General features: G+C 45.5%; 104 protein-coding genes and 1 riboswitch (1 of these 105 running past the window's edge). Of the genes, 64 read left to right on the plus strand and 40 right to left on the minus strand.

Annotation, left to right across the window (positions count from 1 at the left end):
• Positions 1–983 precede the first annotated feature (983 nt).
• The 6 genes from CWO13_RS15405 (at position 984) to CWO13_RS15435 (ending at position 9,053) form a co-directional block, all read left to right on the plus strand.
• Positions 984–2,711: a dipeptide ABC transporter ATP-binding protein gene (locus CWO13_RS15405; protein WP_019826573.1), complete on the plus strand. Its 1,728-nt coding sequence runs from the start codon at positions 984–986 to the stop codon at positions 2,709–2,711.
• Between the two features lie 94 nt (positions 2,712–2,805).
• Entirely contained in the window at positions 2,806–4,359 is a 1,554-nt protein-coding gene (locus CWO13_RS15410) for an ABC transporter substrate-binding protein (protein WP_102479792.1), read from the plus strand.
• A 178-nt stretch (positions 4,360–4,537) separates the two neighbouring features.
• Complete coding sequence (locus CWO13_RS15415; RefSeq protein ID WP_008218600.1) at positions 4,538–5,515, plus strand: ABC transporter permease; 978 nt, start codon at positions 4,538–4,540, stop codon at positions 5,513–5,515.
• A gap of 2 nt (positions 5,516–5,517) precedes the next feature.
• On the plus strand, positions 5,518–6,456 hold the full coding sequence (locus CWO13_RS15420; protein ID WP_017060135.1) for an ABC transporter permease: 939 nt from the start codon (positions 5,518–5,520) through the stop codon (positions 6,454–6,456).
• Between the two features lie 187 nt (positions 6,457–6,643).
• On the plus strand, positions 6,644–7,612 hold the full coding sequence (locus CWO13_RS15425) for an SPOR domain-containing protein (RefSeq protein ID WP_102432227.1): 969 nt from the start codon (positions 6,644–6,646) through the stop codon (positions 7,610–7,612).
• A 199-nt stretch (positions 7,613–7,811) separates the two neighbouring features.
• Positions 7,812–9,053, plus strand: a complete 1,242-nt coding sequence (locus tag CWO13_RS15435; protein ID WP_108083158.1) for an NADH:ubiquinone reductase (Na(+)-transporting) subunit B — start codon at positions 7,812–7,814, stop codon at positions 9,051–9,053.
• Between the two features lie 76 nt (positions 9,054–9,129).
• Here CWO13_RS15435 and CWO13_RS15440 read toward each other — a convergent pair whose 3' ends face one another.
• The 4 genes from CWO13_RS15440 to CWO13_RS15455 all read right to left on the minus strand — a co-directional run bounded on the left by CWO13_RS15440 (position 9,130) and on the right by CWO13_RS15455 (position 13,352).
• Positions 9,130–9,393, minus strand: a complete 264-nt coding sequence (locus CWO13_RS15440; RefSeq protein WP_333918956.1) for a DUF6482 family protein — start codon at positions 9,391–9,393, stop codon at positions 9,130–9,132.
• A gap of 92 nt (positions 9,394–9,485) precedes the next feature.
• On the minus strand, positions 9,486–10,817 hold the full coding sequence (locus CWO13_RS15445) for an IS4 family transposase (RefSeq protein ID WP_108083159.1): 1,332 nt from the start codon (positions 10,815–10,817) through the stop codon (positions 9,486–9,488).
• 137 nt (positions 10,818–10,954) lie between these two features.
• The gene (gorA, locus tag CWO13_RS15450) at positions 10,955–12,310 is read right to left on the minus strand and encodes a glutathione-disulfide reductase (protein WP_108083160.1); all 1,356 of its coding nucleotides are present in this window, start codon (positions 12,308–12,310) and stop codon (positions 10,955–10,957) included.
• 187 nt (positions 12,311–12,497) lie between these two features.
• On the minus strand, positions 12,498–13,352 hold the full coding sequence (locus tag CWO13_RS15455; RefSeq protein ID WP_108083161.1) for a 23S rRNA (adenine(2030)-N(6))-methyltransferase RlmJ: 855 nt from the start codon (positions 13,350–13,352) through the stop codon (positions 12,498–12,500).
• Positions 13,353–13,632: 280 nt separating this feature from the next.
• Here CWO13_RS15455 and prlC point away from each other — a divergent pair, with 280 nt between their 5' ends.
• The gene (gene prlC, locus CWO13_RS15460; RefSeq protein ID WP_108083162.1) at positions 13,633–15,675 is read left to right on the plus strand and encodes an oligopeptidase A; all 2,043 of its coding nucleotides are present in this window, start codon (positions 13,633–13,635) and stop codon (positions 15,673–15,675) included.
• A 68-nt stretch (positions 15,676–15,743) separates the two neighbouring features.
• On the opposite strand, the gene asnC is transcribed toward prlC, so the two are convergent.
• Positions 15,744–16,208 (minus strand): transcriptional regulator AsnC, encoded by a 465-nt coding sequence (gene asnC, locus CWO13_RS15465; protein ID WP_008218581.1) that lies wholly within the window; start codon positions 16,206–16,208, stop codon positions 15,744–15,746.
• 126 nt (positions 16,209–16,334) lie between these two features.
• Here asnC and CWO13_RS15470 point away from each other — a divergent pair, with 126 nt between their 5' ends.
• From CWO13_RS15470 to CWO13_RS15480, 3 genes are all read left to right on the plus strand, one after another.
• Positions 16,335–19,457 (plus strand): EAL domain-containing protein, encoded by a 3,123-nt coding sequence (locus CWO13_RS15470; protein ID WP_108083163.1) that lies wholly within the window; start codon positions 16,335–16,337, stop codon positions 19,455–19,457.
• Between the two features lie 112 nt (positions 19,458–19,569).
• Positions 19,570–20,349 (plus strand): class I SAM-dependent methyltransferase, encoded by a 780-nt coding sequence (locus tag CWO13_RS15475; RefSeq protein WP_017060146.1) that lies wholly within the window; start codon positions 19,570–19,572, stop codon positions 20,347–20,349.
• Between the two features lie 141 nt (positions 20,350–20,490).
• Complete coding sequence (locus tag CWO13_RS15480) at positions 20,491–21,081, plus strand: hypothetical protein (protein ID WP_108083164.1); 591 nt, start codon at positions 20,491–20,493, stop codon at positions 21,079–21,081.
• 112 nt (positions 21,082–21,193) lie between these two features.
• On the opposite strand, the gene CWO13_RS15485 is transcribed toward CWO13_RS15480, so the two are convergent.
• Together CWO13_RS15485 and uspA are read right to left on the minus strand one after the other, a co-directional pair.
• Positions 21,194–22,072 (minus strand): carboxylate/amino acid/amine transporter, encoded by an 879-nt coding sequence (locus tag CWO13_RS15485; protein ID WP_102479131.1) that lies wholly within the window; start codon positions 22,070–22,072, stop codon positions 21,194–21,196.
• Positions 22,073–22,124: 52 nt separating this feature from the next.
• Positions 22,125–22,559: a universal stress protein UspA gene (gene uspA, locus CWO13_RS15490; protein ID WP_017060149.1), complete on the minus strand. Its 435-nt coding sequence runs from the start codon at positions 22,557–22,559 to the stop codon at positions 22,125–22,127.
• A 189-nt stretch (positions 22,560–22,748) separates the two neighbouring features.
• Between uspA and ftnA the strand changes: the two genes are divergently transcribed.
• The 3 genes from ftnA to CWO13_RS15505 all read left to right on the plus strand — a co-directional run bounded on the left by ftnA (position 22,749) and on the right by CWO13_RS15505 (position 25,112).
• Positions 22,749–23,276: a non-heme ferritin gene (gene ftnA, locus CWO13_RS15495; protein WP_017066029.1), complete on the plus strand. Its 528-nt coding sequence runs from the start codon at positions 22,749–22,751 to the stop codon at positions 23,274–23,276.
• A 68-nt stretch (positions 23,277–23,344) separates the two neighbouring features.
• Positions 23,345–23,668 carry a universal stress protein UspB gene (gene uspB / locus CWO13_RS15500; protein ID WP_108083165.1) on the plus strand — a complete coding sequence of 108 codons (324 nt, stop codon included), beginning with the start codon at positions 23,345–23,347 and terminating at the stop codon, positions 23,666–23,668.
• 250 nt (positions 23,669–23,918) lie between these two features.
• A complete protein-coding gene (locus CWO13_RS15505) occupies positions 23,919–25,112 on the plus strand; it encodes an NAD(P)/FAD-dependent oxidoreductase (RefSeq protein WP_102432217.1) in 1,194 nt (397 codons plus the stop codon).
• A 128-nt stretch (positions 25,113–25,240) separates the two neighbouring features.
• Here the strand turns inward: CWO13_RS15505 and CWO13_RS15510 are convergent, their stop codons facing one another.
• Positions 25,241–26,134: a DMT family transporter gene (locus CWO13_RS15510; RefSeq protein WP_102432216.1), complete on the minus strand. Its 894-nt coding sequence runs from the start codon at positions 26,132–26,134 to the stop codon at positions 25,241–25,243.
• 138 nt (positions 26,135–26,272) lie between these two features.
• Here CWO13_RS15510 and rmuC point away from each other — a divergent pair, with 138 nt between their 5' ends.
• The 7 genes from rmuC to tatC all read left to right on the plus strand — a co-directional run bounded on the left by rmuC (position 26,273) and on the right by tatC (position 32,609).
• Entirely contained in the window at positions 26,273–27,805 is a 1,533-nt protein-coding gene (gene rmuC / locus CWO13_RS15515) for a DNA recombination protein RmuC (protein ID WP_102432215.1), read from the plus strand.
• Positions 27,806–27,870: 65 nt separating this feature from the next.
• The gene (ubiE, locus tag CWO13_RS15520; protein ID WP_026012235.1) at positions 27,871–28,650 is read left to right on the plus strand and encodes a bifunctional demethylmenaquinone methyltransferase/2-methoxy-6-polyprenyl-1,4-benzoquinol methylase UbiE; all 780 of its coding nucleotides are present in this window, start codon (positions 27,871–27,873) and stop codon (positions 28,648–28,650) included.
• 98 nt (positions 28,651–28,748) lie between these two features.
• Positions 28,749–29,354, plus strand: coding sequence for a ubiquinone biosynthesis accessory factor UbiJ (locus tag CWO13_RS15525; protein WP_102432214.1), 606 nt, complete (start codon positions 28,749–28,751; stop codon positions 29,352–29,354).
• The gene (gene ubiB, locus CWO13_RS15530; protein WP_102432213.1) at positions 29,351–30,985 is read left to right on the plus strand and encodes a ubiquinone biosynthesis regulatory protein kinase UbiB; all 1,635 of its coding nucleotides are present in this window, start codon (positions 29,351–29,353) and stop codon (positions 30,983–30,985) included. The genes CWO13_RS15525 and ubiB overlap by 4 nt, the downstream gene beginning before the upstream one ends.
• A 54-nt stretch (positions 30,986–31,039) precedes the next feature.
• On the plus strand, positions 31,040–31,294 hold the full coding sequence (gene tatA, locus CWO13_RS15535; protein ID WP_017060154.1) for a Sec-independent protein translocase subunit TatA: 255 nt from the start codon (positions 31,040–31,042) through the stop codon (positions 31,292–31,294).
• 3 nt (positions 31,295–31,297) lie between these two features.
• Entirely contained in the window at positions 31,298–31,705 is a 408-nt protein-coding gene (tatB, locus tag CWO13_RS15540; RefSeq protein WP_102432212.1) for a Sec-independent protein translocase protein TatB, read from the plus strand.
• A 148-nt stretch (positions 31,706–31,853) separates the two neighbouring features.
• On the plus strand, positions 31,854–32,609 hold the full coding sequence (tatC, locus tag CWO13_RS15545) for a twin-arginine translocase subunit TatC (protein ID WP_017060156.1): 756 nt from the start codon (positions 31,854–31,856) through the stop codon (positions 32,607–32,609).
• 288 nt (positions 32,610–32,897) lie between these two features.
• Here the strand turns inward: tatC and CWO13_RS15550 are convergent, their stop codons facing one another.
• On the minus strand, positions 32,898–33,659 hold the full coding sequence (locus CWO13_RS15550) for a TatD family hydrolase (protein WP_102432211.1): 762 nt from the start codon (positions 33,657–33,659) through the stop codon (positions 32,898–32,900).
• A gap of 208 nt (positions 33,660–33,867) precedes the next feature.
• Between CWO13_RS15550 and hemB the strand changes: the two genes are divergently transcribed.
• The 4 genes from hemB (at position 33,868) to CWO13_RS23820 (ending at position 39,141) form a co-directional block, all read left to right on the plus strand.
• Entirely contained in the window at positions 33,868–34,911 is a 1,044-nt protein-coding gene (gene hemB / locus CWO13_RS15555; RefSeq protein WP_017060158.1) for a porphobilinogen synthase, read from the plus strand.
• Positions 34,912–34,987: 76 nt separating this feature from the next.
• Positions 34,988–35,422, plus strand: coding sequence for a GNAT family N-acetyltransferase (locus CWO13_RS15560; protein ID WP_048661279.1), 435 nt, complete (start codon positions 34,988–34,990; stop codon positions 35,420–35,422).
• 679 nt (positions 35,423–36,101) lie between these two features.
• The gene (gene polA, locus CWO13_RS15565; protein WP_057621837.1) at positions 36,102–38,900 is read left to right on the plus strand and encodes a DNA polymerase I; all 2,799 of its coding nucleotides are present in this window, start codon (positions 36,102–36,104) and stop codon (positions 38,898–38,900) included.
• Between the two features lie 193 nt (positions 38,901–39,093).
• Positions 39,094–39,141, plus strand: coding sequence for a hypothetical protein (locus CWO13_RS23820; protein ID WP_438356636.1), 48 nt, complete (start codon positions 39,094–39,096; stop codon positions 39,139–39,141).
• 266 nt (positions 39,142–39,407) lie between these two features.
• Here the strand turns inward: CWO13_RS23820 and CWO13_RS15575 are convergent, their stop codons facing one another.
• The gene (locus CWO13_RS15575; protein WP_102432209.1) at positions 39,408–40,007 is read right to left on the minus strand and encodes a GTP-binding protein; all 600 of its coding nucleotides are present in this window, start codon (positions 40,005–40,007) and stop codon (positions 39,408–39,410) included.
• Positions 40,008–40,224: 217 nt separating this feature from the next.
• Positions 40,225–40,884: a ribosome biogenesis GTP-binding protein YihA/YsxC gene (gene yihA / locus CWO13_RS15580; RefSeq protein ID WP_017060162.1), complete on the minus strand. Its 660-nt coding sequence runs from the start codon at positions 40,882–40,884 to the stop codon at positions 40,225–40,227.
• Between the two features lie 148 nt (positions 40,885–41,032).
• Between yihA and CWO13_RS15585 the strand changes: the two genes are divergently transcribed.
• The 5 genes from CWO13_RS15585 to hemN all read left to right on the plus strand — a co-directional run bounded on the left by CWO13_RS15585 (position 41,033) and on the right by hemN (position 45,638).
• Positions 41,033–41,650: a c-type cytochrome gene (locus CWO13_RS15585; RefSeq protein ID WP_012602993.1), complete on the plus strand. Its 618-nt coding sequence runs from the start codon at positions 41,033–41,035 to the stop codon at positions 41,648–41,650.
• A gap of 557 nt (positions 41,651–42,207) precedes the next feature.
• A complete protein-coding gene (locus tag CWO13_RS15590; RefSeq protein ID WP_048612436.1) occupies positions 42,208–42,846 on the plus strand; it encodes a class I SAM-dependent methyltransferase in 639 nt (212 codons plus the stop codon).
• Positions 42,846–43,403: a Der GTPase-activating protein YihI gene (gene yihI, locus CWO13_RS15595; protein WP_017060163.1), complete on the plus strand. Its 558-nt coding sequence runs from the start codon at positions 42,846–42,848 to the stop codon at positions 43,401–43,403. The genes CWO13_RS15590 and yihI overlap by 1 nt, the downstream gene beginning before the upstream one ends.
• Before the next feature lie 6 nt (positions 43,404–43,409).
• A complete protein-coding gene (locus CWO13_RS15600; RefSeq protein WP_048661282.1) occupies positions 43,410–43,898 on the plus strand; it encodes a DUF2489 domain-containing protein in 489 nt (162 codons plus the stop codon).
• 348 nt (positions 43,899–44,246) lie between these two features.
• Entirely contained in the window at positions 44,247–45,638 is a 1,392-nt protein-coding gene (gene hemN, locus CWO13_RS15605; protein ID WP_048663047.1) for an oxygen-independent coproporphyrinogen III oxidase, read from the plus strand.
• An 82-nt stretch (positions 45,639–45,720) separates the two neighbouring features.
• On the opposite strand, the gene CWO13_RS15610 is transcribed toward hemN, so the two are convergent.
• From CWO13_RS15610 to glnA, 5 genes are all read right to left on the minus strand, one after another.
• Positions 45,721–48,303 (minus strand): GGDEF and EAL domain-containing protein, encoded by a 2,583-nt coding sequence (locus tag CWO13_RS15610; RefSeq protein ID WP_102478224.1) that lies wholly within the window; start codon positions 48,301–48,303, stop codon positions 45,721–45,723.
• A gap of 108 nt (positions 48,304–48,411) precedes the next feature.
• Positions 48,412–49,815, minus strand: coding sequence for a nitrogen regulation protein NR(I) (glnG, locus tag CWO13_RS15615; RefSeq protein ID WP_102478225.1), 1,404 nt, complete (start codon positions 49,813–49,815; stop codon positions 48,412–48,414).
• Positions 49,816–49,935: 120 nt separating this feature from the next.
• Complete coding sequence (gene glnL / locus CWO13_RS15620) at positions 49,936–51,012, minus strand: nitrogen regulation protein NR(II) (RefSeq protein WP_048663049.1); 1,077 nt, start codon at positions 51,010–51,012, stop codon at positions 49,936–49,938.
• A 168-nt stretch (positions 51,013–51,180) separates the two neighbouring features.
• A complete protein-coding gene (locus tag CWO13_RS15625) occupies positions 51,181–51,750 on the minus strand; it encodes a DUF4124 domain-containing protein (RefSeq protein ID WP_108083166.1) in 570 nt (189 codons plus the stop codon).
• Between the two features lie 215 nt (positions 51,751–51,965).
• Positions 51,966–53,375 (minus strand): glutamate--ammonia ligase, encoded by a 1,410-nt coding sequence (gene glnA / locus CWO13_RS15630; protein ID WP_048661288.1) that lies wholly within the window; start codon positions 53,373–53,375, stop codon positions 51,966–51,968.
• Between the two features lie 562 nt (positions 53,376–53,937).
• On the opposite strand from glnA, the gene typA reads away from it, so the two are divergent.
• On the plus strand, positions 53,938–55,773 hold the full coding sequence (typA, locus tag CWO13_RS15640; protein ID WP_017059220.1) for a translational GTPase TypA: 1,836 nt from the start codon (positions 53,938–53,940) through the stop codon (positions 55,771–55,773).
• A gap of 344 nt (positions 55,774–56,117) precedes the next feature.
• Here the strand turns inward: typA and CWO13_RS15645 are convergent, their stop codons facing one another.
• Both CWO13_RS15645 and CWO13_RS15650 read right to left on the minus strand, forming a co-directional pair.
• Positions 56,118–56,648 (minus strand): AAA family ATPase, encoded by a 531-nt coding sequence (locus tag CWO13_RS15645; protein WP_102432204.1) that lies wholly within the window; start codon positions 56,646–56,648, stop codon positions 56,118–56,120.
• A gap of 31 nt (positions 56,649–56,679) precedes the next feature.
• On the minus strand, positions 56,680–57,321 hold the full coding sequence (locus CWO13_RS15650) for a DUF2959 domain-containing protein (protein ID WP_048663052.1): 642 nt from the start codon (positions 57,319–57,321) through the stop codon (positions 56,680–56,682).
• A 221-nt stretch (positions 57,322–57,542) separates the two neighbouring features.
• Between CWO13_RS15650 and CWO13_RS15655 the strand changes: the two genes are divergently transcribed.
• From CWO13_RS15655 to CWO13_RS15665, 3 genes are read left to right on the plus strand one after another with little or no spacing between them, the layout of a single operon-like run.
• The gene (locus CWO13_RS15655; protein WP_080967389.1) at positions 57,543–58,484 is read left to right on the plus strand and encodes a virulence factor BrkB family protein; all 942 of its coding nucleotides are present in this window, start codon (positions 57,543–57,545) and stop codon (positions 58,482–58,484) included.
• Positions 58,456–58,890 carry a D-aminoacyl-tRNA deacylase gene (gene dtd, locus CWO13_RS15660; RefSeq protein ID WP_004735590.1) on the plus strand — a complete coding sequence of 145 codons (435 nt, stop codon included), beginning with the start codon at positions 58,456–58,458 and terminating at the stop codon, positions 58,888–58,890. The genes CWO13_RS15655 and dtd overlap by 29 nt, the downstream gene beginning before the upstream one ends.
• Before the next feature lie 16 nt (positions 58,891–58,906).
• Positions 58,907–59,842 (plus strand): bifunctional GNAT family N-acetyltransferase/hotdog fold thioesterase, encoded by a 936-nt coding sequence (locus CWO13_RS15665; protein WP_048661291.1) that lies wholly within the window; start codon positions 58,907–58,909, stop codon positions 59,840–59,842.
• Between the two features lie 44 nt (positions 59,843–59,886).
• Here CWO13_RS15665 and CWO13_RS15670 read toward each other — a convergent pair whose 3' ends face one another.
• The 4 genes from CWO13_RS15670 to hslR all read right to left on the minus strand — a co-directional run bounded on the left by CWO13_RS15670 (position 59,887) and on the right by hslR (position 65,273).
• Positions 59,887–61,857 (minus strand): AsmA family protein, encoded by a 1,971-nt coding sequence (locus CWO13_RS15670; protein WP_102432203.1) that lies wholly within the window; start codon positions 61,855–61,857, stop codon positions 59,887–59,889.
• 154 nt (positions 61,858–62,011) lie between these two features.
• Positions 62,012–63,637 (minus strand): phosphoenolpyruvate carboxykinase (ATP), encoded by a 1,626-nt coding sequence (pckA, locus tag CWO13_RS15675; protein ID WP_048661293.1) that lies wholly within the window; start codon positions 63,635–63,637, stop codon positions 62,012–62,014.
• Positions 63,638–63,974: 337 nt separating this feature from the next.
• Positions 63,975–64,868 (minus strand): Hsp33 family molecular chaperone HslO, encoded by an 894-nt coding sequence (gene hslO / locus CWO13_RS15680; RefSeq protein ID WP_048669600.1) that lies wholly within the window; start codon positions 64,866–64,868, stop codon positions 63,975–63,977.
• Between the two features lie 18 nt (positions 64,869–64,886).
• Positions 64,887–65,273 carry a ribosome-associated heat shock protein Hsp15 gene (gene hslR, locus CWO13_RS15685; RefSeq protein WP_048663055.1) on the minus strand — a complete coding sequence of 129 codons (387 nt, stop codon included), beginning with the start codon at positions 65,271–65,273 and terminating at the stop codon, positions 64,887–64,889.
• Positions 65,274–65,604: 331 nt separating this feature from the next.
• Between hslR and gspC the strand changes: the two genes are divergently transcribed.
• From gspC to CWO13_RS15745, 12 genes are all read left to right on the plus strand, one after another.
• On the plus strand, positions 65,605–66,486 hold the full coding sequence (gene gspC / locus CWO13_RS15690) for a type II secretion system protein GspC (RefSeq protein ID WP_102432202.1): 882 nt from the start codon (positions 65,605–65,607) through the stop codon (positions 66,484–66,486).
• Between the two features lie 41 nt (positions 66,487–66,527).
• Positions 66,528–68,552 (plus strand): type II secretion system secretin GspD, encoded by a 2,025-nt coding sequence (gene gspD / locus CWO13_RS15695; protein ID WP_052880256.1) that lies wholly within the window; start codon positions 66,528–66,530, stop codon positions 68,550–68,552.
• Complete coding sequence (gene gspE, locus CWO13_RS15700; protein WP_048661298.1) at positions 68,552–70,054, plus strand: type II secretion system ATPase GspE; 1,503 nt, start codon at positions 68,552–68,554, stop codon at positions 70,052–70,054. The genes gspD and gspE overlap by 1 nt, the downstream gene beginning before the upstream one ends.
• A gap of 1 nt (position 70,055) precedes the next feature.
• Positions 70,056–71,276: a type II secretion system inner membrane protein GspF gene (gene gspF / locus CWO13_RS15705; RefSeq protein WP_048661299.1), complete on the plus strand. Its 1,221-nt coding sequence runs from the start codon at positions 70,056–70,058 to the stop codon at positions 71,274–71,276.
• Positions 71,277–71,364: 88 nt separating this feature from the next.
• Positions 71,365–71,808, plus strand: a complete 444-nt coding sequence (gspG, locus tag CWO13_RS15710) for a type II secretion system major pseudopilin GspG (protein ID WP_017062485.1) — start codon at positions 71,365–71,367, stop codon at positions 71,806–71,808.
• A 65-nt stretch (positions 71,809–71,873) separates the two neighbouring features.
• Positions 71,874–72,467: a type II secretion system minor pseudopilin GspH gene (gene gspH / locus CWO13_RS15715; protein WP_061019412.1), complete on the plus strand. Its 594-nt coding sequence runs from the start codon at positions 71,874–71,876 to the stop codon at positions 72,465–72,467.
• Complete coding sequence (gene gspI, locus CWO13_RS15720; RefSeq protein ID WP_102432201.1) at positions 72,454–72,843, plus strand: type II secretion system minor pseudopilin GspI; 390 nt, start codon at positions 72,454–72,456, stop codon at positions 72,841–72,843. The genes gspH and gspI overlap by 14 nt, the downstream gene beginning before the upstream one ends.
• Positions 72,830–73,597, plus strand: a complete 768-nt coding sequence (gspJ, locus tag CWO13_RS15725) for a type II secretion system minor pseudopilin GspJ (RefSeq protein WP_107899023.1) — start codon at positions 72,830–72,832, stop codon at positions 73,595–73,597. The genes gspI and gspJ overlap by 14 nt, the downstream gene beginning before the upstream one ends.
• Positions 73,581–74,630 (plus strand): type II secretion system minor pseudopilin GspK, encoded by a 1,050-nt coding sequence (gene gspK / locus CWO13_RS15730; protein WP_102432199.1) that lies wholly within the window; start codon positions 73,581–73,583, stop codon positions 74,628–74,630. Before gspJ ends, gspK begins: the two co-directional genes overlap by 17 nt.
• The gene (gene gspL, locus CWO13_RS15735; RefSeq protein WP_102432198.1) at positions 74,599–75,846 is read left to right on the plus strand and encodes a type II secretion system protein GspL; all 1,248 of its coding nucleotides are present in this window, start codon (positions 74,599–74,601) and stop codon (positions 75,844–75,846) included. Before gspK ends, gspL begins: the two co-directional genes overlap by 32 nt.
• Before the next feature lie 20 nt (positions 75,847–75,866).
• Positions 75,867–76,355: a type II secretion system protein M gene (locus tag CWO13_RS15740; RefSeq protein ID WP_048661305.1), complete on the plus strand. Its 489-nt coding sequence runs from the start codon at positions 75,867–75,869 to the stop codon at positions 76,353–76,355.
• Between the two features lies 1 nt (position 76,356).
• Positions 76,357–77,136, plus strand: a complete 780-nt coding sequence (locus CWO13_RS15745) for a type II secretion system protein N (protein WP_102432197.1) — start codon at positions 76,357–76,359, stop codon at positions 77,134–77,136.
• Between the two features lie 102 nt (positions 77,137–77,238).
• Here the strand turns inward: CWO13_RS15745 and cysQ are convergent, their stop codons facing one another.
• The 4 genes from cysQ to CWO13_RS23490 all read right to left on the minus strand — a co-directional run bounded on the left by cysQ (position 77,239) and on the right by CWO13_RS23490 (position 80,359).
• Positions 77,239–78,066, minus strand: a complete 828-nt coding sequence (gene cysQ, locus CWO13_RS15750; RefSeq protein WP_048663063.1) for a 3'(2'),5'-bisphosphate nucleotidase CysQ — start codon at positions 78,064–78,066, stop codon at positions 77,239–77,241.
• Positions 78,067–78,101: 35 nt separating this feature from the next.
• A complete protein-coding gene (gene nudE / locus CWO13_RS15755; protein ID WP_102432196.1) occupies positions 78,102–78,653 on the minus strand; it encodes an ADP compounds hydrolase NudE in 552 nt (183 codons plus the stop codon).
• Positions 78,654–78,951: 298 nt separating this feature from the next.
• Positions 78,952–79,536, minus strand: coding sequence for a Fe-S biogenesis protein NfuA (gene nfuA / locus CWO13_RS15760; RefSeq protein ID WP_048661415.1), 585 nt, complete (start codon positions 79,534–79,536; stop codon positions 78,952–78,954).
• A 109-nt stretch (positions 79,537–79,645) separates the two neighbouring features.
• A complete protein-coding gene (locus CWO13_RS23490; protein WP_170960807.1) occupies positions 79,646–80,359 on the minus strand; it encodes a ComF family protein in 714 nt (237 codons plus the stop codon).
• Positions 80,360–80,452: 93 nt separating this feature from the next.
• On the opposite strand from CWO13_RS23490, the gene bioH reads away from it, so the two are divergent.
• Together bioH and CWO13_RS15775 are read left to right on the plus strand one after the other, a co-directional pair.
• Entirely contained in the window at positions 80,453–81,229 is a 777-nt protein-coding gene (gene bioH, locus CWO13_RS15770) for a pimeloyl-ACP methyl ester esterase BioH (protein ID WP_108083167.1), read from the plus strand.
• A gap of 341 nt (positions 81,230–81,570) precedes the next feature.
• The gene (locus CWO13_RS15775; protein WP_048661309.1) at positions 81,571–82,044 is read left to right on the plus strand and encodes a hypothetical protein; all 474 of its coding nucleotides are present in this window, start codon (positions 81,571–81,573) and stop codon (positions 82,042–82,044) included.
• A gap of 250 nt (positions 82,045–82,294) precedes the next feature.
• Here the strand turns inward: CWO13_RS15775 and CWO13_RS15780 are convergent, their stop codons facing one another.
• Both CWO13_RS15780 and greB read right to left on the minus strand, forming a co-directional pair.
• A complete protein-coding gene (locus tag CWO13_RS15780) occupies positions 82,295–84,625 on the minus strand; it encodes a Tex family protein (RefSeq protein WP_108083168.1) in 2,331 nt (776 codons plus the stop codon).
• 664 nt (positions 84,626–85,289) lie between these two features.
• Positions 85,290–85,772: a transcription elongation factor GreB gene (greB, locus tag CWO13_RS15785; protein WP_017062470.1), complete on the minus strand. Its 483-nt coding sequence runs from the start codon at positions 85,770–85,772 to the stop codon at positions 85,290–85,292.
• A gap of 177 nt (positions 85,773–85,949) precedes the next feature.
• Here greB and ompR point away from each other — a divergent pair, with 177 nt between their 5' ends.
• Together ompR and envZ are read left to right on the plus strand one after the other, a co-directional pair.
• Positions 85,950–86,669 (plus strand): osmolarity response regulator transcription factor OmpR, encoded by a 720-nt coding sequence (ompR, locus tag CWO13_RS15790; RefSeq protein WP_008218409.1) that lies wholly within the window; start codon positions 85,950–85,952, stop codon positions 86,667–86,669.
• Positions 86,670–86,834: 165 nt separating this feature from the next.
• On the plus strand, positions 86,835–88,133 hold the full coding sequence (gene envZ / locus CWO13_RS15795; protein ID WP_102432194.1) for a two-component system sensor histidine kinase EnvZ: 1,299 nt from the start codon (positions 86,835–86,837) through the stop codon (positions 88,131–88,133).
• 237 nt (positions 88,134–88,370) lie between these two features.
• Here envZ and recG read toward each other — a convergent pair whose 3' ends face one another.
• The 4 genes from recG to gmk form a co-directional block, all read right to left on the minus strand.
• Positions 88,371–90,449: an ATP-dependent DNA helicase RecG gene (gene recG, locus CWO13_RS15800; protein ID WP_107899020.1), complete on the minus strand. Its 2,079-nt coding sequence runs from the start codon at positions 90,447–90,449 to the stop codon at positions 88,371–88,373.
• A 671-nt stretch (positions 90,450–91,120) separates the two neighbouring features.
• Positions 91,121–93,247, minus strand: a complete 2,127-nt coding sequence (spoT, locus tag CWO13_RS15805; protein ID WP_048661313.1) for a bifunctional GTP diphosphokinase/guanosine-3',5'-bis pyrophosphate 3'-pyrophosphohydrolase — start codon at positions 93,245–93,247, stop codon at positions 91,121–91,123.
• Between the two features lie 39 nt (positions 93,248–93,286).
• Positions 93,287–93,559: a DNA-directed RNA polymerase subunit omega gene (gene rpoZ / locus CWO13_RS15810; protein ID WP_009848003.1), complete on the minus strand. Its 273-nt coding sequence runs from the start codon at positions 93,557–93,559 to the stop codon at positions 93,287–93,289.
• 116 nt (positions 93,560–93,675) lie between these two features.
• A complete protein-coding gene (gene gmk / locus CWO13_RS15815; protein WP_048661314.1) occupies positions 93,676–94,299 on the minus strand; it encodes a guanylate kinase in 624 nt (207 codons plus the stop codon).
• 324 nt (positions 94,300–94,623) lie between these two features.
• Positions 94,624–94,723: riboswitch (purine riboswitch) on the plus strand.
• Positions 94,724–94,781: 58 nt separating this feature from the next.
• On the opposite strand from gmk, the gene CWO13_RS15820 reads away from it, so the two are divergent.
• The 3 genes from CWO13_RS15820 (at position 94,782) to cspE (ending at position 97,290) form a co-directional block, all read left to right on the plus strand.
• Positions 94,782–96,152, plus strand: coding sequence for an NCS2 family permease (locus CWO13_RS15820; RefSeq protein WP_057621827.1), 1,371 nt, complete (start codon positions 94,782–94,784; stop codon positions 96,150–96,152).
• Between the two features lie 189 nt (positions 96,153–96,341).
• Positions 96,342–96,767, plus strand: a complete 426-nt coding sequence (locus CWO13_RS15825) for a phosphate-starvation-inducible protein PsiE (RefSeq protein WP_050652097.1) — start codon at positions 96,342–96,344, stop codon at positions 96,765–96,767.
• Positions 96,768–97,077: 310 nt separating this feature from the next.
• Positions 97,078–97,290: a transcription antiterminator/RNA stability regulator CspE gene (gene cspE / locus CWO13_RS15830; protein WP_004735656.1), complete on the plus strand. Its 213-nt coding sequence runs from the start codon at positions 97,078–97,080 to the stop codon at positions 97,288–97,290.
• A 347-nt stretch (positions 97,291–97,637) separates the two neighbouring features.
• On the opposite strand, the gene CWO13_RS15835 is transcribed toward cspE, so the two are convergent.
• The gene (locus CWO13_RS15835) at positions 97,638–98,504 is read right to left on the minus strand and encodes a YicC/YloC family endoribonuclease (protein ID WP_108083169.1); all 867 of its coding nucleotides are present in this window, start codon (positions 98,502–98,504) and stop codon (positions 97,638–97,640) included.
• A 248-nt stretch (positions 98,505–98,752) separates the two neighbouring features.
• Between CWO13_RS15835 and rph the strand changes: the two genes are divergently transcribed.
• A complete protein-coding gene (gene rph / locus CWO13_RS15840; RefSeq protein ID WP_019826449.1) occupies positions 98,753–99,469 on the plus strand; it encodes a ribonuclease PH in 717 nt (238 codons plus the stop codon).
• 106 nt (positions 99,470–99,575) lie between these two features.
• The gene (pyrE, locus tag CWO13_RS15845) at positions 99,576–100,217 is read left to right on the plus strand and encodes an orotate phosphoribosyltransferase (RefSeq protein ID WP_107899019.1); all 642 of its coding nucleotides are present in this window, start codon (positions 99,576–99,578) and stop codon (positions 100,215–100,217) included.
• 157 nt (positions 100,218–100,374) lie between these two features.
• On the opposite strand, the gene lpxL is transcribed toward pyrE, so the two are convergent.
• The 3 genes from lpxL to coaBC all read right to left on the minus strand — a co-directional run bounded on the left by lpxL (position 100,375) and on the right by coaBC (position 103,366).
• Positions 100,375–101,355 carry an LpxL/LpxP family Kdo(2)-lipid IV(A) lauroyl/palmitoleoyl acyltransferase gene (gene lpxL / locus CWO13_RS15850; RefSeq protein ID WP_048663083.1) on the minus strand — a complete coding sequence of 327 codons (981 nt, stop codon included), beginning with the start codon at positions 101,353–101,355 and terminating at the stop codon, positions 100,375–100,377.
• A gap of 39 nt (positions 101,356–101,394) precedes the next feature.
• Positions 101,395–101,985 (minus strand): nucleoid occlusion factor SlmA, encoded by a 591-nt coding sequence (slmA, locus tag CWO13_RS15855; RefSeq protein WP_017063086.1) that lies wholly within the window; start codon positions 101,983–101,985, stop codon positions 101,395–101,397.
• A gap of 139 nt (positions 101,986–102,124) precedes the next feature.
• A complete protein-coding gene (gene coaBC, locus CWO13_RS15860; RefSeq protein WP_108083170.1) occupies positions 102,125–103,366 on the minus strand; it encodes a bifunctional phosphopantothenoylcysteine decarboxylase/phosphopantothenate--cysteine ligase CoaBC in 1,242 nt (413 codons plus the stop codon).
• Positions 103,367–103,590: 224 nt separating this feature from the next.
• Between coaBC and radC the strand changes: the two genes are divergently transcribed.
• From radC to CWO13_RS15890, 6 genes are all read left to right on the plus strand, one after another.
• The gene (gene radC, locus CWO13_RS15865; RefSeq protein ID WP_017071069.1) at positions 103,591–104,265 is read left to right on the plus strand and encodes a RadC family protein; all 675 of its coding nucleotides are present in this window, start codon (positions 103,591–103,593) and stop codon (positions 104,263–104,265) included.
• A gap of 291 nt (positions 104,266–104,556) precedes the next feature.
• A complete protein-coding gene (gene rpmB, locus CWO13_RS15870; RefSeq protein WP_004728407.1) occupies positions 104,557–104,793 on the plus strand; it encodes a 50S ribosomal protein L28 in 237 nt (78 codons plus the stop codon).
• A 13-nt stretch (positions 104,794–104,806) separates the two neighbouring features.
• Positions 104,807–104,974 carry a 50S ribosomal protein L33 gene (rpmG, locus tag CWO13_RS15875; protein ID WP_002535344.1) on the plus strand — a complete coding sequence of 56 codons (168 nt, stop codon included), beginning with the start codon at positions 104,807–104,809 and terminating at the stop codon, positions 104,972–104,974.
• A gap of 216 nt (positions 104,975–105,190) precedes the next feature.
• Positions 105,191–105,751 carry a hypothetical protein gene (locus CWO13_RS15880; protein WP_108083171.1) on the plus strand — a complete coding sequence of 187 codons (561 nt, stop codon included), beginning with the start codon at positions 105,191–105,193 and terminating at the stop codon, positions 105,749–105,751.
• A 3-nt stretch (positions 105,752–105,754) separates the two neighbouring features.
• Complete coding sequence (mutM, locus tag CWO13_RS15885) at positions 105,755–106,564, plus strand: bifunctional DNA-formamidopyrimidine glycosylase/DNA-(apurinic or apyrimidinic site) lyase (RefSeq protein WP_108020213.1); 810 nt, start codon at positions 105,755–105,757, stop codon at positions 106,562–106,564.
• A 91-nt stretch (positions 106,565–106,655) separates the two neighbouring features.
• A complete protein-coding gene (locus tag CWO13_RS15890; RefSeq protein ID WP_108083172.1) occupies positions 106,656–107,660 on the plus strand; it encodes an NAD-dependent epimerase in 1,005 nt (334 codons plus the stop codon).
• 77 nt (positions 107,661–107,737) lie between these two features.
• On the opposite strand, the gene CWO13_RS15895 is transcribed toward CWO13_RS15890, so the two are convergent.
• The 3 genes from CWO13_RS15895 to CWO13_RS15905 form a co-directional block, all read right to left on the minus strand.
• Entirely contained in the window at positions 107,738–108,490 is a 753-nt protein-coding gene (locus tag CWO13_RS15895) for a glycosyltransferase family 25 protein (RefSeq protein WP_108083173.1), read from the minus strand.
• A 242-nt stretch (positions 108,491–108,732) separates the two neighbouring features.
• Entirely contained in the window at positions 108,733–109,215 is a 483-nt protein-coding gene (gene coaD / locus CWO13_RS15900; RefSeq protein ID WP_108083174.1) for a pantetheine-phosphate adenylyltransferase, read from the minus strand.
• Position 109,216: 1 nt separating this feature from the next.
• Positions 109,217–110,299, minus strand: coding sequence for a glycosyltransferase family 9 protein (locus CWO13_RS15905; RefSeq protein ID WP_108083175.1), 1,083 nt, complete (start codon positions 110,297–110,299; stop codon positions 109,217–109,219).
• Positions 110,300–110,395: 96 nt separating this feature from the next.
• Here CWO13_RS15905 and CWO13_RS15910 point away from each other — a divergent pair, with 96 nt between their 5' ends.
• Entirely contained in the window at positions 110,396–111,109 is a 714-nt protein-coding gene (locus CWO13_RS15910; RefSeq protein ID WP_108083176.1) for a 3-deoxy-D-manno-octulosonic acid kinase, read from the plus strand.
• Between the two features lie 16 nt (positions 111,110–111,125).
• Here the strand turns inward: CWO13_RS15910 and waaA are convergent, their stop codons facing one another.
• The gene (gene waaA / locus CWO13_RS15915; protein WP_108083177.1) at positions 111,126–112,388 is read right to left on the minus strand and encodes a lipid IV(A) 3-deoxy-D-manno-octulosonic acid transferase; all 1,263 of its coding nucleotides are present in this window, start codon (positions 112,386–112,388) and stop codon (positions 111,126–111,128) included.
• Positions 112,389–112,520: 132 nt separating this feature from the next.
• Between waaA and CWO13_RS15920 the strand changes: the two genes are divergently transcribed.
• The 3 genes in view from CWO13_RS15920 to CWO13_RS15930 are tightly spaced (at most 10 nt apart) and all read left to right on the plus strand, a layout consistent with a single transcriptional unit that may run on beyond the window.
• On the plus strand, positions 112,521–113,552 hold the full coding sequence (locus CWO13_RS15920; protein WP_108083252.1) for a UDP-N-acetylglucosamine 2-epimerase: 1,032 nt from the start codon (positions 112,521–112,523) through the stop codon (positions 113,550–113,552).
• A gap of 9 nt (positions 113,553–113,561) precedes the next feature.
• The gene (locus CWO13_RS15925; RefSeq protein WP_108083178.1) at positions 113,562–114,353 is read left to right on the plus strand and encodes a glycosyltransferase family 2 protein; all 792 of its coding nucleotides are present in this window, start codon (positions 113,562–113,564) and stop codon (positions 114,351–114,353) included.
• A gap of 10 nt (positions 114,354–114,363) precedes the next feature.
• Positions 114,364–115,343 carry the 5' portion of a glycosyltransferase family 4 protein gene (locus tag CWO13_RS15930; RefSeq protein ID WP_108083179.1) on the plus strand. The gene runs 100 nt beyond the window's last position, so only the first 980 of its 1,080 coding nucleotides appear in the window; the start codon lies at positions 114,364–114,366; the stop codon falls past the right edge of the window.

Here is a 115,343-nt window from a genome sequence, read left to right on the forward strand (position 1 = left end):
CGCCTGATGTTCAAAGGATGTCTCTTCACTGACCGCCTTTATGAAAGCTCATCAGAAATGATGAGCTTTTTTTTCATCTGTAGATCACTAGATAGGAACCCAAATGGGTTCGCCTGATGTTCAAAGAATGTCTCTTCACCGCTCACTTAAGAAGCATCATCAGAAATGATGGGCTTTGTTGCATATGTCGTGTCAGTATTCTTCAATTATTGCTTCTCACAGTGTTGAATTGGTCCAGTTCGACTCGCTCCTCTTTAATTAACTCCTTTTAGAAGCAAGAATCCCACCTTCGATCTCCTCGATTATTACGTCTGTATGGAGGTAGTTCATTTATCAAACGGAAAGATCTATATCTAATTTTATATAAAATAACCACTCAATAATTCGACAAGTTAATAGGTCTGGTCTAGAGATTTTTGTGAAAAGTTGAATTTGGCCCTTAATCTGCTCACTAACCCATGTATTTGACAGCTTTCTACGCATTTGGTCGTTCAAAACTCCTCAGATTTATTAAGCCTTTCGTTTCTCTGGTTTGTATTTATCAAAAAAATACAAACGGTTAAATGTATGGTTACTTGGCGTGTATCTAGTTGTTTTATTTGTTTAAATTAACAAAGTTAGCGTTTGTTTCTATAGTGTTAATTGTTTTTTGGAATAATTATTTGTTTTTATTGAATGGTAGTGAGATCTGCTTTGAAGCACAGGTTTAACTCTACAAGTAAGCAGTGGTAAGGAGTTTGTGAGTATTTCTTGCCGATAATATAATGTTGATTTTTCTTACTATATGCTCTCTGGGTGAATAGTTATGTGGCACTTTTGCTTGCTAAGCGTTTAATGTCGACTTTTTATCCTATTTTTGTTGCTTTTCTGTGAATTATTTGCCAAATTGTCAACCGTATAAAATATCAGAACAATATTCTGGTAAGAATGGATTCAATTTTGCAGACAGGGCAGAAAGCTGCCAAAGCAGTAGAGGTCTGGTAATGTCACTTTTAGAAGTAAAAAATCTTCGTATTGAATACCCATCTCGTCATGGAGTTCACGCCGCAGTTAAATCGCTTTCGTTCAACATCGAACGTGGTGAGATCGTTGGTGTTGTAGGCGAGTCTGGTGCAGGTAAATCAACAGTAGGTAATGCTGTGATCGATTTGCTGAGCCCTCCCGGCCGCATTGCTAGCGGCGAGGTATTTCTGGATGGCGAAAAAGTCTCTGGCTTATCTCCTGAACAGATGCGTTCTGTTCGCGGCTCAAAGATTGGTTTTATCTTCCAAGATCCAATGACGTCTCTTAACCCTCTATTCACAGTAGAACAGCAGTTAAAAGAGACGATTCATGCCAACATGAAGGTTTCGGATCAAGAAGCCTACCAGCGTTCATTAGACTTGATGAACCAAGTGGGTATCCCACAACCTGAAAACCGTTTAAAGCAGTACCCACACCAGTTCTCTGGCGGTATGCGTCAGCGTGTGGTTATCGCGATCGCATTGGCTGGTGAACCTGACCTTATCATCGCAGATGAACCAACGACGGCACTGGATGTGTCTATTCAAGATCAAATCTTAGGTTTGATTCGCGATCTATGTATTAAGAAAAACGTAGGTTGTATGTTGGTCACGCACGACATGGGCGTGGTATCAAACGTTACCGACCGCGTAGCCGTTATGTATCGTGGTGACTTAGTTGAGTTTGGCCCGACGGCGAAAGTCCTTGGTACTCCTGAACACCCATACACACACAGTCTTATCTCAGCGGTTCCACGTTCAGACCGTAAACTTGATCGTTTCCCTCTTGTGAGCTACATCGAAGAAGCGCACGAGATGGAGCCTCTAGATGTGAAAAACCACTGGTTAGGCCAAAGCCAAGATCACCGTGATTACACTGGCCCATTGTTGAATGTTGAAAACGTGCACTTACGCTTTACCACCAAAGATTCTTTCTTTGAGAGTCGTCGTGAGTACGTTCAAGCATCAAACAACGTGAGCTTTGAAGTGCATGAAGGTGAGACGTTTGGCTTGGTAGGTGAATCAGGTTCAGGTAAATCAACGATTGCTCGTGTGATTGCTGGCTTGTACGCACCGAATTCAGGCAAGGTAACGTTTGAAGGCGTTGATCTTACTGGTCTTAAATCTGAAAAAGAACGTCGCCCTATGCGTCGTCAAATGCAGATGGTTTTCCAAAACCCTTACACATCAATGAACCCTCGAATGAAGATATTCGACATCATTGCTGAACCTATCCGATTCCATAAACTTACGCGCAACGAGAATGAAACTCGTCAGATCGTGAACGACCTTCTAGAGCACGTTGGTTTAGGCGTAATGGCCGGGGTTAAGTACCCACACGAATTCTCAGGTGGCCAACGTCAGCGTATTTCTATCGCTCGCGCTTTGGCAACTCGCCCTCGTCTTTTGATTTGTGATGAACCTACCTCGGCACTGGATGTGTCGGTACAGGCTCAGATCCTTAACCTACTAAAAGACTTACAAGATGAGCTAAACCTAACCATGCTGTTCATCAGTCACGATTTACCGGTTATTCGCCAAATGTGTGACCGTGTTGGTGTGATGCAAATGGGAGAACTATTGGAAGTCGCGCCAACCGAGCAGCTATTCCAATCGCCTCAGCATGAGTACAGCAAACACCTAATTTCTTTAATGCCTGAATTTACAGGTTTAAGAGAAGAAAAAGCAGTGGCACAAGCCGCGGTATAAAAATCAGCAGGCTGGAGTTTAGCTTGCTAAAAACAATAAACAGACGCAAATACAACAACTAGGGATCTGGATTCCCGCATGAAGGAGTTATGCAATGAAAACCATGAAAAGCAAATTAGCAGTAGCTTTAATGGCAGCTGGCCTAAGCTTTAGTGCAGCAGCAGCAGATATTACCGTTGGCTACGCAGCTGACCCTGTATCACTTGACCCGCACGAGCAGCTGTCTGGTGGCACACTGCAAATGTCTCACATGGTGTTTGACCCTCTAGTACGTTTCACAAAAGAGATGGATTTTGAAGGCCGCCTAGCATCTAGCTGGGAGCGTGTTGATGAAACGACTTTCCGTTTCAACCTACGTAAAGGTGTGAAATTCCACTCTGGTAACGAACTGACTGCTGATGATGTTGTGTGGACTTTTGAACGTCTACAAGCTTCTCCAGACTTTAAGTCTATCTTCACGCCATACGAAAAAATGGTAAAAGTGGATGACTACACAGTTGAGCTAGTATCAAAATCGGCTTACCCACTAGTACTACAAACAGCAACTTACATCTTCCCAATGGACAGCAAGTTCTACTCTGGCCAAACAGCGGAAGGTAAAGACAAGTCTGAGCTAGTTAAGCACGGTAACTCGTTTGCTTCGACTAACGTTTCAGGTACTGGCCCTTTCATCGTAACGCAGCGTGAGCAAGGCGTTAAAGTAACGTTCGAACGTTTCAACGATTACTGGGATACAGAAACTGAAGGTAACGTAGACAAGCTAACACTTGTGCCAATCAAAGAAGACGCGACACGTGTTGCAGCACTTCTTTCTGGCGACGTTGATATGATTCACCCAGTAGCACCAAACGATCACAAGCGTGTTAAAAACGCTAAGAACATCGATCTAGTAACGCTACCTGGTACTCGTATCATCACGTTCCAAATGAACCAAAACAGCAACGAAGCTCTTAAAGATGTTCGCGTTCGTCAGGCGATTGTTCACGCAATCAACAACGAAGGTATCGTTAAGAAGATCATGAAAGGCTTCGCAACAGCTGCTGGTCAGCAAAGCCCAACAGGCTACGCGGGTCACAACGAAGACCTAGTTCCTCGTTACGATCTGAAAAAAGCGAAAGAGTTGATGAAAGAAGCGGGCTACGAAGATGGCTTTACGCTAACTATGATGGCTCCAAACAACCGTTACGTGAACGATGCGAAAGTAGCGCAAGCGTCTGCGGCAATGCTGTCTAAGATTGGTATCAAAGTTGATCTTAAGACTATGCCTAAAGCACAGTACTGGCCTGAGTTTGACCTATGTTCAGCAGACATGATGATGATCGGCTGGCACTCAGATACTGAAGATTCAGCTAACTTCAACGAGTTCCTAACTATGACTCGTAACGAAGAGACTGGTCGTGGTCAATACAACTGTTCTGGTTACTCAAACCCAGAAATGGATGCGATTGTAGAAGCTTCTAACACTGAAACTGACCCAGTTAAGCGTGCTGAAATGCTGAAAGGCGTTGAAGCAACACTGTACAACGACGCAGCATTTGTACCTCTACACTGGCAGAGTGAAGCGTGGGGCGCGAAGTCTAACGTAGGTGCAGCAGACGTAGTAAACCCAATGGTTATGCCTTACTTCGGCGACCTAGTTGTAAAATAATCTAGCTTGCTAGAATCGAGAGCCTGAAGTTTTTCAGGCTCTCAAATTATTAAGAAATAGATTTAAGTTTCGGTATTTGGTCTTCCTTCAGTCTGGCTAAATACCTTTTTTAAGACTGAATTTTGTTATCTAGTCGCGGATTTCGATTAGATAGTCATGGATAGATAAGGGGCAAGGAATGGTTACGTTTCTGGTCAAGCGCCTGTTTCAGGCACTGATAGTGATGTTTGTGATCAGTTTGGTGGCGTTTGCCATTCAGGATAACCTGGGCGACCCGTTGCGTGAGTTAGTCGGTCAATCTGTTTCAGAATCGGAGCGTCAAGCGCTGCGTGATGAACTCGGCTTAAATGATCCCTTCATTACAAAATACACTCGCTTTGTGGGCGCAGCTCTACAAGGTGATCTTGGTACTTCATATTTCTTTAAACGCCCAGCTGTGGACGTAATCTTAGATAAACTAGTAGCAACGCTTGAACTTGTGTTTGGCGCTTCTCTGATCATTGTTTGTCTGTCGATTCCACTTGGCGTTTATTCTGCAATACACCCAAAAAGCTTCTTCACTAAACTGGTGATGGCGGGCAGTAGTATCGGCATTTCTGTGCCTGTTTTCTTAACCGCAATCATGTTGATGTATGTATTCTCTATTGAATTAGGTTGGCTGCCGTCGTTTGGACGTGGTGAGACCGCAAACTGGTTTGGTTGGGAGTCTGGCTTCTTAACGATAGATGGCCTTGCGCACTTAGTGCTGCCGAGTATTGCTCTAGCATCTATCATGCTGCCGCTATTCATTCGTCTAGTACGTTCTGAAATGCTAGAGGTTCTTAGCTCTGAATACATCAAGTTTGGTAAAGCAAAAGGCCTAGCGCTGAACAAGATTTACTACCAACACGCTTTGAAAAACACAATGCTGCCAGTATTAACGGTAGGTGGTGTTCAAATCGGTACTATGGTGGCTTACACCATTCTTACTGAAACTGTATTCCAGTGGCCAGGCACCGGCTTCCTATTCCTTGAAGCGATTAACCGAGTGGATACACCACTGATTACCGCATACGTTATCTTCGTAGGTCTTATCTTCGTAGTAACGAACACCATTGTTGACTTGCTATACGGCATCATTAACCCAACAGTGAACATTACAGGGAAAGGAGCATAATCATGGAACAAACAACAACAGCTCCATCTCGTTGGGAGCGATTCAAGCAGTCAGATATTCTGTACTACTTCTTACGCGACAAAGTGGCAATGGTCAGCTTTGCCATCTTTGCAGCCTTCTTAGTGATGGCACTCGCGGCACCGATTTTAGCGCCAACAGACCCGTATGACGTGACGTCTATCGACATCATGGATTCAGAGTTGCCACCATCTTGGATGGAAGACGGCGAAGAACGTTTCTTACTGGGCACTGATGAGCAAGGTCGTGACATCCTATCGACCATGCTTTACGGCTCTCGTCTTTCATTGACGATTGGTTTCTTGGCGGTTGGCCTTCAGCTGACTCTAGGTATCATCATTGGTCTGTCTGCGGGTTACTTCGGTGGTCGTATCGATAGCTTCCTGATGCGTTTTGCCGATGTTCAGCTTTCGTTTTCAACCATGATGGTAGCGATCATTGTCTCGGCTATCTTTAAGGCGAGTTTCGGTAGTGACTTCTACGCGCAATATGCCGTTGTTATGCTGGTGGTGATCATCGGTATTGCTGAATGGCCGCAGTATGCTCGTACGATTCGTGCATCGGTATTGGCAGAGAAGAAGAAAGAGTACGTAGAAGCGGCTCGTGTGATGGGCTTCCGAGCACCTCGCATCATGTTCCGTCATATTCTACCTAACTGTTTATCACCGATTTTGGTTATCTCTACGGTACAGGTGGCAAATGCCATCATGTCAGAGGCGGCACTTTCTTTCCTAGGTTTAGGTCTTCCGGTAGACCAACCGTCACTCGGTGCCCTGATCAGTACTGGTTTTAACTACATTTTCTCAGGAGCATGGTGGATCACGGCATTCCCAGGTGTGCTTTTGGTAACATTAGTTCTAGTTATTAACCTATTAGGCGACTGGTTACGTGACGTGTTTAACCCTAAAATTTATAAAGGGTGATAGCGCGGTTTGATTTTTAGAAAAAAAAGTCACTAAACTAAGAGCCGTAAGCAATTACGGCTCTTTTTTTGCTTAATGGATCTGGAACTTAGTATCATTGATACTGTCAATAATACTTAAAATGGAATTCATGTTTTATCGACATCGATTCGGTAATAATTAATCCGTAAGGGTTTAAGTGGTGGTTATGAAATTGACAATGAATGCTGTATGTCGTGCTGTGATGAGAAATTATCGTATGGGGCTTATCGCTGCATCCCTTTTGGTATCGAGCCAAGTTAGTGCAGAATCGGTTCTATGTGATGCTACTCAGGCAAGCACCAATCAATTACCACAGCTAGAGCAGTCATGTCCGATTGGTAAAGGAGTTTGGGGTAGCAAGGCACCTAAACGTCATTCAGATAACGAACTGTTCTGGGTTCAATGTGGCCTGCTGAACAAGCCTTTGTCACTGAGCCGTGCAAAACCTCTATATGAAAAGATCTCGACTAATGTTTGGATGAAGCCTGAAGGTGGTGACTACCGTTGCTTAATCGGCCCTTACTCGACCTTTTCTGATGCAAGGAAAGACCTAGCTCAAGTACGTAAGGTTCCTGGTTACGGTGAAGCCTTTATTCGTATGGTCGATAAGTCGAAAACTTCATCACGACCTATCGTTGCAAAAACGGCAGAACCAAAAACGGTGAAGTCTAAGGCTCCTGTAAAACCAAAAGTAGAAGCTAAACCTGTATCGAAACCTGTGGCTGCCAAGCAAGCGGCTGTGGTGACGAGCGCTGCTGCTATTCAGACGCTACCAAGTGGTAACGCGAGATCAGATAATGATCTAGAGATCGAGATTCGCGTGAAAGCAGACGTAGCGGGTAGCCAATATGCGATACCTTACCTTCTAGATCATCAACAACAGTTCTACATGGAGCAAGGTAAGCCTTGGAGTCGCCTAGATTACGCCAGTGCTGAGTTAGTGTGTCAGCAGGTCAACATGAAGCTGATGACTGAAAAACAATGGCAGAGCATCTTAGGTTCGAAGGTAATGGAGAAACAGAACTGGCCAATGCACCTACCTTACTGGGGCGCAGATAAGAAAGGTCTGTTTACCAACGGTAACGTAAACCAATTGAAAGGCTCTTCATTGCTTAACGTGATGTGTGTGAAGTAACTCCGACATGCAGTAATACCAAACAAGCCTCAGCCATCGCTGGGGCTTTGTTGTTTTTACATCTTTCTTTTTCAATGTTGGTCTAAGTTCTTGATGTCTACTTCTTCAAAACGAATTTGATTAAATATCGTTAAAAGTTGTTCAAATAGAGTCGTTGATGCGTAGTAAACCATAACTCAGCAATAAGGTGATTGAGATTATGAGTTTGAAAAAACGATTAGAAGACGTGGCTCCGCGCTTCGAAGCGGGTGGTAAGTACGAAAAGCTTTACCCAGTGTATGAGGCTTTTGCGACCATCTTTTACACGCCCGGCAATGTAAACCGCGGCATAACCCATGTTCGAGACAGCATAGACCTCAAACGCATCATGATTCTGGTGTGGCTAGCAACTTTTCCCGCAATGTTTTGGGGTATGTACAACGTAGGTCAGCAAGCCGTTATGGGGTTAGCGGCTACCTATTCCGGTGCCGAGCTTGCTTCTATCATCGATAGTAGTTGGCGCTTATCGTGGGCGTTTGGTGATGCACAGACCTTAGTAGCAAGCGGCTGGGGAAGCCAGATGTTCTTGGGGGCGCTCTACTTCTTACCTGTTTATGCCACGGTATTTGTGGTCGGGGGCTTCTGGGAAGTTTTATTTGCCGTTGTGCGAAAACACGAGGTGAATGAAGGATTTTTCGTAAGCTCGGTACTGTTTGCACTTATTCTTCCACCAACCATCCCGCTGTGGCAAGCCGCTTTGGGTATCACCTTTGGTATTGTTGTTGCCAAGGAGTTGTTCGGTGGTACAGGACGAAACTTCCTCAACCCTGCACTGGCGGGGCGAGCGTTTCTTTACTTTGCTTATCCTGCCAATATGTCCGGAGGCTTGGTATGGGTTGCCGCTGACGGCTATTCAGGAGCGACACCGCTCAGCCAATGGTATGAAGGCGGTAGTTCGTCACTCATCAACAACATGACAGGTAAGGCGATCACTTGGATGGATGCCTTCATCGGTAATATTCCGGGCTCAATGGGCGAAGTGTCTTCACTGCTGATTATGCTGACCGGTGTGATTTTGATTGTGATGAAGATAGCTTCTTGGCGCATTGTAGCTGGGGTGATTGTCGGTCTTGTGGTGACGTCGAGCTTGATGAACTGGATTGGCTCAGAGACTAACTCGATGTTCTCGATGCCGTTCTACTGGCACTTCGTGTTGGGTGGTGTTGCATTTGGTGCCTTCTTTATGGCAACGGATCCGGTTTCCGCGGCGTTCACTAATCAGAGTAAGTGGGCTTACGGGATCTTGATTGGTGTAATGACGGTCGGTATTCGCGTGCTCAATCCTGCTTATCCAGAGGGCATTATGCTCGCTATCTTGTTTGCTAACCTGTTTGCTCCGCTGTTCGACTTTGTCGTGAAAGAGCAAAACATTAAACGCAGACAAAAACGCACTGCACGATAATAAATATGACCCAAAAGAAAAAGGCTTGCATTAGTGCAAGCCTTTCTATTTTTATCACGACTGATTTGAAGTTGATTTAACTCCACTTCAAATCAATCTCGAACGGTTGTGTGCTACCACAGTGTTCACCACACATTTCGTCATAAGCACTGTTATGAATTAGAGTTGCCGACGCCACACCTTGATCACTAAAGTGGTCACGTGCTTGATTGACACTCAAAAATTTCATTGGGTGCTGGTGGTCGTCTTTAATTAACTGCTTTTGCTCACCAACGATTTGGTAAGCCAAGTAAATCCCGCCTTCAAATGATTCAATTAGTAGATTCATCACAAACTCCATTTTTCTAGTTAGGTGGATATTGGTGTTACGTCGAATCGAGAACCAAGGTTCAAAGCGGGCATAAAAAAAGCAGTCCCAAGGACTAATGCCAGTCAGTTAAGCTGACTGGCATTTTTTCTATTTGTCGCATATTTCTTGGGTTTCAGTTTCACCCAGCGAGGATAACTTCTATCTTCTCTTCGGGGTGGCAGGATAAACATGGATATTTTCTGTAGTAGTACTTCATAGTGTTTAGGGAGTTTCCCAGGACTCGTTAAAGGTAAAGCTGCAAAGTATTGAGTCACAGCCATGGCACTACTCGTAAAGCTTAATTGATTCGGCCAGACGCTATCTAACTTACTCGCGGCCTTTGTCATAACCTGCCTTATAAGGTTATAGGCTAACAAAATCCCCCAGAGCTCCTGTCTAACCATATCTGGGCGCTTACTTCGCAATGTATATTCACTATCAAGCAAAGTTTGCTTCATTTCCCTATAGCCTAATTCGATTTCCCAACGATAGCGATAGAGCTCTACGATGTCTTCTCCAGGAAAGCGCAACCCATCACGCATTGATGTAAGTACCTGATACTCTTTACCTTTGATGACTTTCGATACCAACCTTGCTTCTATTATCTCAGGCAGGTCACTGAACTTCTTCCTTGCCTGAAGTGATGTTTTTATAGCAACGATAGCATCACTCTGGCTGTATTTATGGACAACTTCATACTGAAAGTCTTTTCTCACAGGGAGCATCCAATGCCTTTCTTGACCTACTTTGTTCCAGCGATTAAGCAGCCCTAAAGAGTAATATCCTTTGTCAAAAATAGTCAGTGATTGATCTGGCGTTTGTTCTATAAGCTCTTCTGCGAGCCGCATTTCGCTGGTGCGATAGTCAGAGAATGCACTATCGATTAGCTGATGACTTGTAAGCTCCATCAAACAAACCATACGAACCTTAGGGTAAATATTCTCAGATGATTGATTGCGCTGCGCTTTAAACTCTTGATGATTTTCGGGTGTATCTGTCGTTCTCCAAACGACACCATCGACGGATAGAAGGTTTAGCCCACACCAAGTTTCGAAGTTAGACGATTGATAGCTATGCGCTGCCATCTTCTTAAAGACTTGCTTTACACCTTCTTCGCCTAATCTCTGTCTCGCTTGAACAACAGCACTTGGTGCAACAAAGCGTAGTTTGTCTGGCAGGACAATATCGAGTTGGTTAGCAATATCCCAAACAGATTGTTGACGAAAGAGACTCATTCCAACAACAGACCAAAGTACTGCTTCTAAAGGTAACCGCCTTCTTCTAACGGTTGCTACGCCAGCTTGCTCAAAGCCTTGTTGGATAAGCTCTGGACTAAGGATGTCAGAGTATTTATCAAAGTGGTGGAAGGTATTACATGACCGAAAAGTATTGGCAAGTTGGCTTTCTAAAGACATAAAAAAATCCGATATTAGTTTCCTAATATCGGATTTTGAAGCCTTTTGAGGATCGGTCAAATGATCTCACAAATTTCTTAACTGATCGGCATTAGTCCCAAGGACTGCTTTTTAAAAGTATCAACTAAAGGTGTTGATTAACGCATCGTCACAAATTCTTCGCTGCCCGTTGGGTGAATAGCCACAACAGAGTCGAAATCTGCTTTGGTTGCGCCCATCTTCATTGCAACGCCGAAGCCTTGAATCATTTCATCAACCGTGAAACCGATGCCGTGTAGGCCAACTACGGTCTCTTCTTCGCCAGCACATACTAGCTTCATCTTACAAGGTTGACGGTGCTTGGTTACTGCTGTGTACATCGCAGTGAAGCCCGATGTGTAAACCTTGATGTTGTCTTTGCCGTATTGCTCTTCAGCTTCTTGAGTCGTTAGACCGATCGTGCCGATAGGTGGGTGGCTGAATACAACTGTAGGGACTAGCTTGTAGTCCATTTTCGCGTTAGTTTGACCGTTGAATAGACGCTCAGAAAGCTGACGACCTGCTTTAACCGCAACAGGTGTTAGCTCGATACCACCTTCCATGATGTCACCAACACAGTAGATGCCAGGAACGTTAGTCGCTTGGAACTCATCTACCTTGATGTAGCCACGGTCGTTAGTTTCAACGCCAGTCGATGCTAGGTTGATCGCGTCAGTTGCTGGGTGACGGCCGATAGCCCAAATTAGGTGGTCAACGTTTTGAGTGTTGCCGTTCTCTAGGTGTAGAGTCAGTGTACCGTCCGCTTCTTTCACCACTTCTTTAGGCACTGAGTGCGTATGAAGTGTTGGACCTTCTGCTTCCATTACTTCTACTAGCGTTTCGATGATCATTGGATCGAAGCTACGTAGTGGAGATTCTTTACGGCAGAACAGGTGTGTTTCTGTGCCAAGCGCGCTTAGAACGCCAGCAATTTCAACCGCGATGTAGCCTGCGCCGATAACAGCAACACGTTTAGGTTGCTCCATTAGGTCGAAGAAGCCATTTGAATCGATGCCGTATTCTGCGCCTGGGATGTTTGGAATGGTTGGACGACCACCTACCGCGATCAGGATGTGATCTGCTGTGTAGTGTTCGCCGTTAACTTCAACGGTCTTCTCATCAACGAACTTAGCAAAGCCTTTGATTACGTTTACTTTGTTGTTACCCAGTACGCGATCGTAAGATTGGTGGATACGACCAATGTACGCTTGGCGGTTTTCTACCAATTTGCTCCAGTTGAAGCCTTTTACTTCAACGTCGAAGCCGTAATCTTCAGAGTATAGGTTGATTGCTTCAGCAACTTGAGCGCCGTGCCACATTACTTTTTTAGGAACACAACCAACGTTTACACAAGTACCACCAAGGTCTTGAGCTTCGATAAGTGCAACTTTTGCACCGTGCATTGCTGCGCGGTTGGCTGATGCGATGCCGCCTGAACCGCCGCCGATACAGATGTAATCAAAATGAGTCGCCATTACTTTCTCCATTTGTTGAAGGTTGTAGTCACAGTGAGAGCACTGGATACCTACGTCCTATAGATTCTTAAATTGTCTAATTATTATATTGAGGGCAGATCGGTTGAACTCAATCTCCCTGTTTAAAATTTATTCGTCCACATCACAGTCTGTTGAAGATTCTTCAGTCTATGATATGGACTCGAGATTACTCGGGTACGATCCACTCTACTTTGAAATGACCGGTCGCCGGCGCAATTGCTTCCTTCAAGAATGGAAGAATCTCTTTCATTTGGCTTTCTAACTTCCAAGGCGGGTTAATCACGATCATGCCTGATGCTGTCATGCCACGCTCGTTGGTGTCTGGTGATACGCCAAGTTCGATTTGTAGAATCTTGTTGATGCCTAAGCCTTCAAGGCCTTCGATCATATCTTCGATATCACAGCGGTTTACTACCGGGTACCAAATTGCGTAGATACCGGTTGCCCAGCGCTTGTGGCTTTGAGCGATTGCAGTCACGACATCACGATATTCTTTTGCCAGCTCGTAAGGCGGGTCGATCAGTACTAAACCACGACGTTCTTTTGGTGGCAGGCTACCCTTTAAGCGCTTAAAACCATCTTCTTTATAGATAGATACCTGACGATCACGGTGGAACTCTTGCTCAAGCAGTGGGTGATCGGCTGGGTGAAGCTCAGTCAGTACCATGCGGTCTTGGTCACGCAGGTGGGCACGTGCAACACGTGGTGAACCCGGGTAATAACGCAGCTTGTCGCCGTTGTTTAGCGTTGAGATAGACTCAAGGTAGCTTTGAATGTCTTCAGGAAGATCTTGTTGACCTGCTTCACTTGCAGACCATAGGCGTGCAATACCTTGCTTGTATTCACCGGTTTTTTCAGACCATTCATGCGTTAAGTCGTAACGACCTACACCAGAGTGAGTGTCATGATAAACAAAAGGCTTATCCTTCTGTTTCAAAGAATTAAGAATAAGGCTCTGTACGATATGCTTTACTACGTCGGCATGGTTACCTGCGTGGAAGCTGTGGCGATAACTTAACAAATTAAACTCTCGTAACACTCTCGATTTAGAGTGTGGTTAGTGTAGGTGGGGTTAATCAGACCATTATAACCCTCAATGGACCATAAATTCTCGAACAATTCAGGAGCAGTCGTTCGCAATATGTGGTTAGTTATTGGTTCTACTATTGAAATTTGCCTTATTGGGCACTATTTAATAACTATTCGCAGGTGATTTTTTTAGGGCGAACCTGAGCCTGATGACTGTAAGACGACCTCATTATAAAAAAGACGAAAGTCTCTAAAGCCAAAGGAATGTTTATATGTCTAATCCGCTATTAACCTTCACGGACTTACCTCCGTTTTCACAAATCAAACCTGAGCACGTTAAGCCAGCGGTTGAGCAAGTGATTGAAGCGTGTCGCAACAAGATAGAACAAGTACTTGAAGGTAATACTTCGCCAAGCTGGGACAACCTCGTTGCTCCGATTGAAGAAGTGGATGATCGTTTAGGCCGTATTTGGTCACCAGTAAGCCACATGAACTCTGTTGTGAACAGCGACGAACTGCGTGAAGCGTATGAGAGCTGCCTACCAGTACTGTCTGAATACGGCACTTGGGTTGGCCAACACAAAGGCTTGTTTGAAGCGTACAAAGCGATCAAGGCGAGCGAAGCATTCTCTGCACTGAACCGAGCTCAACAAAAAACCATTACCGATGCTTTGCGTGACTTTGAATTGTCAGGCATTGGCTTGCCTGCAGACGAACAGCATCGTTACGGCGAGATTAGCAAGCGTCAGTCTGAGCTAGGCTCTCAATTCTCAAATAACGTGCTTGATGCAACCATGGGTTGGAGCAAGCAGATTACAGACGTAGCTAAGCTGGCAGGTATGCCTGAATCAGCACTGGCGGCAGCACAAGCAGCAGCTGAATCTAAAGAGCAAGAAGGTTACCTACTGACTCTAGATATCCCATCATATCTACCTGTGATGACCTACTGTGATAACCAAGAACTGCGTAAAGAGCTTTATGAAGCGTACGTAACGCGTGCTTCTGATCGCGGTCCAAATGCAGGTAAATGGGACAACACTGAGATCATCACTGAACAACTTAAGCTGCGTCACGAGATCGCACGCATGCTTGGCTTCAGTTCTTACAGCGAAAAATCACTGTCGACCAAAATGGCTGAAACGCCAGACCAAGTACTTGGTTTCCTAAACGACCTAGCAGTAAAAGCAAAACCGCAAGGTGAACGCGAAGTTGAAGAACTGCGTCAGTTTGCTGAAAAAGAGTTTGGAGTTTCTGAACTAAATCTTTGGGACATCGCTTACTACAGCGAAAAGCAGAAGCAGAACCTGTTCGAGATCTCTGATGAAGAACTTCGTCCTTACTTCCCAGAATCTAATGTGGTTTCAGGCCTGTTTGAAGTACTGAATCGTGTGTTTGGTATGTCGGTAACAGAGCGTGAAGGCGTCGACACATGGCATGAGTCAGTGCGCTTCTTTGATATCTTTGATGCGACAGGAGCACTGCGCGGTAGCTTCTACCTAGACCTATACGCACGTGAGCACAAACGTGGCGGTGCTTGGATGGATGACTGTCGTGGTCGTCGTATTACTGAATCTGGCGAGCTACAAACACCTGTCGCTTACCTAACGTGTAACTTCAACAAGCCTGTTGGTGATAAGCCTGCGCTGTTTACTCACGATGAAGTGGTGACTTTGTTCCACGAGTTTGGCCACGGTATTCACCACATGCTGACTCAGGTAGAAGCAGGTGCGGTTGCTGGCATTAATGGTGTGCCTTGGGATGCGGTTGAGTTACCGAGTCAGTTCCTAGAAAACTGGTGTTGGGAAGAAGAAGCGCTGTCGTTTATCTCTGGTCACTTCGAAACCGGTGAAGCATTACCAAAAGAGATGCTAGAGAAGATGCTAGCGGCGAAGAACTTCCAATCTGCGATGTTTATTCTGCGTCAGTTAGAGCTTGGCCTGTTTGACTTTACACTGCACACAGAATACGACCCAGAAGTGGGTGCTCGCGTACTAGAAACGCTAGCGGATGTGAAATCTAAGGTGTCGGTACTGCCAAGCCTTGATTGGAACCGTTTCTCACACAGCTTTGGTCATATCTTCGCTGGTGGTTACAGCGCAGGTTACTACAGCTACCTATGGGCAGAAGTGCTTTCAGCTGATGCGTTTTCGGCATTTGAAGAAGAGGGTATCTTCAACACTGAAACGGGCAATCGCTTCCTGAATAACATCCTTGAAATGGGTGGCAGTGAAGAGCCTATGGAGCTGTTTAAACGCTTCCGTGGTCGTGAGCCACAAATTGATGCGATGCTGCGCCATGCGGGTATTAGCGCTTAATATTGTGCTGATAAGAATGTAAAAAGAGCCTCCTTGTGAGGCTCTTTTTGTATCTATTTATCAAATGATTATGGGTTAACGTTGCGGTTGATAGGGTTCTGTAATGAAATCAGAGTCTCTGTCGACTGAACTTCATCGATTGCTTGCAGCTTATCGATCAATACAAACTGCAGCTCTTCAATCGACTTACACATCAGCTTTACAAAGATATTGTAAGCTCCAGTGGTGTAGTACGCCTCAACCACTTCATCTAAAGCATTCAGCTTGGCGATCGCTGAGTGGTAATCTTTAGCTGCATTGAGGTTGATACCAATAAAGCAACACACGTCGTACCCCAGTTTTTTGGTGTTTACCACAACCTCGGTACGCTCAATAATGTCGGCCGATCTCATCTTTTCGATACGAACGTGAATCGTCGCAGGGCTGACATCGAACTGCTTTGCCATTTCAGCATAAGGAGTACGTGCATCTTCCATCAAGGTTTTGAGGATGGCACGGTCTAGATCATCGAGACGAGCTGTGGTTGTGGACATGCATAATCCTTAGATTGAATGAAAAACATACCGGCCTGAGTACACATCATAGCCAAGGGTGATAATATTAGCAGTAACTATAGGGTTAGGGTGAATTCAGTGCGATTTTCGTTATTTTTTATTGTGATGTGTTGGAGTGTGTTGGCTTCAGCTCAGACAAAGGATGTATTGGTGATCCACTCCTACCACCAAGGCTTTTTCTGGACAGATGATTTCCATAAAGGATTATCAGATGAGCTCGATCGTGATGGTCTGTCTTATCGTGTCGTTTACCTTGATAGCAAACGATCTCAAAACCCAGAATACCTAGAGCGCGTGTATCAGCTTTATCACACCAAGTTACTGCATGAAGAATTCGCTGCAGTTGTGGTGAGTGATAATAATGCACTGAATCTAATGAAGCGTCTCGCCCCCGATCTCAAAGATACGCCAGTCATCTTTGGCGGCATCAACAATTTCTCCCCTGAAATGATCGAAGGTTTGAACGCGACGGGCATCACCGAAGATATCGACTTAGTTGGCAATATTGAGCTGGTTAAGCGTCTTCAAGCGACCGTAAAGAAAATCTACATTGTTACTGATCACTCGGTCACGGGTGAGGCGATTCGTTCTCAAATCGATTTATTCATCAAAACTCATCCCGATTTTTCTGATCTCGTTGAGCACTATGTGCCGGATTCCTACCAAGAGTTAATGAAATTTTCTCAACGTGCTGACTTAGGCAAGAGCTTGCTGTTTTGGGCGTATTACCGCGATGCACAAGGCAGAGTGAGTACTGATGAAGATTGGCGAAAACTGAATATCAAGACCCAAATTCCATTGTACATGGTGCACGATCTAGGGCTAGGTTTTGGTGCGATTGGTGGTGTGATTCAAAGCGGAGAAACGCAAGGCCGAGACACCGGGCGCGTATTGTTGAGTGTACTGAAAAACCCCAAGGCACCATTGCCATTGGTGGTTGCTGGCGCGCCAGAAATCAAACTTGATTACCAACAGATCTCAAGATGGGGTTTGGGTGCCGAGAATGAAGCCTCGGTGACCTTCCTCAACAAGCCAAAGTCATTTTTAGTACGCTACCGCGATGAAATTCGCACCATAGGTTTGCTGTTTTTGGTTATGTCGTGTGTCATTGCGACCTTGGTGTACTACCTCAATCGCCTAAAGAAAAGTGAACGTGCCAGCCGACAAAGCCAGCTGCTGCTTGAGTCGATATTCGACCAAAGCCTGCAGTTCATGGGGATTATTGATAAGGGCGGTGTGTTGTTGTCGAGTAACAGCAAGCTACATGAGCTGCTTTATAACCAAGGCTATAAGCTGGGAACCCCTCTGCAGCAACATCAGCATTGGGAAGATTCTGCACGAGAAGTGCTAAGTGAATACTTCATCACTAAAAGTGAACACCCAGCCTTACGATTTGAAGCTGAGGTGTGGTGTCGTGATCGTGGTGCGATGGTGTTGGATATTTCATTGAAGCCGATGCCAGGCAATGAGAAGGAAGACACTCAGTTCCTGTTTGAAGCGCGTGACGTGACCTCTCGTAAGCTGGCTGAGAATAAACTGTTCCAGCGCGAAGCGAACCTCAAGTTATATTACGACAAACAACCGGTGATGATGATTACCCTCGATGGCAATAACCGCATCCAACAAGTGAACCAGTTTGCGGAGCAGTTACTAGGTTACCCGCTAGAACAACTATTAGGGCACCGTCCTAGAGAATTCTATGTCGATGAGAACTCAATGATCCCTCGTCATATCTTATTGCAACCTCAACATAAGATTCGTGGCGTATGGCGTCGTGATATTGAATATCGCCATGCTAATGGCAGCACCATCTGGATTCGTGAAAATATTCGCCCGCTGGTTGAGTCTGATCAGCTGTTGATTGTTGGAGAAGACATTACCGAAACTCGTGAGTTGTCGGAAAAGCTAGAATATCAAGCTCGTTATGACTTGCTGACGGACACGTTTAACCGTAACCACTTTGAGCAAGAGCTGCAAAAGGCGCTCAAAGAGGTTGAGAGCCATATGCGAACTCACGCTATGCTGTTCTTGGATTTAGACCAACTTAAGGTCTTGAACGACACCGCAGGGCATGAAGCGGGAGATGCCGCAATCATGTTTAGTGCCAAGCTGCTGGAAGAGGTTCTGCCATACAATGCCGTGTTAGCGCGAATGGGTGGTGACGAATTTGCAGTATTAATGAAAGACTGTACTGAGCGAGATGCGGTGAATGTGTGTCGCAGTATTATCTCGACGATGAGTGAGAACCCATTCTTGTGGGGTGATATTCGCCTTAATCTTACCAGCTCCATTGGTATCCGATTGATTGACCATACTGCGGCCTCACCACAGATGGTGCACGCTCAGGCCGATGCTGCTTGCCATGCTGCTAAAGAGGAAGGGCGTAACCGTTACAACCTTTACCATCAAGATGATGAAGACTTGCGTCGTCGTCACCTAGAGATGGAATGCGTCAATCTAGTGCATGAGGCTTTGGCTAACGATCGCTTAGAGTTGTTTGCTCAGCGCATTCTTGGCCTAGATAAAAACAGCGAGAAAATGCACTTCGAAATCTTGGTTCGCATCAAGAATATCCACGGTGAATATATCTCCCCGGGGATCTTCATGCCAGCCTCAGAGCGCTATAACATCGCGCATTTGATTGACCGCCAAGTCGTGAGTCAAACCTTGAGTTGGTTGGAACAACGACCAGATATCATTGATGAGTTGGGGATGTGTTCAATTAACCTTTCCGGTCACTCGATGGGTAACCGTGAGTTTGTCGAGTTCTTGATAGATAGCCTGAGTGATTCATCGATACCGTGTCATAAGATTTGTTTAGAGATCACCGAAACGGCTGCGATGAGTAACATGAAGCAGGCGATCAAATTCTTCACTCGAATCAAAGAGCTCGGCTGCATGATTGCACTGGATGACTTTGGCTCAGGGCTATCGTCGTTTGGTTATCTGAAAAAACTGCCGGTCGATATTGTGAAGATCGATGGCTTGTTTGTACGTGATATTGATGTCAATGAGATGGACCATGTGATGGTTCGCTCGATCAATGATTTAGCTAAGCAGATGGGTAAACATACCGTGGCTGAGTTCGTTGAAAATACTCAAATCATAGATAAGTTGATCGAGCTTGGTGTGAACTACGCGCAGGGCTACATCATAGGGCGACCTAAGCCGCTTGCAGAGCTCGTTGAAGAGTTAAGACAAGAACGAGAGACAGAGCAATTGGTTTAGGTAAGCCGACTTTAGCTGTGAATACTTTTCACCGCTAATATGTATTGTTGAGGCAATCAGGTAAACTGGTTGCCTCTTTTGTTTTGAATACTACTGTCTGTTGGAGACGACCTTGCAACTACAACTGATTTGCGAAGATGCTACCCAAATCGATCATTTGAATGACTTAGCGACCCGCTGGAACTTATCTCATGATGAAAGCAGTGATTTTGCTTTGGTACTGACTAGTGAGCGACTTGAGCTACGTAAAGTCGATGAGCCTAAGCTTGGCGCTATCTTTGTTGATTTAGTGGGAGGCGCTGTCGGTCACCGACGTAAGTTTGGTGGTGGTAAAGGTCAGGCGATTGCCAAAGCCGCTGGTTTAAACAAAGGCGCAACGCCAACTATCCTCGATGGCACTGCGGGCTTAGGGCGCGATGCGTTTGTGTTGGCTTCTCTAGGTTGTAAGGTACAAATGGTCGAGCGTCACCCCGTTGTGGCAGCACTGCTTGATGATGGCTTGCAGCGAGCGCAACAAGACCCAGACATCGGTGGTTGGGTTAGCGAACGTATGAAGTTGATTCACGCTTCGAGTCACGATGCGCTAGATAAACTCAGTAACGATCCTGATTTCGAACAACCAGACGTGGTGTATCTAGACCCAATGTACCCACACCCAGAGAACAAAAAGAAATCGGCTTTGGTTAAAAAAGAGATGCGCGTATTCCAATCTTTGGTGGGTGCCGATCTGGATGCTGATGGTCTATTTGAGCCGGCGATGAAATTGGCATCGAAGCGCGTTGTGGTCAAAAGACCGGATTACGCAGCTTGGTTAGACGAGCAAAAACCGAGTATGGCGATAGAAACCAAAAAGAACCGCTTTGACGTCTATGTGAAAGCATCAATGACTTAATTGATGCATCAATAACTTAGATACACGCTAAGAAAATTTCCCGTCATAAATACGATAAATTGCCATTTAACACTTGCGATAGTCGCGTTACGGATGTATATCTAACTAAGAATCATTATTATTCTTAGCTGGAGTTGTAGCATGGCTAAACGCTTTTGTAAGTTAAACCGTCGAGATATCACTGAACACTTGGGCGAGATCCACAGCTTGGTGACTGAACCTAAGTTCGTGTGTCGTTCTTGTGCGCGTTCTTCGGCGGATCAAGCGAATCTATGCAAACCAACCGCAATTCCACCTATTGGTTGTCAAAACAAACCCGTTGAAGAGAAAGTCGTATGCGGCCTGTTAGCGGAAACATTACCTGCACCAGAGCTATCGCTTGCAGAAATCAACGAGACAATTGAGCCTAGCGTGCAAATGTTCGATCCAGCCGCAACTGATATTGTTCCTGAGCTTGCAAAAAAAGAGGCAGCACAGAAAAAAGCCAAGTTGAAAAAACTGATGGCGAAGGCGAGTAGTGATGAGAAAGCTGAACTCAAACAAGCGAAGAAAGCAGCTAAGAAACAAGAGAAGTACAACAAAAAGCTCGCGAAGATGATTAAGAAACAGCAAAAGCTGTTTAAGAAAAGCCAGAAACTGGAAAGTGACCTTGAACGCATCAATCTACAACTTGATGATGTCGCCTTCACTGAAACCAAGACTCAGGTAGTGAGCCATAATCACATTCACTGAAGTTGATTCGAATGGTTTATTGCTACAGCGATGATTTAAAAAGAGCGACCTTAGGTCGCTCTTTTGCTTTTTGGGGTTATCCGAGCTAGCTTATGTATCTCGTTCAAATCAGCTAAGCGTTGCTTGCGGATCTTGCTACGCGCTTCTTCACCCAAGTCTCATTGACGAACAAAGAGAACAAGATAACGGCGCCACCAATAGACAATCGAACCAAATCGACATCTCTGTTCCAAATCAGGATATTCACCACAAGACCAGCAGGAACCAATGCATTGTTCATTACCGCCAGTGCACCGGCATTCACCATGCATGCACCTTTATTCCACATAAAGTAACCCAGCCCCGAAGCAATCAAGCCAAGGTAGATCAGGATTCCCCATTGAAGTGTGGTGGTGGGTAGTTTCTCTGGATTGCCCAGTAGCATGAAAGCAACCGAAGCGACACATAGCGCCCCTAAGTAGAAGTAACCAAATATGGTTCGCTGAGGTAACTCGGTCGATTCCTTCTCCATCACAACTTTGTAGCCCACCTGACCGATAGCAAAGCACAGGTTCGCGCCTTGCACGACGAGGAAGCCAACTAAAAAGTTTTCGTTGATGCCTGCGAATTTAATGAATACCGCGCCTAATACCGCAATTGCCGCAGTCACTAGGTACCACGGAGAGAATTGCCCTTTGAGAAAGTCATAAATCAGCGTGACGTAAATTGGCGTGAAAACGGTAAACAAAAGGACTTCAGGAACAGATAGCAGTAAGAAAGACTGATAGTAGAAGCAGTACATCAGGCCAAGCTGGATACCACCAATAGTCATCAATTTAGCGATCAGCTTACGTGATACGCCGCGAAACTTTAGGAAAGGAAGAAATACGACGCCAGCAAGGGCAACACGCATTAAAACAGAGAACCAAGAATCAACCTGACCCGCAAGGTAAACGCCGATCAGGCTAAAGGAGAAGGCCCATAGGAGGGTAACACCAGCTAAATAGCTCATAGTAAAACTTCGTTAATAAGATATGAGCTGTATGTTACCTAACCTTAAATCATTAGTCTTCTGAATCTCTTAGAGGCACGACCAGCATATCAACCGGAGAGGCGTTGATCAGTTGTCGTGTTGAAGAAAGCAGTTTGCTCCAAAAGTCTTGATGGTGACCGCAAACCACGAGATCAACATTGAACTCGTTGATGGTGTCACACAGCTCATGACTCAAATCGCCACTGCCCACCAGGGTATGGGTGATCGGGTATTGAGCGTGCTCCGCAAAATTTTGCAGCTGAATACGAGATGCTTCCATCGCGTTATGTTGCGTTTCGGCCATGTTGATATCAATCAGGCCAGTGTAGAGTTCCGCGTAGTTAATATCGATATGGATAAAAGAGACTTTGGCTTCCAATGGCTTTGCCAATGCTACCGCTTTATCCACAATTAATTTGCTGTCTTCTGATAAATCGACCGCGACCAAAATATGTTTGTAACTCATATCTCTACCTCCTTTATTCATTGTCTGTTTAAAGATTAGCACTATGCGGTGGCTTTTTTTGCTGAAGTGATCTCATATCCACTGTCTTGCGTAATGACAGCTCGAAATATTGGTTAACTAATGGCCTGCGAGATATTCATTAAAAAGTGATATAGTAGAGAAAATTGAGGATGTAATTAGGAGTCTTAAATGCTGTCAAAAACTATGGTTGAGCAACTGAATGATCAAATTAACCTAGAATTTTTCTCATCCAATCTATACTTACAAATGAGTGCTTGGTGTGAAGACAAAGGATTTGAAGGTGCAGCAGAGTTTCTGCGTGTTCATGCAGTAGAAGAAATGGAACATATGCAGCGCCTTTTCACTTACGTAAGCGAAACAGGTGCAATGCCAATTTTGGGTGCAATTGAAGCACCAAAACACGAATTCGAAAGCCTTGGCGCAGTGTTCCGTGAAACTTATGAACATGAGCAGATGATTACTGAAAAGATCAACAAACTGGCTCACGTTGCTTTCAGCACACAAGACTACTCAACCTTTAACTTCCTGCAATGGTACGTTGCAGAGCAACACGAAGAAGAGAAGTTGTTTAAAGGTGTATTGGATAAGCTAGAACTTGTTGGTGAAGACGGTAAGGCACTGTTCTTTATTGATAAAGACCTAGCGCAATTGGCAAAAGATGGTTCATCTTCAATTATGGAAGCTCCTGCCGTTTAGGTAGTACGAGAAAGACACTGATTATCTTTTTCTTTTGAGTTTTCTTATGAAGATGTAGGGAGGAAAGGATGATCAGCGGCGACACTATTCTATTTGCACTAATGGTTGTGACTTGCGTGAACTGGGCGCGTTATTTTACTGCGCTAAGAACGCTCATTTATATTATGCGAGAAGCGCATCCTCTACTTTATCAACAAGTAGACGGAGGCGGTTTTTTCACAACTCATGGCAATATGACCAAACAGGTTCGTCTGTTTAGTTACATCAAAAGCAAAGAGTATCACCATCACCATGATGAAGTGTTCACTTCCAAGTGTGATCGTGTGAGACAGTTATTCATACTCTCTTCCGCCCTTCTGGGTGTAACGTTGCTGGCTTCTTTAATCGTCTAAGTTATTTAGTGCGTGTGAAGTAGAACTTAGTTTTTGGTGTAAAGCTTTGGTTGTTGGTTTGCTAAGCCAAGTCGTGGTTTTGATGTTATCTGCAAATTGTACAATTGAACATCAATTGCAAAGTTTAAAATTGCCGCTAAAATAGCGAGCAATTAGTAAGGATGTGCTGTTTATGCACATCCTTTTTTATTGATGGCATTTCGAGAACAGGGCGTACTCGGGCTGCAAAAGTGAAGAAAAGCAGAACCACATGAGTGAAAAATTTGATGTAATCGTAATTGGTGCGGGCGCCGCGGGCTTAATGTGTGCTGCGGAAGCTGGTAAACGCGGCCGACGAGTGCTGGTGGTTGATCATGCAAAGAAACCAGGCAGAAAAATTTTAATCTCAGGTGGCGGTCGTTGTAACTTCACTAACTATGATGTTTCAGCCAACAACTTCCTGTGTAATAACCCTCACTTCGTGAAGTCAGCTTTATCTCAATACACCAACTGGGATTTTATCTCAATGGTGAGCAAGTACGGTATTGAGTTCGAAGAGCGAGACCACGGCCAATTGTTCTGTGTGAATGACCATACCGCAAAAGACATCGTGAGTATGCTGCTTGACGAGTGTAAGCAGGCGAAAGTTGAGCAGCGTTATCGTTGTGATGTTCATTCTATCGAAAAGACCGATTCTGGCTTCAAGATGCATCTCAATACCGACCAAGTTGAGTGTGACTCACTGGTGGTAGCGACTGGTGGTTTGTCGATGCCTAAGCTGGGCGCAACGCCATTTGGTTACAAGATTGCAGAGCAATTTGGTTTGTCTGTGATGCCAACTACCGCAGGCTTGGTGCCATTCACTCTACATAAAGAAGATAAAGAAGCTTTCGCTGAGCTTTCTGGCATCGCAATTCCTGCCGAGATCACCGCGCAAGACGGAACCTTGTTCAAAGAAGCATTGTTGTTTACTCACCGCGGCCTATCGGGTCCTTCAGTACTGCAAATTTCTTCGTTCTGGAAAGCGGGTCAGTCGGTTTCGATTAATCTAGTTCCAGAAGTAGACGTTGCCGAGCTACTTGAAAATTCTCGCGAGAAACACCCAAATCAAAGCCTGAAAAATACCTTAGCGAAAGCATTACCAAAGCGTTTTGTTGAGGTGTTGATTGACCGTAAAGAGCTGGAAGACAAGCCGCTTAAACAGTTCAACGAAAAGCAGCTTAGTGGCATTGTTGAGCACCTAGAGAACTGGAAAATTGCGCCAAATGGCACTGAAGGCTACCGAACGGCCGAAGTAACTCTAGGTGGCGTGGACACCAATCACCTATCTTCAAAAACCATGGAATGTAAGAGCGTCTCTGGCCTCTACTTCATCGGTGAAGTGATGGACGTAACAGGCTGGCTTGGAGGTTATAACTTCCAGTGGTGCTGGAGTTCTGGCTTTGCAGCAGGTCAGTGGGTTTAAGCTTACCCATAGATTTAAAATTACATAAAAATGGCGAGTCATACGACTCGCCATTTTTGTATCTAGTTTAGCGTTAAAAGTAACTCAATTGATGACTTTCTCGATCAATCGAGTCTTTTCGCTCTTATTTACGCAGTTTTGTTTTTTGAAAATTTGATCTGTTGAACCACTAAACCAGCAATGATCAGTACCAAGCCAAACAGTGTCGCTGGGTGAATTTCTTCGCCGATAATCGTGGAAAGTAGCATCAACGAGATAAATGGTGATGCGAAAATCAGGTTGCTGATACGAGCTGTGTTGTTGGTTAGCTTGAGTGCTGATAACCACAATACAAAGGTAATTCCCATCTCGAATAGGCCAACGTAAGTCACCGCCATCCAGCCCTTCGCCGTGATTTGGCTAAAGCTTTCGCCCTCAAAAATGGTTAAACCGATCGCGAATGGCAATGCCACTAAGAAACCAAGCAGTACACCCACCACAGGATCTGCCTTGTTTTTGGTGTTGAGAATCCAGTATCCCGCCCAAAGCAAAGTTGAAAGCAGCGCTAGCGCCACACCGAGTGGGCTATCGAACTGCATTCCTAACACGTCGCCTTTGGTCGCAATAACTACCACACCCGCATAGCTGAAGGTACACGCAATCCAATCTTGTTTACGAATCTTTTGCCCTAGAAAAACCGCTGCCATTAAGGTTAGCGTGATCGCCCAGCTGTAGTTGATGGCTTGAGCTTGTGAAGCGGGAAGCAGGTCGTATGCTTTGAATAGAATCAGGTAATAGGCCAATGGGTTGACCAAGCCGAGCAGTAAGTAATACCAAGGGTTTGAAAGGAACGTAGTACTCAGCTGAGAAAGCTTGCCCTGAAAGGCGCAGACTGCGATCAGCGCAATCGACGACACAATGCTAGCGATAGTCAGCATTTGAATAGGTGAAAACTCAGCAAGGGTCAGCTTAAAAGCAGTAGCGACCGTTGACCACAGCAGTACTGCGGAAAGGCCAAAGCCTAAGGCACGACGTTCGTTCATGGCAACTCATTTTAATTTGATGGGACAGAATACGGAGCGCCTAGTCTATCTGTCGAATTTTAATACGGCAAACTGGACATTTATCCAGTATCAAAATACCATTTAATGAGTTATTTCCAATTAGGCTAAATCATTATCATGCAATGGATTATCGAACATCAGGCAACGCTTATTGCTGCAATTTCTGGCGCGCTCGTCAGCGGTGGCGTCGTGGGTTGGTGGATTAAACAGAAGCTCTCTTTTCAGCAGCGATTGCTCGAGCAGCAGCTAGAGTCCGATCGTTTGTTGCATGAATCTCAGCAAGCTCAGCTCAAATCATCACTCGCAGAGGCGCAACAAGAACTCAATGAGTTAGATGATGACCGAGACAAAGCGGCATTCGAGCTCAAGCAAGCACACGGTAAGGTGATGGCTGCGATGGAAAAGCTGCGCTACTTTGAGGCAGTAAAGCAAGAGCGCCAGCAGTACGCTGATGAGATCAATGTGCTGAAAGACCATAAATCTGAATTGGAAGCCGAACTGCGCGAACAAGAAGCAAGGCATGATCAAGAAAACCTCGCCAATAGCGAAAAGCTGCAGTTGCTAGAACAAGCTGAATCTCGACTTAAGCAGCAGTTTGAATTGTTAGCGAACCAACTTTTTGAGAGTAAAACCGCCAAGGTCGATCAGCAGAACAAGCAGAGCCTAGAAGGTTTGTTGTCTCCACTAAGAGAGCAGTTGGAAGGCTTTAAGAAGCAGGTTAACGATAGCTTTAGCCAAGAAGCCAAAGAGCGCCATACCTTAGTGCATGAGCTGAAAAACCTGCAGCGCCTTAATGAAAGCATGACGCGTGAAGCGGTTAACCTGACTCAAGCACTAAAGGGCGATAACAAACAACAAGGTAACTGGGGTGAAGTGGTACTGGCTCGCGTGCTTGCTGAATCAGGGCTGCGCGAAGGTCACGAATACCAAACGCAAGTGAACCTACAGAACGATGCAGGTAAGCGCTATCAGCCGGATGTGATTGTGCATTTGCCACAAGATAAGCAAGTAGTGGTGGATTCTAAAATGGCATTGGTCGCGTTTGAGCGTTACTTCAATGCCGAAACCGATCAACAGCGTGATGCCGCATTGCGTGATCATTTGGCTTCATTGCGAGCGCATATTAAAGGCTTGAGCCAGAAAGATTATCATCAGCTCAAAGGCATACAGAGCCTGGATTACGTGTTGATGTTTATCCCGGTTGAGCCAGCATTCCAAGTGGCGATTCAGGCTGATCCTAGCTTGGTGAAAGATGCGATGGAGCAAAACATCATCTTGGTCAGCCCAACCACCCTGCTGGTGGCACTGCGTACCATTGATAATCTTTGGCGCAACGACAGACAGAACCAAAATGCACAAGTTATCGCGGAACGTGCGAGCAAGCTTTACGACAAGCTGCGCCTGTTTGTTGATGATATGGAAGGCCTTGGCAGCTCACTTGATAGAGCCAACCAAAGTTATCAAGGGGCGATGAATAAGCTAGTGACAGGGCGAGGCAACGTGATTCGTCAGGCCGAAAGCTTCAAGCAATTGGGTGTTGAAGTGAAGAAACCGATCTCGATTGGTTTGGCTGAAATGGCGCAAAATGAGGCTTTTTCAGAAAATGCCTCCTTAGTAGAAAGACAACCTGCTGAGGATAAAGTAAACTAATCGGCCGCAGCGCCTCTAAATACAAAGAGCGCTGTCGATGAGAACTTACCATGGTAGATAACAGCATTATGGACACAAGCGTGCAGACAAATTCAGCAGTAGAGTCAGAAACCACACACTTTGGTTTCGAAACAGTCGCAAAAGACGAAAAAGTCGCGAAAGTAGCAGAGGTATTTCACTCTGTAGCCGCTAAATACGACATCATGAATGACTTAATGTCGGGTGGTGTTCACCGCTTGTGGAAGCGATTCACGATTGATTGTAGTGGCGTGCGCCCGGGTCAACGTATCCTAGACCTTGGTGGTGGTACCGGTGACCTGACTGCGAAGTTCTCGCGTATCGTTGGTGAAAAAGGCCACGTGGTTCTTGCTGATATCAACAACTCAATGCTGAATGTTGGCCGTGATAAGCTGCGTGATAGCGGCATTGTTGGCAACGTACACTATGTACAAGCGAACGCTGAAGAGTTGCCTTTCCCGGATAACTACTTCGATTGCATTACCATCAGCTTCTGTCTGCGTAATGTAACCGATAAAGACCAAGCGCTGCGTTCAATGTACCGCGTGCTTAAGCCGGGTGGTCGTCTGTTGGTTCTTGAGTTTTCTAAGCCAGTGCTTGAGCCACTATCAAAGGTTTACGACGCATACTCTTTCCACCTATTGCCAAAAATGGGTGAGCTGATTGCTAACGATGCAGATAGCTACCGTTACCTTGCAGAATCTATCCGCATGCACCCTAACCAAGAGACTTTGGAAGGCATGATGCAGGAAGCGGGTTTCGAGAATACTAAATATTTCAACCTAACGGGCGGCATTGTTGCGCTGCACCGCGGTTACAAGTTCTAGTCGAACTTGGTAGCAGGCTCGTTGAGCGTGCTAAACAATAAGAATAAAGACAGAACGGATAGGTTAAGGCTTATCCGTTTTCAAAGGTAAGGACAGTCATGCCATTTGATCCATTGGTAACCGCGGTTATTGAAACCTCTTTAAATACTTTCGTGAACGATGATCCAGCTTTGGTTCGTCGTTTGTCTCGTTTAAAGGGGCAGATCATTCAAGTTAATTTGAAAGAGTTGAATAAAACACTCACTTTCGTTTTCAGCCAACAAATTGATGTGTTGTCGGAATACGAAGGGCAGCCTGATTGCTACCTATCTTTGAATTTATCGGTGTTACCGGAACTGCGTGAGCAATCGAACATCACCAAGCTGATCAAGCAAGATAAGCTGATCTTAGAGGGTGATATTCAACTGGCTCAGAAATTTGCTCAACTGATGACAGACTGCAAGCCTGACTTGGAAGAGTGGTTATCGCGCGTAACAGGTGATGTGGTTGCTCATACCTTGGTCCAAGGCGTTAAAAACGTCGGTGGTTTTGTGGCAAAGCAAGCCAGCAAACATCAAAGCCATGTTGCTCAAGTTCTGACTGAAGAGTGGAAGATCGCACCAGCACCGTTAGAAGTCGCGCACTTTTGCGATCAAGTTGATGACGTGAAAAGCTCTGCAGCACGCCTTGAAGCTAAGTTGAACGCCCTGTTGGAGAAAGCATGACCCCAACAGAACTGAAACGTCTTTATCATATTATCAAGGTACAGTTGGAATATGGCCTTGATGAATTGATGCCAGAGCACCAATTGACCAAAGCCCCTTTATTGGCGCGAAAGTCACTGTTTTGGCTTAAAAATAAGCATCAAGATAAAGAGTTGGGTCATCGCTTACGTCTAGCGCTGCAAGAGCTTGGCCCTGTATGGATCAAGTTCGGACAGATGATGTCGACACGTCGCGATCTGTTCCCTCCTCATATCGCGGATCAGTTGGCATTGTTGCAAGACCAAGTTGCGCCATTCGATGGTCAATTGGCTAAACAAGATATGGAAAAGGCGCTCGGTGGCAGTTTAGATAACTGGTTTACCGACTTTGATATCGAGCCTCTGGCTTCTGCTTCTATCGCTCAGGTGCATACCGCAAAGCTTAAAGAGAGCGGTCGTGAGATTGTTCTCAAGGTAATTCGACCTGATATTCGCCCGGTGATTGACGCAGATCTAAAACTGATGCACCGAATGGCGCGTATAGTCGCTAAGTCGCTTCCTGAAGCACGTCGTTTGAAACCTGTTGAGGTGGTTCATGAGTACGAGAAAACCTTACTTGATGAACTAGACCTGCGCCGTGAGGCGGCCAATGCGATTCAACTGCGACGTAATTTTGAAGGCAGTGAAGAGCTGTATGTTCCAGAGGTTATCCCTGATTTAAGCAGTGAAACCTTGATGGTGTCAGAGCGAATCTATGGTATTCAGGTTTCGGATATTGAGACGTTAAACTCCAACGGCACCAACATGAAATTGCTCGCGGAACGTGGTGTGACCGTATTCTTCACCCAAGTATTTCGAGACAGCTTTTTCCATGCAGACATGCACCCGGGTAACGTATTCGTTAACCCAGAAAATCCAGATAACCCGCAGTGGATTGGTTTGGATTGTGGCATTGTCGGCACACTCAACAGTGAAGATAAGCGTTATTTAGCAGAAAACCTGCTGGCTTTCTTCAACCGAGATTATCGTAAAGTCGCTGAGCTGCACGTTGATTCGGGGTGGGTGCCACACAACACCAACGTTAACGACTTTGAGTTCGCGATTCGCATGGTGTGTGAGCCAATTTTTGCAAAACCACTTGGCGAGATCTCATTTGGCCATGTGTTGCTAAACTTATTTAATACAGCAAGACGTTTCAACATGGAGGTTCAACCTCAGTTGGTGCTTCTGCAGAAGACCTTGTTGTATGTGGAAGGCCTAGGCCGCCAGTTGTATCCGCAGCTTGATTTGTGGGCAACCGCCAAGCCTTTCCTTGAAACCTGGATGATGAATCAGGTGGGGCCGCAAGCTGTGATTAACGCAGTAAAAGAGCGCGCGCCATTCTGGGCAGAAAAACTGCCAGAGCTGCCAGAGCTACTTTATGACAGCTTGCGCCAAGGTAAAGCGATGAACCACAGAATGGATCAGCTTTATCAAGGTTACCGAGATAGTAAGCGTCAGCAAGCAACTGGAAAGTTTTTGTTTGGCGTTGGAGCCACTTTAGTCGTATGCTCCGCAATATTAGTTTCAAGCCCTTATGAGCAGCTATCTATGGGCTGTGGCATCGCAGGTGTCACATTTTGGTTGCTTAGTTGGCGAGCTTACCGTCGTTAGACAGTAGACTCTCTTAATATTTTTTATGTGTAGACAGACCCGAGGACAATGACAATGGGTGGTATCAGTATTTGGCAACTTCTAATCATTGCTGTAATTGTAATTTTGCTATTCGGAACAAAGAAACTGCGCGGTATGGGTGGTGACTTAGGTTCAGCGGTTAAGGGCTTCAAAAAAGCGATGAGCGATGAAGACAAGCCTGCAGATAAGAAAGATGCAGACTTCGAACCAAAGAATATTGAACAGCAGAAGACAGAAGCTCACGCTGAAACAACTGCTGAAACAAAGAAAGACAAAGAGCAGGCGTAAATCGTGTTTGATATCGGTTTTTGGGAACTGGTATTAATATCTGTCGTTGGGTTAGTGGTTTTAGGGCCTGAGCGTTTGCCCGTGGCGATTCGCAGTATTTCCAAGTTTGTTGGACAAGCGAAAAGCATGGCAAATAGTGTGAAAGATGAACTTTCTCATGAGCTTAAGGTGCAAGAGCTGCAAGAAAACCTACGCAAGGCGGAAAAAATGGGTATGGAAGATTTATCTCCAGACCTTAAAGCGTCAGTCGATGAACTCAAGCAGGCCGCTGCTGAGGTTCAACGTCCGTATGCTAAGCCTGAGTCTGATAAGCCAAGTGAGACTAAACCTAGTGTCACGGAAACTGTGGAATCTGAAACCATTCAGGTCAACAGCGAAGCTTCAGCACCGTCAGATAAGAAAACCGAATAGTCTCGCAAGGAGGAGTCGCCGGATACTTGAGTCGCTAGATGTTTAAATAGATAGCTATTCAAGTAAATAACTATTCAAGTGGATACCAATTCAACTGGATAGATACACGCGCGGCTCCTTTTCGATCTTCCTGTTTAAGAGGTTTGACATGTCTTCGACTGAGCAGACACAGCCTTTAATTAGCCACCTTCTAGAACTACGTAATCGTCTACTACGTGCGATTGTCGCGGTGCTAGTGATATTTGTCGGGCTAATTTATTTTGCTAATGATATTTATGAATTCGTATCAGCACCTTTGGTAGATCGTCTACCTGAAGGGGCGACGATGATCGCAACCGATGTTGCATCGCCATTTTTCACACCACTGAAATTAACCTTGATCGCGTCTATATTCCTCGCGGTTCCGTTTATTTTGTATCAGGTGTGGGCTTTTGTTGCTCCGGGTTTATACAAGCATGAAAAACGCTTGATCATGCCGCTATTGGCTTCAAGTTCATTGCTGTTTTACTGTGGTGTGGCGTTCGCTTACTTCATTGTATTCCCGTTGGTATTTGGCTTTTTTACGGCCATATCATTAGGGGGGGTAGAGTTCGCAACCGACATCTCAAGCTATCTTGATTTTGTACTCGCGCTGTTCTTTGCTTTTGGTATTGCCTTTGAAGTGCCCGTTGCGATTATCTTGCTATGTTGGACGGGGGCAACAACGCCTCAATCTCTATCTGAAAAGCGTCCTTACATCGTTGTAGGTGCTTTCATCATCGGTATGATGCTGACACCACCAGATATGATCTCACAAACACTGTTGGCGATTCCAATGTGTATTCTGTTTGAGATTGGTCTGTTCTTCGCACGTTTTTATACGCGTAAGCCAGATGCGGATGAAGAGGAAGAAGCTGAGTCTTAATTCGGAATGCTTCAGTAAGAATCACATAATAAAAAAGCGGCCTAGGGCCGCTTTTTTATTATGTCTGTTTATCGAATCTTTAACTGATAGCCACAGTTCTGACATATATAGAGCTCTTTGATGCCCAAAATCTTATGCCATAGGGTTCGATGTTGACGTTGTAAGTGTTGTGAATGGTCACACATAATCAACTACCTCCATATGCAGGTGGTTGATACTATACATATCACTTAGCTTTCTCAAATAAATTCAGGATAAATCCGTAATAATTACTTATTAATAGATTCATCATAGATTAAACAATGCCTTAGCATTTGTGCTGGTTATGTTTTCGACTTCTTCAAGGGTAATTCCGCGCAATTCGGCGATGCGTTTTGCCACCAATTCTGTATAGGCTGGCTCATTACGTTTACCGCGATTCGGTGTTGGTGCCAAGTATGGGCAATCTGTCTCTAGAATGACGTAATCCATATCAAGATGTGGGATTACCTTGTCCATCCCTGAGTTCTTAAAGGTCGAAACGCCGCCTAAACCTAAGTGAAAACCTAACGCATTGATCGCTTGAGCTTCCTCTAAGCTGCTGCCAAAACAGTGGAATACCCCGCGTAAGCTGCCATCTTGTTCTTTACGAAGTAGGGCAAGTGTCTCTTCAATGGAATCACGGGTGTGGATCACCACCGGTAGATCGAGCTCTTTTGCCCACTGCAGTTGAGTCACGAAAGCCATCTCTTGTTCAGCCTTGAAGGTTTTATCCCAGTACAAGTCGATACCAATCTCACCCACGGCGATAAAGTCATGCTTATCAAACCAAGCTCGAATGGTTTTGAGGGTTTGCTCGATATTCGCATCGACATAGCAAGGGTGTAAGCCCATCATTGAACGGCACACACCAGGAAACTGCGCTTCCGTTGCTAACATTGGCTCGATAGATTCTAAATCGATGTTCGGCAATAGAATGGTATCAATCCCTTGAGCCAGTGCGCGCTGTACGACTTGCTCGCGGTCTTCATCAAATTCGCTCGCGTAAATATGAGCATGGGTGTCGATCATTGTTTTGTCCTGAAAGCGGTCTTTACTGAGTTGTCATGAGTATACGGCAGTGTGAGGAGAAGGTCATTTTTTGCCATTTATCCCTGTTTTTGAGTGGGTTTCATATTTTACTGCTAGCGTCCTGAGCCATCAGTGATATGCTTTTGCCTGTATTTAGCACTTTTCATATCTAAGTATTTCGGTGCTTAGACTAGGCAAGGAGAATCTAGTGTCTGTTTCAATTCAAGGTCAATTCCCAGGTCGCCGTATGCGCCGTATGCGTAAGCACGACTTTAGCCGTCGCCTAATGGCAGAAAATCAATTGTCTGTGGATGATCTAATCTACCCAATGTTTATCCTGATGGGTAAAGACCGCCGCGAGCCTGTCGAGTCAATGCCAGGTGTTGAACGCTTGTCTATCGACTACATGCTTGAGGAAGCAGATTACCTGTCAAAGCTGGGTGTTCCTGCGATTGCTCTATTTCCAGTCGTGAACCAAGATGCTAAAAGTTTATGCGCAGCTGAAGCTCATAACTCAGAAGGTTTAGTGCAGCGCGCTGTACGTTTACTAAAAGAGCATGTGCCAAACATTGGCGTTATTACTGACGTAGCACTAGACCCATTCACCACTCACGGCCAAGACGGCATCATCGATGAAGATGGTTACGTGATGAATGATGAGACGACTGAAGTCTTGATCAAGCAGGCACTATCACACGCTGAAGCGGGTGCTGACGTGGTTGCACCATCGGACATGATGGACGGTCGTATTGGTAAAATCCGTGAGGCGCTAGAAGAAGCGGGCCATATTCACACTCAGATTATGGCGTACTCTGCGAAATACGCATCGTGCTATTACGGTCCATTCCGCGACGCAGTCGGCAGTGCTTCGAACCTGAAAGGTGGTAACAAGAAGAACTACCAGATGGATCCTGCGAACAGCGATGAAGCGATTCACGAAGTCGCGATGGATCTTAATGAAGGTGCGGACATGGTGATGGTTAAGCCTGGCATGCCTTACCTAGATATCGTGCGCCGTGTGAAGCATGAACTTCAAGCGCCGACATTTGCATATCAAGTGTCTGGTGAGTATGCGATGCACAAAGCGGCGATTCAAAACGGTTGGCTGAAAGAGCGTGAAACCGTCATGGAATCACTGCTGTGCTTTAAGCGCGCTGGTGCTGATGGCATTCTTACTTACTTCGCTAAAGATGTGGCTGAATGGCTTGCAGAAGACAATGCACAAGCCGCAGAGCACTTAAAAGAAAAGTAATCGTGTAGAGTTCACTTAAGTGATCAGTAAAGGGTTGGCCATTGTGCCAGCCCTTTCGTTTATAAGGATGAATAAGATGTCAGTTGTCGTGCGTGAAGGTTCGTTAGAAGAAGTGGTGTCTGTGGTCGAGCAGATCTCTGAGTTCGCTAAAAAAGAGAGTGTCGCTTCTCTTTCAGAGCGGCTGGTAGGGAAAAAGAACCTTATCTTAGTGGCTGAAGAGGCTGGGGTGCTGCTTGGTTTTAAGATCGGCTATGAATTGGATCAGCAGACTTTTTACAGTTGGTTTGGTGGGGTGTCACCGCTCGCGAGGAACAAAGGCGTTGCACAGGCGCAATTAGACGCTCAGGAACAGTGGGCGAAAGAGCAGGGCTACAGACAGTTAAAGGTTAAGTCTCGTAACCAGTTCTCAGCCATGCTGCGCCTGTTATTAAGAAACGGTTACCTAATCGAAAAATTTGAAGAAAAAGAAGACATTAATGACCATAGAATCCATTTTTTGAAGCAAATTTGAACACTGTCGTTAACAGCATATAAATTAAATGAGATTTATTATCATTTAATTGTTGACTATCAAATGAGAATCATTATTATTAACTTCGTCTTAGGGAATGAGGAAATGTTCACAAGGATGTTAAGTACTCAAGTATCTACTTGGTTACCCAACAGAATTCTCGCGAACTTGTACTAAGTTCTTTTTGACACGACATTGCTCACATTGCTTCCAGTGTAATTTATAGCTTTTAGGTAAAGCTGTGGTATTCAATTTGAATGGCTTTACCGGTTTTTGCTAGGCGACATCTTCGGGTGTCGCTTTTTTTATACCTACCATTTCAATAAGATGCATATTTAGTGGCACGTATTTTTATGAATAAAACGCCATCAGCATTCTTTTCCACAACGCAAGATCGAAAAAAGATCGTTGATCATCTGTTCGATCTGTAAAATTATCCTTTATTTTCAGTTGCTTATTGGTGTTTTTTGAGTTGTTTACCTTAGTTCTCAACAGGGTGGATAAATAATATAAACAGAGTTATCCACAGAACGCTTGCGTCTAAGAACAAAAAATAACAACAAATCGATTATAACGAACACAACCGAGTGAACGGATACAGATCGACAACGTGGAATCCAACCAACAGACGTGGCATTCTTAACAGATAATTTCTGTACTTACTGGATACACAAACATTATGGCTCGTATTCCTGATAACCCATTGATTCTGATCGATGGCTCTTCTTACCTATATCGCGCGTTCCATGCTTACCCTGGCACAATGAGCAATGGTGATATCCCAACTAACGCCGTTTACGGTGTAGTTAACATGCTGCGCAGCATGATGCGTCAATTTGCTTCTGATCGTATTGCGGTAATTTTTGATGCGAAAGGAAAGACGTTCCGTGATGACATGTACCCAGAGTACAAGGCAAATCGTCCACCTATGCCTGATGATCTTCGTTGTCAGATTGAGCCTTTACACAATGTGATTCGTGCAATGGGTTTGCCACTTATCTCTATTCCCGGCGTTGAAGCGGATGATGTGATCGGTACACTTGCTTCTCAAGCTTCTGCGATGGGTATGCCTGTGCTTATTAGTACTGGCGATAAAGATATGGCGCAGCTGGTCGATGACAACGTTACTCTGATCAACACCATGACCAACGTGGTCATGGATCGTGAAGGCGTGATTGAGAAGTTTGGTATTCCACCAGAGCTTATCATCGACTACCTTGCACTGATGGGCGATAAAGTCGATAACATCCCAGGTGTTCCAGGTGTTGGTGACAAGACAGCGACTGCTTTGCTGCAAGGCATCGGTAGCATCGAGAAGTTGTACCAAAATCTTGATGATATTGCGGCGCTTGGTTTCCGTGGTTCAAAGACCATGGCTAAGAAGCTGATTGATAATAAAGACAACGCTGAGATGTCTTACGAGCTTGCTACGATCAAATTGGACGTCGAGTTAGAAGAGACACCTGAGTCGCTTGTAAAAGCACAACCAAACACGGATGAGCTGATTAAGCTATACGGTCAACTGGTCTTCAAGTCTTGGTTGAACGAGCTACTTGAAGGTGGCAGCGGTGTGGTTGAGGCGGATGAAAAGTCGGGCGCAGTGCGTAGCAATACGGCATCAACCACTTCTACCGTAGAAATGAACACCTCTGCCGTGACCATTGATCGCAGCAACTACGAAACCATCCTCGATGAAGCGTCATTCAATGTTTGGCTAGAGAAACTGAAAGCGGCTGAAGTGTTTGCCTTTGATACTGAAACAGACAGCCTAGATTACATGGTGGCGAACCTCGTTGGCCTGTCATTCGCGACTGAAGAAGGCGTTGCCGCTTACGTGCCAGTTGCTCATGATTACCTAGATGCACCGCAGCAGCTGGATCGTGATTGGGTACTTGAACAGCTTAAGCCGATTCTTGAAGATGATGCACAAGCAAAAGTAGGTCAGAACCTTAAGTATGATATGAGTGTGCTAGCGCGCTACGGTATCGAGATGAAAGGCATCAAACACGACACCATGTTGGCGTCTTACGTTTTCAATAGCGTAGGTGGCAAGCATGATATGGACAGCCTAGCGCTACGTTTCCTACAGCACAGCTGTATCTCATTTGAGCAGATCGCAGGTAAAGGTAAGAAACAGCTTACTTTCAACCAGATTGAGCTGGGTGAAGCCTCTCCATACGCTGCAGAAGATGCTGACGTGACACTACGTCTTCATAATCGTTTGATGGAAAACATTGAGCAAGATGAAAAGCTAAAAGCCATCTATGAAGAAATTGAAGTACCACTGATCCCTGTGATGTCTCGCATTGAACGCACTGGCGTATTCATCGATGACATGTTGCTAGGCGCTCAATCGCAAGAGATTGCGGTTCGTCTGGATGAGCTAGAACAGAAAGCCTACGAGATTGCTGAGCAAGAGTTCAACATGAACTCGCCAAAACAGCTGCAAGCGATCCTGTTTGAGAAAATGGGCCTGCCTGTTATCAAGAAAACGCCATCAGGTGCACCTTCAACCAATGAAGAAGTGCTGCAAGAACTGGCTCTTGATTACCCGCTACCTAAGCTGATCATTGAGTATCGTGGTCTTGCGAAGCTGAAGTCTACCTATACAGATAAGCTGCCAAAGATGATCAACGCTGAAACCGGCCGTGTTCATACGTCTTACCACCAAGCGGTAACGGCGACGGGTCGTTTGTCTTCGACGGATCCAAACCTACAGAACATCCCAATTCGTAATGAAGAAGGTCGTCGTATCCGCCAAGCATTCGTTGCACAACATGGTTGGAAGATTCTAGCGGTCGATTACTCTCAAATTGAATTGCGTATCATGGCGCACCTTTCGGGTGATAAAGCGCTTCTGGAAGCATTCCAACAAGGTAAAGATATCCACGCGGCAACCGCGGCTGAGATCATTGGGGTTGATATTGAGCAGGTAACGACGGAACAACGTCGTCGCGCTAAAGCGGTTAACTTCGGTCTTATCTACGGCATGAGTGCTTTTGGCTTGGCTAAGCAACTGGGTATTCCACGTGGCGAAGCACAACATTACATGGATACTTACTTCGAGCGTTACCCTGGCGTGATGCAGTATATGGAAGACACGCGCAGTGCGGCTTCAGAGCAAGGTTTCGTAGAAACCATTTACGGTCGTCGTCTGCACCTTCCTGAAATCCAATCTCGTAATGGTATGCGTCGTAAGGCGGCTGAGCGTGCGGCGATCAACGCACCAATGCAAGGCACAGCGGCAGACATCATTAAGAAAGCGATGCTATTGGTTGATGAATGGATCCAAGCGGAAGGCGATGGTCGTGTGAAATTGCTTATGCAAGTACACGATGAATTGGTATTTGAAGTAGAAGAGTCATCTTTAGCCGAAATTGAAAGTAAAGTACAAGAATTGATGGAATCCGCTGCAGAGCTAGAAGTGCCGCTTGTCGCGGAAGCTGGCCACGGTGACAACTGGGATCAAGCCCACTAATCAGTTTTTGACCTTAATAAGTAAATTAGTATGAGCCAGTGCACAAACACTGGCTTTTTTTTGTCTCAAATAAAGTCAGGTCGTAGTAAGAATTTAGGTGTTTTAATAAAACATTCATGAAAAAAAACTACAAAAGTTGTTTTCATTTCTGAGCAATTGTTGTACATTAAATCTCGTAGGGTACAGAGGTAAGATGTTCTATCTTTCAGACCTTTTGTTTCACGTTATTGGATTAGGCTGATTCAGCCGCCCCAGTCAGTATTTGACTGGGGCGTTTTTTCTTGTGCGAAAGAAAAATATTTCCAACCTGCTATCCCCCCAAAAACCTCTCGTTTTTAGTGTCTTTCATTACACTTTCTCAAGCACAGTGATAAACCCCCTGATTTGCCTTAGATCTGGAATTCGACCAGCTTTTGGTAATTTAAATCCGTCTCTAAGTTGATTGTTTTATCGCTTGAAATAACTTTTATTTTACAAGTGATCGATAAAGGATTGATGGCTCACGCCTTATTTATCAGTGTATTGAGTCGGTGAATGCTCAATGTAATCCATGATTTTCTGTTGTTTCTCGGTGCTGTATTTCAGTGCTTCGGCGGTGATCTGGATGGATTGCGCCATCGAAGAGATATTGTTGGTCGCTTTTACCAAGGTTTGCTGCATTGGTTTCAGGATAAGCAGATAGATAGCGGTCAAAGCGATAATAATGACGGCGATAACGGCCGCCAGCGCAATGATGATCTTGGTCTGAATATCATCCAACAGCATTTGACTGGTTTGTTTAAAGGCGAGTCGAGATTGGTCTAAGGCTTGTGGCAGTTGATTGAGGGATGTCTTGGTGGAGCTCGCAAGCTTATTGATACTTTCAACGGTTTGGTTCAAGGCTTGTTGCTGGTCTTCGCTTAGGTTGGGGTTGTTGACTATCGCCTGCAAAGATTGCGATATCACCTCAAGAGACTCACTCGCATCTTGGGCGTACTTTTCCATCCCATCTAAGTCCAAGGTCATATCGACATTGATCAGTGGGGTTTGTTCTTGTTCTGCTTCAGAAGCAAATCCTGTCAGTGAGACCAACATAAGTGCAATGATAGCCAATGGTGTTTTCCACATGAGTATTCCTTTCTCATTATCCTGTTTATTTAGATGTGTTTTTTAGTATGGTTCACTTCTGTTGCTTGTAACGGGTTAATCCTGTCTTTGATTCTCAGTTTTTGAGTTTAAATCGCTAATTTTAGGGAAAAAAATACCCCACCTATATAAGGAGGGGTATTGATAAGGCTAAATTACTTGCTGTAAGTGCTCTAACCTATAGTGATAAGTAGGGGAACTACTCTGAGTCGTTGTGCTCTTCGTCCGCTAGCTCATCAATGATTTGATCAGCAAGCGCAGGGGCAAACCACTCATCCATCTTGGCACGCAGTTGGTCAACGCCGATGCCCTTCATTGAAGAGAAGACATCAACCGCAACATCACCACCGAAAGATTTCGCGTCGTTACGGATTTTCAGTAGCTGTGCTTTACGCGCGCCACTTTTCAGTTTGTCTGCTTTTGTTAACAAAACCTGTACTGGGATGCGGCTATCGATAGCCCAGTAGATCATTTGTTGGTCAAGGTCTTTCATTGGGTGACGGATATCCATCAATACCACTAAACCTTTCAGGCTTTCACGTCGTTGTAGGTATTCACCTAACGACTTCTGCCATTTTTTCTTCATTTCAAGCGGTACTTGAGCAAAGCCATACCCAGGTAAATCGACGATATGACAACCGTCCGTCACCTTAAATAGGTTGATTAGCTGAGTTCGACCGGGTGTTTTACTGGTTTTCGCCAAGCTTTTTTGGTTGGTAACGCGATTTAGCGCGCTAGATTTACCAGCATTGGAGCGTCCTGCAAACGCAATTTCGATCCCTTCGTCTTCTGGTAAATGACGAATATCAGGTGCACTGGTAATGAAATGCGTGTTTTGATAATGAATTTTTACGCTCACTGTTAACTCCATCTCGACTTTGTGTAGTCGATTGATTACTTTTTTGTGAATTTGTGTAAAATAACCGTGCTCGGCATAAGGTCGCCTATTGTACCATGAGTGGCAACATAGAGTGGTACTGGAAGCTTGATAATTATAATGGAATGTCATGAAGAAATTAGCGCTAATTTTGAGTCTTTTAGCCAGCTGCTCAGTATGGGCTCAAGGTAGTATTGAAGCTGGTAAAGCCAAATCACAAACATGTGTTGCCTGCCACGGTGCTGACGGCAACAGTCTGATCACTCAGTACCCTAAGCTGGCTGGTCAACATGAGAAGTATCTAGAAAAGCAGTTAAAAGAGCTTAAACTAGGTATGACAAGTGGTGGTAAGCAAGGTCGTTACGAACCTGTAATGGGTGCAATGGCGATGCCTTTATCTGAAGAAGATATGGCTGACCTAGCGGCATACTACGCCTCTCTACCTATCTCTAGTAACTCTACTCCTGAAAATGTAGTAGATGAAGGTAAGGTTCTTTACACTGCGGGTAATGCAGAACGCGGCGTAACGGCGTGTATTGCTTGTCACGGCCCTCGTGGTAATGGTACCGAACTTTCTGGTTTCCCTAAGATTTCAGGTCAGCACGCAGATTACATCAAGGCTCAACTTGAAAAATTCCGCGATGGTGACCGTAATAACGACATGAATGCGATGATGCGTGATGTAGCTAAAAAGTTAACAGACGCTGATATTGATACCTTATCGAAGTACGTTGGTGGTTTACACTAATTTGTCGGTTTCTTGCTCTTAGCCAGAGTAAAGGAATGTACGTTCGAGCGAGATTGAAGAGACGCCCCGATCAGTAATGGTCGGGGCGTTTTCTTTTGCATTGGTTTTATTAATGCATTTTGCATTTATGTCTGATTTATCAATGTGTGATCGATTTGTGTACAAAAGTGTGAAGTCGCACTCTTGTAGTCTTTTTGTAACACGGTAAAGTAACCGCCATCAGCTAGGAGCTGACTTAGATATGGATGATCATCTAGTCTAACGGTATAGACAGAAATGGATCAGGCTAGGACAGCCCAGCAACAAGGTGTTAGAAAAGGATAGCCAAAACTCATCAGGACGATGAACAACAAACAAATTTGGCATGGAAAGCACCAATAACAAATGGAGATTTGTGTACCAAGTTGAGTATGCAAATTTTGGCCGATATAGGCAGATTTAGAGAGCGATAGGTTTTCCTATCGCTTTTTTTATTGATTTGATGAAAAAACACCCAATACCTCTCCACTATAAACTCAGTTTCTGGTATGTTTCGCATCCCTGTTTAAGGATGTGCTATGTATACTTGTCCCTTATGCCATCACCAAGGCGTGAATCACTATTTTGAAGACAAACGCAGAGCCTATCTGCAGTGTCAGCAATGTGAACTGGTATTTGTTAAACCTGAACAAAGGTTAGAAGCAAAAGAAGAAAAAGCACACTATGATCTCCATGAGAACGATCCTAGTGATGCAGGCTATCGCCGCTTTTTATCTCGCATCGCGGATCCACTAACAGACAAAATTTCATCTAACTCACAAGGGTTGGATTTTGGTTGTGGCCCAGGCCCTACGCTATCTATTATGTTAGAAGAAGCCGGACACACCATGGAGTTGTACGATATCTATTACCACCCAGATACCTCTGTGTTGGAAAAAACGTATGACTTTATGACTGCCACGGAGGTGATAGAGCATCTTTATCACCCAGACAAAGTGTGGCAGCAATGGTTGAATTTAGTTAAACCCAAGGGCTGGATTGGTCTTATGACTAAACTAGTAATAGACGTAGACGCGTTTGCTGGTTGGCACTACAAGAATGACCCGACACATGTCGTCTTCTTTAGTCGTCAAACATTCCAGTTTTTGGCAGAGCGGGATAAGCTCGAACTAGAATTTTTTGGAAATGATGTAATTTTACTGAGGAAAGTGCAGTAATGGGTCGTAGTAAGAAATCAAGAAAACCGGGAGCACTTGGCGCTCCGGAACCTATGGTTACTCGTAACCGTAGTGAATCTGATGTTGAAGGTCGTGAACGTAAGCGTGTTAAAAAGCGTAAAGGCCTTAAGTCTGGCAGCCGCCACTCAGATGGTAGCGAAGCAAAACAGCGTAAAGCTGCACAAGCTCGTGATCCACGTTTAGGCAGCAAGAAAAAAATCCCGCTGATCGTTGAACCAGCGAAGAAGCCGACTAAACAAGAGCGCAAGCTGTCTAACGAACAAGAGTTAGAAATGCTTGAGAATGATGCTCAACTGAACACATTGCTAGATCGTATCGAAAATGGTGAGAACCTAGGTGCTGGTCTGCAGAAGTTTGTTGATGAGAAACTTGATCGTATCGAACACCTAATGGGCCGCTTAGGTCTACTAGAGCCAGAAGACGATGAAGAAGAGATCTTCGAAGAAGCACCGGTTGCATCTAAGAAGAAAGCGAGCTCTGACGAAGACTTGCTATCTCAATTCGAAGATTTCGATTTAGACAGCTTTAAAGGTTAATAGCCAATGAACGTAACCTTATTAGCAATTGCTGGTGGAATTATCATTCTCGGCTTGGGCTCTTACGCAGGTTACCTTCTACTTCAAGTGAAGAAGCAGACGGAGTTGCAAAAGCAGCATCAAGCACTTGCCATTGAAAAACGTAACGCGACGATTTACGAAAACGTAAATACTTTGTGCTTAGCGGGCATTCAAGGGCAATGTGACTTACCTGAGATCAGTATCAGAGTGTGTATCATTATGGATAATGTTCAGGGTGATGAGCGTGTCGATTTTGATTCTGAGTATCCTGCTCTTTCTGAGCTGTACCATATCGTAAAAGATATGGCTCGCGGAGATGCAAGACAGGAACTGACGAAGAAAGAGCGCATGCAGCAGAATCTCACACGCCATAAGGCAGAGACTCGCTTGAATGATGCGGTCATTGAAGATCTGAAAAGGTTGCAAGAGAAGGTTAAGCCTCTCAACAACCAAATCAACATTCAGATGATCTAGTCGCTAAGACTTTTAAAATAGAGGCTTGTTTAATACAGAGTGTTCTTGAGTTATGCGGTTGTTGAGACATATAGTTTTGTTTAGACATATAGTTTTAATACGCCTTGTTCTTAAGACAGCTTATCTTTATAGATAGTGTTAAATGAGCCTTCTTACCTTTTGCGTCTCGTTAATCCCGACGCTTTGTTAGTGATCAAGCTAGCAGTTCTGAGTTTTTGTCTGAAAAATTGATTTTGTCTTAGAACGACCTTACTGGTCGTGTGGCAAAATAACCCGTCTATATTTTAATGTATGTAAAATGATTTGAGAGACCTTAGGTTCTCGCGGATCTAAATTGGAAATACCGCTATGTCGAGCAAGCCAGTAACAACGAATCAGCAAATCGTTTGGGATCAAGAGATCTTAAACAAGTACAACTATTCGGGACCTCGTTACACCTCATACCCAACTGCGTTGGAGTTTCATGAAGCGTTTACCGTCGCTGATTACGACATGGCGTGTACTCAATATCCTGAGCGTCCACTCTCTCTTTACGTGCATATCCCATTCTGTCACAAGCTTTGTTATTACTGTGGTTGTAATAAAGTCATTACTCGTCACTCGCATAAAGCGGATGAGTACCTTGATGTGATCGAACATGAAATCCGCCAGCGCGCCTCTTTATTGAATGGTCGTGAAGTGACTCAATTGCACTTCGGTGGTGGTACGCCAACGTTTTTGACCAAAACACAAATCACTCGCTTGATGATGATTCTGCGTGAGGAATTTAACTTCACCGCTGACGCTGAGATCAGTATTGAAGTTGACCCGCGTGAGATTGAGCTAGACGTACTTGATCACCTGCGTAATGAAGGCTTCAACCGTTTGAGTATTGGTGTACAAGACTTCAATAAAGAAGTGCAGAAGTTGGTTAACCGTGAGCAAGATGAAGAGTTCATCATTGCGATGGTTCAACGTGCGAAAGAATTAGGTTTCCGCTCAACTAACCTTGATTTGATTTACGGCCTACCGAAGCAGACTCAAGCTTTGTTCGCTGAAACATTGAAGCAAGTGCTGGAGATGAAACCGGGTCGTTTATCGGTATTTAACTACGCACACATGCCTCAGTTGTTTGCTGCTCAGCGTAAGATTAAAGACGAAGACCTACCGGAAGCGAAAGAGAAAATGGCGATCTTACAAGATACCATCGAAACGCTAACGGGTGCGGGTTACCAGTTCATCGGTATGGACCACTTTGCTCTACCTGAAGATGAGCTAGCGGTTGCCCAGCGTGAGGGCATTCTGCATCGTAACTTCCAAGGCTACACCACTCAAGGTGAAGCTGACCTAATTGGTTTCGGTGTTTCTGCGATCTCTATGGTGGGTGATGCTTACGCGCAAAACCAAAAAGAGTTGAAGAAGTACTACGCTCAGGTGAATGATTTGCGTCATGCACTTTGGAAAGGTGTGGCACTAGACAGTGATGACCTTCTACGCCGTGAAGTGATCAAGCAGCTTATCTGTAACTTCAAGCTTGATAAAACCATGATCGAGTCTGAGTTCTCGGTTAACTTTAATCGCTACTTCAAAGAAGATTTAGAGCTTCTACAAACCTTCATCAACGATGATTTGGTTGAAGTCGATGACAAAGAAATCCGCGTTACTCTGCGTGGCCGTTTGCTGATCCGTAACATCTGTATGTGCTTTGACAAGTATCTACGCGCTAAGGCTCGCCAGCAGCAATTCTCTCGCGTTATCTAATCGCTCGATTGAGAATAGAAACATAAAAAATGCCAGCATCATGCTGGCATTTTTATATCTGACTCATTCGATTTCTGCCTGACTAGGTGAGGCTCTCAGTGGTATTTTGTTTTACCTTGGCACTTTGCTTGGAGTTGCTGAGGTCGGTAGGCCATTGGTCAAACGGAACTGGACGGCTGTATAAGAACCCTTGAGCAAGCGGGCACTGCAGCTGTTTGAGGAGTTCAGCCTGTTGCTGTGTTTCAACGCCTTCGGCCACCAAGCTCACTTTGAAACCCTTAGTGATGTTAACGATGGCCGCGACGATGGAGCTATCTAGGTTCTCTTTTTCTAGCTTGCTAACGAAGCTACGATCGATTTTCAGGCAATCAAATGGCAGCTTTTGCAGATAGGCTAGGGAAGAGTAGCCAGTACCAAAATCATCAATTGCGATTGAGACCCCTAATGCTTTTAGTGTCAGCATGTTATCGATGATGGTCGGGTCGTTGTCGACGATGCGTGATTCGGTGATCTCTAGTGTCAGGTTGCTTGCTGGCAGCTTTGTGTCTCGCAACGTGCCTTTTACTTGTTCAACAAAGCCACTTTCGCTTAGCTGATCGACCGATAGATTTACGTGAATCGAGAAATCTTTGCTCCACTTTCCTGACTCAATCGCGATGGCTGTATCTCGACACGACTTATGCAGAATTTGTTTTCCGATATCGTAAATGAGCCCGCTCTCTTCCGCGAGAGGAATGAACTCGAGTGGCGAGATCACCCCTTCATCGGTTATCCAGCGAGCTAAAGCTTCAGCTCCAATAGTTGACCCGGATTCCAGATCAATAATAGGCTGGTAAAACGGTTCGAACTGCTGAAGCTCAATCGCTCGATTCATCCGCGCTAGCATCTTGGTTCGATGTCTTGATGCTTTGCCCATTTCAGGGCTATAAATACTGACATTGGTTTTGTCTTGTTTCGCATTGCTCAATGCAATACTGCTGCTGCGTAACAGTAGTGTGATGTCGTGGAGATTCGAGACCTTCACTATCCCCATCGATACCTTAATCACCACGCTCTCCGATTCCATTGAAAATGGGGAAGCGAAGGTTTGAAGTAAGCGATTAGTCAGGAGCTGAACATCATCGCTTTGCGTAACGTTTGGCGCATAGATGGCAAACTCATCACCACCAGTACGAGCCAGCAGGTATTCGGATGGCAGTGTGCCTCTTAAGCGTGCGGCCGAAATGATAAGCAGCTGATCACCATTGTAATGACCTAGGCTGTCATTGATGTCTCGGAAGCGATCAATACCAATCAAATACAGCGTGCCTTTTTCGTTGTCAGGATGTTTCTTGGCAGCGTCAATAAAGCCTTCACGACTGTATAGCTTAGTTAATGAGTCATAGGTAACTTGAGACTGTAACGCGTGAAACGAGGCCTTTAAGTTGTTGGTCATTTCATTGAATGACTCCACCAACATGCTAGTTTCATAGATATGACCCATCTTTGGCATGCTCGTGTCCCAATCGCCCTTAGCAAGGCGTTTTGCTGCATCCGCTGTCGAGGTTATCGGTTGGGTTACACGATTAAAGGCAATTAATCCTGCAATTACCCCAAGGCAACTCAGTGCCAGCCCGAGCAACCAACTGTTTCTTTGATTTTCTGGCAATTCACCGAGCAGATTACTTTCAGGGATCGACACCCCAATAAACCACGTGAGGCCGTGCTCATCTTCGTAAGGGGTGATTTGGTTGAAGTAGCGTTCGTTGTCTAGGCGGAAGCTAAAGCGCTGCTCGCCCAAATTATCGATTAGGTGGAATTGGTCTACGTAACTGGCGCTTTCACGTATGACGGGGTTAGCACTCTCTGTTGCGAGGAGACGTTGGCCCTTGTGGGTTTTTCCTGTGCCCCATGAAACGACACTGCCTCCGCCTGAATGCGCGACTAAGCGTTGCTGTTTATCGATGATGTAAACAGAGGCATCCGTTCTATCTTTGAGCTTTCGGAGAAATGCATTGAAGGTATTGATCTTGATGTCGCTGACTACGACGGCTTTGAATTCGTTATCATCATAGATAGGTGCGAGAGCAGATAAGGTGATTTCTTGGCGCTCGTCAGCATTGGCATAAATTGGTGACCATAACGGTTTTTTCTGTGTCGCAACGGGTGTGTACCAAGGACGGATTCTTGGATCGTAACCTGAAATTACCGAGCGAATGTCTTCACTGATCTTACTGCCACGGTAAATGACCAACTGATCATTGGTGCGTTCGTCTTGCACCATCAAGGTGTAGCCTTTATTGGCTTCTTTGCGGAAACCGACGTAGTTACCATCTTCAGAACCAAAGCCGATAACATCGAGTTGAGGTACAGCAGTGTAATGGTCTGAAAACGTATAAAAAATATAGTCTTGGACCTTGCTGAGATTACCCGCTTGATAAAGGTGGTGGTAGCCGATGTTATGGCTGAGCGAGAGGTTCGCATGAAATGGCTTTTCTAAAAAATTAGACAGGCTTTGATGAACATTATCAGTCAGTGATGTTAGTTGGCGTGCACTAACATCACTCACCATCTCTTTGTAGCTTAGCTTTTGAGTGAAAACCATTACGCCCATAGTGAACAGAAAAATCATCACGAATGGCAGAACCACTGCGGTTCTCAAAGTAATTTGTGTTTTCAAAGACATCTTTAGCTACAACTTTGGTGAATAGTGTACCGTAATTGTACCGACACTATTCAAACCAAGCGACACTTTTTTGGTTAAAAAGTAGCTGCATCGAAAATAATATAAGGTCTAGTACAGTTCTTTGAGTTTACGAGTTAGGGTATTTCTTCCCCATCCCAAAACCTTAGCTGCATCCTGTTTATGACCATTAGTATGGGTGAGTGCAGCCTCTAGCAGTATACGTTCAAACTCTGGCAGAGCATAAGTCAGCAGCTCTTTTTCTCCTGAATCAAGCGCACACTTTGCCCAATTAGCGAGCAGTTGTTGCCAGTTATCTCCAGCTCCTGAGGTTGTCACCACTTTTTCTTCCAACAGCTCTGGTGGCAGGTCTGAAGGGAGAATTTCGCTGCCGCTCGCCATCACGGTGAGCCAACGACAAATGTTCTCAAGCTGACGCACGTTACCCGGCCAATTGAGTTGGTTGAGTTTCAAAATGGTCTCAGGATGCAGTGTCTTCACTTCAACACCGAGCTCTTCGGCGGCGGATGCTAGGAAGTGGTGAGTTAGCTTTTCAATGTCTTGTTTACGTTCGCGCAGCGCTGGGATATGGATTCGGATAACGTTGAGGCGGTGGAAAAGGTCTTCACGGAAGTCACCTTCATGTACCAAGCGCTCAAGATCTTGGTGGGTTGCCGCAACGATACGCACGTCAACCTTAACCGCAGAGTGTCCACCTACACGATAGAATTGACCATCAGAAAGTACACGTAACAAGCGAGTCTGAATATCGAGTGGCATGTCGCCGATCTCATCAAGAAATAGTGTGCCGCCGTTGGCTTGTTCGAAACGTCCTTGGCGAACGCTGTTGGCTCCGGTAAAGGCGCCTTTCTCGTGGCCAAACAGTTCAGACTCGATCAGATCTTTGGGGATCGCTGCCATGTTCAAAGCAATGAAGGGTTTCTTGGCTCTTGGGCTATGACGATGCAGCGCGTGGGCAACCAGCTCTTTACCCGTACCCGATTCACCATTGATCAGCACGGATATCGATGAGCGAGACAAACGGCCAATAGCTCGGAAAACCTCCTGCATCGCAGGTGCTTCGCCGATGATTTCTGGCGCATTGGTGTCTTCAGCGACTTCATTGGCTTGCTCGCGTTTCTGTTCTTGGCTGTGCGCAATCGCTCGTTCTACGAGAGTCAGTGTCTCATCAATGTCGAACGGCTTTGGTAGATACTCAAAGGCGCCTTTTTGATAAGCATTCACCGCAGCATCGAGGTCTGAGTGCGCGGTCATGATGATTACGGGCAGGTCGGGAGAGCGTTGATGAACCTGATGCAACAGCTCAATCCCGTCAATGCCGGGCATACGAATATCAGACACCAATACGTCAGGAGTCTCGCGTTCAAGCGCAAGTAATACGCTCTCAGCATCAGCAAATGTTTCACACTTTATATCCGCAGATGAAAGTGTTTTCTCTACTACCCAGCGGATAGAACTGTCGTCATCGACGACCCAAACGTATCCCTTACTCATAATTCAATTCCTTTGCAGCCAAATCTATTGTGATAATCATTGTTGTTTTTATGATGTCTTAATCTTTGTGTTACCGAGTTGAGTCTTCATCTCGCTGTCTAATCGCGAGGTTCTTGTGACCTAAATCGGTAGATAAATCGTGAATGTGGTGTTACCTGGCCAACTTTCAACATCAATTTTTCCGTTGTGCTGATCGATCAGGTTTTGAGATATCGATAACCCTAAGCCTGTGCCACCCTCTCGTCCGCTAACCATTGGGTAAAAAAGCGTGTCTTTTAAATCATCGGGGATGCCTGGGCCGTTATCGCTGATCTCAATGCGTGCAGCGAGTTTGTGTCGCTGACCATGAATGTTGGCTTGATGCACCGTTCTGGTGCGAATGGTAATTTTGCCCGAATCTTGTGCCTTTAAAATCTGCGCCGCATTGCTCACGATATTGAGCATCGCCTGTTCAACCTGCGCTGAGTCCATCACTATTGGTGGCAGGCTTGGATCGTAGTCTCGCTCAATCGCCAGTGTGGATCCGGATTCGAGCTCGACCAACTGCCTTACTTTTTCAAGTATCTGGTGAAGGTTTTCTTCTGACTTGGTTCCCGGCTTCTGTGGACCAAGCAGACGGTCGACCAAGGCTCTTAAGCGGTCGGCTTGTTCAATAATGATCTGGGTGTATTCATTCAAAGATTGATCAGGGAGCATCTTGCCAAGTAATTGCGCCGCTCCTCTTAAGCCACCTAGTGGGTTCTTTATCTCATGAGCTAATCCACGCACCAGCAGCTTAGCTGCTTGCTGTTGTGCGTGTTGGTTAAGCTCTTGGCTGAGGCGTCTTTGCTGGTCTATTTTTCGCATCTCAACCAATAACAGCGTCTCTCGCTGCCAAGAGATTGGGCTAACTGTTACCTCAAGCATCAGTGGGCGGTTATCAACCACAAAGGTCACGTCACTGTCGGTAATGCTCTGGCCACTTTGTAGCGGTTGCGTTAGCAGTGCCAAATCCAATGAGGCGTGTTGGATAAGTTGGCTTAGTGGATGATCAACGATGCGTCGTGCGCTCTGCGAAAAGAGCTGTTCAGCTGCCGGATTGGCGTATCGCACATACAATTGCTCATCGAGCATCAATGTCGAAGTCACCATATTGTCGAGAATGGCGCTGGAAAGATGATGTGTATCTATGCTGTCGCTTTTGGCTGATCGATTCACTATTTCGTCCTTGAACTGGTGTTTTTCTCACTGCACCAAAATGGTGCGTAGCTAAGTTCAAGTATGGCGCATATCAACCAGAAGCTAAAGATAATTCATTAGAGTCGCTGAAAGCTGCTTCGATTAGGTGAAAAGTAGAGGTTATTTGGTCTCTTTTAACACATTGGCCTACTTGAGCGTCGCTCGATGTAAATACACGGTGACTGGACTAGTAGATGCAATAAGCTTGCCGCTTCTATGTGCTTGAATTGCAATGGTGTGAGTACCTCGATCGATACCTTTTAATTCCCAGTTAGGTTGGGTTTGAGGAGCGCCATAACGACGGCCATCGAGCATTAATTGTAACTGCTCTCCAATACCAAGTTTTCGGTTGAGCTCTATCTGAATCGAGATTAACCCACGGTTGCTACGAATAGTTTGGTCATGAACTGGAGTCAACATGGTGAGTACTAATTGAGTGGGAACCTCGCGCTCTGTGGTTTCTGTTTCTGCCTGAGTTTTAGCTGGCGTTGCCGTTTTAGTTGTAGATGAAGCCGCGGCGTCAACCGGAGTCGAGGCCTCAAATTTAGGAGCGGGTGCTGCAGCTTGCACATCTGGCAGGCGAAGGGCTTCGGCATCTTGAGCGCTAGGGTTATCACTAAAGTGGAGCACGCCTTCTTCATCTACCCAGGTATACACTGTTTGAGCTGAGCATGAGAGTGCGACTGTTAACCCGATCAGGAACAGTATATTTTTCATATCGTTAGCCTCTTTTTCACCGTTAGATGATTTCACGTTTGGCGTTGGTTTTATTGTATTTCGCGCGACAGCCTCTGAGGGCTTTTGTCTAAGGTATGTTACGAGGAGGGGAGCGTCGAGAGAATATAAAAAAGGCCCGCCTGCGAGGCGAGCCTAATATTTAGTCAGCGATTCTTACAAGGTTGCAGTAAGAAATAGCTTATCTCTACTGGAGATTAAACTGAGTAGTACAGTTCAAACTCAAGTGGGTGTGTAGCCATGTTCACGCGTTGTACGTCGTCAGATTTCAGAGTGATGTAAGAATCAATGAAGTCGTCAGAGAATACGCCGCCAGCTGTTAGGAACTCACGGTCTTCGCTAAGCGCTGCTAGAGCTTCTTGTAGAGATTCTGCAACTGTTGGGATTTCAGCAGCTTCTTCTGCAGGAAGGTCGTATAGATCTTTATCCATAGCTTCGCCTGGGTGAATCTTGTTCTTGATGCCGTCAAGGCCAGCCATAAGCATTGCTGAGTAGCATAGGTATGGGTTAGCTGCTGGGTCACCAAAACGTAGCTCGATACGACGTGCTTTAGGGCTTGGTACTACTGGGATACGGATAGAAGCAGAACGGTTACGTGCTGAGTAAGCAAGCATTACAGGTGCTTCGAAACCAGGTACAAGACGCTTGTACGAGTTAGTTGATGGGTTAGCAAACGCGTTGATTGCACGAGCGTGCTTGATTACACCACCGATGTAGTAAAGAGCCATTTCAGATAGGCCGCCGTACTTATCACCAGCAAACAGGTTAACACCGTCTTTTGCTAGAGATTGGTGAACGTGCATACCAGAACCGTTATCACCAACTAGTGGCTTAGGCATGAATGTCGCTGTTTTACCAAATGCGTGAGCAACGTTGTGTACAACGTACTTGTAGATTTGAGTTTCATCAGCTTTCGCTGTTAGCGTGTTGAAGCGAGTAGCGATTTCGTTTTGACCCGCAGTTGCTACTTCGTGGTGGTGAGCTTCAACTACTAGGCCCATCTCTTCCATTACTAGACACATTGCTGAACGGATGTCTTGAGATGAATCTACAGGAGCTACTGGGAAGTAACCGCCTTTAACGCCAGGACGGTGACCTTTGTTACCACCTTCGAATTCAGTACCTGTGTTCCAAGCTGCTTCTACGTCGTCGATCTTGAAGAAAGAACCAGACATGTCGTTTGAGAACTTAACGTCATCAAATAGGAAGAACTCTGGCTCTGGACCAACTAGAACTGTGTCTGCGATACCTGTAGAACGTAGGTACTCTTCAGAACGTTTAGCGATAGAGCGTGGGTCACGGTCGTAGCCTTGCATTGTTGCAGGCTCAAGAATGTCACAACGGATGTTTAGTGTTGCGTCTTCTGTGAATGGGTCCAGTACAGCAGATGCTGCGTCTGGCATCATTACCATGTCAGATTCGTTAATGCCTTTCCAACCAGCTACTGAAGAGCCGTCAAACATTTTGCCTTCTTCGAAGAAGTCTGCATCAACTTGGTGAGAAGGAATAGAGATATGCTGCTCTTTACCTTTTGTATCAGTAAAACGTAAGTCGATAAATTTAACTTCGTTCTCTTGGATCAGGGATAGTACATTTTCTACTGACATCTTGGATAACCTCCAGTGTTATTAATTCGGTATTAGCTCGATTCGGTTGAAACTAGCATTGATTAATGTCTCTAAGTGCATTAATCGATGCTGATTTATCTATAGCCAAAAACGTGCCAAAAAAATTATTCCATTAATTTCAATGATTTACTTGTTTTTTGATTTTGCTTAATCTGGTTTTTGCACCAAAATGATCTTTAGTTGCACCTTGTTGGTGCAGTGGTTTATCTGTGCACCAATATGAGACATAAGCGAGCACCATTCAGCAATGAATTGCCTAAGTTGTCAATCCACTTTTTTTATTTTGCGGGAGATTTGGCTCGCCACTCGCAGGTGATGCTTTTTTAGAGTCCTACGAATTTGGCTGTTCAATACTGTACTGAATCAAAGTTAAGCGGATATGAATCGCTAATAAAGAAAAAAGCCCCGGTTCAGATCACATATTTCTGGGTTTTTGTCTAGAATCTGGTATATTATTGACCGTTTTTTAAATCAAGCTAGCGGTTATTATCCAAACTTTTGAGATAAGTGACGGCTACTTTTATGAGTGAATCGAGAATCCATGTCTACTCCACAGATTGATAAGTTAAGAAATATCGCGATCATCGCGCACGTTGACCACGGTAAAACGACTTTGGTTGATAAACTGCTACAACAGTCAGGCACTCTTGAGTCTCGTGGTGAAGCTGAAGAGCGTGTCATGGATTCGAATGACATCGAAAAAGAGCGTGGCATTACCATTCTTGCTAAGAACACAGCAATCAACTGGAATGATTACCGCATCAACATCGTAGATACTCCGGGACACGCGGACTTCGGTGGTGAAGTTGAGCGTATCATGTCTATGGTTGACTCTGTTCTGCTTATCGTTGACGCAGTTGATGGCCCAATGCCTCAAACTCGTTTCGTAACGCAAAAAGCATTCGCACACGGTCTTAAGCCAATCGTTGTAATCAACAAGATTGACCGCCCAGGCGCTCGTCCTGATTGGGTTATGGATCAAGTATTCGACCTTTTCGACAACCTAGGTGCTACTGATGAGCAACTAGACTTCACAGTTGTTTACGCTTCAGCTCTAAACGGTTGGGCAACAATGACTGAAGGCGAAACTGGCGAGAACATGGAACCATTGTTCCAAGCTGTTGTTGATACAGTAGACGCGCCTGCAGTTGACCTTGACGGTCCACTACAAATGCAAATTTCGCAACTTGATTACAGCTCTTACGTAGGTGTTATCGGTGTTGCTCGTGTTACTCGTGGTTCTGTTAAGCCAAACCAACAAGTAACTATCGTAAATGCAGAAGGCAAAAAACGTAACGGTAAAGTAGGTACAGTTCTTGGTTACCTAGGTCTTGACCGTCACGAAGTTGAGCAAGCTAACGCTGGCGACATCATTGCAATCACTGGTCTTGGTGAGCTGAAAATTTCAGACACTATCTGTGACGTAAACAATGTTGAAGCAATGACTCCGCTTTCTGTTGATGAACCAACAGTAACAATGACGTTCCAAGTAAACACTTCTCCGTTCGCGGGTAAAGAAGGTAAGTTCGTTACTTCACGTAACATCCTTGAGCGTCTAGAGAAAGAACTAGTACACAACGTTGCACTACGTGTTGAAGAAACTGATAACCCAGATCGTTTCCGTGTTTCAGGTCGTGGTGAACTTCACCTATCTATCCTGATCGAAAACATGCGTCGTGAAGGTTTCGAGCTAGCTGTATCTCGTCCAGAAGTTATCATCAAGAAAGACGAAGATGGCAACCTAACTGAACCGTTTGAAACTGTGACTATCGACGTGCTTGAAGAGCACCAAGGTGGCATCATGGAAAACATCGGTCTACGTAAAGGTGAGCTAACTGATATGTCTCCAGATGGCAAAGGCCGTGTTCGCATGGACTTCATGATGCCTTCTCGTGGTCTTATCGGTTTCCAAACTGAGTTCCTAACGCTAACGTCTGGTTCTGGTCTTCTTTACCACTCATTTGATCACTACGGTCCTCACAAAGGCGGCGTAATTGGTCAACGTAACAACGGTGTTCTAATCTCGAACGCTACTGGTAAAGCTCTGACTTACGCACTATTCAACCTACAAGAACGTGGTCGTCTATTTGCTGAGCACGCGGATGAAGTATACGAAGGTCAAATCATCGGTATTCATAACCGTTCAAACGACCTAACAGTAAACTGTCTGAAAGGTAAGCAGCTAACGAACGTTCGTGCATCAGGTACTGATGAAGCACAGGTTCTTTCGCCACCTATCCGTCACACTCTAGAGCAAGCTCTTGAGTTCATCGACGAAGACGAACTAGTAGAAGTAACGCCAGTAAGCATTCGTATCCGTAAGAAGCTTCTTACTGAAAACGAACGTAAGCGTGCAGCACGTCCAGCTAAGGCTTAATTGCCAGCTGACCAGCTTCTAGCTAATTAAGAAAGCCCTGAGTAGCCTAGCTGCTCGGGGCTTTTGTTTTATATGGCATTAGGATAGATACGGGTAAACGAGATGCGGGATACGAAGAGCGTGTTCCATACCTATTCATCGAATCGTCATTCCAGAATCGAGGGACGAGATATCTGGAATCTTTTTACGGCATGGAAGAGATTCCCTATCACGCTCGTTCCTCGCTGTAGGGAATGACGGTGGTTTGTTTAGTGCGAGTAGACGAGATGCGTGATACGAAGAGCGTGTTTTATATCTACTCATCGAATCGTCATTCCAGAATTGAGGGACGAGATATCTGGAATCTAGCTTTTGATTCCTAGGTGGCTTTCAACGAATTGAACTCGCTCAGCTACCGACATAAATGGCACTTCAACGATCTCATAACCTAGCTCTTGATAGACGTTGACCAGCGCGTAGTGAATCTCTAATGCTTCTTCAAAGGGGTAAGGGCGCACTTCATCTTGAACATAAATCGAAGCCTCTGGTCGGCAGAACAAGACTTGTGAGTGATAACCCTTGCTTGCTTCTCGGTAAGTCGCATCTATATCTAGTTTAGCCTGAGCCAAATAGCCACCGATATCTGGAATAGCGCGATCGAGAAATGCAGTTGGGTGCTGCCTCGCTTGCTCTTTCTGCTCGCTCATTACACCTAAACATAGCTGAGCAAAGCCCGGAAGGTCTAACCAAGGCAAGATACCGTTTTCAAGCTGACTTTGTTCTTCGATCAGCTGGCGAGAGGACTCTGCGAAGGTTGGGTAACCCATGTCACCCAAGGCATTAATCAGAGTTGTTTTTCCGGCTCCGGGACCGCCAGTAATAATGATTGGGTTCATACGGGCTTATCTTGATTCGTTTCTACTGATGTTATTTTTGGTTCAGCTGAGCTAGGAATTTATCTGATTCTGCGATGGCAGCATTCATCTGCTTAATCGCGTAGGCGATGTCTTTTTCTAAGCTCATGAACTCGCCTTGCAGTGAACCAACCGCACTCGCATTGAGGTTGTGCTTGAGATAAAGCGTGTTGTCGCGAAGAGTGTTCAGTACCGGATCCATTTTCTTCTCAGCTCTTTTCATTGCTGATAGCATGGTTTGGTAAGACGATTTGGTTTCACGCAGCTTTTTCTCACTTGAACGACGCAGTGAATCACTGGTGTAGAGATCTAACTCACCCTGCCACTCTTCAAATAGCGCATCGGACACATCTTCAATCGCAGCAATGCGGTCACTGACATTTTGTGCGGCTTTCTCGCTGTCTTGGTATTTATCATTAATCTTGTTGTACATGTCTTCAAGGTCGCCACCACTGAAGTTAGTCAGGCTACTCAAGGCTTCAAGTGCGCTGGTAAATTCTTCCTGAGCATCCTGCTGAGACTCTTTCGCGTCTTCTACTCTGTCGACCATAATGTCACGTTTGTGGTAACCCACTTGCTCCATTGCGGAGTAATAAGCGGATTGGCATCCAGTAAGAGTAAAAATAGAGAGGACTATAACTATTAAATAAGGCATCCTAGTTTCCTATAGTTAAATAATATCAATCGTAGTAAATAACTGCTCAATCTAGCTTGTTAAAATGCTCGATAACGGCGTTAGAATTTTTGATTGTAGAATGACTACTTATCGAAACTATTCTTTGCCGAGAAGGGCTTCCTTGTTCTCAAGCCTTTTTCCTACGCTATTTTTGAACATTTACTTACTGTGATTAATATAACGGAATAATAATTAGGACTATGAACGAGTTACCAGGGAGTTACAAGTTGAAGATAAAAAAGGTCGCCACACTCAGTATTCAGTTTTCTCGCTATCTTTTGGCGCGCATGACGCATGATAGAGTCAACGTGAATGCGGGGTACTTGGCGTACATTACCTTGCTCTCAATTGTGCCGATGTTGACGGTTTTGCTCTCTATCTTGTCGTCATTCTCAGTCTTTGCTGATGTTGGCGTGGTGATTCAAAATTTCGTCATTACCAACTTTGTTCCAGCATCAGGAGATGCGGTGCACGGTGCTTTGTTAGAGTTCGTTGCCAATACCGGCAAGATGACGGCGGTAGGTAGTGTGTTCTTATTCATTGCAGCGCTGATGCTGATCTCGAATATTGATAAGAACCTAAACTACATCTGGCGAGTAACGGAAAAGCGACGTGCGGTGCTGTCTTTTTCTATGTACTGGATGGTGCTCACGCTTGGACCTATCTTGGTCGGTGCGAGTATTGCTGCAACGTCTTACGTGACATCATTGAGCTTATTGCAAAATGAGGTGGTGTCTGGTGCCTTTAATACCGTGATTCGCAAACTTCCTTTGATTCTCTCTTTCTTTGCGTTCTTCGGTCTGTACCTGCTGGTTCCCAACAAAAAGATACACTTTTCTCATGCAGCAGCGGGCTCTCTGGTTGCGGCTCTGTTGTTCGAACTCAGTAAGAAAGGCTTTGCAGCCTACATTACGCAATTCCCTTCTTACCAGTTGATTTATGGCGCATTAGCGGCAATTCCTATTCTGTTTGTTTGGGTGTATTTGTGCTGGTTGATCGTGCTGGTGGGGGCTGAGGTGACGGCCGCATTGGGTGAGCAGGAACAGTGGAGTGACTCGAAAGAAATGGTACACTCGTCGGATAAAGACAAAATCACAGAGCAAGGAAACAACAGTGATAGCACTGATCCAGAGAGTAAGTGAAGCTGCCGTCCGTGTTGATGGCGAAGTAGTTGGTGAGATTGAGCAAGGCTTATTGGTTTTGTTAGGCGTAGAAAAAGGTGATGACGAAGCCAAAGCCAAGCGTTTGATGGAACGAGTAACTACTTATCGTGTCTTTGGAGATGAAGACGATAAAATGAACCTCAACGTGAAACAGGTAGAAGGTAAGGTATTAGTGGTGTCTCAATTCACTCTGCCAGCCGATACCAAGAAAGGGACACGAGCAGGGTTTTCTCGTGGTGCTCACCCAGAAGATGCAGAGCGTCTTTACAACTATTTCTCTGACCAATGTGAATCAGTGTTGCCAACGGAACGTGGCCGCTTCGCAGCCGACATGAAAGTGTCTTTGGTTAATGATGGCCCAGTAACATTCTGGCTGCAGGTTTAGGCTTAAAGGAATAAGCATGTTTAAACTCATAACACCGACCACCGAAAATCAGCTAAACAAGTATTACCATTTTCGTTGGCAGATGCTCCGTGAACCTTGGCGAATGCCGGTAGGTTCAGAGCGCGATGAATATGACCCAATGAGTCACCATCGTATGATTGTTGATGGCCGTGGTCGCCCGATGGCGATTGGTCGTCTGTATATCACCCCAGATCTAGAAGGTCAGATCCGCTACATGGCGGTGAAGAACTCTCGCCGAAGCAAAGGCATGGGCTCACTGATCTTGGTTGCGCTAGAGTCATTAGCGCGTCAAGAGGGCGCTAAGCGCTTGGTGTGTAATGCACGTGAAGATGCGATCTCATTCTATGAGAAGAATGAATTTGAACGTCGCGGTGAGATTAACGACCAACGTGGCCCAGTGCGTCACCAACAAATGGTTAAGCACCTTGACCCAATGGCGGATGTACTGCGCAAACCTGAATGGTGTAATGAGCTGCAGCAGCGCTGGGAACATCAGATCCCGATCAGTGACAAGATGGGCATCAAGATTAACCAATATACAGGTTACCAATTTGAGTGTAGTGCTCAACTGAATCCTAATTTGAACCCGCATAACACCATGTTTGCAGGCTCCGCCTTTACGCTTGCGACTTTAACGGGTTGGGGTATGACGTGGTTACTGATGAAAGAGCGTGGCCTGACCGGTGATATCGTATTGGCAGACAGTAATATTCGTTATCGTCATCCGGTTGAGCAAAATCCTGTTGCCTCTACTTCGTTAGACGGTATCAGTGGTGATTTAGACCGCCTCGCGTCAGGCAGAAAGGCACGTATCATCATTCACGTGACCATTCACAGCGGCGATGTGGAAGCGGTAGAGTTTACCGGTACCTATATGCTGATCCCTGATTATAAGAAAATACTATCGACGGATAGCAAGGCGAGTGAATAACTTCACGCTCGCTTGATGATAGATAGAATTATTGATTGAAAGCGCTACTCCTGAGGAGTGGCGCTTTTTTGTTGGCAGTCGTTAATCTCCGAATACTCCGCTTGGGTGAGCTTGCCTGAGATTTGATGGCATGTGTCCGATAGGGTAATCGATAGGGTGTGTTGCTCGGCTTTAAGCAAGTCGAGCTCTCCAGAAACCTCACCATTGAGCGTTTGAATCCTTTGTTCGCCTTGCTCTGCTGCCGATGCACCAATAATGTGCATCGGTTCGAGAGTGAAGCGTCCACGGTCAAAATTGGCATTGAGCTCTGGGATCTCGAATACGTTATCGGTTGAAGTTTCAGAAAGCCTGTCGTTAAAGGTCATCACGCCTTGGCGAACGCTACCAGTGAGTTGACCTGTGGTCGAATAGCCCAGCATCAGTGAGTCGCCATATAAACCTGAAGCTTGAAGTTCGAATTCGCCATAACCGGTTGCATCGAGTGGTAATTCGAGTCGCTGCAGCATAGGCGCAATAGGTAACCCATCGGCAGAAATATCTAAGCTCCATGGCTTGCTGATTTGGTTAAAGTCGAGTGTCGCATTGGCTTCAATGTAGCCATTTCTGAGAGGTGCAAACAGACGTGTCAGCGTCCATTTCCCTTGTTCGCTATTCATTTCCATCACTGGCTGAGCGCTTACAATGTTTTGGTAGCTGGCATCATTGGCGCTCGCCATTAGCTTTCCTTGCCACAAACCTAGTTTTCTATCTTGCAGCAATTGAACTTGATGCCCCTCAACATGTAACCCTGAGACCTGCCAGTAAGGTTTTTCTGCGAGTTGGATGAGTTGACTGCGTTCTATGTTAAGTCGGCTAACCTCGATGCTCTGGAGTTGTGTGAGCCAAGGGATTAGGCGAGTAGCAGGGAGGTTTTTATCTTGGCTTTCAGTAATCCATTTTATGCCTTGCAGGTCGAGTTGCGCTAATTCAATGCTGCTAGGTGTTATTTCGCCATTGAGTTGCACAGTGCCCTGCAGGAATTGAGTATAGAAATCCTCAATCAGAATCTGGTTTGCTTCTAGGTTGAGCTTGAGGCTTGGCCCGATGAACATGTCATCATCAATGGTCACTCCTTCAGCTTGCAGAGAGAAAATGGCTTTCTGTTGCTTCCACAGTTCAAAGGGTAGTTGGATATTTTCTAACGAGGCATCAAAGGCTGCGAGATGGCCACCTTTCCACTCTACATCGCTACGCAGAATATCTAGGCTGTTGATGTGGTTAATCTGAATACCTGCCACATCCCACTCTTTGCTTAGTAGGCTTTGGGTTTGCTGCTGATTGAGTCGTAAGCCATCGATGGTCACATTCACTAACGACCAATCTTGCTGATATTGCTCTGCTTGTCCGGAAATCTTAGCGCCACGCCAGTCAAACGAAGTACCATAAAGGGTGCTGTCACTCGGCTTGAGGTCCAGGTCAATCAACAGGTTATCGAATGCTTCACCTTGCCAATATAACTGCGAGGCTGAAAGTTGGGTTTTGCCATAAGGTAGCAGTGAGTTTTGGTTATCCCACACGGGGCCGGCGATCTGAAGGTTGATGCCTCGTGCATTAAAGTCTGGAGTCGAGAAATCTAGATTATTGATCGCTAGCTGACGGAGCTTGAGGTTTGGTTGGGTAAACACTGATGTGAATGTGTCTAGATCGTTGGCTTCTAACTGCAGTCCGCTGATCAATACAGAGTCCAAAACCAGCTTAGTTTCAAGAATAGAGTCTGGGCTGAACCAGATGTCGACCTTGTCGATATACAGGGGTGGTTGTTTTTCCGATTGGCTTTGGGTGATGCCCATCAAGGTGATGTGATAAGGCGCCTGATACTCAACATCTTCAATGAGCACAGGTTGTTCAATCGTATGCTTGATAAAAAAGTTAGCAACATCGGCGCGGTATTGGGTTTGTAGGCTTAACAGCAATGCTGCGATAAACGCAACGGCGATAGCCAACACAATGCCGAACACCATCAATACCTTTTTCATTCCCTGAAAGCCTTAAATCTCAATAGTCTTAAAACAGAGTGGAACAAAAAGGGTCAAGCATCAACAAAAAAGCCCCTCAAAAGAGGGGCTTGCTACAAAAATATCATTTTAAATAGGACGTTCGCTTTTGGCTAAGCCCGAGCAGATGGTTGGATTAGTCCAGTTGAGGACCAGCGGCAACAAGTGACTTACCTTCAGCGTTGTCTGTGTACTTGTCAAAGTTGTTGATGAAGCGTTCGGCTAGATCTTTCGCTTTGCTTTCCCATTGTAGTGGGTCAGTGTACGTGTCGCGTGGGTCAAGAATCGCTGGGTCAACATCGTGTAGCGCTAGTGGCACTTCTAGGTTGAACATAGGGATAACCTTAGTATCAGCCTTGTCGATAGAGCCATCTAGGATTGCGTCGATGATGCCACGAGTATCTTGAATAGAGATACGCTTGCCTGTGCCGTTCCAACCTGTGTTCACTAGGTAAGCTTCAGCGCCAGCTGCTTCCATACGTTTCACGAGCACTTCAGCGTACTGAGTTGGGTGAAGAGTAAGGAACGCCGCACCAAATGCCGCAGAGAATGTTGGTGTTGGCTCAGTAATACCACGCTCAGTACCTGCTAGTTTCGCAGTGAAGCCAGATAGGAAGTGGTACTTCGTTTGCTCTGGAGTCAGTTTAGAAACTGGTGGTAGTACACCGAATGCATCAGCAGTCAGGAAGATAACTTTTTGAGCATGGCCTGCTTTTGATACTGGTTTAACGATGTTATCGATGTGGTGAATCGGGTAAGAAACACGAGTGTTCTCAGTTTTTGAACCGTCATCAAAGTCGATAGAACCATCACCACGAACCGTTACGTTTTCTAGTAGTGCGTCGCGACGGATTGCATTGTAGATTTCTGGTTCTGCTTCTTTAGATAGGCGAATGGTTTTCGCGTAACAACCACCTTCGAAGTTGAAGATGCCATCATCGTCCCAACCGTGCTCATCATCACCGATTAGCTCACGTTTAGGATCGGTTGATAGAGTTGTTTTACCTGTACCAGATAGGCCGAAGAAGATGGCTACATCGCCTTTTTCGCCGACGTTTGCACTACAGTGCATTGAAGCAATGCCTTGCAGAGGAAGCAGGTAGTTCATCATTGCGAACATGCCTTTCTTCATCTCACCGCCGTACCAAGTACCACCGATGATTTGAACGCGCTCTGTTAGGTTGAAAGCAACGAAGTTTTCAGAGTTCAGACCCTGTTTTTCCCAATTAGGGTTGGTTGTTTTAGCACCGTTCATTACCACGAAATCTGGTTCGAACGTTGCTAGCTCTTCGTCTGTTGGACGAATGAACATGTTCTTAACGAAGTGCGCTTGCCACGCTACTTCAGTGATAATACGTACACTTAAGCGCGTATCAGGGTTAGCACCACAATAACCGTCGATGACAAACAGGCGCTTGCCAGATAGCTGAGTTGTCACAAGCTCTTTCAGCTCATTCCATACTTCAGTTGTAATCGGTTTGTTGTCATTTTTGCCTTGATCTGACCACCACATGGTATCGCGGGTCGTGTCATCTTTAACAATGTACTTATCTTTTGGTGAGCGGCCAGTAAAGATACCAGTGTCTACCGCAACAGAGCCTAGTTCCGTTACTACGCCTTTTTCGTAGCCTTCCAAACCTGGCAGTGTTTCTTCAACGAATAACTGCTCGTAGCTAGGATTACGAAGAACTTCAGTAACGCCAGTCAGTCCGTGCTTAGTTAGATCAATTTGTGCAGCCTTTGTATGTTCCATAACGGTCATAGGTGCTCCTTGTAGGATATTTTGTAGGGATTTTGTATTAATTTTTTATTGTTATCTGCTCACCATGCTAGCAACGAGACTCGGGGGAAACAGGGATACAGCTCAAAAAATACCCATATTAACCATGGGGTTTTAAGCGTCTCGTCACATATTGGCCCAACTAGTCTATCCTGTACGCAAACCTTTGCGCTAGGGGTGAGAACATTATTAATTGATTAAAATTAAGCGGTGATTTTATTACGAGATGTTACGGAGTTTGCGCTATTTTGATCACAAAAAAGGCCAGCTTAGTGCTGACCTTTTTGGGGTAAATTACGTGTTTTAGGTACGCCGTAAATTAATGAACCGTATTGCTGCCTTTATCTGCTGCTTCTGCGTACAGTGCGTCAACATCGTTCTTGTCGAACGAGTAGTTTGTGCCACAATAATCGCAGTGCAGACCAACGCTTCCTTCGGTACTTAGGATGTCGTAGATCTCTTCTTGAGCAACGGTAATGATTGCAGCTGCGCTTCGATCGCGTGAACAGCCGCAGAAGAACTCAACCGGTTGTGGTGTGAATAGCTGTACTTTCTCTTGGTTGTACAAACGGTAAAGCAGTTCGTTTGCTTCAAGAGAAAATAGCTCTTCGTTTTTCACTGTATCTGTCAGTTGCTCTAGGTGCTCGAAGTCGTCTGGTGTGCCAGTGCCGTCAGGCATAACTTGCAGCAACATACCTGCAGCATGTGCTTTGCCTTCGTGCTCACCAGTACGTAGCCATAGACGAGTCTTAAGCTGCTCAGAGTTTGCGAAGTAACCTTCAAGTACTTCAGCTAGTGTGTCGCCTTCAAGACCAACTATACCTTGGTAGCGCTCACCTTTCTTAGGATCGATAGTGATCACTAGGTGACCTTTACCCATTAGGTCGTGTAGACCTGCGTCATCTGCGATATCGCCTTCAAAACGAGCAACACCACGGATCTTCTGATCGTGGTCGCCATTGATAACTGCTAGAGATACAGGGCCGTCACCTTGCAATTGCATCGTGATAGAACCTTCAAACTTTAAGGTCGCAGTTAATAGCGTTGTTGATACCAATAGCTCGCCCAGTAGTTTTTGCACTGGTGCTGGGTATTCCTTGCTAGAAATAATCTGTTGGTACGCTTCATCCATTTGTACCAATTCACCACGTACTGATAGGTCTTCAAATAGGTAGCGATTTAAAACATTACTTGTAGACATTGGGTCTGCCATTTGGCTATTCCTTCTAGCTTATTGAGTCTTGAACTTAATGATGTCACGACGTTGCTTCTTATCAGGGCGACGCTCTGGAGCTGGGTTATGAGCATTCAGTTTACGCTGTGTCGCAAACTCTTCTCTTTTTGCCAAGCTCTCGGTGGTTTCTTCATAGAGGGTTTGAGCGATTGGAGCTCCACCACGATGAGCAGAGATTTTCTCGATAGTCACCGTCTTTTCTTCATTACCTTGGCGCAGTGTAATCACAGCCCCAAGTTCGACAATTTTACTTGGCTTGCTGCGCTGACCATTATAGTGGACTTTGCCACCATCGACCATGTTACGAGCAATGGACCGAGTTTTGTAAAAGCGTGCTGCCCACAACCATTTATCGAGTCTGACAGCTTCATTAGCAGTTTTCATATAGGGCAGTGCCTTATTTAGTAAGAAATGAATGCGGTTTAACTGTAATGAACAGTGCGCAACATGTTTTTGATGATGCTTATCACATTAGGTAGAGGTTTTATGTGGAGGCGGTTGGCATTTTTTTCAAGTCATAATACAAAATAGCCATGTTATGCCGATTTATCGATTTGCTATGATATAGTTTAAGATCTTATTGCTTAAATAAGCTTGGTATCGAACGAATGAATAAAAAAGCTGAAAGTTTAATGATTTGCAGCGTTTGTCGTCATGAAAAGGGACAAGGAAAGTGAACTTTTTAGAGCTCAAAAGTCGCGTAGGTAATTCTCCTATGTTGAGCCGCTTATTAGAGAATGGGTTTGTACTTCAGCAGAAACTAAGCCTAGCGATCTGTTGTGTATTGATTGCTGCTTCCGCATGGATTTTAGGGCAGCTTGCATGGTTTATCGAACCTGCCGAGCACACCGTCGTGCCTTGGGCAGCATCGGCTTCATCGTCTTCAACGCCTCAATCGACCCTGGATATATCTTCTTTGCAGCAGAGCAACATGTTTGGAGCTTACAACCCAAGCACGCCCGCTGTAGTTGAACAGCAAGTTATTCAAGATGCGCCTAAGACAAGATTAAACCTCGTTTTAGTGGGTGCAGTCGCTAGTTCTAATCCAAAACTGAGCTTAGCAGTGATCGCGAATCGCGGCACGCAAGCGACCTACGGGATTAATGAAGAGATTGAAGGCACCCGAGCCAAGCTCAAAGCGGTATTAGTCGATCGCGTGATCATTGATAACTCAGGACGAGACGAAACCCTGATGCTTGAAGGTATTGAGTACAAGCGTTTGGCCGTATCAGCGCCTGCGTCACCTCGAGCCTCTTCTTCGGTTCGTGGTAATAACCCGGCTTCTGCAGAAGAGAAGCTTGATGAAATTAAAGCGAAGATAATGAAAGATCCGCAACAAATCTTCCAATATGTTCGACTGTCTCAGGTGAAGCGCGACGATAGTGTTATTGGTTATCGTGTGAGCCCTGGCAAAGATTCAGAACTTTTTAACTCAGTGGGGCTCCAAAACGGAGATATTGCTACTCAGTTAAATGGACAAGACCTGACAGACCCAGCCGCTATGGGCAACATATTCCGTTCTATCTCAGAGCTGACAGAGTTAAATCTCGTCGTCGAGAGAGATGGTCAACAACATGAAGTGTTTATTGAATTTTAAAACTTTGCGTCTAACGAAGGACGAAAGTGTAGGAGAAGTACGTGAAGCATTGGTTTAAGAAAAGTGCATGGTTATTGGCAGGAAGCTTGATCTGCACACCCGCAGCCATCGCGAGTGATTTTAGTGCCAGCTTTAAAGGCACTGATATCCAAGAGTTTATTAATATTGTTGGTCGTAATTTAGAGAAGACGATCATCGTTGATCCATCGGTGCGCGGAAAAATCGATGTACGCAGCTACGACGTATTGAATGAAGAGCAATATTACAGCTTCTTCTTAAACGTATTAGAGGTGTATGGCTACGCGGTCGTTGAAATGGACTCGGGTGTTCTTAAGATCATCAAAGCTAAAGACTCTAAAACGTCGGCAATTCCCGTTGTCGGTGACCGTGATTCGATCACTGGCGACAGCGTAGTCACGCGTGTTGTGACGGTACGTAATGTCTCGGTTCGTGAGCTTTCTCCTTTGCTTCGTCAATTGAACGACAATGCCGGTGCGGGTAACGTAGTGCACTACGATCCTGCCAACATCATTCTTATTACCGGCCGAGCGGCGGTGGTAAACCGTTTAGCGGAAATCATCAAGCGTGTTGACCAAGCAGGTGATAAAGAGATTGAAGTCGTTGAGCTAAAAAATGCCTCAGCAGCAGAGATGGTACGCATTGTTGATGCGCTGAATAAAACCACAGATGCGAAGAATACGCCTGCATTCCTACAGCCTAAGCTGGTTGCTGATGAGCGTACCAATGCGATTCTGATTTCTGGTGACCCTAAGGTTCGTAGCCGTCTAAGAAAGCTTATCGAGCAACTTGATGTCGAAATGGCAACCAAGGGTAACAACCAAGTTATCTACCTAAAGTATGCGAAAGCTGAAGATTTGGTCGATGTGTTGAAAGGTGTGTCGGATAATCTGCAATCAGAGAAGCAGTCATCAACCAAAGGCAGCTCATCGCAGCGTAACCAAGTGATGATCTCTGCACACAGTGATACTAACTCTCTAGTTATTACCGCGCAGCCTGACATAATGAACGCTCTGCAAGACGTGATCGCTCAGCTGGATATTCGTCGTGCTCAAGTATTGATTGAAGCCTTGATCGTTGAAATGGCTGAAGGCGATGGCGTTAACCTTGGTGTGCAATGGGGTAACCTAGAAACAGGTGCAATGATCCAGTACAGCAACACTGGTGCGTCAATTGGTGGCGTAATGGTCGGTCTAGAAGAAGCTAAAGATTCTACTACAACCACCGCTGTTTATGACTCTGATGGAAAATTCCTACGAAATGAAACCACCACTGAAGAAGGTGATTATTCAACATTAGCCTCTGCACTTTCAGGTGTTAATGGCGCGGCAATGAGTGTGGTGATGGGTGACTGGACTGCACTTATTAGTGCGGTAGCGACCGATTCAAACTCAAACATCCTATCTTCTCCAAGTATTACCGTGATGGACAACGGCGAAGCGTCATTCATTGTGGGTGAAGAGGTGCCTGTTTTAACAGGTTCAACAGCAGGTTCAAGCAACGATAATCCATTCCAAACGGTTGAACGTAAAGAAGTGGGCATCAAGCTGAAGGTTGTTCCACAAATCAACGAAGGCGATTCTGTTCAGCTGAATATTGAACAAGAAGTGTCGAACGTATTGGGCGCGAACGGCGCGGTAGATGTACGTTTTGCTAAGCGTCAACTGAACACCTCTGTGATTGTTCAAGATGGCCAAATGCTGGTGCTGGGTGGTTTGATTGATGAACGTGCGTTAGAGAGTGAATCTAAGGTGCCATTCTTGGGTGATATTCCTGTTCTTGGGCACCTGTTCAAGTCAACCAGTACTCAGGTTGAGAAAAAGAATCTAATGGTATTCATCAAACCGACCATCATCCGTGATGGTATGACGGCTGATGGTATCACTCAGCGTAAATACAACTTCATTCGAGCTGAGCAGCTGTACAAGGCAGAGCAAGGTTTGAAACTGATGGCTGACGATAATATTCCAGTACTGCCTAAATTTGGTGCAGACATGAATCACCCGGCTGAAATCCAAGCCTTCATTGATCAAATGGAAACAGAATAATGGCTGAATTGGTAGGGGCGGCACGTACTTATCAGCGCTTGCCGTTTAGCTTTGCGAATCGCTACAAGATGGTGTTGGAATATCAGCATCCAGAGCGTCCGCCGGCACTTTATTATGTAGAGCCTCTAAAATCGGCGGCGATCATTGAAGTAAGCCGTGTGGTGAAAAATGGCTTCACGCCACAAGCGATCAGCGCAGACGAATTTGATAAAAAATTGACCGATGCGTATCAGCGTGACTCGTCGGAAGCTCGTCAGCTAATGGAAGACATTGGTGCTGACAACGACGACTTCTTCTCGCTAGCAGAAGAGTTGCCACAAGATGAAGACTTACTTGAATCGGAAGACGATGCACCAATCATCAAGCTAATTAACGCGATGTTGGGTGAGGCGATCAAAGAGGGTGCTTCAGATATTCATATCGAAACCTTTGAGAAATCACTGTCTATCCGTTTCCGTATTGATGGTGTGTTGCGTGATGTTCTTGCGCCGAGCCGTAAACTGGCTCCGCTGTTGGTGTCACGTGTCAAGGTTATGGCTAAGCTAGATATTGCGGAAAAACGCGTGCCACAAGATGGTCGTATTTCTCTGCGTATCGGTGGTCGAGCGGTCGATGTTCGTGTGTCTACGATGCCTTCATCGCACGGTGAGCGCGTGGTAATGCGTCTGTTGGATAAGAACGCGACTCGTCTAGACCTGCACAGTTTAGGCATGACGGCCGAGAACCACGAAAACTTCCGTAAGCTTATTCAGCGCCCACACGGTATCATCTTGGTTACTGGTCCTACGGGTTCTGGTAAATCAACGACCTTGTACGCTGGCCTGCAAGAGCTCAACAGTAATGAGCGAAATATTCTAACCGTTGAAGACCCAATCGAATTCGATATCGATGGCATTGGCCAAACACAAGTGAACCCTAAGGTTGATATGACCTTTGCGCGTGGTTTACGTGCCATTCTTCGTCAAGACCCGGATGTGGTAATGATTGGTGAGATACGTGACTTAGAGACCGCTGAGATCGCTGTTCAAGCCTCTTTGACCGGTCACTTAGTAATGTCGACCCTTCACACCAATACGGCAATCGGTGCGATTACACGTCTACGTGATATGGGCATCGAACCCTTCTTGATCTCTTCTTCGCTGCTGGGTGTTTTGGCTCAGCGCTTGGTTCGTACCCTATGTAACGACTGTAAAGAACCTTACGAAGCGGATAAAGAGCAGAAGAAGCTGTTTGGGTTGAAGAAGAAAGACAGCCTTACGCTTTACCATGCCAAAGGGTGTGAAAACTGCAGTCACAAAGGCTATCGAGGCCGTACCGGTATTCATGAACTCCTGATGATTGACGACTCGGTGCAAGAGCTTATTCACAGTGAAGCTGGCGAACAGGCGATTGAGAAAGCAATTCGTGGCACAACCCCAAGTATTCGAGATGATGGCTTGAGCAAAGTTCTAAAAGGGGTAACGTCCTTAGAAGAAGTGATGCGTGTGACTAAGGAAGTCTAGTATGGCGGCATTTGAATACAAAGCACTGGATGCCAAAGGTAAGAGCAAAAAAGGCTCTATTGAAGCGGATAACGCTCGTCAGGCTCGCCAACGCTTGAAAGAACAAGGCTTGATGCCGGTTGAGATGACTGAAGCCAAGGCTAAAACTGCGAAAGGTGCTCAGCCCTCGACCAGCTTTAAGCGTGGTATCAGTACACCTGATCTTGCTTTAATTACTCGACAAATATCCACGCTCGTTCAGTCTGGCATGCCGCTAGAAGAGTGTCTGAAGGCCGTGGCGGAACAATCTGAAAAGCCACGCATTCGAACCATGCTACTGGCGGTTCGTTCGAAGGTAACGGAAGGTTATTCGCTAGCGGATAGCTTGGCTGATTACCCACACATCTTCGATGAACTGTTTAGAGCCATGGTTGCGGCTGGTGAGAAATCTGGTCACTTAGATGCGGTATTGGAGCGGTTAGCCGATTATGCAGAAAACCGCCAGAAGATGCGCTCTAAGCTGCTACAAGCGATGATCTACCCTGTGGTGCTGGTGGTGTTTGCGGTGACGATTGTTTCGTTCCTGTTGGCAACCGTGGTACCTAAGATTGTCGAGCCTATTATCCAAATGGGCCAAGAGCTTCCTCAATCGACACAATTTTTATTGGCATCAAGTGAATTTATCCAGAATTGGGGTATCCAATTACTGTTGTTGATCATTGGTGTGATTGTGTTGATTAAGACCGCGCTGAAAAAACCGGGCGTTCGCATGAGTTGGGATCGCAAGCTATTAAGCATTCCACTGATCGGCAAAATAGCAAAAGGGATTAATACCTCTCGTTTTGCTCGAACACTCTCTATCTGTACTTCGAGTGCGATTCCTATTCTTGAAGGGATGAAAGTGGCGGTTGATGTAATGTCGAATCACCATGTGAAGCAACAAGTATTACAGGCATCAGACAGTGTTAGAGAAGGGGCAAGCCTGCGTAAAGCGCTCGATCAAACCAAACTCTTCCCTCCAATGATGCTGCATATGATCGCCAGTGGTGAGCAGAGTGGTCAGTTAGAACAAATGCTGACAAGAGCGGCGGACAACCAAGACCAAAGCTTTGAATCGACCGTGAATATCGCGCTAGGTATTTTCACACCAGCACTTATCGCTTTGATGGCAGGCTTAGTGCTGTTCATTGTGATGGCGACCTTAATGCCGATGCTTGAAATGAATAATTTAATGAGCGGCTAAATGACTGCTCACAAGACGTTAGTTTTTGGATTATCGAGAAGAAGGACATTATTACCTTCAACTCGCTGTCTGTAATTTGGAGAAAATAATGAAAAACAGAATGAAGAAACAATCAGGCTTTACCCTATTAGAAGTGATGGTTGTTGTGGTTATCCTTGGCGTATTGGCGAGCTTTGTTGTACCTAACCTATTGGGTAACAAAGAGAAGGCTGACCAACAAAAAGCCATCACTGATATCGTGGCGCTAGAGAATGCGCTCGATATGTACAAACTGGATAACAGCGTTTACCCAACAACGGATCAAGGTCTTGATGCATTGGTTTCTAAACCAAGTAGCCCAGAGCCTCGTAACTACCGTGACGGTGGCTACATCAAGCGTCTACCTAACGACCCATGGGGCAATGAGTACCAATACCTAAGCCCTGGTGATAACGGCACTATCGATATCTTTACACTTGGCGCTGATGGCCAAGAAGGTGGTGAAGGTATTGCTGCGGATATCGGCAACTGGAACATGCAAGACTTTCAGTAAGCCTAGGCTTATTGTCACTTGATGCCGTTATTTGATGTTAGGACGTAAACAGATGGAGTCTAAAGGTGAAAACTAAGCAAACACAGCCAGGTTTCACCTTAATTGAGATTCTTTTGGTATTGGTATTACTGTCAGTAACGGCGGTCGCGGTGATCGCGACCATTCCTACCAATAGTAAAGATGTTGCTAAAAAATATGCTCAAAGTTTTTATCAACGAGTTCAGCTACTCAATGAAGAAGCTATTTTAAGTGGCTTGGATTTTGGTGTTCGGGTTGATGAAAAAAAATCGACCTATGTACTGATGGCGCTTAAGTCTGAAGGCTGGCAAGAAGTCGACTTTGAAAAAATCCCCTCTTCAACTGAATTGCCGGAAGAACTCGCATTGTCACTGACTCTAGGTGGTGGTGCATGGGAAGACGATGATCGGCTGTTCAATCCAGGAAGCTTGTTTGATGAAGATATGTTTGCGGATCTGGAAGAGGAAAAGAAGCCAAAGCCACCGCAGATCTACATCTTGTCGAGTGCTGAAATGACGCCATTTGTATTGTCGTTTTATCCAAATACCGGAGACACCATACAAGATGGTTGGCGTATTCGAGTATTGGATAATGGTGTCATTCGATTACTAGAGCCGGGAGAAGAATATGAAGAGGAATAACCGTTCTCCTTCTCGTGGTATGACCCTTGGTTCTCGAGGAATGACTCTGCTTGAAGTATTGGTTGCGCTCGCTATTTTCGCAACGGCAGCGATCAGTGTGATTCGTGCTGTTACGCAGCACATCAATACTCTCAGTTATCTAGAAGAAAAAACCTTCGCTGCTATGGTCGTTGATAATCAAATGGCCTTGGTGATGCTGCATCCTGAGAAGCTTAAAAAAGCACAGGGTACACAAGAGTTGGCTGGAAGAGAGTGGTTCTGGAAAGTTACGCCAATCGATACTAGCGATGATTTATTAAAGGCGTTTGATGTGAGTGTGGCAACCAATAAAAAAGCTTCTCCAGTGGTCACGGTGCGCAGCTATGTGGTTAACTAAAAACGTGTGGTTAGCTAAGAGCAAGTCGCTAGGTAAGAGCATGTCGGCAAATAAGCGTACGCCACGTAAACAAGGTCTATCTTCAAAAGGGAGAGGCTTTACCTTAATTGAAGTTTTGGTCTCGATCGCTATCTTTGCCACGCTAAGTATGGCTGCTTATCAAGTAGTGAATCAGGTTCAGCGCAGCAATGAACTCTCAATCGAGCGCAGTGCCCGCTTGAATCAACTGCAACGTAGTTTAGTCATTTTAGATAATGACTTTCGCCAGATGGCGGTGCGAAAATTTCGTACCAACGGTGAAGAAGCATCATCTAAGCTGATACTAATGAAAGAGTATTTACTGGATTCCGACAGCGTTGGCATCATGTTTACTCGCCTTGGTTGGCATAACCCACAGCAGCAGTTTCCTCGCGGAGAGGTCACCAAAGTGGGCTACCGTATTAAAGAAGAAACACTTGAGCGTGTGTGGTGGCGTTACCCCGATACCCCTGCAGGCCAAGAAGGTGTGATTACGCCTTTGCTTGATGATGTTGAAAGCTTGGAATTCGAGTTTTATGACGGAAGCCGCTGGGGCAAAGAGTGGCAAACCGACAAATCACTACCGAAAGCGGTAAGGTTAAAGCTAACCTTGAAAGATTATGGTGAGATAGAGCGTGTTTATCTCACTCCCGGTGGCACGCTAGATCAGGCCGATGATGCTTCAAACAGTGACTCTTCAGGCAGTAATGAGGGGAATAATGACTCATCGAACTAACAAGCTTGCACGGACAAGGTCAGCTATGGGTCGTAAGCAGCGTGGTGTCGCGCTGATCATTATCCTGATGCTATTGGCGATCATGGCAACTATCGCTGGCAGTATGTCGGAACGTCTGTTTACGCAATTCAAGCGCGTTGGTAATCAACTGAATTACCAACAGGCTTATTGGTACAGCATTGGCGTAGAAGCGCTGGTGCAAGACGGCATTAGGCAAAGCTACAAAGACAGTGATACCGTAAACTTAAGTCAACCATGGGCGCTAGAAGAGCAGGTATACCCATTGGATTACGGTCAAGTTAAGGGACGCATCGTTGATGCTCAGGCTTGCTTTAATCTCAATGCATTGGCGGGAGTGACGACCACTTCAAGTAACCAGACACCTTATTTGATCACGGTTTGGCAAACCTTATTAGAAAACCAAGACGTTGAGCCTTATCAGGCCGAGGTTATTGCAAACTCAACGTGGGAATTTGTTGACGCAGATACCCGAACCACCTCTTCAGCGGGGGTAGAAGACAGCACCTATGAAGCGATGAAGCCATCTTATTTGGCGGCGAATGGCTTAATGGCGGATGAATCTGAGCTAAGAGCGGTTTATCAGGTCACGGGTGAAGTGATGAATAAGGTTCGCCCGTTTGTTTGCGCTCTACCGAGCGACGATTTTCGCTTGAACGTGAATACACTCACGGAAAAGCAGGCGTCTTTATTGGAGGCGATGTTTGCACCTGGTTTAAGTGAGTCAGATGCTAAACAGCTAATAGACAAACGCCCATTTGATGGCTGGGATACGGTGGATGCTTTTATGGCTGAACCTGCCATTGTTGGCGTGAGTGCCGAAGTTAGCAAAAAAGCGAAAGCATATTTAACTGTAGATAGCGCCTATTTTGAGCTAGATGCAGAGGTATTAGTTGAGCAGTCACGTGTACGTATACGGACGCTTTTCTATAGTAGTAATCGAGAAACAGTGACGGTAGTACGCCGTCGTTTTGGAGGAATCAGTGAGCGAGTTTCTGACCGTTCGACTGAGTAGCGAACCACAAAGCCCTGTGCAGTGGTTAGTTTGGTCGACAAGCCAACAAGAAGTGATAGCAAGTGGCGAGTTGTCTAGCTGGGAGCAGTTGGATGAGTTAACGCCTTACGCTGAAAAGCGCAGCTGTATCGCTTTATTGCCGGGAAATGAATGCTTAATTAAGCGTGTTGAGATCCCGAAAGGTGCTGCTCGCCAGTTCGATTCTATGCTGCCGTTTTTATTAGAAGACGAAGTCGCACAAGATATCGAAGATTTACACCTGACGATTTTAGATAAAGACGCAACGCACGCTACCGTGTGTGGTGTCGACCGCGAATGGTTAAAGCAAGCTTTAGACCTGTTTCGTGAAGCCAATATTATCTTCCGTAAGGTGTTACCAGATACACTGGCCGTGCCTCTGGAAGAATCTGGCATCAGTGCATTGCAGATCGACCAGCATTGGTTATTGCGCCAAGGTAACTCTCAACGTCAAGGTAACTATCAAGCCGTGTCGATCAGCGAAGCATGGTTACCTATGTTTCTGCAAAGTGATTGGGTTGTTGCTGATGACGAAGAGCAAGCGACGACTATCTTTAGCTATACCGCGATGCCGAGCGAAGACGTTCAACAGCAGAGCGGTGCGAATTGGCAAGCAAAGCCTGCGGAATTGGTGATGTCTTTGCTGAGCCAACAAGCGATCACAAGCGGCGTAAATTTACTGACTGGCACCTTTAAAACCAAATCTTCATTCAGTAAATATTGGCGCGTATGGCAGAAAGTAGCGATTGCTGCTTGTTTGCTGGTGGCTGTGATTGTGACTCAACAAGTGTTGAAGGTTCAACAATACGAAGCTCAAGCACAAGCTTACCGCATGGAGAGTGAACGTATTTTCAGAGCAGTGCTCCCAGGTAAACAACGTATCCCAACAGTGAGCTATCTTAAGCGTCAGATGAACGATGAAGCCAAGAAATATGGCGGTTCAGGCGAGGGTGACTCCTTACTAGGCTGGCTAGCGTTATTGCCAGAAACGCTAGGGCAGGTGAAGTCAATCGAAGTCGAAAGTATTCGCTACGATGGCAACCGCTCTGAGGTTCGACTTCAGGCTAAAAGCTCTGATTTCCAACACTTTGAGACTGCGAGAGTGAAGCTCGAAGAGAAGTTTACCGTTGAACAAGGTCCATTAAACCGTAATGGCGATGCTGTATTTGGCAGCTTTACTCTTAAACCCCATCAATAACCTGCGTAAGGAGATCAGTGATGAGAAATATGATTGAGCCACTCCAAGCGTGGTGGACTTCAATAAGTCAGAGAGAGCAACGATTAGTGATTGGTTGCTCAATTCTATTGGTGGTCGGTGTTGTTTATTGGGGGCTAATCCAGCCACTCAGTCAGCGAGCTGAACTTGCGCAGAGCCGTATTCAAAGTGAGAAGCAACTTCTGGCTTGGGTAACCAATAAAGCCAATGAAGTGGTTGAGTTGCGAGGCAGTGGTGGCATAAGTGCTAGCCAGCCTTTAAACCAATCTGTGCCTGCTTCTATGCGCCGTTTTAACATCGAGCTGATACGCGTACAACCACGTGGTGAGATGCTGCAAGTGTGGATTAAGCCTGTGCCATTTAATAAGTTCGTTGACTGGCTAACATACCTGAAAGAAAAACAGGGTGTTGAGGTTGAGTTTATGGATATTGATCGCTCTGATAGCCCTGGGGTTATTGAGATCAACCGACTACAGTTTAAACGAGGTTAATGTGAAACGCGGTCTATCTTTCAAATATGGCCTGTTATTCAGCGTCATTTTTATCGTTTTTTTCTCAGTAAGCTTGTTGCTGCATTTGCCTGCCGCTTTTGCTCTCAAGCATGCGCCCGCTGTGCGTGGTTTAAGCATCGAAGGCGTTGAAGGCACCGTTTGGCAAGGTCGCGCTAACAATATTGCGTGGCAGCGTGTCAATTACGGCTCAGTGCAGTGGGACTTCCAGTTCTCTAAACTATTCCAAGCCAAAGCCGAGCTTGCGGTTCGCTTTGGTCGTAACAGCGACATGAATTTATCCGGTAAAGGTCGTGTTGGATATAGCATGAGCGGTGCTTATGCAGAAAACCTCGTGGCTTCAATGCCTGCTATGAACGTGATGAAATATGCGCCGGCTATCCCAGTCCCCGTTTCTATTGCAGGACAAGTTGAACTGACGATCAAACACGCAGTTCATGCTCAGCCTTGGTGTCAATCGGGCGAAGGTACGCTTGCTTGGTCTGGTGCAGCTGTCGACTCGCCAGTGGGTTCATTAGACCTCGGGCCCGTGATTGCGGATATTACCTGTGAAGACAACACCATTGCAGCTAAAGGCATCCAGAAGAGTGATCAAGTGGACAGTGAGTTCTCAGCGAGCGTAACGCCTAATCAAAGCTACACCTCGGCAGCATGGTTTAAACCGGGTGCTGAATTCCCATCAGCGATGCAGAGCCAGCTTAAGTGGTTGGGTAACCCTGACAGCCAAGGTAAATATCAGTTTACTTACCAAGGTCGTTTTTAGCTAAACAGCTAAGGGTCACTAAATTACGAGATATAAAAAACGGGCACCTCATTGAGGTGCCCGTTTTGTTTGAATATCCTATGGCTATAAAGACTGTTGGCTTTAGTCTTTGCCTTGTAAGATTTCTGCCCACGGTAAATCTGCATCACCGAGTACAATGAAGTTCGGGTTTTCTAGCGTTTCTCTTTCATTGTACGAAAGCGGCTCTAGTTGAGTACTTAAGATACGTCCGCCAGCTTCTTCAACAATGCACTGCGTTGCGGCGGTATCCCACTCTCCGGTTGGTCCAAGGCGTAGATAACAATCCACAGCACCTTCTGCTACTAAACATGCCTTAAGCGCTGCTGAGCCTAGAGGAACCAAATCATAATTCCATGCTGAGCTCATACGGCTGGTGATGCGATTGATGTCTTGGCGACGGCTGATCGCCATTGCAATAGACTGGTTTGGTAGTTCATGACGATGCGTTTTGATTTTAACACTGTCATTAAGGTCTGGAATTTTCCAAGCCCCTTTACCGCTGTATGCGTAATAGCTCACACCAGAAACCGGAGCATACACCACACCCATTACTGGCTTGTTATGTTCAATTAGGGCGATAATTGTCGCGAAATCACCACTTCTTGCGATGAACTCCTGCGTTCCATCTAATGGGTCAACCAACCAGTAGCGGTCCCACTGAGCGCGTTTTTCTAGGCTAATATCAGCGGCTTCTTCAGATAACACTGGAATATCAGGCGTGAGTTCACTGAGTTTTTTCGAAATCAGTTTATGCGCAGCCAGATCGGCACTGGTGACAGGCGTGTCGTCACTCTTGGTGAACTCTTCGTAATCTTTCTTTTCGTAGATCTCTAAGATGAGTTGGCCTGCAGAGCGAGCAACCTCAATGACAGAGGGTAGGAGGTGAGACAAATCTTTTGTTGTTGGCATAAATATTCTCTTACTCTTCGAGTGCGCTTATGGCTTTAGTTGTTATTTAGCGAGCGAAGGGTCAATAGTAGGGCGGTAATACTGCGAGCCTCACAGAAGTCGAGATGCGTTAATAGCTCTTCGGCTTGAGCAAGCGGCCAGCGCACAATGTCCAGTGGTTCAGGTTCATCACCTTCTAGCTTCTCTGGGTAGAGGTCTTCTGCGATAAACAGCGTCATTTTGCTAGAAAAATAAGAGGGAGCGAGGATCACTTCCTTGAGTGGAGTGAGTTTGTTAGCCCCAAAGCCAATCTCTTCTTTGAGTTCACGAACCGCGGCTTCGTTTGGCTGCTCACCAGGATCGATAAGTCCTTTCGGAAAGCCCAATTCATAGCGTTCTGTGCCCGCTGCGTACTCCCGTACCAACAGAATATCGCCTTGCTCAGTAATCGGAACCATCATTACTGCGTTGCGGCCGCTAGGCTTCATGCGTTCGTAAGTGCGCTCTTCACCGTTTGAAAAGCGTAAATCGAGAGACTCGATAGAGAATAGTTTTGATTGAGCGACAGTTTGCTGAGCCAAAATTTCTGGCTTGGTCCTTTTTGTCATTGCGCTCGCTCCTTAGCTCATTGGAATTCTTTCTTATAAAGTCATTCTAATATAGGGGAAATAGAGTTGAGTTCCTAGATCCGAGTTTTCATATCCGAAAATTATTGAAGCAGGAGTCGATTACGATCACTTGAATACCTTACTCAAGATGGTAACGAGGTGAGGTTTTTGATAATTAAGCTCATTAATACAAGAGCATAGGAAGCTAATATAGGGGCGTGTTTTCTTAGACCTAAAACAAAAAAGGTTGATGCTCACGCATCAACCTTTCAAATAACGACTAACACTAAATCAGTGATTAGTAGTAAGAGTGCTCACCACGATCGTGCTCAGTTGCATCACGAACAGCAGTCAGTTCACCTTCGAATTGTTGAAGAAGTTCTTTCTCGATGCCTTCTTTTAGAGTCACATCAACCATAGAACAACCGTTACAACCACCGCCGAATGCTACGATAGCAGCACCGTCTTCAGTGATTTCTACCAAGCTAACGTGACCACCGTGACCAGCAAGTTGTGGGTTAACTTGTGTTTGAATTGCGTATTCAACGCGTTCTAGAAGCGGTGCATCATCAGATACCTTACGCATTTTAGCATTTGGTGCTTTAAGCGTTAGTTGAGAGCCCATTTTGTCAGTCACGAAGTCAATCTCAGCTTCGTCTAGGAATGGTAGGCTTAACTCATCTACGTATGCAGAGAATGCTTCGAAAGAAAGTTTTGTATCAGACGCTTCGATAGCATCTGTTGGGCAGTAAGAAACACCACACTCAGCGTTTTGTGTGCCTGGATTTACCACGAACACACGAATGTTTGTACCTTCAGGCTGCTGTGACAGCAGATTGGCAAAGTGAGTTTGAGCTGTTTCTGTAATAGTAATATTTGACACGACGAATACCTGAGTAGATTTGTAGGTTATTAGCGCCATTCTACTCCTGTCAGATTTGTAATTCAGCCCTTTTTTGTTGGATTGCTGTACAAGTAGTGATTCACAGCTTTTATCCAGAGGGCTCAGGAGTGCGGCAGATGCAGTAAATATCAATCCTTTTAACGCCCACTTCAAGTAGTAATTGGCATAATTGATACACAGTACTGCCGGTGGTTACAACATCATCAATTATCGCGACGTGAGAGGGGATAGTTCCTTGAAAGTCTTGTTTTTGAAGCGCAAAAGCGCTCTTTAGATTGTGTAATCGTGCGGATTTAGTCAGCCCCTGCTGGGAAGCTGTTGAGCGAATTCGACGAAACAACACCTCATCTTTAACGCCAAGCTCTTGAGCCGTGTAATTGGCCAGTAGCTGACTTTGATTAAAGCCGCGATGGGTGTATCGGCGCCAATGCAGCGGTACGCTGGTGAGCAACGGAGCAGGTTGATCGATACGTGATGCCAATAGCTTAGACAGATCACGTGCAAACCAAAACTTATCAGCGTATTTCATTTGTTGGATATAGCCTGCTGTTGGGAAGGTGTAATCACCGACGCAATAGAGCCGATGCCAAAGCGGAGGATTAGCTAAGCACTCACCACATTGATCGACAGTGGTCAGTGTTTTTAAGCCACATCTTTGACAGCGTGGTACAGGTTCAAAGAGCTTGAGACAAGAATTGCACCATCGAGGATGTGCGTCTTCGGGAAGCTTATCGAGCTTACACAGGTGGCATTGAGGTGTGACCAGACGTGGTGTGTGTTTTTGTAGCCAATCGGATAACATAGCTTGCGATGCTTTTGGGTTATGGTGTTCCTTTTGCTAACCATACTGAAAAGCACGGATTATCGCTGACGGAAAAAGTAGGGAATATTGAGAATGAGTGACGCGTTATATTGGCATGTTTCTGGGCAAGGGCCTGATTTAGTACTGGTTCATGGCTGGGGAATGAACGGTGCGGTGTGGCAACAAACCGTTAATGCATTACAAGCTGATTTCCGAGTGCATGTTGTCGATTTACCAGGGTATGGACACAGCGCACACTGCCACGCTCAAGATCTTGAAGAGATTGCTCAGCAACTGTTGGCCGAAGCGCCTAAACAAGCGATCTGGGTGGGTTGGTCGCTCGGTGGTTTGGTCGCAACGCACATGGCTCTTCATCACTCAGATTACGTGAGCAAGCTTGTGACTGTCGCCAGTTCTCCTAAATTCGCTGCTGCTAAAGAGCCCGTATTATGGCGAGGTATTCAGCCAAACGTATTAAGCGTATTCACCGAACAGCTGGTGGAAGACTTCCAAACCACTATCGAACGCTTTATGGCATTGCAAGCCATGGGTAGCCCTTCAGCAAGACAAGATGTAAAACAGCTCAAGCAAGCGGTGCTGTCTCGCCCGTTGCCCAATCCTGATTCGCTATTGGCTGGCTTAAAGATGCTGTCGGATGTCGACCTGCGTGAACAGCTGCCTGAGATCTCAATGCCTATGTTGCGCTTGTATGGTCGATTAGATGGATTGGTGCCAATCAAGGTGGCCAAAGATTTGGGCAATGCTCTGCCTCATACTGAGCAATACATCTTCACGCAGTCTTCACATGCGCCGTTTATGACCGAAGCCGATGCCTTTTGCAGTGAACTGGTCAGCTTCGCCCAAAAATAATCGCTAAATTTATCGCCGGCTTGGTCGATATATAACCTAATACCAATCACAGTAAGTAAGTGTTCAAAAATAGTGTAGGAAAAAGGCTAGAGAACAAGGCAGAGCTTTTTGATAAGTAGTTATTCTACAATCAAAAGTTCTAACGCCGTTATCGAGCGTTTTAACAAGCTAGGTTGAGCAGTTATTTACCACGATTGGTATAACACCAATGTACAGCATGATACTCAGACCTAACTCTCTCCTGAGCTGATTGCGGTAAGTTGGGCTATGCCTGTTGTGCTGACTCACAGTACAACAGCGTTATAGCAATAACGATGGGCGATTCTTGAGGAGAGTTCGCGATGATTGTGTCACCTGCAACTGCAGTGAGTGTGCCACTAATCGCCCCGTCCGTTAATGTGCAAACAGAGCAAGTTGCGCGTGATAATAGAGTTCGAGAACCTGTCGCTCCCGCCGTAGCATTGGCGAAAACCAATGCAGAGCGAAAGGTAAAGTCGGACGATAAGCGAAGGCAGCAGTCGGCTTGGGATCCTTCAGACCATCCGGGTTATGAAATGGAGAACGAGTCAGAGGCCAATTCGATTAGCCAAGAAGAGCCACAAGATCCTTTTGATAGGCTGTTCAGCTTGTTGGCACTGAGAACTTACAGTGCTGACCAAGGAAAAGGCTATACCATGCGTTTTCGCCTGCCAAAGCATGTTTTAGATGCGGCGATTCAGGAGGGACAGATGGAGAAACGACGTAAGGTCATAAAATATCATTATGGTCATGCTGTTGCGCCTCATGCTCCATCAGAAATGCTGATTGTGTTGTAATTATACTCTTCATACTTGAAGCCGCAGCGTTGTTAACTGCGTAAGTTCACCCTAATTACATAGAACCCCTATGCTCATAGGGATGAACTTACTTGTTGCCTAGCTGCAACCCCAATTATTTCGAGTATAAAATACGTAGAATACAGCTCAGCTTCGATGTCTTTTTTGAACACATAATAAAAACCTGCATACCCTAAGGGATGCAGGTTTTTTGTTTTAAGCACATCAGCTTTTTAGATGAGCTAATGGATTATTTTTTCGCTTTAGCAAAGGCTGCGGCAAAAGCACCGCCCATCGCCGCGTTTTGTTGCGGCTCCTCACGACGGCGTTGTCCACCTTGTGAATTCTGGTTCGGGCGGTTTTGCGTGCGAGGTGCACTTGAACGTTGAGCACGGTTATCTTGTCCCGGCTCGTCCTTCATACGCATGCTTAGCGCAATACGCTTACGCTGAACATCGACTTCCATTACCTTCACCTTGACGATGTCACCGGCTTTAACCACTTCACGGGGGTCAGAGACAAAGCGATCGGTGAGCGCTGAAATATGCACTAAGCCATCTTGGTGAACACCAATATCAACGAAGGCGCCAAAGTTAGCCACGTTCGATACCACGCCTTCTAGAATCATGCCCGGTTCTAAGTCTGAAACGCTGTTTACGCCATCAGCGAAGGTTGCTGTCTTAAATTCAGGGCGAGGGTCGCGTCCCGGTTTATCCAGCTCCTTGATGATGTCGCTTACCGTTGGTACACCAAAGTTTTCATTGGTGTAATCAATGGCATGCAAGCCACGCAGGAAGTCTGTGTTACCCACCAGAGATTTGATGTCTTTGTGGTTTTTCTCAGCGATTCTTTTCACCACAGGGTAAGCTTCTGGGTGAACCGATGATGCATCGAGAGGGTTCTTGCCGTCCATAATTCGTAGGAAGCCAGCACACTGTTCAAAGGCTTTTGGCCCCAAGCGAGCGACTTTCTTCAGCGTAGTACGTGCTTCGAAGCGACCATTCTCATCACGGAAATCCACGATGTTTTGAGCGATGGTGCTAGAAAGGCCCGCTACGCGAGTTAGCAGTGCGGCAGACGCAGTATTCACATCAACGCCTACGGCGTTTACACAGTCTTCGACAATCGCATCTAGACGCTTAGCGAGCATAGTTTGGCTCACATCGTGTTGGTATTGGCCCACACCGATCGATTTAGGGTCAATCTTCACCAGCTCTGCCAATGGATCTTGCAGACGACGCGCGATAGACACCGCACCACGGATCGATACGTCCATGTTCGGGAATTCTTTTGCCGCTAACTCAGATGCTGAGTACACCGATGCACCTGCTTCGCTAACTATAATTTTTTGCGCTTTTAGGTTGCCACGCTTAATCACATCAGCCACGAAGCTGTCGGTTTCGCGTGAAGCCGTGCCGTTACCAATCGCAATCAGGTCGACATTGAACTGACGAACCATCTGCTCAACAACGTGTGCTGACTTGTCGTATTGCTTTTGCGGAGGGTGAGGGTAAATAGTCTCTGTCGCTAGAACTTTACCTGTTGAGTCCACAACAGCGATTTTCGAACCGGTACGTAAACCTGGATCCAAGCCCAATGTTGCTCGAGGGCCAGCAGGCGCAGCCATTAGCAGGTCTTTAAGGTTGGTTGCGAATACTTCAATTGCTTCGATCTCTGCTCGTTCTTTCATCGCGCCCATCAATTCGGTTTCCATGTGCATAGAAACCTTGATGCGCCATGCCCAGCTAATCACTTGCTTACGCCAAGCATCTGCAGGAGCGCTGCTTAGAGTAATACCGTAGTGATCAGAGATGATGTTCTCGCAGTAAGAACCGCGTACACCTTCTTCTTGTTCAGGGTCTGCATTCATTGCCAACGTTAAGAAGCCTTCATTTCGGCCTCGCAACATGGCTAACGCACGGTGTGAAGGTACTTTGTTTAGCGTTTCGTTGTGTTCGAAATAGTCTTTGAACTTCTCACCTTCGTTCTCTTTGCCAGCCACAACACGAGCACCAAGCTCTGCGTTGCGGTTCAGGTGTTGGCGAATCTTTTCAAGCAGGTTTGCGTCTTCCGCAATGCGCTCCATGATGATCGCGCGTGCGCCATCCAGTGCAGCTTTGGTATCGGCAATGCCTTTATCGCTGCTGATGAAGTTAGCTGCTTCCGTTTCCGGATCGTGCTGTGGTTCATTCCATAACGTATCGGCAAGTGGCTCTAAGCCTGCTTCAATCGCGATCTGACCTTTGGTACGGCGCTTTGGTTTGTATGGAAGGTATAAATCTTCTAGACGAGTCTTGCTGTCTGCTTGAGTGATATCACGCTCGAGTTCTGGCGTGAGTTTTCCTTGGTCTTGAATCGACTTAAGAATCGTTTGGCGACGATCGTCTAGCTCGCGAAGATAAGAAAGGCGGCTATCAAGGTTACGTAGTTGGGTATCGTCTAAGCCACCCGTAACTTCTTTACGGTAGCGGGCAATAAAGGGAACGGTGTTACCGTCGTCAATTAGGTTTACTGCGGCAGTGACTTGCTCAGAACGGACATTCAGTTCTTCAGCGATCAGTCGACAGATAGCTTGGCTCATCCGATGAATCTCTTATTTAATATCATGACAAATACATGGGGGTGAGCGTACGCTTTTTCTAGCTTTGGCTGTGTAATTATCCTGTCAGAAGTCGAATTTCCGTTTCTGATACCTGCTTTGTGCGAGATCTCTTACAAGTGATGTGAGACTAAGTCGCTTTAAACCAATGAAATCGTCTTGTTTTTTATCTAAGTAATTGATTTTATTGGATTGTGTGTTTGTGGGCGTATTTCCCACCTGAAATGTTTTTTGCAACTATCTAGGAAACTCGCTCAATTACCGTAATATTTAACTTGTCGACAGGGAGTTGGCAGGAACAGGAAAAAGCCTAATGGACTAGGTATCTTCAGGATGAAGATTTGATTACTTAGGATGAGTGGTCAGCAAGGAAGTAATAATCTCTGGATGAGATTCGCCAGTCAGGATGACAGGCTAGAATGGACACCGCTAGGATGGCGATGAACAAAAAGGAAATTGGTTAAAGGATTTAGCCACTATCAAGGAAAGATGCAGGGAGCACCTTATCTCGAAGAGATAAACAGTAGCCGGATTGCTGCGATAGAGACTTAACCCCGTCAGGCGAAAGCCTAGCGGGGTTTTCTTTTATCTGGAGTTTGAGTTTGCTTGAACACTCAGCTCATCGCTAAGTGTATATTAGGTTTGGTTATTCATTGTCTGCGTAGCGAATCGAGTTAATGAACCACTCTTTGTCGCCTTCCGGTGTTTTTACCGTAAACTCATCATCCACTTCTTTCTTGAGCAGAGCGCGTGCCATTGGTGAGTCGATAGAGATATAGCCTTTAGCATCGCCGTAGATCTCTTCAGGGCCGACAATTCGAAACTTCTTAATTTCCCCATCATCATTCTCAATTTCGACCCAAGCCCCGAAAAAGACCTTACCTTCTTGTTGTGGCGAGTAATCAACGATCGTGACATCAGGTAGGAACTTTCTTAAGAAACGCACTCGGCGATCAATCTGACGTAGCAAACGCTTATTGAAGGTGTAATCTGCGTTTTCTGAACGATCTCCAAGGCTTGCAGCCCAAGTGACTATCTTAGTGATCTCTGGACGCTTCTCGTGCCATAAGTGGTCATGTTCTGCTTTAAGCTTGTTATAACCTTCTCGAGTTATAAGTTTGGTTTTCATAAATCTGACTTAATGAAATGATGATCTAAGATAGAATATATAGAAAGGCAACATACGTTAACAATTATTTAGGCGACTTTTTCTCCAATAATGTTACATTTTTAATGTCTTATACCAATACACATTTACCAAGAATGCTTAACCTTAGGTTTAAGCTTTAATAGGTGGAACCATTACATGCAAGAAAACTACAAAATTTTAGTGGTCGATGACGATGCTCGTTTACGTGCACTGTTAGAGCGCTATCTGTCAGAGCAGGGCTTTCAAGTGCGTAGCGTGGCAAACAGTGAGCAGATGGACCGCCTGTTAACCCGTGAAAACTTTCACTTGATGGTATTGGACTTAATGTTGCCGGGCGAAGATGGTCTTTCGATCTGTCGTCGTCTAAGAAACGCAAACAACTCGCTACCTATCCTGATGCTGACTGCAAAGGGTGACGAAGTGGATCGTATTGTGGGTTTGGAAGTGGGTGCCGATGATTACCTGCCAAAACCATTTAACCCGCGTGAACTGCTTGCTCGCATTAAAGCGGTACTGCGCCGCCAAGTGATTGAAGCACCGGGCGCACCAAGCACAGAAGAGTCTGTGGTTGAGTTTGGTGAGTTCCGTTTGAACTTAGGTACGCGTGAAATGTTCCGCGGTGAAGAGCCTATGCCGCTTACTTCGGGTGAATTTGCGGTACTTAAGTCGCTAGTCACTAACGCGCGTGAGCCAATGTCTCGCGATAAGCTGATGAACATGGCGCGTGGTCGTGAGTATTCAGCAATGGAACGTTCTATCGATGTTCAGATTTCACGTCTGCGTCGTCTTGTTGAAGAAGATCCAAGCAAACCCCGTTATATCCAAACGGTGTGGGGCTTGGGTTATGTATTCGTTCCAGATGGCAAAGCTGTGTAATCTAGCTTTATAAGCTCAAAAGCCGCTTTATCGATTCTGTGAATCAGAATTCTTTATTTACGGGTCATCTCATTAATATGTGATGACCCGTTTTGTATTCAGCACAATGGTTTACAGCTATAGTTCCCACTATATCCCTTTATCATCCCTCACTTTAGGTCTCCTATGCGCATACGTAGCTCCTTTACTCAGTCGATAGTGCTCTTCTTAACCCTGTTGGTTGCTAGCCAAATCTTTTCATATTACGCCGTGTTTAACTACGCATTGATGCCGAGCTTGCAGCAGTTTAATAAGATTTTGGCTCACGAGTTAAACCTGGTATTGGATCAAGGCAGTAGTGATATCGAGATTGACGCACCATTGCGTCAGCGTGTGCTTGAGCAACTCGGAGTGACGGTTCACGCCAAGGATAGCGAGGCTGCGGGTGAGTATTATCATGCTGTCGCAATTGACCTGATGAGTGAGGAGATGACCAAAGAGCTGGGCTCTGAAACCGAAGTGCGATTGATTCTAGGTAAAGAGAGCTATGTGCTGTGGATGGACATTGCTCAGCTGCCTAACTCTTTGATTCGTATACCACTCTCTGAGTTGCAAGAAGAAGATTTTGCACCACTATTTCGTAACAGCTTGATCATGGCGATGTTGATCGTCGCAGGTGGTTGGCTGTTTATCCGATTGCAAAACCGCCCGCTCATTGCGCTAGAGAAAGCCGCACAAGGTGTTGGGCGCGGTGACATTCCACCGCCATTACCAGTGCAAGGTGCGCAAGAAATTCGTTCGGTAACTCGTGCATTCAATCAGATGTCGAAAGGCATACAAGAACTGGAAGAAGATAGGGCTCTCTTGATGGCCGGTATCAGTCATGATTTGCGTACTCCGTTAACGCGTATTCGCTTAGCGACTGAGATGATGTCCCCAGAGGATGCCTACTTAGCCGAAGGGATCATCAGTGATACTGAAGAGTGTAACGAGATCATCAGTCAGTTCATGGATTACTTAAAGCCAGTCGATCGTGATTCATTCCAAGCGGTGTTTGTCGATGATATTGCACGCGAAGTATCGAGCTCTGAGGGTGGCTACGAGGTTCAGATTGAAACCGATATTCCAGAAACCATGAAACCTGCGTTGGGCAACCCGATCGCGATGAAGCGTGCAGTGAGTAACTTGGTGGTGAACGCGCTGCGCTATGGTAATGGTTGGGTCAAGGTATCGACCGGTATGACTGCAGATAATAAGTTGGCTTGGGTGACGGTAGAAGATAATGGTCCGGGCATCCCACAAGACCAAGTCGGTAAGTTGTTTGAACCGTTCACTCGCGGTGATACGGCTCGAGGCAGTGAGGGTACGGGCTTAGGCTTGGCAATTGTGAAGCGCATTGTCAGCCAACATCAAGGTGCGGTAGTGGTGAATAACCGTAGTGAAGGTGGCTTGAAGGCTCAGATCAGTTTCCCAGTGAAGCCTTAGGTTTTATTGAGTGGTTGGGGGCTGAACATAGATCCCCGACTCGGCCATTCTTCCCTCTCGAGGATGACGCATTGCTAACCATGGACTTTGACGATGACAGTTTACTTTGATCGTCATTCTCTATCGTGAGGAACGAGCGAATAGGGAATCTCGTTCTTGATTGATGGAAGTAACACACACGAAAAAGGCTTCCTTGAGGGAAGCCTTTTGCGTTTTGGATTACGTTAGTTTTGCTAGTTACGCCTTAGAATAAACATCACGCTCACCCAACCAGCGATTGATGATCGCCTTAGCATTGTCTGGGTAGCTATCGTGAATATGACGTGCGATACGCTGTACTTCAGGGATTAAACGTTGGTCTCGTACCAAGTCAGCAATCTTAAAATCGGCTAGGCCAGTTTGCTTAGTACCAAGTAGCTCGCCGGGGCCACGGATCTCTAAGTCTCGTTGAGCAATCACAAAGCCATCGTTACTTTCACGCAGTACACCTAAACGTTTCTGAGCGGTTTTAGATAGCGGCGAGTGATACAGCAGTACACAATGACTTGCGACCGAACCACGACCAACACGGCCACGTAATTGGTGCAGTTGTGCTAGACCAAGACGTTCTGGGTTCTCGATGATCATTAAGCTCGAGTTAGGTACATCCACACCCACTTCAATCACCGTAGTCGCAACCAATAGGTGCAGTTTGTTCTCTTTGAATTCTTGCATCACCGCTTGTTTCTCGGCGGGTTTCATTCGGCCGTGTACCAGACCAATTTTCACATCTGGCAATTTACGTTGCAGCTCTTCTGCGGTATCAGCAGCGGCTTGCGCTTCCAATACTTCGGATTCATCAATCAGCGTACATACCCAGTAGGCCTGTTTTCCTTCATTAAGACACGCATTACGCACCCGCTCAACGATATCATCCCGTTTGGTATCAGGAATCGCCACGGTTTGAATCGGTGTACGACCCGGTGGCAGTTCATCGATAATCGAGGTTTCGAGATCGGCATAGGCCGTCATGGCGAGCGTTCGTGGAATTGGTGTTGCTGTCATCACTAGCTGGTGCGGGTAATAGCCTTGTTTTGCCCCTTTTTCACGTAGCTCTAAACGCTGATGGACACCAAATCGGTGCTGCTCATCGATGATCACTAAGCCAAGGTTTTTGAACTCGACATGTTCTTGGAACAAGGCATGAGTACCGACCACCATTTGCGCTTCGCCGCTAGCAATGCGTGCCAGTTCGGTTTCACGGGCTTTGCCTTTGAGTTTACCTGCCAGCCAACCGACTTGAATGTCCATTGCTTCAAACCAGTTAGTAAAATTAATCGCGTGCTGCTCGGCTAATAGTTCTGTTGGTGCCATCAAGGCGACTTGTTGGCCATGTTCCAGTGCGCGAACCGCCGCTAGTGCAGCAACCAAGGTTTTACCTGAACCTACATCCCCTTGCACTAAACGCATCATAGGGTGCGGCTTTTCCAAGTCAGCTTCGATCTCCTTGGTCACTCGTGCTTGCGCATTGGTCGGAGAAAAAGGCAGCTGAGCCAACAGCTTATCTTTGAGGGTGTTCGCTGGAGGAAAAGGCATCGCCTTGTCTTGCTGTCCTTTGCTACGAACAGACAGCATCGACAGGTTTTGAGCCAGTAGCTCTTCCATAATCAGACGCAGTTGAGCAGGGTGTTTACCTTCATCAAACAGCTCTAGGTCAATGCCTGGAGGAGGCCTGTGAATGGTATGCAGTGCTTGTGCTAGAGTAATTTGGTGGTCGTACAAGCCAGACGGTAGCAGCTCATTGACGGCAGCTTTGTCGATTAGCTCTAGAGCTTGGTCAGTGAGGTTGCGCAGTGTGACTTGTCTTAGCCCTTCAGTGGTTGGGTACACCGGGGTCAGGTTAGCTTCAACATCTGGCTGCTGCCTTGGGGCAAAGAACTTGTAGTCAGGGTGGACGATCTCAAGTCCCATATTACCGCGTTTGATCTCGCCGTAGGCGTGCACTTGTTTGCCTTCAGCAAAGTTATTCTTCATTCCTGCAGTAAAGTTGAAAAAGCGCAGCGTAATCGTACCGTTACCATCGCTGATCTTTACTGCGAGCATCTTACGTTTACCGAAAATGGTATCGACGTGCATTACTTTGCCCTGTACAGCAGCCCAAAGGCCGGCGTGTAACTTTACGATTGGATAGATACGTGTCCGATCTTCGTAGCGCAAAGGAAGGTGAAATAGCAGGTCTTGTACGTTGTTAAGCCCAACCTTTTCCAGTTTCTCTGCGACTTTAGCGCCGACTCCAGATAAAGAGTTGAGAGGGATAGCAGATAAAAGCTGTGACATAACAAGGCTCATAAACGTAAGAGGGATAATCTATTCAAGCATTTTACTGGATTTTTGTACAGGATAAAGCTTAGAAGCAGATACGGGATGCGGGTAAACGAGATGCGAAGGGATGAAGAGCAGATGCGGGATGAGAGTAAACGAGATGCGAAGGGATGAAGAGCAGATGCGGGATGCGGGTAAACGAGATGCGAAAGGATAAGAGTAGATACGGGATGTGAGTAAACGAGATGCGAAAGGATAAGAGCAGATATGGGGTGCGAGTAAACGAGATGTGAAACGGTAAGAGCAGATAAGGGGGGCGAGTAAGCGAGATGCGAAAAGGTAAGAACAGATGTGGGATGCGAGTAAACGAGATGCGAAGGGATGAAGAGCAGATGCGGGATGAGAGTAAACGAGATTCGAAAAGATTAAGAGCAGATATTGGGTGTGAGTGAACGGGATATGGAAAGATTAAAGCAATACATAAAATTAAAGCAGACTCAAAATACGAAAGGTTGAGTGGTGAAAAGCTTTTGCTCTTCGCATCTCGAGACTCGTATCTCTCATCTGCCTTATCGCTTTATCTATCGATATTCAAAAACTAAATCAGATGTGGAGCCAAGATGGTGAGTCACGAAGTCTTTTGCTCTTCGCATCCCGCCATCTCGAATCCCTCATCTTTATTTTGATCAGTTCTTACGACGTCTTACTTTCAGCGCGTGTGGCATCACACGTAGCTTCTTCATAATGCTCGCAAGGTGAACACGATCTTTGGTGGTCAGCAAGATTGTCACTGTGTACAAGCGTCCATCACGTTCTTCGGTTGAAATACCGTGAATGTTAGAGCCTGTTTTCGAGATAACATTGGTTAGCTCAGCCAGTGCACCTTGATGGTTCTGCAGATCAACCTGAAGCTCAGCAGTGAACTCTTGGTTGTAATCGTCAGACCATTCAACCGCCATGTATTTATCTGGTTCTTTCTGGTAACCACGAACGTTTGGACACGTTTCGCGGTGAACCACAAGGCCACGACCTGGAGATACATGAGCAATGATGTGATCGTCTGGAATCGGGTGACAACAGTTAGCGAACGTCAGTAGCAGGCCTTCAGCACCACGAATAGGCAGTTTCTTCCTAGGCGCATCGCTGTTGTTTTTCACTTCCGTCAGTTCGTCAGCATCACCCAGTAGACGACGAGCAATAACGATACTCATCAGCTCACCAAGACCAATTGATGCGAGCAAGTCTTCAACGCTTTCTAGGCGCAAGTCAGACAATACATGTTCGAGATTCTCTTGGCCGATATCGGTAATAGAGTGCTCGCCAAGTGCGTGGTTCAGTAGACGACGACCAAGGGTAATCGACTCTTCACGACGCATGGTTTTCAGAACCTGACGGATCTTAGTACGTGCACGTGATGTCACCACGTAGTTGAGCCATGCCGCATTTGGACGTGCGCCCGGAGCACTGATTATCTCAATGGTTTGGCCATTCTTCAGCGATTTGCTGAGTGGGTAAGGGTTCATGTCTACACGAGCACCTACACACATGTTGCCGACGTCGGTATGCACCGCGTAAGCAAAATCGACCGCTGTTGCACCTGCCGGAAGTTCGACAATGCGACCTTTCGGCGTGAATACGAAGATCTCATCTGGGAACAGATCAGATTTAACGTTTTCAATGAATTCGAATGAGTTACCTGCGCTTTGTTGTAGCTCAAGTAAGCTCTGCATCCAACGTTGTGCTTTAACCTGTGCGGTTGTCCCGTTACTGCTGCGCGAGCCATTACCTTTGTAAGACCAGTGCGCCGCGACACCTTTATCTGCCATTTGCTCCATATCTTCAGTACGGATCTGGACCTCAACTGGCACCCCGTGAGGGCCGATCATTGACGTGTGCAGAGATTGGTAGCCGTTGGCTTTTGGTACTGCAATATAGTCTTTCATGCGGCCAGGACGAGGCTTGTACAGGCTGTGAGCCTGACCAAGTACGCGATAACAAGTATCTGGGGTATCAACCACTACGCGGAAAGCGTAGATATCCATAATGGTGTGGAAGCGCTGCTCTTTGGTTTTCATCTTGTTATAGATGGAGAACAGATTCTTCTCACGACCAAGTACGCGAGCAGGCAAACCGACTTCTTCAAGGCGGCCTTCGATTTCGCTATGGATACGTTGGATCATCTCCTTACGGTTACCACGCGCAGCTTTCACTACGTTTTTAAGTACGCGATAACGGTTCGGATAAAGGGCTTCGAAGCCTAATTCTTCTAGTTCGGTCTTGATGTTATGAATACCAAGACGGTGAGCTAGCGGAGAATAAATCTCGAGGGTTTCACGAGCAATACGACGCTTTTTGTCAGGACGAAGTGCCCCAAGCGTGCGCATGTTGTGAGTACGGTCAGCTAATTTGATCAAGATAACGCGGATGTCTTGCACCATCGCGAGAACCATCTTGCGGAAGTTCTCTGCTTGCGCTTCTTTGCGATCACGAAATTTAAGCTTATCCAGCTTAGATACACCATCAACCAGTTCAGCAACAGTATTGCCAAATTGAGCTTCTAACTCCTCTTTTGTAACTTCAGTATCTTCAATTACATCATGGAGTAGGGCTGCTTGCAGAGTTTCGATATCCAGACGCATTTCTGCCAGGATTCTTGAAACAGCAACAGGGTGGATTATGTATGGTTCACCCGTTGAACGGGTTTGCCCTTCATGGGCGTTTCTCGCTACCACATAAGATTGACGCAGAGCCTCAATTTGAGGCTCTGTTAGGTATTCTTGGGCAACGTCTTTGAGGCTATCGAATAGATACAAATTAAAGGCCCGGAAGGTTAATTAGTTCGAATGACGTTCTTATCGAGTGTGAGCGATGCTGCTTACTGCTGCAAGTTCAGCCGCTTCTTGCTCTTGTTGCTCTTGACGCTCACGAGCATCTAGTACGTCTTTAGTGATAAGACCTTCTTCGATTTCGCGAAGAGCGATAACCGTTGGCTTATCGTTTTCTTCAGGCACTAGTGAATCTTTACCGCCAGTTTGCATTTGACGTGCGCGGCGAGCCGCAATAAGAACTAGGTCGAAACGGTTGCCAACTTTTTCAACAGCGTCTTGAACAGTTACGCGTGCCATGAGGACTCCAAATAGTAATTAACTAATAAATTTTTGATGACGAGAAAGTATACAAGTTTAACTAGAGACTTTCTAGATCACCGTATACTTATCTCAATGGAAAATCCAGTTCTAGATTATTCCGCCAGTAGTGCTGTAAGCATGCCGCTGTATTTAGCTGCTTGCTTATCTTCTTTCAAACGCTCCGCACGAATGATTGCTCTGAAGTCCATTAGGGCTGCATCAAAGTCATCATTCACGATCACATAATCGTATTCTGCATAGTGAGAAATCTCTGATTTTGCTTCGCTCATGCGTTTCGCAATAACTTCGTCGCTATCTTGACCGCGAACATTCAAACGACGCTCTAGCTCACCATTTGATGGTGGAAGAATGAATACACTCTTCGCTTGAGGCATTTGTTCACGGATCTGACGAGCACCTTGCCAGTCGATATCTAGGAATACATCGATACCGCGGTCTAGGTTTTCTTCAATCCACACGCGTGAAGTACCGTAGTAGTTGCCGAATACTTCTGCGTACTCTAGGAACTCACCTTTACCAATAAGGTCTTCGAAGTGATGTTTTTCTACAAAGTGGTAGTGAACACCATTCTCTTCACCAGGGCGCATACCGCGAGTGGTGTGTGAAACAGATACCTTCATTGCGTAGGTTGGATTGGTTTCTAGCATTGCTGAGATCAAGCTCGACTTACCTGCGCCACTAGGTGCAGATACGATGTAAAGAGTACCTTTGCCCATCTGTATATTTCCACTGTTGGTTGGATTGAGTGAAGGCGATAAACCGACACTATAAAAGATAGCACTGACTCTAATTGTTGTTCCGCTGGTTACGTCTATAAAGGGATAACGAGTAAAACTAATAGAAGCAACTGGTGAAAATTAGGTCAGAAAAATGGAGGCGAAGAGTAGCACATTTAGATGATTGAGAACAACTGGCTTGATCGTTATTTATTGGCGAATGATCTTCTCAAAGATCGTTCTAGAAATGTAATCACTCATCAGCTGCACTTTTTTATGTGATCTCGACAAAATTTGTTGAAGTTTTAATCTCAATCCTTACAATCCGCGCAAACGATTAAATGCTGTATATATCTAGTGATATGGTCTAGATGTTTCTACTACCGAGCCTATCTTGGTGACTACAGTTTTTAGTGTAGAGACCTCTCTATTCTCACAGCATTTGAATCACCAAATTCTTAATTTATTGCATAGGTTTTGTTGTGAGTACCGATTCCACCCTGAAAGCCCAGAACACCTCTGGCTCGCTTGATTCAATGTTTAAAATCACTGAAAGAAAGACCACGATCGGCACTGAGCTGTATGCAGGTTTCATTACTTTCTTGGCAATGAGCTACATCCTAGCGGTTAACCCAGCGATTTTGGGTGGTATTCCTGGCATGGATAAAGGTGCCGTGTTTACTGCAACGGCTCTGTCTGCGGCTATCGCAACCCTAATCATGGGCATTTGGGGCAACTACCCAGTGATGCTTGCGCCGGGCATGAGCATGAACGGCTTCTTCAAAGGTTTGCTATTAAGTGGTTCAGTCGCAGTACTTTGGAATGAGGCACTGTTCGGCATTTTCCTATCAGGTATCTTGTACCTCGCGTTCTCGTTGACCAATATCCGTAAATCGATGATTGAGTCGATTCCTGAAGACTTGAAGTTGGCGATTACCGTTTCTCTCGGTTTGTTCATTGCTTTCTTAGGTCTTAAGAATGCGGGCATCATCGTTTCTAACCCATTCGTATTGGTTGGCTTAGGTGACATTTCCGATCCAAAAGTGATCATCGCTTACGTGAGTATTTTCATCGCACTGGGTTGTATGGTTCGTGATATCAAACTAGCGACGTTTATCTCGTTCGTTTCGGCTATCGTGTTGACCATTCTTGCTGACGTCTTCATGGGCACTTCAAACGCGCCAATCCCTGAACAGTTAGTTGCGATGCCACCGAGCATGGCAGGTAGCTTCGGCGCTATCTTTGATTTCTCTGCTTTCACGCCAGAGAAAATGTTCGACCTATTGTTCATCGTACTGATCTTCCTGATTGTTGATTTCTTTGATGGCTTGAGCACGATTGTTGGCGTTGGTCGCGATGCGGGTATTATCGATAAAGACGGCAAGGTGCCAAACGCGAAATCGGCTCTAGTGGCAGATGCGGGTGGTACGGTGATTGGTTCGATTCTAGGTACTACATCTATTACCGCGTTCTCCGAGTCTGGCATTGCTTCTTCTCAAGGTGCGAAAACGGGCTTGGCAGCAGTGATGGTGGCTGGTCTGTTCTTAATCTCGCTGTTCCTATACCCAATATTCTCTATCTTCTCAGCTGCAATGGTTGCACCGGCGATGGTAGTAGTGGGCATCTACATGGTAGGTCGTCTTGGTCAGATCAACTGGGAGAAGAAAGAGTCACGTATTGCGGCCTTCTTCACCATCATGTTCACAGTGCTAAGCTTCTCTCCAGCGAACGGTATGGCGATGGGCTTTATCAGCTACGCATTCACAATGGTTGTGGCAGGTAAGCGTAAAGAAGTGCACCCGCTTATCTACGGACTGTGTGTGGTGTTCTTAACTTACCTGATTCTGCTTTAAGGCTAATCGGCTGAGTTAAGCTGAGACGAAGAATGAATAGATGGCTCTGCAGTGAATGTGGGGCCATTTTTGTATCTGCGGCTTCTACAAAAGGTGTGCAATTGATGGTGTTCTCCGACAGAGAGTGAGCGACTTATATTGATGCATGCTATTGTAGAGACTGGATTAATTATTTTTTGAAGAGTGACTATGCCTTCTAATTTACCTAGATCTTTTAGTAAGCCGTTTTTAAAAGTATTCCACATTATGGAAGCGGTATTGCTGGTGGCGATCACGCTCGCGACCTTGTTTGCGATGGTCGAAGAGTTCATGCATGTTTTCGCTGAACGCCGTGTACAGCTGACCGACATTCTACTGATGTTTATCTATTTAGAAGTGTTGGCCATGGTTCAGCAGTTTGTGATGAACGGTAAGATCCCAGTGCGATACCCAATCTATATCGCGATGATGGCGATTGCTCGTTACATCACTTTGGGCATGAAAGAACTCGATGCGGTATTGATCGTTTGGTTATCTTTAGCGGCATTTATCTTGGCCGCTGCAACACTCTTGATTCGTGTTGGGCATCATTATTGGCCGTATGTAGACCTTCGAACCAAGCAGCCAGATGAGTAACACTTTGAAGGTTAAGGTTTTATAAATGAAGCCCAGCGATATCGTTGGGTTTTTAATTGGGCTAATTGAACAAAAAAGCATCGATTTATCCAAATAACGCTTTACAAGCAGGCTAAGATCACCAAGAATGGCGTCGCTCTGTTTTCAGGGTTATTAAATGAAACATCCAGTTGTAAAGTAAAACCCTTAGTATTGCTTCATTGTTATTCTCAGTGTTTCCCTTAGCTTCATAGATACATTAAATAATTCAAGCTTTCAGCGCATCGCACTTTTGGCGATTAATTTTTTATTTTTATATAAGGGACACATCATGTCTAACAAAACAAACGGCGTAGTAAAATGGTTTAACGAAGAGAAAGGCTTCGGTTTCCTAACTCAAGACAACGGCGGCGCTGACGTATTCGTACACTTCCGTGCAATCGCTTCTGAAGGTTTCAAGACTCTTAAAGAAGGCCAACAAGTGTCTTTCGAAGTAGAGCAAGGCCAAAAAGGTCTTCAAGCTGCAAACGTTGTAGCTCTATAAGATTTTAAGTCGGCGCAGGTTGCAACAGCAACTTGCGTCACTTTCTCTCTCAAATCTGTTTCCTCCTCAGTTTTACCGTAACACTCTTCTCCACTTGCAATACCTCCTCAAAATATCAAAAATCCTGTTTTACATCCGTCATCTCGTTCTATCTATCGCTGTATCTATTTCTTGCTCTAAGTAAATCTCCAGCGTAACTATCCGCTTACTGACTAGCCTTGATTTTCATTACTGTATCCATAAAAAAAGCCCCTAAAACTAGGAGCTTATCTTGATCTAATCAACACTGTTAGTTAATCAACACTGATTCAGCTAATGGCTATTCACAGTGTGTTACTGACAAACTGTTATTCAATGTTTTGGATCTGCTCACGCATCTGTTCGATAAGAACTTTAAGCTCTACGCCCGATGCTGTGATGTCTGTGCTGATAGACTTAGATGCTAGCGTGTTTGACTCACGGTTGAACTCTTGCATCATGAAGTCAAGCTTACGGCCACAAGCGCCGCCTTTCTTCAGTACTACATTCGCTTCTTTCACGTGAGAGTCTAGACGGTCTAGCTCTTCTGCTACGTCTGACTTCTGCGCAAGTAGGATAAGCTCTTGCTCAACACGAGAACCTTCAAGCTCGATTTTCGCATCTTCAAATTTGGTAAGAAGACGCTCACGTTGCCACTCTAGGATTTCTGGCATGCGTGCACGAACTTTTACGACTTCTTCAGTGATTGCATCTAAGCGCTGTACGATTAGCGCCTTCATGTTTTCACCTTCACGAGCACGAGCGTCAATGAACTCTGAGATAGCATCGTTGAATGCTTCTAGTAGGTCTTTGTTGATAGCATCCATGTCTTGCTCTGGAGTTTCCATCACGCCAGGCCAGTTCATGATTTGGAATGGGTTCAAACGGCTCTCTTCGCCTGTCATCGTCATTACTTGGTTGGCTGCATTAATGACTTGCTGAGCTAAGCCTTCGTTAATGCTTAGTTCACCCTTTGCTGCAGGGTTTGCTTCAAAGCGTAGGTTACATTCAACCTTACCGCGCGCTAGACGCTTACGGAAACGCTCACGTAGGATTGGCTCTAAACCACGGAACTGTTCAGGCATACGGAAGTAAGTTTCTAGGTAGCGTTGGTTTACACTACGGATTTCCCATACTGCGCTGCCCCAATCGCCTTTTACTTCTTTGCGTGCGTACGCGGTCATACTATAAATCATCGAATTTTCCTGTCTTTTATCATTCTGAAAATAACGCGCACGCATAGTATCACGATATGGTGTGCTCCCGAAGCTTGTCTCTTGTGACTATAAATAGCCGGTTACGGTAAATAGCTTTGAACGGTAAATAGATTTGAAAGATAAACTGCTATATAATCTCGCCCCAATCAAAACTGTCTCACCCCTTTCTTAGGTGATGCACTCTTTCGATAGTAAATCACTTCAGACTGTTAATAAGGTAGATACCAATGCGTCCAAATGACCGCGCTGTAGATCAAATTCGTCCAATTAAAATTACTCGTAACTACACAGCTTATGCTGAGGGTTCTGTATTAGTTGAGTTCGGCAACACTAAAGTTCTATGTAATGCGACGGTAGAAGAAAACGTACCGCGTTGGTTAAAAGGCCAAGGTAAGGGTTGGGTAACCGCTGAATACGGCATGCTGCCACGTGCAACGCACACTCGTAACCGTCGTGAAGCGGCGAGCGGTAAGCAAGGTGGTCGTACGATGGAAATCCAACGTCTGATCGCGCGTAGCCTACGTGCTGTTGTTGACCTGAAAGTAATGGGTGAAATCATGATCACTGTCGATTGTGATGTTATCCAAGCAGACGGCGGTACACGTACTGCTTCTATCTCAGGTGCAAGCGTAGCAATGGCTGACGCTATCAACAGCCTACTAGCAAGCGGCAAACTGAAAAAGAACCCAATGAAAGGCCACGTAGCGGCAGTTTCAGTGGGCATCGTTGGTGCACAAGCACTGTGTGACCTTGAGTACGTTGAAGACTCAGCAGCAGATACCGACATGAACGTTGTAATGACAGAAGACGGTAAGATGATTGAGATTCAAGGCACCGCAGAAGGCGAACCGTTCAGCCATGAAGAGCTGATGCAGCTTTTAGCCCTGGCGAATAAGGGCATTGCTGACATTGTTGAAGCGCAGAAGTCGGCGTTAGCAGAATAGTTTTTAGATAGCTCCTTTCATAAGGAGCTATTTTTTTGTCTGTAAAACTCGAAAGAGTAGTGCAGAGCGTAAGTTAAGTTTTATTGAATAAACGTAGAGGAAAAACATGAAAGCATATCAACGTGAATTTATTGAATTTGCACTAGAGAAAGAAGTACTTAAGTTTGGTGAGTTTACTTTAAAGTCTGGCCGTAAGAGCCCTTACTTCTTCAATGCTGGATTGTTTAATACAGGTCGTGACCTAGCACGCTTAGGTCGCTTCTACGCAGCGGCATTGGCTGATTCTGGTATTGAGTTCGATGTACTGTTTGGCCCTGCATACAAAGGTATCCCAATCGCGACCACGACAGCAGTTGCACTGGCGGATCACCACGATGTAGACACGCCTTACTGCTTTAACCGTAAAGAAGCGAAAAACCACGGTGAAGGTGGCAACCTTGTAGGTAGCGCACTTGAAGGCCGCATCATGCTGGTGGACGATGTGATCACTGCCGGTACTGCGATTCGTGAGTCGATGGAAATCATCCAAGCAAACGGCGCTGATCTAGCGGGTGTGCTTGTTGCTATCGACCGCCAAGAGAAGGGCAAAGGCGAGTTGTCTGCGATTCAAGAAGTAGAGCGTGACTTCGGTTGTGCAATTATCTCAATCGTTAGCCTGACTGACTTGGTGACTTTCCTTGAAGAAAAAGGCACAGACGCAGCACACCTAGAGTCAGTAAAAGCGTACCGTACTCAATACGGAATCTAATTCTTGAAGCGTCGAACCTAACGGTTTAGCGTTCTAAGTTTAGAATCGAAAAATCAAAAAGGCCCGAGAGATAAATATCTTTCGGGCCTTTTACTTTTCTATTGAAGTGAGCTGTTTTTTTATCTAAGAAATAGTCGCTCTATTTGTAGCGGCTACTCTATTTATAACGAATGCCGCGTTCAGCTTCTGGATCTTCCATGGTCTTGAAGCGTTTGTGTAGCCACATCCACTGTTCTGGTGCTCTTAAGATAATCTTCTCAAGATAGCTGTTCATGTAGGCAGCGGCGGCTTTCTCATCTTTTTGTGGATAGTTATCTTCAATTGACTCGTCGGCCATGATTTCATACTTGCCGTCGGCATTTCTAAAACCTGACCCCGGAACAAGTGCGCATCGGCTGGTGTAAGCCAGAATGCTGGTGCCTGTGGTGGTACATGCATCTTCTACCGCGAAGAAAGGCACAAACACAGACTTGTTACGACCGTAATCATGATCTGGCAGGTAGAAAAGGATCTCACCCTGACGCAGGATTCGAATCATACGCTTCACGTCTTTACGGTGAATCAGGCGGTTGCCGTTTTGAGTACGACCACGGTATTGAATGAATTCATAAGCCGGATTGTTGTGCGGGCGATAAACACCTAAACCTGAAATACCGAGAACAGCCATTGCTCGCGCAGTGATCTCTAGGTTCAAGGCATGCACACAACACAGCAGAACACCTTTGCCGTTGGCTTTATGTGTACGCAGCATTTGAGTGTCTTTATCTACTAGGATTCGCTTGAAACGCCACGTCGGCCAAAACCAGGTAATGCCCGTTTCGATCAGTGCCATACCGGTGTTCTTGAAGTTCTCACTGACCATTGCCGCGACTTCATCTGCTGGCTTGTCTGGGAAGGCGAGCTCCAAGTTACGTGTTGCGACTGCTACGCGCTTTTTGCCATAGCGAGCGCCCAAAGAGCCTAATGATCGGCCTAACAGCAGTAAGAGGCGGTAAGGGAGAACGTTAACGATAAGCGCCAATAACCCAAAACCGAACCATACTCCCCAGTATTTAGGGTGGAGTAACGCCAGAGTAAAAGGTGGCTTAGTAATAACGTGTTGTGCAGTGCTGCTTGTCGGAGAAGTTTTCGTCGTCATAACCATCACTTAAGATTTGATTGCTACTTAATTTGATTGCTACTTAATCTGAGCGCTTAATAGAGCCCAATAAGCATCAAAATTTTCTGTCGGTTGATATTTGAAGTCTGAACGAACAAAGCGATTCAAGCTGCCTTCAACTTGACCGAGCAGCTGAGCAGCTAAGATTTTCTCATCAACCGGGAATGATTTCCCTTCACGAAGTTTTCTTTCACGCAGGATTTGGCGAAGTTGCGTCTCAATGCGTTCGAAAAGTTGGTTGATGCGATCACGCAGGCGTTCATTTTCAAACATTAGAGCATGACCAGACAAGATTCGAGTCAGGCCAGGGTTACGTTCTGAGAAAACTAAGATAAGTTGTAGCACTAGGCGTATGCGCTCTAGCGTGTCTTTCTCTTCATCCAGAATACGGTTGATTCGAGACATCAACGCTTCTTCAATGAACTCGATTAGGCCTTCAAACATACGAGCTTTGCTAGGGAAGTGGCGGTATAACGCAGCCTCAGAAACACCCACTTGCTTGGCCAACTTTACCGTTGTGATACGAGAAGCACCTTCGGTCGATTCCAACATTTGTGCGAGAGCTTGTAGGATTTCTTCACGACGGTTTGATTTTCGAGCACCAGCCATCTATTTACTTCCTTTCCTAAAGATGAGGATTGAGTGAAGAAGGATTATAAACACCAATCAATTCTGTTTCCTAGTTTTGTGAGCCCTAGGTCAACAGAATCGAGAGGTGTCAGCAGATTGTCAGAGCAAATTTGTGCGTTTATGCATCAATAAGCTGTTGGATCTGATCGAGGATCTGGAAACCAAGTGTGTCTTTGCTTTCCAGTGGCAGAGACTTATCGCCGCCTTTCCAATAAAGATGCAGCTCATTGCTAGTGCTATTGAAGCCTTGACCTTCGACAGAAACGTCGTTGGCGCAAATCATGTCGAGGTTCTTTCTTTCCAGTTTGCCGCGCGCGTACTTCTCAACATCTTGAGTTTCAGCTGCGAAGCCGACAGTAAATGGGCGACCTTCAGTCATTGCAGCGACAGAAGCGACGATGTCAGGGTTCTTAACCATTTGAATGGTCATGTCGTCTTTACCGTCGACCTTTTTAAGCTTTTGGTCTGCGATGGTCTCAGGGCGATAATCTGCAACCGCGGCGCAGCTGATGAAAATATCGTGCTGAGCTGCATTGGCACTCACGGCATCAAACATCTGCTGAGCGCTGTCGACATCAATACGATTAACTTTGTTTGGTGTAGCAAGAGACACAGGACCACTGACTAGAGTCACTGTTGCACCTTGTTTCGCTGCCGCTTCAGCCAGAGCATAGCCCATCTTGCCCGAGCTGTGGTTGGTAATGTAACGCACAGGGTCAATGGCTTCACGAGTCGGTCCTGCAGTAATAAGCACAGAACGGCCAGTAAGCGGCTTAGGTTGGAAGAAGTCTTCACAACGGTGCACAAGCTGCATTGGCTCGAGCATACGCCCCATACCGACATCACCACACGCTTGTTCGCCAGCCGCCGGCCCCCAAATCTCACAGCCACGACGTTTTAGGGTCGTGATGTTCTCTTGAGTCGCAGGGTGGCTGTACATCTGTTGGTTCATTGCTGGAGATACCGCAACTGGCGCATCGGTTGCTAAAACCAAAGTGGTTAGCAAGTCGTTACCCATGCCAGCTGTCATACGAGCAATAAGGTCTGCGGTTGCTGGCGCTAGTAATACCAAGTCAGCCCACTTTGCGAGCTCAATGTGGCCCATGGAAGCCTCAGCAGCAGGATCAAGCAAACTATCAGACACTGGCCTGCCAGAGACGGCTTGCATGGTGAGAGGAGTAATGAACTCCTTGGCTGCATTTGTCATCACGACTTGTACTTGTGCTCCACGCTCAACCAAACGTCGAGTCAGCTCGGCACATTTGTAAGCAGCGATACCACCACTAATACCAAGAAGAATTTTTTTCCCTGCTAGGCCTTGTAGGTCAGCGTTACTCAGTGGATTAACCTGTGTTTGCATGATTCTGTTCCTTAAGTTTTCTGCGACTTACGATATCAGAACAAAGGATGAGTGCCTAGAAGCAGAACTCGAACAGAGTTGACGCTCATCAAGTTGGTGTTATCAAACTTATCAATTACACAGTTTTGCTAGTGAGTCGTTTCCTTTTATCTCTATCGAAGGATCTCTGATTACGATCTCATTACAGTGGTGGGTCGTGTTCATGACCAGTGATTAGCTTTTATATGCCAATAGATAAAATACCTGCCGAATCGATGCCGAGAGAAAAGCTATTAAATAGAGGGCCTGATTCTTTGAGTGATGCGGAACTGCTCGCGATATTTCTGCGAACAGGGACACAAGGAATGAACGTGTTGGAGCTCGCAGACAAGTTGATCAAAGACTTTGGTTCGCTCCGCCATCTCTTTTCAGCAACGCAGGAAGAATTTTGTGCTCATAAAGGGATGGGACAGGCCAAGTATGTTCAGCTACAAGCTGTATTAGAGATGACGCAGCGTTATCTAGCAGAGACTTTATCTCGTGGGGATGCACTCACTAGCCCAAGTCATACTAAGCTTTATCTTTCGAGCATGTTGCGTGATCGCCAGCGAGAAGCCTTCTATATATTGTTCCTCGATAACCAAAATAGGGTAATAAAGGACGAGGTGATGTTTGAAGGAACCATCGATGCCGCATCGGTTTACCCGCGTGAAGTGGTTAAACGGGCACTTCATCACAATGCGGCGGCATTAATCTTGGCTCATAACCATCCTTCGGGTGTTGCTGAACCCAGCCAAGCGGATAGGCGGATTACACGCCGATTAACCGATGCATTAGCGCTGGTGGACATCCGAGTTCTCGACCATTTTGTCGTTGGAGATGGCGAAGTTGTCTCTTTTGCAGAGCGTGGATGGATTTGAATCACATTTTAGGTTGTTAGTTGCGTTAAATCTGCTATTATTCCGCCCACATTTTTAGACCTAAAATCAGCTCTGATTACTCAAGCAAGCTGCGCTGCACAAAAAAAGATCACGAAATCCGTAAAAAGGATCTGTTCGGGTCTTGAGCAATGCGTGTCAAGTTAGTATAATGCGCGACCTTTGATAGCCTTGTATGGATTTTCCATAACGGTTTTTACCTTCTATTTTAATTGATAGAGAGGTTCGGCCACCAAGGTTGATATCGAGCTGAAACGATTGGAGAAGACATTCATGTCCCGAGTATGCCAAGTAACTGGTAAGCGTCCAGTAACGGGTAACAACCGTTCACACGCACGCAATGCTACTAAGCGCCGTTTTCTGCCGAACCTACAAACTCATCGTTTCTGGGTAGAGAGCGAAAAACGTTTTGTTAAACTACGTCTAACTGCTAAAGGCATGCGTATCATTGATAAGAAAGGCATCGATGCTGTTCTTGTTGATATCCGTGCACGTGGCGAAAACGTTTAAGAGGAATTAAGCAATGGCTAAAGGCATTCGTGAGAAAATTCGTCTAGTATCTTCTGCAGGTACTGGTCACTTCTACACAACTGATAAGAACAAGCGTAACATGCCAGGCAAATTTGAGATCAAAAAGTTTGATCCAGTAGTTCGCCAACACGTTATGTACAAAGAAGCTAAAATCAAGTAATTGATGCTTTTTTTGCTCTTCTTCAGTAGAAGAAAGAATTGAAAAACCCAGTTTAATCGCTGGGTTTTTTTATATCTAAAATTTGAGTAACTCAATTGCTCTTGTTTGATGTAGCGCTTGATATAGCGTCTGATAGATAGAAAACCGCGCAACATAGAAAATATTGCCACTTTCACGATATACTGATTACTCAATAGGTTAGATGAGCAGAATCAGATGAGATATCGTGGACGCCGGTGGAACAACATACTCATGTTCAGTGTGATCGCTTTTATTGGCGTGTTAAACCTTCCAACATTGATCAAAGCGTACCTTATCGAGCCTGAACCGCAGGTTGATAGCCCTTATCCTTATCTCCTGAATCCAAAAGCAGAGCTTCAAGCGTTGCACTTTGCTAAGTGGTCTGTCATTCAACAAGACAATCAATGGGTTTACCAGTTCCAAGGTACGGACTTCCCTCAAGCCACCAATGCACAAGAGCTGTCACAACGTTGGAAAGAGCTTGTGGGCACGGAAGTCGACTCACAGACCTACACAGATCTTACGCCTCGGTTAAAGACACCGCACACCATCGAAGTATGGTATCAAGACCAAGAAGAGCCCCAGCGTATTACCTATTATCAATTGCCTGAGTTCTGGTTGTTAAAAAACTGGAATGATCAGTGGTTGGCGGTGTCTATTGAAGAGAGCTACCTGTTTCCAAGTTTTAGCTCGAAACCTTCATTTAAATCAGACAAGCTATCTATATCAGACAAACCACCTAAATCGGACGACTAGATTATGCCTGAATTACCCGAAGTCGAAGTAAGCCGCATGGGGATCTCGCCTCATTTAGTTGGCGAGACCATTAAAACCCTTACCTTTCGCACGCCTAAGCTGCGTTGGGATATCCCACAAGAGCTCAAAGCATTAGAAGGGCAGGTGATTCGCTCTATCTCGCGTCGTGCTAAATATTTATTAATTGAAACGGATACTGGCACTGCCATTGTTCACCTTGGTATGTCGGGCTCACTGCGCGTGTTAGATGCCGATTTCCCGCCAGCAAAACATGATCACGTGGATCTTAAGCTCACCAACGGCAAAGTACTGCGCTATAACGATCCGCGCCGCTTTGGAGCATGGTTATGGTCGGCGCCTGATGAGATTCATCCTGTGTTACTGGGATCTGGTCCTGAGCCGCTCACTGACGACTTCAACGCCGATTACATAGCCGAGAAGGCAGAGAAACGTAAAGTCGCCGTCAAGCAGTTCATCATGGACAACAAAGTGGTGGTCGGGGTAGGGAACATCTACGCCAATGAAGCACTATTTTCTTCACGTATTAGCCCTTTGCGCCCAGCAAGTAAAGTGACAAAAGAAGAGTGGGTCTTGTTGACCCAAGAGATCAAACAAGTACTCGCTACCGCCATCAAACAAGGCGGTACTACGCTTAAAGATTTCGCTCAAGCAGATGGCAAGCCGGGATATTTCGCTCAAGAGCTACAAGTGTATGGCAAAGCAGGCGAAAAGTGCCCTACTTGTGAAGCTCTTATTCAAGAGTTAAAAATAGGGCAGAGGAACACGTTTTATTGCGAAGAGTGCCAAGTATAAAAAAACTGAACTCGTGTTCACTTTTTTACGCTAGTAGATAGGCAGGCTAATAGCTACAATTACACTAATGATATGAATTGAGAATAGTAGAATGAAATATTTAGTAACTGGCGTTGCCGGGTTTATTGGCTCTGCAGTTTCAGAGCGACTATGTGCGGCTGGACATAAGGTTGTCGGCATTGATAACTTGAATGACTACTATGAAGTCTCTTTGAAACATGATCGCCTAAAGCGCATTGAGCATGAAAACCTGACCTTCATCGAGCTAGATCTTGCTGATAGAGAAGGCATGGCAACACTGTTTGCTGAACAAAAGTTTGACCGTGTTATTCATTTAGCGGCACAAGCGGGCGTTCGTTACTCAATTGATAACCCGATGGCGTATGCCGATAGCAATCTGGTTGGTCACCTAGCTATTTTGGAAGGCTGCCGTCATAACAAGGTTGAACACCTAGTTTACGCTTCATCAAGCTCAGTTTATGGCTTGAACCAGAAAATGCCATTCCACACGGCAGACAGTGTTGATCACCCTATCTCGTTGTATGCTGCGACCAAGAAGTCGAATGAGCTAATGGCGCATACCTATTCTCATTTATACGATGTACCGACAACAGGTCTACGTTTCTTTACGGTTTACGGCCCTTGGAGTCGCCCAGACATGGCGATGTTCAAGTTTGCGAATTTAATCGTAGCGGGTAAAGAGATCGATATTTATAACAACGGCGACATGATGCGTGACTTCACTTATATCGATGATATCGTTGAAGGTATTATTCGTGTGCAAGACCGCATTCCAGAAAAACAGCCAGATTGGACGGTTGAGCAAGGCTCACCAGCAACCAGTTCAGCACCATACCGTGTGTTTAATATTGGTCATGGTAGCCCGGTTAAGTTAATGGACTACATCGAAGCATTAGAAGGCGCTCTTGGTGTTGAAGCGAAAAAGAACTTCATGCCAATGCAACCTGGTGATGTGTACGCAACTTATGCTGATACGGAAGACTTGTTTGAAGCGGTGGGCTACAAGCCTCAAGTGAAGATCAAAGAAGGAGCAAAAGCTTTCGCGGATTGGTATAAAGCCTATTACTCGCTGTAGTAATTGATGGTTTTGAATTAAAAATAGCGCTTACTGAGCGCTATTTTTGTTTTTTGAAGATCGTTAATGCTGAGCATCTAGAATTTTGGTCTGAACTCTTTATCTAGGATAGCAAAGTGGTAAAGGTTTGTTGATAGGTTGAGCGTCATACTCTTTATTTTGTTCACAATCTTCATAAAGGCGACAGAATAGTCTTTTCTGCCTTTATGTTTACGACTACCAATAATTGACTGCTGTTTACTACGTTGTAATCCCGCAGAAGAAACACCAAACATGGGGTGCTTGTGAACCCAAGTATTCCGTAGGAAGACATCGACAGGATAATTGAACGTTGAACTTTGTTCGATGAAAGCTTGTGCAGCTTTGGGAGATATCGCGTAACAGGCGGTTCCTTGAGGAACTTTCAAATACTTTACAAGATGTTGGGTATCGTGCCTATCAACGGAGTAATGTAGTTTGTTCTTACTGTCTTGTAAGCGAATAAAACCACACTGATTAATATGCTGCTCGGCGATAGTCAGAGTATTACGAAAAGTGTCGGTATCAATCTCGGCATGATCTTCGAAGACTAAAATTGGCTCATTGAGCTCTATACATTTTTTCCAAATAAGGTAATGGCTTGCATAACATCCAACTTCTCCAATTGCATGCGGCCTACCCATATTATGTAAAAAAGCTCTATCGTGAATTCTTGCTAGTAGAGGGTGTTCATCGGTTCGTGCATCCACTCCAATAAAAAACTCAAAATCAACCTGAACATCCTTGAGGGCGTCGGCTGTTGATCTTTGTCTACAATGATTCGCTTTTAAGGTAATACAGTATGATTTCATAGAGCTATATTGATGTGTTTATTTATAGTGAACTATGTTATCACTCGCCTCGCTTTTTGTAATGACGGTTCACTTATTTAGCGATTATGGTTGTGACGGGCTTCAAGAATGTTGAGGCAGTACGGCTGATTGACTGTTATAGGCTCTGTAGTGTCAGAGCGACTGTGCTAGGAGGGACTAAGTTATAGGTATTAACAAAAAAATAGCGCTCACTGAGCGCTATTTTTGTTTTGAAGAGAATATTACTTAGCTGTTTTTATTTTGATTTCAGCTGCCACTTTTTGTGGTACAAACTGACTAATATCCCCGCCGTGAATCGCGACTTCACGAACAATCGTTGAAGAGAGGAAAGCATACTCTTCTGAAGGGGTTAGGAATACGCTTTCGAGTCCGGGTAGGAGTTTGCGATACATGCTAGTGAGACCGAACTCGTATTCAAAATCCATGGTTGTTCTTAGGCCGCGTACCAATACGTTCGCTTTCTGTTGCTTCGCAAAATCGACCAGTAACCCAGAAAAACCCTCCACGGATACGTTAGGTAGGTGAGACACTGCATCACGCAACAGCTCTACTCGTTCATCTAACTTAAACATGGTTTTTTTGCTTGGGCTCGCGGCTACTCCTACAGTGATATGATCAAACATGCTCGCTGCACGGACGATGATATCGAGGTGACCATTGGTTACCGGATCAAAAGTACCAGGGTAGATAACGTGTGTGCTCATATTAGCTGTCCTTGCTTAATGTAGTGGTCGGGTTCGGTGTTTTAATAGAGTTTAAGGCTTTGTCGAGTTTTTGCTTTACCATATCGACGGTGATGTCCTTCATTAAATCATCGCCTTTTGCTCGAGTTCCCCACGGAAGGTCTTGAACCGGTTTCCCTTGTTGCGCCTCTACGTGCTGTTGATACACGCTGACCACGATATCCAGATCGTTGTAAGGGCCAGTTCTACGAGGATCGCTATGTGCGTACAAGCCAATTACCGGGGTTGATTGTGTCGTTGCCAAGTGGGCTGGACCAGTATCAGGTGCCAATACCACCGCTGCATGCTTGAGTACGGCGGTGAGCTGCTTTAAGTTGGTTTTGCCTATTAAATTGATGACAGGAGATTGGCATAGCGCTTCGATGTCCTTACCAAGGTTTACTTCTCGTGGAGCAGGAGAGCCACAAAGTACCACTTGCATGCCTTTTTCTGTAGCGTAATCGGCAATAGCTGCATATCGATTAGTCAACCAGTTACGCGAATCCTTGCTTGCGGCAGGGGAGATAACCAAGGTTGGTTTCTCTGTCATGGTGTCGATGGCCAGCTGTTCGTCTTCCGGTGTTAAAGGAATATCCCATTGAGGCTTATCGAAGGGGACACCAATGTAGCGAGCAAATTCGGCAAAGTTATCCAAAACATGAAACTTATCTGAAATAGGTAGATGGCGATTAGTAAAGAGTGACTGCATTTCACGAGTGCGATCTTTGCCAAATCCTACTTTGCACTTTGCCTTTATCCCCCAAGATAGCACACTAGCTCTGAGTGCGGCTTGCATATGCAGAAGTGCATCAAATTTACGGTCAGATAGCTGAAGCCATAATTCACGCATCCCTTTGAAGCCTTGTTTCTTATCGAAAACAATCACCTCAATACCAGGCAGGTCGCCGATCAGCATGGCTTCTATTTTCCCGGTTATCCAAGTGATTTTCGTTTCAGGCCACTGCTTCTGTATGGCTTGAACCACAGAAATAGCATGACAAACATCGCCAATCGCGGAGAGGCGAAGTATGCAAAGAGATTGAGGTGCAGTTGAGAACAGTGACATAAAGTGCCCGAAAAAAGTGAATAACATCAGAATTATGCAGATACTCGCATTAGTTGTAAAATAGCAATGACGAAAAGCGACCCAAAGGCCTCATAGATGGAAACGATTAGCACCAAGAACCAAACAATTTGGTATGACCCTGAACTTCTGGCGCAAGTGCCGGAGGATGAGATGGTTCAGATCTTTGAGGCACAATACTGGCAGCAACGTGAGGCTATTTCAGGGAGTGCGCAGGGGCGTGGTACCACCTGGTTTATTCAACTTGATGGAATGCAAGCCGCGTTGCGTCACTATCGTCGTGGTGGGTTATTTGGCAAACTCGTTGAAGACCAATATCGTTTCTCGGATTGGGAAAGTACGCGCTGTGCGATGGAGCTTAATGTTCTCAAAGTATTGGCAAACGCAGGTGTGAATGTCCCTAGGCCTATTGCTGCTAGAGCAATTAAAAGCGGACTACTTTATCGAGCCGACTTAATGTCTGAACGAATTCCCAAAGCCAAGGACCTGGTTGATGTATTGGTCAATGGCCCGATAGATGCGGATGTTTATCGTCGAATTGGCCAAGAGATCCGCAAAATGCACGATGCTGGCGTTAATCACACTGATCTCAACATCCATAATATCCTGCTTGATGACTCGCAAAGGGTGTGGATCATTGACTTTGATAAGTGTGGCCAGCAGGCGGGTGATGGCTGGAAGGAAGGTAACTTGAATCGCTTAAAGCGCTCGTTTTTAAAGGAAGTGCACAAGCGCCAGATTCAGTGGCAGGTGTCGGATTGGGAGCCGTTGTTAAAAGGCTACCAAGGCTAATTAAATCAAATGGTTGTTAGCCAATAATGTGTTGTAAGGTGTTATCCAATGCCCCTCGGTTTTTCTCAATCACTTGATAAGCCGCTAAGCCTTTATCTTTACGTAATTTAGGTTGTGTGAACAGCTCTCTGAGTTGGCTTGCAATGTCGCTGCTGTTTTGACAAATAGTGACAGCTTGAGCTTCAAGCAGTTTGTCGGTGATCTCGCTAAAATTAAAGTAGCTAGGGCCATTCAGTAAAGGTAATTGTAGTGCCGCCGGCTCTAGAAGATTGTGGCCACCTACCTTATCGCCCACAAGGCTTCCTCCCATAAAGCACACATCGGCGCCACCGAGTAGTACCAACATTTCTCCCATCGTATCAGCTATATAGACTTCAATATCAGACGTTATTGGCTGCTGACTCGTTCGAGTGATAGTGTTAAAGGCGTGCTCTTGAGCTAGCTCAGACACTTGGTTAAATCGCTCAGGGTGGCGAGGCACGATCATCAGTAGCGCACGAGGGTTGTCTTTTAGAATTTGCCTATGAGCATCTAAAACAACATCGTCTTCACCTTGGTGGGTACTAGCAGCAATCCAGACATCACGATCAAAGCCGACTTGCTCCCTAAAAACTTTGCCTTTTTCTACTTGTTCAGTAGAGACTTCAATATCAAACTTGATTGACCCCGTCACATGTACAGATGACTTATCTAGCCCCAGCCTAACAAAACGTTCCGCATCACTAGGGTATTGGCAGAGTACCTGAGATAGTTTATTTGCTAGAAGGTTAAATACAGGTTGGAATTTGGCGTAGCGCTGGCACGAGCGTTCAGATAGGCGAGCGTTGAGTACTGAAATAGGAATCCCAGCTTTCGCGACGCAATGCAACGTGTTTGGCCAAAGTTCTGTTTCCATAATCAACATTTGTTTTGGTTTTACTGATTTAAGGAAGCCTCTTACACACCAAGAAAAATCAATCGGCATGTAGCGATGCTCGACTAAATCACCGAGCTTGTTTATTTGCTCAGCACCTGTGCTGGTCGTTGTGGTAACAATGATGGCTTGATTTGGATCTCGCAGCTTCAATTGCTTAATGACAGGCATTGCAGCAATAGATTCACCAACCGACACGGCATGAATCCAGATAGGATTTTTATTATTCGTTTTTGGTGTGATACCGAAATGTTCTTTCCAGCGCTTACCGAAGTTTGGTTTTCCGGGTTTGCTCTTATAAAGCCCATAGAGGAGCAGTGGAGAGGCTAATGACAATACAAGAGTGTATATAAGTCGTATAAGCATAAGAACAGTGACACCAGAGGATAAAATCAGTATTGAGAAGAGTATTTTCTTCAATCTCGAAAGTAAAGAGCGTTATAATTAAATGCTTAGTTACACTTTCAAACGGAAATGGTGAACTCTATCTCATCGCTTATGCAAACCGATCAATCCTATCGTTTCTTGCTCTATGTCGAGCAAAACTACTCATTTGCTATTCTTCGTCCATTTTATAACTACGCGAAGCAACTTGGCCATGACGTAAAGTGGTTGCTCGTAGGTGAGGATGCTTCTGAACATCTTTTATTAGAGCAAGAGCAGCGTGTGTCTTTGGCGGAGGCTGTTGCCTATAATCCTTCTGCTGTCTTAGTACCCGGAGATCGCGTTCCTGCTTTTATTCCAGGGTTGAAGGTGCAAGTGTTTCACGGTTTGAATGAGAGTAAACGAGGGAACTTATATCCTGAGCGTGGTCTATTTGATTTGTATTGCACAGAAGGCCATGAAAGAACGAGTTCATTGGAACCACTAGCTAAACAGCGCGGCTATTTTCAAGTAAAAGAGACCGGATGGTTGAAGCTAGATAGCTTGTTTAATTACCAAGCTAGAGAGAGCCGTTTTGAAAGACCTCAAATTCTATTCGCTTCCACTTTTTCGCCAAGCTTATCGTGTGCTGAATTGGTTTATGAAGAGCTTAAGCGCCTAAGCCAACTGAGCCAGTGGCAATGGTTGGTGACTCTTCATCCGAAAATGAATCAAGAGACGAGAACTGAATATCAAGCACTGGAAGGGGATAACCTTCTCTTTTTCGATAATGACCGAGTGATTGAAATGCAACATCGTGCTGATGTTATGGTGTGTGACAACTCATCGATATTTCAGGAATTCTTGTTGCTCAATAAGCCTGTTGTCACGGTAAATAATCGAGACCCTCAAGCGAGCTTTATTAATATAACGCAAGCGGAACAGTTAGAATCAGCAATTCAACAAGCGATGCTACCTGATGAAGAAAGAGATAACGCTATCGCTCATTATGGCCCGTCAATAACGCCATATTTAGATGGGCAATCCTCAGCGAGAGTTCTGAGTGCTATTACTGATGTGCTAGAAAGCGGCTGGCAAGATAACAAGCCAAAAAATTGGATTCGTAACTTTAAGATCCGTAAATCATTAAACTATTGGAAATTCTAGGGCTGAATAATGAGAAAACATACCCTGTCTGTCATTGTTATTACCAAGAATGAAGAAGACCGAATTGAAACTTGCCTTAAATCTGTTGTTGATATTGCCGATGAACTGATTGTTTTAGACAGTGGCTCAACAGATGCAACAGTTGAAATATGCCAAAAATATACAGATAACGTGACAATCACTGATTGGCCTGGCTTTGGTAAGCAAAAGCAGCGAGCTCTAGATAAAGCGACATGTGATTGGGTGCTATCAATTGATGCTGACGAAGCTCTAGATAAAGAGATGAGTGATGCTCTTGTTGCACTATTAAAGCAAGATCAAATCAAACATACAGCGTATAAACTGCCTTGGGGAGTGACCCTTTATGGCACAACGCTCAAGTATGGCCGTAGCGCTCGCGCAGTCTTAAGATTGTTCAAGAGAGAAGGTTCTCGTTATACGCTTGATGAAGTTCACGAGACTGTCGTTCCTGAGCAAGGCTCTACAGGAGTATTGAAGGGTTTTCTTCTTCATTACACCCATCGTGATTATGGTCACGGCTTAGATAAAGCAGCGCAATATGCTTGGCTTGGATCTCAAAAATACCACCGTAAAGGCAAGAAGTCACACGGCTTATTCCTCGCTCTACTACGAGCTATATGGACGTTCTTCTTAGTGTATATTATCCGTCGTGGTTTTATGGATGGCAGTGTCGGTTTCATTATGGCGATGACCTACGCCCAAGTGAATTTCAATAAATATGTCGGTTTGTGGATTCTTGAAAACCGTTCAGAAGACAGCTCAAAAGACCAAGCCAAATAGGAACTGAGAGATGAAGATTTTAGTTTGTGCATCTTACTTACATGCATGGAACAGTTTACGCCCTGAGGCCGCGATCTTTATTGAGCTTGCGCGTCAAGGTCACCAAGTCACTATCATGACCCAAGGTGAGTCTGAACATGTATCTAAGCTAGAAGAGTGCGGCATTCGAGTGGTAGATGGTTATCCAAAGCGTAAAATTTGTTTTGATACTATTAAAAAGATTCGCCACGAGCTGAAAACGTATGATTACGACATCTGCTATGCTTTTAACTCAAAGACGATACCTAATGCGGCGTTTGCGTGTATTGGTTTCAACGTTAAATTAGTCGTTTATCGAGGCACTACTGGCGGGTTATATCGACATGACCCTAGTGCTTATTTAACGCAACTTCACCCTCGTGTAGACGGCATAGTATGTGTTTCTGAAGCGGTTCGACAAGATGTGGTGAAGCGCGTTTGGAAGAACAAAGATAACGTTGTTACCATATACAAAGGGCATGAATTGGATTGGTATAAAGTACCACCAACTGAGCGCTCTGAGTTTGGTTTGAATGAAGATGATGTAGTCGCGATTACTGCAGCGCATGTAAGGCCAAGTAAAGGTATATCTGTTTTACTTGAGGCGACCAAATACATTACTGCACCGAACTTCCATTTGATCTTAGCGGGCAGCGGCTATGAGCCTCACTTTGATGAGATGAAAGCGAGCCCTATGAGTGAGCGAATTCACTACATTGGTCATCGTACTGACATCCCTTCGATCATGTGTATGGCAGATTTTCAAGTTCAGCCATCGACCAGCGGAGAAGGACTACCGCGTACGATTGTTGAAGCAATGGCAAATGGCACAACTTCTGTAGTTACGACCACTGGCGGTGCCCCTGAACTCGTTGTAGATGGTGAAACGGGTTATATCGTCCCTACGGGAGACGCAAAAGCTTTGGGTGAGGCAATGGACAAGCTCGCACAAGATAAGGCAAAGTGCACAAC

The sequence above is a fragment of the Vibrio sp. ZF 223 genome (assembly GCF_003050585.1).
GTDB lineage: Bacteria > Pseudomonadota > Gammaproteobacteria > Enterobacterales > Vibrionaceae > Vibrio > Vibrio crassostreae.

What these genes read in the sequence shown, in the direction of transcription:
- CWO13_RS15405 (WP_019826573.1), top strand. Translation starts at nt 984, where the DNA reads ATGTCACTTTTAGAAGTAAAAAATCTTCGTATTGAATACCCATCTCGT.
- CWO13_RS15410 (WP_102479792.1), top strand. Translation starts at nt 2,806, where the DNA reads ATGAAAACCATGAAAAGCAAATTAGCAGTAGCTTTAATGGCAGCTGGC.
- CWO13_RS15415 (WP_008218600.1), top strand. Translation starts at nt 4,538, where the DNA reads ATGGTTACGTTTCTGGTCAAGCGCCTGTTTCAGGCACTGATAGTGATG.
- CWO13_RS15420 (WP_017060135.1), top strand. Translation starts at nt 5,518, where the DNA reads ATGGAACAAACAACAACAGCTCCATCTCGTTGGGAGCGATTCAAGCAG.
- CWO13_RS15425 (WP_102432227.1), top strand. Translation starts at nt 6,644, where the DNA reads ATGAAATTGACAATGAATGCTGTATGTCGTGCTGTGATGAGAAATTAT.
- CWO13_RS15435 (WP_108083158.1), top strand. Translation starts at nt 7,812, where the DNA reads ATGAGTTTGAAAAAACGATTAGAAGACGTGGCTCCGCGCTTCGAAGCG.
- CWO13_RS15440 (WP_333918956.1), bottom strand. Translation starts at nt 9,393, where the DNA reads ATGGAGTTTGTGATGAATCTACTAATTGAATCATTTGAAGGCGGGATT.
- CWO13_RS15445 (WP_108083159.1), bottom strand. Translation starts at nt 10,817, where the DNA reads ATGTCTTTAGAAAGCCAACTTGCCAATACTTTTCGGTCATGTAATACC.
- gorA (WP_108083160.1), bottom strand. Translation starts at nt 12,310, where the DNA reads ATGGCGACTCATTTTGATTACATCTGTATCGGCGGCGGTTCAGGCGGC.
- prlC (WP_108083162.1), top strand. Translation starts at nt 13,633, where the DNA reads ATGTCTAATCCGCTATTAACCTTCACGGACTTACCTCCGTTTTCACAA.
- asnC (WP_008218581.1), bottom strand. Translation starts at nt 16,208, where the DNA reads ATGTCCACAACCACAGCTCGTCTCGATGATCTAGACCGTGCCATCCTC.
- CWO13_RS15470 (WP_108083163.1), top strand. Translation starts at nt 16,335, where the DNA reads ATGTGTTGGAGTGTGTTGGCTTCAGCTCAGACAAAGGATGTATTGGTG.
- CWO13_RS15480 (WP_108083164.1), top strand. Translation starts at nt 20,491, where the DNA reads ATGGCTAAACGCTTTTGTAAGTTAAACCGTCGAGATATCACTGAACAC.
- CWO13_RS15485 (WP_102479131.1), bottom strand. Translation starts at nt 22,072, where the DNA reads ATGAGCTATTTAGCTGGTGTTACCCTCCTATGGGCCTTCTCCTTTAGC.
- uspA (WP_017060149.1), bottom strand. Translation starts at nt 22,559, where the DNA reads ATGAGTTACAAACATATTTTGGTCGCGGTCGATTTATCAGAAGACAGC.
- ftnA (WP_017066029.1), top strand. Translation starts at nt 22,749, where the DNA reads ATGCTGTCAAAAACTATGGTTGAGCAACTGAATGATCAAATTAACCTA.
- uspB (WP_108083165.1), top strand. Translation starts at nt 23,345, where the DNA reads ATGATCAGCGGCGACACTATTCTATTTGCACTAATGGTTGTGACTTGC.
- CWO13_RS15505 (WP_102432217.1), top strand. Translation starts at nt 23,919, where the DNA reads ATGAGTGAAAAATTTGATGTAATCGTAATTGGTGCGGGCGCCGCGGGC.
- CWO13_RS15510 (WP_102432216.1), bottom strand. Translation starts at nt 26,134, where the DNA reads ATGAACGAACGTCGTGCCTTAGGCTTTGGCCTTTCCGCAGTACTGCTG.
- rmuC (WP_102432215.1), top strand. Translation starts at nt 26,273, where the DNA reads ATGCAATGGATTATCGAACATCAGGCAACGCTTATTGCTGCAATTTCT.
- CWO13_RS15525 (WP_102432214.1), top strand. Translation starts at nt 28,749, where the DNA reads ATGCCATTTGATCCATTGGTAACCGCGGTTATTGAAACCTCTTTAAAT.
- ubiB (WP_102432213.1), top strand. Translation starts at nt 29,351, where the DNA reads ATGACCCCAACAGAACTGAAACGTCTTTATCATATTATCAAGGTACAG.
- tatA (WP_017060154.1), top strand. Translation starts at nt 31,040, where the DNA reads ATGGGTGGTATCAGTATTTGGCAACTTCTAATCATTGCTGTAATTGTA.
- tatC (WP_017060156.1), top strand. Translation starts at nt 31,854, where the DNA reads ATGTCTTCGACTGAGCAGACACAGCCTTTAATTAGCCACCTTCTAGAA.
- CWO13_RS15550 (WP_102432211.1), bottom strand. Translation starts at nt 33,659, where the DNA reads ATGATCGACACCCATGCTCATATTTACGCGAGCGAATTTGATGAAGAC.
- CWO13_RS15560 (WP_048661279.1), top strand. Translation starts at nt 34,988, where the DNA reads ATGTCAGTTGTCGTGCGTGAAGGTTCGTTAGAAGAAGTGGTGTCTGTG.
- polA (WP_057621837.1), top strand. Translation starts at nt 36,102, where the DNA reads ATGGCTCGTATTCCTGATAACCCATTGATTCTGATCGATGGCTCTTCT.
- CWO13_RS15575 (WP_102432209.1), bottom strand. Translation starts at nt 40,007, where the DNA reads ATGTGGAAAACACCATTGGCTATCATTGCACTTATGTTGGTCTCACTG.
- CWO13_RS15585 (WP_012602993.1), top strand. Translation starts at nt 41,033, where the DNA reads ATGAAGAAATTAGCGCTAATTTTGAGTCTTTTAGCCAGCTGCTCAGTA.
- CWO13_RS15590 (WP_048612436.1), top strand. Translation starts at nt 42,208, where the DNA reads ATGTATACTTGTCCCTTATGCCATCACCAAGGCGTGAATCACTATTTT.
- yihI (WP_017060163.1), top strand. Translation starts at nt 42,846, where the DNA reads ATGGGTCGTAGTAAGAAATCAAGAAAACCGGGAGCACTTGGCGCTCCG.
- CWO13_RS15600 (WP_048661282.1), top strand. Translation starts at nt 43,410, where the DNA reads ATGAACGTAACCTTATTAGCAATTGCTGGTGGAATTATCATTCTCGGC.
- hemN (WP_048663047.1), top strand. Translation starts at nt 44,247, where the DNA reads ATGTCGAGCAAGCCAGTAACAACGAATCAGCAAATCGTTTGGGATCAA.
- CWO13_RS15610 (WP_102478224.1), bottom strand. Translation starts at nt 48,303, where the DNA reads ATGTCTTTGAAAACACAAATTACTTTGAGAACCGCAGTGGTTCTGCCA.
- glnG (WP_102478225.1), bottom strand. Translation starts at nt 49,815, where the DNA reads ATGAGTAAGGGATACGTTTGGGTCGTCGATGACGACAGTTCTATCCGC.
- CWO13_RS15625 (WP_108083166.1), bottom strand. Translation starts at nt 51,750, where the DNA reads ATGAAAAATATACTGTTCCTGATCGGGTTAACAGTCGCACTCTCATGC.
- glnA (WP_048661288.1), bottom strand. Translation starts at nt 53,375, where the DNA reads ATGTCAGTAGAAAATGTACTATCCCTGATCCAAGAGAACGAAGTTAAA.
- typA (WP_017059220.1), top strand. Translation starts at nt 53,938, where the DNA reads ATGTCTACTCCACAGATTGATAAGTTAAGAAATATCGCGATCATCGCG.
- CWO13_RS15645 (WP_102432204.1), bottom strand. Translation starts at nt 56,648, where the DNA reads ATGAACCCAATCATTATTACTGGCGGTCCCGGAGCCGGAAAAACAACT.
- CWO13_RS15650 (WP_048663052.1), bottom strand. Translation starts at nt 57,321, where the DNA reads ATGCCTTATTTAATAGTTATAGTCCTCTCTATTTTTACTCTTACTGGA.
- CWO13_RS15655 (WP_080967389.1), top strand. Translation starts at nt 57,543, where the DNA reads ATGAACGAGTTACCAGGGAGTTACAAGTTGAAGATAAAAAAGGTCGCC.
- CWO13_RS15665 (WP_048661291.1), top strand. Translation starts at nt 58,907, where the DNA reads ATGTTTAAACTCATAACACCGACCACCGAAAATCAGCTAAACAAGTAT.
- CWO13_RS15670 (WP_102432203.1), bottom strand. Translation starts at nt 61,857, where the DNA reads ATGAAAAAGGTATTGATGGTGTTCGGCATTGTGTTGGCTATCGCCGTT.
- pckA (WP_048661293.1), bottom strand. Translation starts at nt 63,637, where the DNA reads ATGACCGTTATGGAACATACAAAGGCTGCACAAATTGATCTAACTAAG.
- hslO (WP_048669600.1), bottom strand. Translation starts at nt 64,868, where the DNA reads ATGGCAGACCCAATGTCTACAAGTAATGTTTTAAATCGCTACCTATTT.
- hslR (WP_048663055.1), bottom strand. Translation starts at nt 65,273, where the DNA reads ATGAAAACTGCTAATGAAGCTGTCAGACTCGATAAATGGTTGTGGGCA.
- gspC (WP_102432202.1), top strand. Translation starts at nt 65,605, where the DNA reads ATGTTGAGCCGCTTATTAGAGAATGGGTTTGTACTTCAGCAGAAACTA.
- gspE (WP_048661298.1), top strand. Translation starts at nt 68,552, where the DNA reads ATGGCTGAATTGGTAGGGGCGGCACGTACTTATCAGCGCTTGCCGTTT.
- gspF (WP_048661299.1), top strand. Translation starts at nt 70,056, where the DNA reads ATGGCGGCATTTGAATACAAAGCACTGGATGCCAAAGGTAAGAGCAAA.
- gspG (WP_017062485.1), top strand. Translation starts at nt 71,365, where the DNA reads ATGAAAAACAGAATGAAGAAACAATCAGGCTTTACCCTATTAGAAGTG.
- gspI (WP_102432201.1), top strand. Translation starts at nt 72,454, where the DNA reads ATGAAGAGGAATAACCGTTCTCCTTCTCGTGGTATGACCCTTGGTTCT.
- gspJ (WP_107899023.1), top strand. Translation starts at nt 72,830, where the DNA reads ATGTGGTTAACTAAAAACGTGTGGTTAGCTAAGAGCAAGTCGCTAGGT.
- gspK (WP_102432199.1), top strand. Translation starts at nt 73,581, where the DNA reads ATGACTCATCGAACTAACAAGCTTGCACGGACAAGGTCAGCTATGGGT.
- CWO13_RS15740 (WP_048661305.1), top strand. Translation starts at nt 75,867, where the DNA reads ATGAGAAATATGATTGAGCCACTCCAAGCGTGGTGGACTTCAATAAGT.
- cysQ (WP_048663063.1), bottom strand. Translation starts at nt 78,066, where the DNA reads ATGCCAACAACAAAAGATTTGTCTCACCTCCTACCCTCTGTCATTGAG.
- nudE (WP_102432196.1), bottom strand. Translation starts at nt 78,653, where the DNA reads ATGACAAAAAGGACCAAGCCAGAAATTTTGGCTCAGCAAACTGTCGCT.
- CWO13_RS23490 (WP_170960807.1), bottom strand. Translation starts at nt 80,359, where the DNA reads ATGTTATCCGATTGGCTACAAAAACACACACCACGTCTGGTCACACCT.
- bioH (WP_108083167.1), top strand. Translation starts at nt 80,453, where the DNA reads ATGAGTGACGCGTTATATTGGCATGTTTCTGGGCAAGGGCCTGATTTA.
- CWO13_RS15775 (WP_048661309.1), top strand. Translation starts at nt 81,571, where the DNA reads ATGATTGTGTCACCTGCAACTGCAGTGAGTGTGCCACTAATCGCCCCG.
- CWO13_RS15780 (WP_108083168.1), bottom strand. Translation starts at nt 84,625, where the DNA reads ATGAGCCAAGCTATCTGTCGACTGATCGCTGAAGAACTGAATGTCCGT.
- greB (WP_017062470.1), bottom strand. Translation starts at nt 85,772, where the DNA reads ATGAAAACCAAACTTATAACTCGAGAAGGTTATAACAAGCTTAAAGCA.
- ompR (WP_008218409.1), top strand. Translation starts at nt 85,950, where the DNA reads ATGCAAGAAAACTACAAAATTTTAGTGGTCGATGACGATGCTCGTTTA.
- envZ (WP_102432194.1), top strand. Translation starts at nt 86,835, where the DNA reads ATGCGCATACGTAGCTCCTTTACTCAGTCGATAGTGCTCTTCTTAACC.
- recG (WP_107899020.1), bottom strand. Translation starts at nt 90,449, where the DNA reads ATGTCACAGCTTTTATCTGCTATCCCTCTCAACTCTTTATCTGGAGTC.
- rpoZ (WP_009848003.1), bottom strand. Translation starts at nt 93,559, where the DNA reads ATGGCACGCGTAACTGTTCAAGACGCTGTTGAAAAAGTTGGCAACCGT.
- gmk (WP_048661314.1), bottom strand. Translation starts at nt 94,299, where the DNA reads ATGGGCAAAGGTACTCTTTACATCGTATCTGCACCTAGTGGCGCAGGT.
- CWO13_RS15825 (WP_050652097.1), top strand. Translation starts at nt 96,342, where the DNA reads ATGCCTTCTAATTTACCTAGATCTTTTAGTAAGCCGTTTTTAAAAGTA.
- cspE (WP_004735656.1), top strand. Translation starts at nt 97,078, where the DNA reads ATGTCTAACAAAACAAACGGCGTAGTAAAATGGTTTAACGAAGAGAAA.
- CWO13_RS15835 (WP_108083169.1), bottom strand. Translation starts at nt 98,504, where the DNA reads ATGATTTATAGTATGACCGCGTACGCACGCAAAGAAGTAAAAGGCGAT.
- rph (WP_019826449.1), top strand. Translation starts at nt 98,753, where the DNA reads ATGCGTCCAAATGACCGCGCTGTAGATCAAATTCGTCCAATTAAAATT.
- pyrE (WP_107899019.1), top strand. Translation starts at nt 99,576, where the DNA reads ATGAAAGCATATCAACGTGAATTTATTGAATTTGCACTAGAGAAAGAA.
- lpxL (WP_048663083.1), bottom strand. Translation starts at nt 101,355, where the DNA reads ATGACGACGAAAACTTCTCCGACAAGCAGCACTGCACAACACGTTATT.
- slmA (WP_017063086.1), bottom strand. Translation starts at nt 101,985, where the DNA reads ATGGCTGGTGCTCGAAAATCAAACCGTCGTGAAGAAATCCTACAAGCT.
- coaBC (WP_108083170.1), bottom strand. Translation starts at nt 103,366, where the DNA reads ATGCAAACACAGGTTAATCCACTGAGTAACGCTGACCTACAAGGCCTA.
- radC (WP_017071069.1), top strand. Translation starts at nt 103,591, where the DNA reads ATGCCAATAGATAAAATACCTGCCGAATCGATGCCGAGAGAAAAGCTA.
- rpmB (WP_004728407.1), top strand. Translation starts at nt 104,557, where the DNA reads ATGTCCCGAGTATGCCAAGTAACTGGTAAGCGTCCAGTAACGGGTAAC.
- rpmG (WP_002535344.1), top strand. Translation starts at nt 104,807, where the DNA reads ATGGCTAAAGGCATTCGTGAGAAAATTCGTCTAGTATCTTCTGCAGGT.
- CWO13_RS15880 (WP_108083171.1), top strand. Translation starts at nt 105,191, where the DNA reads ATGAGATATCGTGGACGCCGGTGGAACAACATACTCATGTTCAGTGTG.
- mutM (WP_108020213.1), top strand. Translation starts at nt 105,755, where the DNA reads ATGCCTGAATTACCCGAAGTCGAAGTAAGCCGCATGGGGATCTCGCCT.
- CWO13_RS15890 (WP_108083172.1), top strand. Translation starts at nt 106,656, where the DNA reads ATGAAATATTTAGTAACTGGCGTTGCCGGGTTTATTGGCTCTGCAGTT.
- CWO13_RS15895 (WP_108083173.1), bottom strand. Translation starts at nt 108,490, where the DNA reads ATGAAATCATACTGTATTACCTTAAAAGCGAATCATTGTAGACAAAGA.
- coaD (WP_108083174.1), bottom strand. Translation starts at nt 109,215, where the DNA reads ATGAGCACACACGTTATCTACCCTGGTACTTTTGATCCGGTAACCAAT.
- CWO13_RS15905 (WP_108083175.1), bottom strand. Translation starts at nt 110,299, where the DNA reads ATGTCACTGTTCTCAACTGCACCTCAATCTCTTTGCATACTTCGCCTC.
- CWO13_RS15910 (WP_108083176.1), top strand. Translation starts at nt 110,396, where the DNA reads ATGGAAACGATTAGCACCAAGAACCAAACAATTTGGTATGACCCTGAA.
- waaA (WP_108083177.1), bottom strand. Translation starts at nt 112,388, where the DNA reads ATGCTTATACGACTTATATACACTCTTGTATTGTCATTAGCCTCTCCA.
- CWO13_RS15920 (WP_108083252.1), top strand. Translation starts at nt 112,521, where the DNA reads ATGCAAACCGATCAATCCTATCGTTTCTTGCTCTATGTCGAGCAAAAC.
- CWO13_RS15925 (WP_108083178.1), top strand. Translation starts at nt 113,562, where the DNA reads ATGAGAAAACATACCCTGTCTGTCATTGTTATTACCAAGAATGAAGAA.